The organism is Mesorhizobium sp. M0991 (genome assembly GCF_040318915.1).
Classification (GTDB): Bacteria; Pseudomonadota; Alphaproteobacteria; order Rhizobiales; family Rhizobiaceae; genus Mesorhizobium.
Genome location: NZ_JAMYNE010000011.1, coordinates 1 through 107,139, shown reverse-complemented (window position 1 = coordinate 107,139; position 107,139 = coordinate 1). Strand labels below are relative to the sequence as shown.

Below are 107,139 nucleotides of genomic sequence, written 5' to 3'. Positions count from 1 at the left end.
GGACGGTCCGGCGCGCAGGAGAGCGCGTTGGACCTGCTTGGCCACGAAATCCTCGGCGAAAAGGCGGCAGCGCTCGGCCGTGCCGGCCGGCGCGTCGAGGAAACACTGACGAGGCTGCGCGAGAATTGCGACAGCGACGATCGAGCCCGGCTGCTCAGGGACGCAGCCGAAGCGGTGCACGGCTATTTCATCCAGCGCGAACTCTGCGGCTTGCGCAAGCACGACGCGGTGATCCGGGAATACAACATTCCCAAGGCCGTGCTGGCCAGGCTCGGCGCCAGCGCATGATCCGAACCGGAAATTGGTTCGGGAGGCGTTATTCCAGCCACTCGGTGATGAAGCTGCCGTTCTCGTGTATGTCGGTGGTTTCCAGCGGGCCTGGCCCGAGATTGGTGAATTTGTGCGGCGTGTTCGGCGGTACGATCAGGATCTGGCCGGCGGTGGCCTCGATCTGCCGGTCGCCGACGGTGAACAAGCCGGTCCCAGTCCGGATGATAAAAATCTCGCAATAGGGATGGCTGTGCAGCCTGGGGCCGCCGCCGATTTCGGGCAGGTAGTTGAAGATCAGGCAGCTGTTCGAGCCGTAAGCTCCGCCTTGCAGCTCGCCCTGCCAGTGGTCGGGCCAGCGGTCGGGCGCTTCGGCCCATTTGTCGCGGTCTATGACATGCGCCATAGGCCGAGGATAAACCGGGCCAGCGCCAGCTGTCGAGGCGAACGCAGCCATTTGGTTTTGCTGCTGTTTTCCAATCGCTCCGCCGTGCGAATTACGTCCCCGCGACAATCTGCCCTTGTGCCTTCACCCGTCTGGACAAAAACAGGCTTCACGCATAAACCCAAGTCCCAAATGCCGGAGGAATTCGCTAGCCTGTTCGCCATGCGCTGTCGGGCCGGCGCGATTGAGCGGGGAACAAGGCTCGGCCGCCGGCACGGAAGAGGCGAAAGGATCAGGCACCCGTGAGCGCAACCGACACCCAGGATCCCAACCGTCGTGATTTTCTCTACGTCGCCACCGGCATGGCCGCGGTGGTCGGCGCGGGCGCCGTCGCCTGGCCGTTCATCGACCAGATGCGTCCGGATGCCTCGACGCTGGCGCTCGCCTCGGTTGAGGTCGACGTCTCTTCGCTGACGCCAGGAATGTCGCTCGTTGTGAAGTGGCGCGGCAAGCCGGTGGTCGTGCGCAACCGCACCGAAAAAGAGATGAAGGACGGCGAGGCGGTCAATCTCGCCGAGCTCAAGGATCCAATCGCCCGCAACGCCAACCTGCCGGCCGATGCGCCGGCAACCGACGCCAACCGCACCACGCCGGGCAAGGAAGCCTGGATGGTGATGGTCCAGGTCTGCACCCATCTTGGCTGCATCCCGCTTGGCCAGGAAGGCGATTTCGGCGGCTGGTTCTGCCCGTGCCACGGTTCCGTATACGATACCGCCGGCCGCATTCGCAAAGGTCCGGCACCCGAGAACATGGCGGTACCGGTGTTCCAGTTCATTTCCGACACCAAGATCCGTATCGGCTGAGGCAGGGGATATTTCCATGAGCGAGGGACACTCGACCTATACGCCCAAGACTGGCATCGGACGCTGGTTCGATTCCCGCATGCCGCTGCCGCGGCTGGTCTATGACAGCTTCATCGCCTATCCGGTGCCGCGCAACCTGAACTATGCATGGACCTTCGGCGGCATCCTAGCGCTTATGCTGGCGGCGCAGATCCTGACCGGTATCGTACTGGCCATGCACTATGCGGCCGACAGCACTCTCGCCTTCGATTCGGTCGAGAAGATCATGCGCGACGTCAATTCCGGCTGGCTGCTGCGCTACATGCATTCTAACGGCGCGTCGTTCTTCTTCATCGCCGTCTACATCCATATTTTCCGTGGACTCTACTACGGCTCCTACAAGGCGCCGCGCGAGTTGCTGTGGATCCTCGGCTGCATCATCTACCTGCTGATGATGGCGACCGGGTTCATGGGCTATGTGCTGCCCTGGGGACAGATGTCGTTCTGGGGCGCTACCGTCATCACCGGCTTCTTCACCGCCATACCGCTGGTTGGTGACTGGATCCAGCAGCTTCTCCTCGGCGGCTTCGCCGTCGACAATCCGACGCTGAATCGTTTCTTTGCGCTGCATTACCTTTTGCCGTTCATGATCGCCGGCGTCGTCGTGCTGCACATCTGGGCGCTTCATGTCGTCGGCCAGAACAATCCGACCGGCATCGAGGTCAAATCGAAGACCGACACGCTCGCCTTCACGCCTTACGCGACCATCAAGGACGGGTTCGGCATGATCGTGTTCCTGTTCGTCTTCGCCTATTTCGTCTTCTACCTGCCGAACTATCTCGGCCATCCGGACAATTACACCGTCGCCAACCCGCTGAAGACGCCGGCCCACATCGTCCCGGAATGGTACTTCCTGCCGTTCTACGCGATCCTGCGCGCCATCACCTTCAATATCGGGCCGATCAACTCCAAACTTGGCGGCGTGCTCTGCCTTTTCGGGGCGATCGTCATGCTGTTCCTGGTGCCGTGGCTCGACACCTCAAAAGTGCGCTCGGCGGTCTACCGGCCCTGGTATAAGCTCTTCTTCTGGCTGTTCGTAGCCGACTCCATCCTGCTGGGCTGGCTGGGTTCGCAGCCGGCCGAGGGCAGCTATGTGTTCATGGCGCAGATGGCGACGCTGTTCTACTTCGCCTTCTTCCTGGTAGCGCTGCCGGTGCTCGGGCTGATCGAAAAGCCGCGGCGGCTGCCGAATTCGATCACCGAGGCGGTGCTCGAGAAGAACAAGGGCGGCGGTGGACATCCTGCCGGCGCCACGGCCGCGCCGGAAACCAAGGGCTGAGCATGATTCCGAAAAGTGGAAACCGGTACTCGGACAAGGTCATGCTCGAGACGGTGACAGCGCGTCAGAGAATCTCAAGGGGATTTGGCATGAAGAAGATTCTCACCTCGCTGGCGCTGCTTGGCCTTGTGGCCGCGGGCATTGGGGTCGCGGGCACTGGAGCCAACGCCCAGGAAGAGGCGCACAATGAGGCGGCGCCGACGCATTTCCCGATACACGAACCGAAGGAAATGGATTGGAGCTTCGCCGGGCCTTTCGGCACCTATGACAAGGCGCAGCTGCAGCGCGGGCTGAAGGTCTATAAGGAAGTCTGCTCGGCCTGCCATTCGATGAATTTGGTGGCGTTCCGTACTCTGGAGGGCCTTGGCTATTCGGATGCGCAGATCAAGACGCTGGCGGCCGAATATACGATCCATGACGGACCGAACGATGCCGGCGACATGTTCGATCGTCCCGGCAAGCCGTCCGACCATTTCCCAGCGCCGTTCCCCAATGCGGAAGCGGCGGCGGCGGCAAATGGCGGCGCAGCACCGCCCGACATGTCGCTGCTGGCCAAGGCGCGCGGCATCGAGCGCGGCTTTCCGCGCTTCGTGTTCGACATCTTTACGCAGTATGCCCAGGGCGGTCCCGACTACATCCACTCGCTGCTGACCGGCTACGACCAACAACCGCCGGCGGGCATGGTCATACCGGAAGGTACGCACTACAATCCGTACTTCCTATCCGGCGTGTCGCTGAAGATGCCGAAGCCGCTCTCCGACGGCCAGGTTACTTATGATGACGGCGCGCCGCAGACGGTCGATCAATATTCGCGGGACGTGTCGGCCTTCCTGATGTGGGCGGCCGAGCCACACCTCGAGGACCGTAAGAAGACCGGCTTTCGCGTACTGGTCTTCCTGCTGCTGTTCGGTGCGCTGGTCTACCTGACCAAGCGCAAGGTGTGGGCCGGCGTGGCGCACTGAACCCGCGATATACGAGAATGCGAGGGCGTCGAAAGGCGCCCTTTCATTGCAGGCATGTCGATTCATCGCTGCCGGCGCAGAGCAGGCCCTTTGTCGGACAATTTTCCGTCAGGCGTCACATGGCGGTAGCCGGACTTAGCTGCACCGGGTTACGATTGGCCAATTCCTTTCACGTCTTCAGCCGAATCTGAATGGCCCGGAGAGCCGCTTGATGAAATCCTCGCTCGAAGAGACGCTGCTTGCCGCGATCCGCACCATTCCGGATTATCCCAAGCCGGGCATCCTGTTTCGCGACATCACCACGCTGCTCGGCAATGCGCGGGCCTTCCGCCGCGCCATCGACGAATTGGTGCATCCCTATGCCGGCCTGAAGATCGACAAGATCGCCGGCATCGAGGCGCGCGGCTTCATCCTCGGCGGCGCCATCGCCCACCAGCTCTCGGCCGGCTTCGTGCCGATCCGCAAGAAGGGCAAGCTGCCTTACGAGACGGTGCGCGTCGCCTACAGCCTGGAATACGGGCTGGACGAGATGGAGATGCACAAGGACGGTGTTTCTCCAGGCGAGAAGGTAATCCTCGTCGACGATTTGATCGCCACCGGCGGCACGGCCGAGGCGGCCGTCAAGCTATTGCGGCAAATCGGCGCCGACATTCTCGCCGCCTGCTTCGTCATCGACCTGCCGGACCTTGGCGGCCGAGAGAGGCTAGAGGCGCTCGGCGTGCCGGTGAGGACGCTGATCGGGTTTGAGGGGCATTGAGCGTTTCTTCCTTCTCCCCTTGTTGTGGGAGAAGGGAAGAACTCCGCTCACCCCACCTTCACCAGCACGGCACTTTCGAATTCGATGACCTTGTCGCCGGTCGAATCGAAGGCCTCTGAGCGGAGCGTCAGCAGCCGCCAGCCCGGTCGCGAGGCAATGGGGCGATGGGCCAGCGCGGTGCGGGTGAAAGTCACGGTTTCCCCGGCATAGACAGGTTTGGGCCATTTGAGGTTCTTGAAGCCGGGCGAGGGGCCGAATTCCGGCACCGGCCCGGGGCCGGGCCAGCGGGCGACCTCTGCCTCCATGCCAGCCTCGAGGTTCAATTTCATCCAGGTGGCGGCGGTGTGCCAGCCCGAGGCGCAGAGCCCGCCGAATATGCTGTTCCTCGCCGCCTCTTCGTCGATATGGAATATCTGCGGGTCGTATTTGCGGGCGAAAGCCTTGATCGCCTCCGGTTCGAATCGATGCGAACCGAGCGTGACGGTGATACCGATGCAGAAGAATTCGTCGAGGCTCACGCACTGCCCTCGCGGGTGAGGAACATGACGGTGTTTTCGAGCTCGAAAACACCTTCGCCGCGCTGGTTGAACAACTCGCTGCGCATGGTCACCAGGCCAAGCCGGGGCTTCGATCTGGACAGGCGCTTGGCAAGGACGGTGGTGCTGCCGCTCAACAGGTCGCCGGCCAGGACCGGCCGTTTCCATTTGACCTGGTCGACGCCCGGCGCGCCCTGGGAAGTAGAGTCGAGCAGGAAGGCATCGCACAGCATGCGCATGAACATGGCGCAGGTGTGCCAGCCCGAAGCCGCCAGCCCGCCGAGGATACTGGCCTTGCCCGCTGCCTCGTCGAGATGCATCGGCTGGGCGTCGAACTCGCCGGCGAATTCTATGATTTCGGCGGCACTTACCAGCTTGGTGCCGAGGTCGAGCGAAGCGCCCTCGACAAAATCCTCATAAGCCCAGGTCTTTGCGGTCATGGTCTGGAGATCCTGTTCAGGATTGTACGATCGCTACGGGTCGGGGTCCCGGATGCAGGCAGGGTGGCGTTTGGTCAAGCAATTTCTACTGCGCCAGCCCGCTGCGCCCAAGCCGCAGCGGAGGTATTGATGACCCTACAGCCAGCCGCGGCGGCGGAAATACCAGAAGGGCAGGATTGCCGAAAGCACCATCATGCCGATGGCAAAGGGATAGCCAAAGTGCCATTTGAGCTCGGGGATGATGTCGAAATTCATGCCGTAGATCGACGCGACAAGCGTCGGCGGCAGGAAGATGACAGCGGCGACGGAGAAGATCTTGATGATGGCGTTCTGCTCGATCGAAATCATGCCGAGCGTCGCGTCGAGCAGGAAGCTAATCTTCTGCGACAGGAACGTGGCGTGGTCGGCGAGCGACAGCACGTCGCGCGACAAGGTCTTGATGCGGGCGCGGGTATCCTTGCTCATCCTGGTCTGCGTGGAGGCATGGGCGAGGAAGCCGGCAAGGCGCTGCAGCGAGATCAGGCTGTCGCGGATCGAGGAGGCGAGGTCCTCCTTGCGGCCAATGCCTTTCAACAGCTCCTGGAAGTCGCGGTTGCGCTTGGAAACCTTGGTCGAGCGTGCCTCGAAGATGTCGCGCGAGATCGCCTCGACGTCGCGGCCGGCGCGCTCCAGAATGTCGGCGAGGCGGTCGACGATCGCCTCCAGTAATCCGATCAGGATGGTGTCGCCGCTGTTGCAACCGGTCGCTACCTTCTCGGCGCGCAGCGGAAAGGTCTTAAACGCCTTCGGTTCGTGGTACCGCACGGTGATCAGCCTGCTGCCGGCGAGCACGAAGGTAACCGGCGACATCAACGGATCGTCCACCTCGGTCTGTGCAGGCAGAATGGCGGTCATGAAGTAGGCGCCGTCCTCGACGTAGAGACGGCTCGAGATCTCGATCTCTTCCATCTCTTCGCGGGTCGGAACGGCGATGCCGAGCCAGGTCTCGATTGTCGTCTCTTCTTCCTTTGTCGGGTTGAAGAGGTCGACCCAGACGACAGTGTCGCTGTTTTGCAGGAGATCGTCGACCAGGCGCAGGCGATCATTGTCGACGACGAAGGCCTTGATCATCGCCGGGTCTCCCTTGCTGTTGCCAAAGAGCGTTCGTTTGGAGGGGGCGCGTCAGTCAGATCGCACGGACACGGGCAGGTGAGGCGCGAGGCCGGTGCAGAGGCCCCTTAGACCCAGCACAACGGCCCGTCAAGCAGCGCAAGAGGCACTGCGACACCCCTGCTTTGAAGTTTGTCATCGAGCGACGGCAATGGTGACCATTGGGCTCCCTCGCGGTCAGGTGTTGAACTTGAACAGCATGATGTCGCCGTCCTGGACGACATACTCCTTGCCTTCGTCGCGCGCCTTGCCGGCCTCCTTGGCCGCCACTTCGCCGCCCAGCCTGACGAAGTCGTCATAAGCGATGGTCTGGGCGCGGATGAAGCCGCGCTCGAAATCGGTGTGGATGACGCCTGCCGCCTGCGGCGCCTTGGCGCCCTTGTGCACGGTCCAGGCGCGCGTCTCCTTGGGCCCGACGGTAAAGTAGGTGATGAGCTGGAGCAGCTCGTAGCCGGCGCGGATGACCTTGTTCAGGCCGGGTTCGTCCAGACCGAGCGTTGCCAGGAATTCCATTTCCTCTTCGTCCGAGAGCTGGGCGACCTCGGCCTCGATCGCCGCGGAAATCACGACGGTGCGGGCACCTTGCGCGGCGGCCATGTTCTCGACAGCGCTGGTATGCGCGTTGCCGGTGGCGGCATCGGCTTCCGCGACGTTGCAGACGTAAAGCACCGGGTGTGAGGTCAAGAGATTCAGCCCCTGCAGGATGCCCAGATCCTCAGCCGAGATGCCGTTGAGCAGGATGCGGGCGGGCTTGCCGGCCTGCAGCAGTTCAAGCGCCGCTTCCATCATCGGAAGTACGGTCGCTGCTTCCTTGTCCTTGCCGGCGGCACGCTTGCGAATCTGCACGATGCGGCGCTCGAGGCTGTCGAGATCGGCAAGCATCAATTCGGTCTCGACGGTCTCGGCATCGGCGACAGGATCGATGCGGCCCTCGACATGGGTGATGTCGTCATCCTCGAAGCAGCGCAGCACATGGACGATGGCGTCGACCTCACGGATGTTGGCGAGGAACTGGTTGCCAAGCCCTTCGCCTTTCGAGGCGCCACGCACCAGGCCGGCAATGTCGACGAACGAGATGCGGGTCGGGATGATCTCCTTCGACTTGCCGATCGCGGCGATCTTCTGCAGGCGCGGGTCGGGCACCGCCACCTCGCCGGTGTTCGGTTCGATGGTGCAGAACGGATAATTGGCGGCCTGCGCCGCCGCCGTCCTGGTCAGCGCATTGAAGAGCGTCGACTTGCCGACATTGGGCAAGCCAACGATGCCGCATTTGAAACCCATTTTTGTCTGGTCCTATCGGGAAATCGAAATTTGATCAGGGCTATGGGCGAAAGCGCCGATGATCGTCAAGGAGCAATTCAATTCAGACGCTGCGCGACGCCATCGGTGCCTATGGCCAACGAGCGGACACCGGACCTGCTCAGTATTTGCAGGAGATGCCAGAACGCGTCGACCTCGGCGGTTCCGAAATCGATCGTCAGTTGCCCGTCGAGCAATTGCACACTGTGAATGATGTTTCCGACGGTCTCCGATGTTTCACGCTCGCCATCGATATCGAACCAGCCGCGAAACCATTCGTCGAAGAGATCGCCGTCGAGCTCATTTACGGGGAATTTTAAATGAACCTCGTCCCATTTGAACGGTGAGACGAGGACATCCATTCCACCAATCCCGGCGTGAATATCCGGAGAGAATTTCACATAGGTTTCGCTATTGATGAATTGTGGATTTGGCTGTCCGTCATTGCCGACGAAATCAACCGCGATGAGATTTCGATAGAACGAATCGACATTCGAAAACTTGATCTCGGTTGCATGCGACCGTTGGCTGTTGCGAGCAAGTTCGCCGGCAGCGGCGACGAAATAATCAACATACTTCTGTCTGATGAGACGGACCAATTCCTGAACGTCATCCAGATCCATGGCTCAGTCCTTGCCGCCAAAAAGCTTCTTCAGCATAGCCGCCATCGGGCCGGTTTCGGGCAGCTTGGCCGCCGGCTGCTGCGGCCGTGCCTGGCGGACGTGGCTTTGCGCCTTTGGCGCCTTGGGCGGCGGGCGGTCGTCGTCGCCGGTCGGCGTGAGCTTGTCGCGCAGCGCCAGCGTCACGCGGTTCATGAAGGAATTGTCGTCGCCCTTGGCAAGCAATCCGGCATCGTCGGCGATAGCGTCGAGCAGCACCTCCAGCCACTCGCGGTCGGCCTTGGCGAAATCGCCGAGCACATGGCCATGCACCATTTCCTTGACCCCGGGGTGGCCGACGCCGATGCGCACACGGCGAAAATCCTTGCCGACGTGCTGGTCGAGCGAGCGGATACCGTTGTGGCCGCCGGAACCGCCACCGACCTTGACCCGCACCTTGCCGGCGGCAAGGTCGATCTCGTCATAGAAGGCAGTCAGTGCCGAAGGGCCGAGCTTGTAGAAGCGCAAGGCTTCGCCGACCGCCTGGCCGGACAGGTTCATGAAGGTCTGCGGCTTGATCAGGATCACCTTTTCGCCCGCAAGCGTGCCTTCGGCGATCAGGCCCTGGAATTTCTTCGACCAAGGCGAAAAGGAATGGCGGCGGGCGATCGCGTCCGCCGCCATGAAGCCGACATTGTGCCGGTTGTTGGCGTATTTCGCGCCCGGATTGCCGAGGCCTGCAAAGACAAGCATCGTCGCCTCCGGGCGGGAAGGGGGGTTACTTCTCTTCGGCGGCAGGAGCCGCTTCGGGCGCAGCCACTTCAGTCGTCTCTTCTGCAGCCTCCGGCTTCATCGCCGAGGAGCCGGCAATGGTCGCGATGGTGAAGTCGCGGTCGGAGATCACCGGCTTGACGCCGGCCGGCAAGGTGACGGCCGAAATGTGGATCGAATCGCCGATATCGGTACCGGTGAGATCGATGGTGATGAAATCCGGGATCGCATTGGCCGGGCAGTGGAACTCGACCTCGTGGCGCACGATGTTGAGCACGCCGCCGCGCTTGATGCCGGGCGACCTGTCTTCATTGATGAAGTGCACGGGCACGTCGACATTGACTTCGGTGTCCTTGCCGATGCGCAGGAAATCGACATGGACCGGGAAATCCTTGACCGGGTCGAGCTGGAAGTCCTTGGGCAGAACCTGGATCTTGTTGCCGTCGACATCGATCGTGGCGACCGTGGTCAGAAACCCGCCGCCATGGATCTTGTAGTAGATGTCCTTGTAGGTCAGCGCAATCGCCAGGGGAGGCTGCTTGTCGCCGTAAATCACTGCAGGCACTTTACCGTTGCGGCGAACTGCACGGGCGGACCCCTTACCGACCTGTTCGCGCGCCTCGGCCTTGAGCTCGTAAGTATCGTGGCTCATGGCATTTCCTTTCGCGTTGTTCTGGAGCGTTCGCGGCCGGCAATGTGCCTGGGCCGTAAACGTCGAAAGCCGACATAGCTAACGCATGACCTGGTCCGAAAACCGGAATCCACTTTTCGGGATCATGCGGGAAGGCGGCCTTCCGCCGCGTTGCCTCCAAGGGTGTCTACGCGGGTGGCGGCTCTATAGCGGAAGGCGGCGCGAGGTGCAAGCCATGGCAGGCACAGGTCTACAAGGGTTTCCCCCATGGCATGGCAACCACCCATGCCGATGTCATCAACGCCGACCTGCTGGCCTTCTTCAGGGCGTAAGGCCTTTCAGAACGTAACAAAAAAACACCCGGGTGTTCTTGTGTCAGGTCGTGCCGATGTCAGGCGATGCTCAAGCCGCCATCGATCAGCATTTCCGCACCGACCATGAACGGGCATTCGTCCGAAGCAAGAAAGACCACTGCGTTGGCAATTTCCTCGGCGGTTCCGAAACGACGGGCGGGCACCAGGCCGACCACAGCTTTCGCGCGCGCCTTCGCCGCTTCGGGGTCCAGCCCAAGTTTGTCGTTGAGCGGCGTGTCGATCGGACCCGGGCTGATCACATTGGCGCGAATACCGCGTTCTATCAGTTCGCCCGAGAGCGTCCGGCGAGCGAAATCATGCCGGCCTTGGCCAGCGCATAGACGTGCGTTCCAGCCATTCCCATATGTGCGTTGACCGAGCCGCTGAGGATGATCGACGACGGGTTCGAAAACAGCGGAACGAGCGCCTTGACCAGGAAGTACGGCCCCTTGAGGTCGACATCGATGCTCCTGTCAAACGCGGCCTCGGTCCAGTCGCCAAGCGGGCGCAGGTCGGCGATACCGGCATTGAGGAAGAGAGCGTCGAGCTTGCCGAAGGTTTCCTCGATCCGCCGCGCTATGTCGTTCTGGGCAGCAGCATCTCCGGCGTCGGCGGCAATGACAAGCACATCACTGCCGAGGATGGTGCGCGCCTCCTCGAGACGGCTCGCATTGGTTCCGGTGATAGCGACGCGCGCACCTTCCTCGATGAAACGTCGCGCCGTCACCAGGCCGATGCCGCTGGTACCGCCGGTAATCAATGCGACCTTGCCTTTTAGTCTGGACATAAGCGAATTGCCTTTCCTGGCGCGGAGCGCTGCGCAGCATCTGGGCTGAGCCCGGTATGTTCAACTTGAAGGCGTTGCTGACCAAAATTTTGCCTTCAGGGGTGACCCTCTCTAACAGGCTTTTCACCCGGCGTATGGTGAAGGAATCATCGAGGGCGCGGCAACTGCCGCGCCCTCGTATCAATTCCGAAAGATGAACTGATTTTTAGCTGGCCGCCGCCTCCACCTTCCTCGCTTCCTTCATGTTAGGCAGGAGGACCGTCAGTAGCCCGAGTAGCGGCAAATACGAGCAGACCTGGAAGACGAAATCGATGCCTTTCATGTCGGCGACGACGCCAAGCACGGCGGCCGCGATGCCGCCCATGCCGAAGGCGAAGCCGAAGAAGATGCCGGCGATCATGCCGACCCGGCCGGGCACCAGCTCCTGGGCGAAGACGACGATGTTCGAGAAGGCCGAGGACAAGATCAGGCCGATCAGCACGGTCAGCACCATCGTCCACTCGAAATTGGCGTAGGGCAAGGCCAGCGTGAAGGGCAGCACGCCGACGATCGAGAACCAGATCATCGCCTTCTGTCCGTAGCGATCGCCGAACGGGCCGCCGAGCAGGATGCCCAGAGCCGAGGCGCCGAGGAACAGGAACAGCATGACCTGCGACATCTGCACCGAAACGCCGAATTTGTGGATGGAATAGAAGGTGTAGTAGCTGGCAAGGCTGGAAATATAGGCGTTCTTGGTCAGTACCAGCAGCGTCAGCACCAGCAGTGCACTCATCACCCTGCGGCGTGGGAAGGGCGAAACGAAGCTTGCCGCCTTGCGGTTGCCGATTGCGGCGCGCAGCCGGCTGTACCAGCCGCCGACCTGCCACAGCACGATGATGCCGATCAACGAGCCGCCGGCAAACCACGCGATGCTGGTCTGGCCGAAGGGCACGACGATGAAGGCTGCCAGCAGCGGCCCCATCGCCTGGCCGAAATTGCCGCCGACCTGGAACAGCGACTGTGCAAGACCGAACCGGCCGCCGGAGGCGAAGCGGGCGATGCGCGAGGATTCCGGATGGAAGATCGCCGAGCCGATGCCGATCAGCGAGGCACCGATGAGGAGCAGCGTGTAATGTCCGGCATAGGCCAGCACGACCAGCCCGATCAACGAAGACGCCATGCCGTAAGGCAGCGAATAGGGCATCGGCCGCTTGTCGGTGATCATGCCGATCACCGGCTGCAGCAAGGATGCGGTCACCTGGAAGGTGAAAGTCAAAAGGCCGATCTGCCAGAAATCGAGACCGTAATTGTCCTTCAGCAGCGGATAGATCGCCGACAGCAGCGACTGCATGATGTCGTTGATGCAATGGCAGAAGCTCACCGCCAGGATAACGGTGAAGGCCGTCGCCTGAGCTGAAATGTGGCTGGCCGCTGCCGGCTTGGCGTCGGCGGTTGCTGTGGTATCGGTCAAGGCAGGCTCCGTGGTCTTTTTGGCGGGCGCTCCCGCAGTCGGTCTTATAGGCCGGCTGCCTTATACGTTGCTTGTCACGCGACTTCTTTCGTGGTTTGGTCCAATAGTTTCGCAAGTGGGCCATAGCTGATGCCGCATGGCAGGGAAATGTTCAGAGCGGGCGACACCGATCTCGGGCTGTTGCATGAGCGTCGCTGGCAATGGCTGGAGCAGGCCGTCGGGCCGGCAGTGGCGCTGCCGACCGAATATCCGGACGGGTATCATGTGCCACGGCACCATCACAGCCGCAGCCAGTTGCTGCACGCGCTGGTCGGGGTCGTGCTGGTAACGACGCGGCATGGGCGCTGGATGGTGCCTCCGGACCACGCGATGTGGATCCCCGCCGGCACCGAACATTCCGTCGAGATGCTGGGCGACGTCAGCATGCGCTCCGTCTATGTGATGCCGGAGGCCATTCCCGGCCTGCCGGACAGGTTGCGCGTTGTCGGCATCACCGACCTGATGCACAGCCTGATCGTGGAATCGGAAAAGCTGCCGCAGGGCGCCGAGTTGGAGGGGCGGGGTGGGCTGATCATGAAGCTCCTGCTGCACGAAATCCCGAACCTGCCGGAACGGCCACTCGGACTGCCGTTCCCGTCCGACGCAAGGCTGGCAGCGCTGTGCCGGCGCTTCGTCTCGGCACCGTCACCGCATGCGACGATCGATGAATGGGCCGCTATCGTCGGCATGAGCCGCCGCTCTTTCACCCGCGCCTTTCATCGCCAGACCGGATTGTCGCTGTCGACCTGGCGCCAGCAGGCCTGCCTGTTCGCGGCGCTGCCGCGGCTGGCCGACGGCGAACCGATCACAAGGGTGGCGCTCGATCTCGGCTATGACAGTGTGCCGGCCTTCATCACCATGTTCAAGCGCATGCTGGGAGCCTCGCCACGCGGTTATATGCGCGGCGCCCGTGATGCTGGCGAAGGTGTGCGGCGAATAAGCGGTCCGGCTCGGCCTGAGTCGCAGTCCTAAAGCGCGTCGCGTTCGACCGGCCTCATGCGACGCGCTTTGGGTTCTTGTTTTTATGCATGTTCGTTATCGCAAAACCGCTGCACACTTTTGCGCGATACGCATTAATCGAACAGGCTCGACACCGATTCCTCGGTCGCCGTGCGCGAGATCGCCTCACCCATCAGTTCGGCGATGGAGATGACCCGGATATTGGCGGCGTCGAGCACTGCCTGGGTCGGCTGGATGGAATCGGTAATGACCAGTTCCTGCAGTTTCGAGGCGCCGATGCGGGCGATGGCGCCGCCGGACAAAACGCCATGGGTAGTATAGGCGGTGACACTGGTGGCGCCGTCGGCAAGCAGCGCATCGGCCGCATTGCACAGCGTGCCGCCCGAATCGATGATGTCGTCGATCAACAGGCAATCCTTGCCGCGCACGTCACCGATGACGTTCATGACTTCCGATTCGCCGGGGCGCTCGCGGCGCTTGTCGACGATGGCAAGCTGGGCGTCGATGCGCTTGGCGAGCGCGCGGGCGCGGACCACGCCGCCGACATCCGGCGACACAACCATGACATTGGCAAGCTGCTTGTATTTCGCCTTCACGTCGCGGGCCATGACCGGCACGGAAAACAGATTGTCGGTCGGGATGTCGAAGAAGCCTTGAATCTGGCCGGCATGGAGATCCAGGGTCAGCACCCGGTCGACGCCCGCCCTCGTGATCATGTTGGCGACCAGCTTGGCCGAGATCGGCGTGCGGCCAGAGGCACGGCGATCCTGCCTGGCATAGCCGAAATAAGGAATAACCGCAGTGATGCGCTTGGCCGAGGAGCGCATGAAGGCATCAATCATGATGAGCAGTTCCATCAGATGATCGTTGGTCGGGAACGAGGTGGACTGCAGGATGAAGACGTCCTCGCCGCGCACATTCTCCTGGATCTCGACGAAGATTTCCTGGTCAGCGAAGCGCCTGACGCTGGCCTTGCCCAGCGGAATGTTGAGGTAGCGGGCGACTGATTCGGCCAGCACCCTGTTGGAATTGCCCGCGAAGAGCTTCATGCACCGTTCCTGGCGAAGGATTGAGAGACTCCGATAGACACTCCAGCCTCTTAGTCGGGCTTTTAGCGGCCCGCGCCGGTATTGCAAGCGTCGTGAATGGGAATCCGCCGGCTAATCTCAATAAACGCTTACGGCTTGAGCATGCGGCGATAGAGCCAGTTCCATGCCGGCGGAATCGGGCTGGCGCTATCTTTGTGTTTGAGCATGGTCTTTTCCGAAAACCGGATTCCACTTTTGGAATCATGCTCCAGGTCAGCCGGCGCCACCGCCAAGCCAGGTGGCGAACTGGTCGATTGTCTGGTCGGCAATGGCCTGCATGGTCGCCGGCGCAACCGCCGCCCAGCCTTCACCGCCACCGACGGACGGCGCCTTCTGCTGGCCATTGATGCGATGCAGCCGGTTGCCGGCCGGGTCATAGATGTCCCAGACGTAGATGACGGTGGTGTCCTTGCCTTCCGTCATGGTCGAGAAATAGCCCTTGAGCACATGCGTTGGGGTCTGGTCGGTGCTGCCGGCCAAGGTGATGCCGCGCTGCCTGGCGCGTGTCTGAAGCTCGGCGGTCAGCGGTGTCGCGGCTTCTACCGAGGCGCCGACGATCGGCGCCACCTGCAGCCGGGTCCGCGCAATGGCAGCCGCGCTTTTGGCGGGCGGCACGGCTGCTGCAGCGGAAGGCTGCGCTGTACCTGCAGTTTGCGCGGTGCCGGCAGGCTGAGCCGGAGTTGAGGGGGGTGTTGCGGCAGCTCCGGCTCCGGAGAGCGATTGCGTCGATTGCGGGGCAATGGCCGAGGGTTCGAGAACGTCCTTCGCATTGGTGCAGGCCACCAGTGCCAGCCCCACGAGCAATGACACGGTCGTCACATGCGATCGTCTCATTAGCCTGAAAACTCCTTGGCGACGAACGCCCCTCACACTCTTTCCATTATGGATTCACTGCACGATCAAGTCGAGATCATGGCGGGACAGCGGCTTCGGCTGGGATTCGGTGGTCAGATAGGTGCGGCCAAGCGTCATCGCGGTTTCGGTTTCGGAGTCCATGATGATCATATGGGCGAACAGCGTCATGTTCGGCGCGATCGGTTCGGGATTGCCCTGATAGAACATCGGCATATCCATCCAGGACGGGGTGAAGCGGGCGCCGAGCGAATAGCCGCAGGCATTGAGCCGGTGCTTGGTTAAATTGTGGGCCTCGAGCGTGCGGGCATGGGCGTCGAACACGTCGCCGAACGTGTTACCGGGTGTCATCGCCTTCTCGACTGCAAGTAGCGCGGCGCGGGCGGCATCGAACAATTCCTGGTGGCGTTTCGATACCTTGCCGGTCAACACCGTGCGCATCATTGCCGCATGGTAGTGGTGGAAGACACCGGCCCATTCGAGCGTCAGCTGGTCGTTCTTGGTGAGCTTGCGGCGACCGGCCTTGTAGCGGCAAAGCAGGGCGTCGACGCCGGAGCCGATGATGAACTCGTTGGCCGGATAATCGCCGCCGCCGGCAAAGATCGCACCTTGCATGGCGGCCAGGATCAGCGCCTCATCGCCGCCCTGCTTGATCAGCGGCAGTGCTGCGTCCAGCGCGTCGTCGGCCAGATTGGCGGCTTTTTCCGCCTTGGCGATTTCGGCCGGGCTCTTGAACAGCCGCAGCCGGCTGACAATGCCGGAGGCATCCGCGATCTGCCCGAAGGTCTGCAACTGCTCGTCGAGGCGCCGGCCATTATAGGCCGTCAGGCCGTGGGTGTCGTATTCGACGCCGATGCGGGCGCCGAGCAGGTCAAGCTCGTTGAGCAGATTGCGCAGGTCGACCGCCGGGTTGGCGCCGTTGCGGTCCGTCCACAAAACGATGTTGTCGATGATCGAGGTGTGGCGCGCCTGGCGCAAGTCGGCCGAACGCGTCAGCAGCACCATCGAGCCGTCGGCCTTGACCACCAGGCACTGGAAAAAGCAGAAGCCGAAGGTGTCGTAGCCGGTCAGCCAATACATGCTTTCCTGGGCAAACAGCAGGACGGCGTCGAGCTTCTTTTCGGCGATCTCGATCATCAGTCGATCGCGCCGCGCGTCGAATTCCGAGCGTTCGAAATGCAGCGCCATCAGTCAGCCTCCAAAACGATTGCCGAAACCTGCCGCCCGTAGTCGGGCTCGTTGCGATGCGTGCTGCGCCGATAGGAGTAGAAAAGCTCTTCCTCGGCATAGGTGCAGCGATCGAGTCCTTCGGCGTTGACGCCAGCCTTGGTCAGCCGGTCGACCGTGTAGCGGTTGAGGTCGAACATCGCGTGTCCGGCATTTGCGGAGGGCGCGAAATAGCGAGCATTGCCGGCATCGGCGTCGACGAAGCGGGCGACGAATTCCGGTCCGACTTCGTAATTCCGTGGGCCGATCGACGGACCGAGCACTGCGACGATGCGGTCGCGCCGGGCGCCGAGGCTTTCCATTGCCGCGATGGTGTTTTCCAGCACGCCGGTGAAAGCGCCTTTCCAGCCGGCATGGGCGGCGCCGATAATGCGCGCCTCGGCGTCGGCGAAGAGGACCGGTCCGCAATCGGCGGTCGAGGCACCGACGGCAATGCCCGGCCGGTCGGTGACAATGGCGTCGGCCTTGGGCCGCTCGCCGGCAAAAACCTCCCTGGCAATGACAACGTCCGGCGAATGAACCTGGTGAGCGCTCAGCAGATGGTTTGCAGGCACGCCCATCCATTCGGCGACCCGGCGGCGATTCTCGCGCACCAGCGTCTGGTCGTCGTTCGAGCCGGTGCCGATGTTGAGGCCCCGGTAGATGCCGCTGGAAATGCCGCCGACGCGTGTGAAGTAGCCGTGGCGGATGCCTTGCGCCGTTTCCAGCAAGGGCGACCGAACGGGATCCGGTTTGGTCTGATTCAGCATGGCGGCTTTGTTGTCCGTATGGGCGATTTCGTCAAGCGAGTTGAAGACGGGCGAGTTGAAAACGGGTGAGTTGAAGACCGGCGAGTTGAAGACGGGCGCACTTGAAAGCTGGTCAGTTAAGGCTGGCGCAGTTGATGTCGGGCGCTAGCCGGAGATGGGAGAGTGGGAGAGGCGGCAGCGAAAAGTCAATCCGTGCTTGGAAACGGCGGAACGGCAATGCCGGCGGGGAGGACCGCAAGCACCTTAAAGAGTTCGCCCATGGCCAGCGGGCCGGCGAGGCGCTCGACGTCGGCCGCGATCTTTTCGCGAGCTGCCTCATCGGCATTGGCGCCGAGCCGGCCAGCCCGTTCGAGAAGCCCCACCTTGAGCAGGAATTCACCTTGCGTTGAGAGGTGGGCATCGAGGCCGTGTGCCCGAACGGTTGCCGCGAGGGCAGCGAAATCGACATGGGCGGTGAGATCGGCCTGCCCCGGATTGGCCAGCACGTCCTCATGACCGTGCTTGCGCAAGGCCTGCAAGGTGTCGCCGATCCCGGGCTGGAAGTGACCGTAGTCGAGAAACAGGCCGGCGCCGCCAAATCCGGCAAGTCGCCCGGCGATGGCCGCCATCAGGGCAGCGCGGGCTGGCGCCACCTCGACGATGGCACCTTGCGGCGCATTCTCGGCACCCTCCGGCAGCAGCATCGGGTCGAGCGAGCCGGCGCCGACGAAAAAGCGCAGCCGGTTCGTATCGTCGAGACCGATCATCCGTTCGCGCCAGCCGGCTCCAGCGCGGACGAACTGGCGGATAGGCACCGCGTCAAACAGCTCGTTGCCAACAATCAGAAGCGGCCCCTGCGCTAGTGTGTCAACGGCCTCATGCCAGGCGATGGTGGCCGACGTCCCGGCAAGTGTCCGTTTCTGGACCTCGGTCAACCGCGGACTGGTCTCGATCAAAGCGAACGATGCACTGGCGGTAAGCGTCGGATCGAGCCGCGAAAGCGTGCGCAGCATATCTCTCATCAGCGTGCCGCGGCCGGGGCCTATTTCGGCGATGGCGACCGGCGTCGGCCGGCCGATCGCCAGCCACGCCTGGTAGACCCAAACGGCGACCAGCTCGCCAAACATCTGGCTGATCTCCGGTGCGGTGACGAAGTCCCCGGCGGCGCCGAACGGCTCGCGTGTCGTATAATAGCCGTCCTGCGGATCGAACAGGCAGAGCGCCATATATTCGCTGATGGGGATCGGTCCCACCGCACCGATCAGCTCGGCGATGCGGGTTTTCAGCCGCGTCATGCCGGCTGCGGTTTTGTCACCGGCTTGGCTGTAGCCATCGCCCAGATGCCGGCCAGCACCATCGGCAGCGACAGCACCATTCCCATGGTCAGCCAGCTCGTGCCAAGGAGGTAGCCAAGCTGCTGGTCGGGCTCGCGAAAGAATTCGACGAAGATGCGCGAGGCGCCATAGCCGGCGATGAAGGCGCCGCCGACGAAACGCGGCGTCTTCAGCTTGAGCCGCGAATGGGTGAGGAAGCGCAGGATAAGGAACAACACCAGCCCTTCGAGCAGCGCTTCGTAGATCTGGCTTGGATGGCGTGCAAATGGGCCGCCATTGGGGAATTCGAATGCCCATGGAACGTCGGTCGGCCGGCCCCACAGTTCGGAATTGATGAAGTTTGCCAGGCGAACGAGGCCAAGCCCCACCGGCACGCCGGCGGCAACCACGTCGAACAGCGACCATGTGCGGATGCCGCGAGACCGGGAAAACAACGTCATTGCAAGAATGACGCCGAGCAGGCCGCCATGAAACGACATCCCGCCCTGCCAGACGGCGACGATATCGAGCGGATTGGCAATGTAGCGCGGCAGATCGTAGAACAGCACGTAGCCGGTGCGTCCGCCGAGCACCACACCGATGGCTGCCCAGACGATGAAGTCGTCGAGGTCGACGGGCTTCATCGGCAGGGTGCCGTCTGGCCACAGTTTTGGGTTGGTGACGAGGCGCTTGGCATACCACCAGGCGAACAGAATGCCGACGATGTAGCCGACGCCGTACCAATGCACCGCCAGCGGTCCGATCCGGACGATGACCGGATCGATGTTGGGGAAGGGCAGGGCAGCCAGCGGCAGCAAATATTCGCTCAACAGGGTCTCCCGGTTCCGATCAGGTTCGGGCGCGGACCATGCGGCAGGGTTTTGGCAGGGTCAAGGCAAGCGTGTGCTTGCATTCCGCATCGTGCGCCACTACGTCAATTCGACCAAGCGAGGATTTGCCATGGCGACCGGACCGAACCGCATTCTCGATGAATTCGCCAAGCTGATGACCGACGCAGCCGGTGCCGCGCAAGGCGTGCGGCGCGAGGTGGAGACTGCCTTCAGGGGCCAGGCCGAGCGCATACTCAACTCCATGGACGTGGTGCAGCGCGAGGAATTCGAGGCCGCTCGCGACATGGCGGCGAAGGCCAGGGAAGAAAACACCCGCCTCGCCGCTCGCATCGAGGCGCTCGAGGCCAGGCTTGCCGAATTGACCGGTCAAGTAGCGCCTGCGGCGGCGGCAAAGCCGCGTGCAAAAAAATAATAAGAAATAAATCGTAAACTTTTCCACAAAGCCGGATCGCAAAAAGCGCTTTGTCGTGAATCGCTTACCGGTACTGCGTGGATCTTTGTGACAGCGCCTTTCCACATGCGAATGACGCAGTGCGAAAAATTGGGCTGGTCACGCGACTCCCGATCAATAGACTGAATTTGTTGCATGATTCGGAGCAGGGTCATGCGCCGGGCGGTGGGGTCCGGTCCGGGGTCTTTGCGTTGACGAAGTCCTGGCCGTCCGAGTTCTAGGCAGAATTGTTCGAGTGTGCCTCTCCCGCGGAGCGTGTGGTGGCGCTCCCAGAACGACAGGAAGCATTTCATGGAACTTCTCGAACTCGAATTCTCCCGCGAAATCCATCCGGTGGATGTTATCGAGCAGGTGGCGCACAACAACGATTGGTCCTTCGAGCGGGCCGGCGACGACGAGATCTCGATCTCGGTTGCCGGAAGCTGGACCGACTACCACGTTTCATTCTCCTGGATGGAGGACTACGAGGCGCTGCACCTGGCTTGCGCTTTCGACATCAAGGTGCCTGAGGCGCGCGCGCTCGAGGTGATGCGGCTGCTTTCGCTGATCAACGAACAGATGCTGTTTGGCCATTTCGATCTCTGGGAGCAGGAAGGCGCCATCATGTTCCGCCAGTCGCTGCTGCTGGCCGGTGGGGTCGAGCCGTCGAGCCAGCAGGTCGAGGTGCTGCTGTCGTCGGCGCTGGAGGCCTGCGAATGCTATTTCCAGGCGTTCCAGTTCGTCGTCTGGTCGGGGACTTCGGCCAAGGATGCGTTGGCCGGCGTGCTGTTCGAAACCTACGGAAACGCGTGACAGTCGATGAGTTTGAGCAACGCGCGAAAACCCGAGATCAGCTTTGCCGATTTCGACCGCGTCGACATCCGCGCCGGCACGATCGTCGAGGCCGAGCCTTTTCCCGAGGCGCGCAAGCCGGCGATCAAGTTGAAAATCGATTTCGGTCCCGTGATCGGGGTGAAGAAATCCTCGGCCCAGATCACGAAATACTATACGCCCGAAACCCTGATCGGCCGGCAGGTGTTCGCTGTGGTCAATTTCTCGCCGCGTCAGATCGGATCATTCATGTCGGAAGTGCTGACGCTCGGCTTTCCCGATGACGAGGGTGCCGTCGTCCTTGGTGCGATCGAGCGCAAGGTGCCGGACGGCGGCAAGCTGTTCTAACTGCGCTGTTGCTCAGGCAGCCAGTTTACGCGTGGTACCCAGCGCCTCTTCGACCGTTTCCATGAACATTTCCGCGCAGGCCTTCCAGCTGTAGCGCATAGCACGTTGCCGCGCCGCGGCGCGGTCGACGTGAAGGGCGGCGAGCGCTGCTTGCCGCAGGTCGTCTGATACCGCGCCGCCGATGCCGTCACCCACAATATCGATCGGTCCGGTGACGGGATAGGCTGCGACCGGCGTGCCGCTGGCCAGCGCCTCGATGATGACGTTGCCGAATGTGTCGGTGCGGCTGGGGAAGACGAAAGCATCGGCCGAGGCGTAGATCTCGGCCAGTTCGTCGTTCGGGCGATGGCCGAGGAAATGGGCATCGGGATATCTGGCCTTCAGCTTCGCCAATTCCGGCCCTTCGCCTACGACCACCTTGCTGCCGGGCAGGTCGAGGTCGAGAAAGGCCGGCAGGTTCTTTTCGATCGCGACGCGGCCGACGCAGAGGAAGATCGGTCCGGGAAATCCCAGGTCCTTTCTTTTATCCGGTCGAAAATGATCTGTGTCGACGCCGCGCGTCCATGGCCGGAGCTTGGTGAAGCCGCGCGCCGCAAGATCGTCGGCGAGCGACTGGGTGGCGACCAGCGTGCCCTGTCCTGAATTGTGGAAATCGCGCAGCCAGCGATAGGCCCATGCTTCAGGCACCGGCAGGCGCGCGCTCAGATATTCCGGAAAACGTGTGTGATAGCTGGTCGTGAAGGGGCGGCCGGCGTTACGGCAGTAGCGCCGGGCCATAATGCCGAGCGGTCCTTCGGTGACGATATGGATGTGGTCCACCTTGCGTGCCTCGATCAGCTGCGCCACGCGGTGAGGAGTCGTCAGCGCCAGCCTGATGTCCGGATAGGTCGGCAGCGGCAGGGTGCGAAAGATGTTCGGCGTCAGGAAGTCCGTCTCGACATCGAAGGATTTCAGCGTCTCCGAGAGGCGCTCCAGCGTGTGGACGACGCCGTTGACTTGCGGGCGCCAGGCGTCGGTGACCATCAGGATGCGCATGGCGGTCCCTTGGCGGAGAGCTTGATTGCCTCGCCGCGATGCCTGAACGGCGACCACGCCGCAGCTCTGGCCTCGCACCGGCGCACCCGGACAGGCGCGGGGTCGAAATGAGGCCGCAGGGCCGAATCAATCAGGATCGCGCGCTTCATTGGTGCTCTTCACCATGGTTTCATGACGGGCCGATGAACGGCCGGGTCTCGCTGCCGTCAAGCCGGAACCTTGATCACCGCCCTCAGGCCGCCGAGCGGGCTGCGCTCGAGGACGATGTCGCCGCCATGGCTGCGGGCAATGTCGCGTGCGATGGAGAGGCCAAGGCCGGTGCCGCTGGCGTCGAGGTTGCGGGCCTCGTCCAACCGCACGAAAGGCTTGAATACATCCTCCCGCTTTTCGGGCGGAATGCCCGGACCGTCATCGTCGATGGTGACGAGCAGCGAACCGCGTCCATGATTGGCATTGATCTCCACCGTCTTGGCATAGCGGAATGCATTGCCGACGACGTTGGACAGCAGCCGGGCAAAGGCATTGGGGCGCACATGGACGTGCGGATCGCCGACAAGCACGGTCGATAGCTTGCGCTTGCGCAGCGTGGCTTCCTCGCGAAGCTTGTCGAAGAAGGCTTCGAGATCGAACTGGCCGGCGTCTTCCGACGCTTCGCCGCGTGCAAAGGCAAGATAGCCTTCCAGCATCGACTGCATGTCGTCGATGTCCTGGTCGAGTGCCTGGGTGTCGGCCGCCTTGGTCCCGGCCAGTGCCAATTGCAGCTTGAAGCGGGTGAGGATGGTCCTCAGATCGTGGCTGACGCCGCTCAGCATGGCCGTGCGCTGCTCGAGCTGGCGTTCGATGCGTTCGCGCATCTGGATGAAGGCAAAGCCGGCGCGGCGGACTTCCTCGGCGCCGCGCGGGCGAAAATCGCGCGGCATCGGCCGGCCTTTGCCGAAGCTCTCGGCCGCCTCGGCCAGCGTTAGAATCGGCCGGATCTGGTTGCGCAGGAAAGGAATGGCAATCATCAGCAGCACCAGTGAGGTGCCGACCATCCAGATCAGGAAAATATGGGTGTTCGACGCATAGGCCTGGCTGCGGCGCACGAAGACCCGCAGCACCTTGTTCTCAAGTTGGACGCGGACCTCGACGATATTGGAATTGCCGACCGTATCGATCCAGAACGGACGGTTGATCTGGCGAGTGATCTCGGACGAAAGGATCTCGTCGAGGATCGAGAAGAACGGCTTTGGCCCGGGTGGCGGCAGCGGGTCGGGCGGTAGGAGGTCGACCTTCAGTTGCATGCGATCCTGGGCGATACGGATGACGTTGGCGTAATCGGCGTCGTGCGGATAGGTCTCTATCAGGTCGATGATGGCGGCGATGTCGCGCACCGTGGCCTGCGACAGGCGCTGCGTTACGGTCTGCCAGTGGCGCTCCATGAAGACAAAGGCGACGACCGACTGCAGCATGATCATCGGCGCGATGACGATGATCAGCGAGCGGGCATAGAGCCGCTTCGGCATGTAAAGCGACACCAGGCGCCAGAAACGGTTCCAAGCGCGCGGCACGGCCTTGAGCGCCCGCGTCGCGCGGGCGCTCAAGCCGCCATCTTCCGGCCGTTCGAGTTGCGTGGTCGCCATTCGTCTTTTCGCTCACCGGCGGCCCGGCAAAGGACCGCTGTCGGCGGCATTCTATTCCACGCTGAGCCGATACCCAATACCGCGCACAGTCTGCAGCCAGACCGGATTGGACGGATCGCGTTCGATCTTGCGGCGCAGCCGGTTGATCTGGACATCGATCGTGCGCTCGCCGACCTCGGACTCGTCGCCGACAAGCTCATGCCGCGGTATCGTCTCGCCGGCGCGCGCAGCGAAGATCGCCAGGATTTCCTGCTCGCGGTCCGTCAGCTTGAGAGCCTCGCCGCCGCGCTTCAGCTCACGCCTGGCGATCTGGAACGTATAGGGGCCGAAGACCAGCTGTTCGACCTTGGGCGTCGTCGCGGGGCCGCCGCGGCGCAGGATATTGTTGATGCGCAGGATCAGCTCGCGCGGGTCGAACGGTTTTGGCAGATAGTCGTCGGCGCCGGCCTCGAGCCCGGTGATCCGGCTGTCGGTTTCGGACAGTGCGGTGAGCATCAGGATCGGCACGTTTTTCTCCGCCCGCAGCGCCTTGGTGAGATCGACGCCGCTTTCACCCGGCATCATGACGTCGAGCACGATCAGATCGAAATCGAGGCCGGCGAGCTTGCGCCGGGCCTCGCCGGAATTTCCGGCGACGGTAACGCGAAAGCCGTTTTCGGTCAGATATTGTTTCAGAAGATTGCGGATTCGGGTGTCGTCGTCGACCACCAGCAGATGCGGCGCGTCGTCTTCCGGTGCTGTCGGATGATCAACCCTCTCAATGGTCTCCATGGCTTTTCCCTGACATCTTTGCGGGCACAATGTCGATCTGCGCCCTTAGTTCCGGATTGACCATCGCTTCAAGGAACCGTTCGATGACGGCGCGTTCGGTGGCTCCGGAATCTTCCAATGCAGCATGGATGCGGCGCGACTGTGGCCGCGCCAGTGCCAGCGCCAGCGCACGGCCCTTGGCCGTAGGATAAAGCTCGCGCTGGCGGCGGTCGCGAGGGCCCTGCAATTGCACGATATGGTCGGTGTCGATCAGTTGTTTGAGCACGCGCGCCAGGCTCTGCTTGGTAATCTTGAGCACGTCGAGGAGTTCGGCGACCGTCAGCCCGGGCCGGCGATTGACGAAATGCAACACCCGATGATGGGCGCGGCCAAAACCGTAATCGGCCAGGATCTGGTCCGGATCGGAGGTAAAGTCGCGATAGGCGAAGAAGAACAACTCGATGATGGCGAAATCGATGCCGTCCTCGTCGGTGATCGCCGTCCTGATCGGCTCTGCGGCTGCGTGGCTCGTCATCTTTTCTCCGTGTGAAGCAGGAAATTATGTCAGCACTATTGACGTATTTTCCGCGCGATGGTAATTTTTGGCAAGCTTTTCGGCGGATTGCGAACGAAAAGGCAAGCGAAGCCGTTTTTTCCGGAACTTCCTGAGTTTGCCAGACCTTAAATATCCGCCTACGCTTTAAGACAATGGCCGCCTGCAGCGGCCGAAACGAAACACGCAATGACACAATGATGTGCGGGCTGCCGCCCGCGGGAGGTTACCATGGCATCCGTTCCCTTCGACCAACTGGACGGCTTTATCTGGATGAACGGCGAATTCGTCAAATGGGCCGACGCCAAGATCCACGTCTTGACCCACGGGCTGCATTACGCCAGCGCGGTATTCGAGGGTGAGCGCGCCTATGGCGGCGAAATTTTCAAGCTGACCGACCACACCGAACGCCTGCATGAATCGGCGCGCCTGCTTGGCTTCAAGATACCCTACTCGGTCGCCGAGATCGACGACGCCTGCCGCACTCTGTTGAAGAAGCAAGGTTTCCAGGACGCCTATGTCCGGCCGATCGCGTGGCGCGGCAGCGAACAGATGGGCGTTTCCGCACAGAACAGCCGGATCAACTGCGCCATCGCCATCTGGCAGTGGCCAAGCTATTTCGACCCGGCGCAGAAGCTCAAGGGCATCCGCCTCGACATGGCCGAATGGCGCCGCCCCGACCCGCGCACCGCACCGTCGAAATCGAAGGCGGCCGGCCTCTACATGATCTGCACCATGTCCAAGCATGCCGCCGAGGCCAAGGGCTATGCCGACGCCATGATGCTCGACTGGCGTGGCCAGGTGGCGGAAGCGACAGGCGCCAACATCTTCTTCGTCAAGGACGGCAAGATCCATACGCCCAAGCCCGATTGCTTCCTCGACGGCATCACCCGCCGCACGGTCATCGGCCTTGCTAAGGACCGCGGTTTTGAGGTGATCGAGCGCGCCATCATGCCGGAAGAGCTTGATGGTTTCCAGCAGTGCTTCCTCACCGGGACGGCAGCCGAGGTGACGCCGGTTTCGGAGATCGGTCCCTACCGATTCGAGGTTGGCGAAATCGCCAAGACGCTGATGAATGACTATTCTGCGGCCGTTCAGCCCAAGCACGCAATCGCTGCAGAATAACGAAAGTCACAGCTTTTTTAACTAGTAAGGGCGGTTTTCGGGCCGCCCCTTTTATTTAAGCGCTTCTGCATTTGACTTTCACACAATTCGGCGTCTCATGATGGGGTCGGCCCGGGAGGCTGGCAGCTATGGAGGGACTGGAAATATGGATATGAACACGCTTCTTCCGATCATTATTCAGGTGATTACGGGTATCATCGGTGGTCAGGCGGTGGGTGCGGCTATCAAGACTGCGGCGATGGGGCAGCTTACCAAAATCCTGGGCGGCGCTGTTGGCGGCGTCGGCGGTGGGCTCATTCTCAACAGTCTGCTGGGTGGCGCGGTCGATCCGGCAGCAGCCGCCACGGCGGCAGGAGCCGGCAGCGCGTTGAACATTCCAAACATCGTTGGCGGTGCCGGCGGCGGCGCCATCCTGACCGGCATCATCGGTGCGGTCATGAACGCGATGAAGAAATAGGCTTCGACGTTTCAGGTTTTCAAATGGGCGGCTTCAGCCGCCCATTTCGTTTTGCCGTTTGTGGGAGCGGTGGACGCCGTTCGCGTGTGTCTCTACATCAGGGCCTGATTCAAGGTTGGGGCTTTCCTGACGCGTTCGAGGGGACGCGCAGCGCTCCGACAGCGTGAAAGGACGAATATGGGTCAGCTCAACGCCGGCATCGTGCCGGTCACGCCGTTCCAGCAGAACTGCACCATCCTCTTCGACATGGACGACAGACAAGGCGTTGTCGTCGATCCGGGCGGTGACATCGACAAGGTGCTGGCGGCGCTCGAGGACAATGCGATCACTGCCGGCGCGATCTGGATTACGCATGGCCATATCGACCATGCCGGCGGGGCCATGGAACTGAAGGAGGCGCTCGGTATCGAGATCATCGGCCCGCATGCCGCCGACCGGCCGCTGCTCGCCAATCTCGAGTACCAGGCAAAGCGCTATGGCATCACCGATTCCGTGCGCAACTGTGTCCCCGACCGGTTCCTTGCCGAAGGCGAGACCGTTTCGTTCGGCTCACACGTGTTCGAGGTGCTCCATTGTCCAGGCCACGCACCCGGCCACGTCGTCTACTATAACCGGGCCGCGAAGTTCGCCCATGTCGGCGACGTGCTGTTCCGCGGTTCGGTCGGCCGCACCGATCTGCCGGGCGGCGACCACGCCGCGCTGATCGCCTCGATCAAGGAGAAGCTTTTGCCGTTGGGCGACGACATCGGCTTCATCTGCGGCCATGGTCCCGGCGGCCGTTTTGGTGAGGAGCGGCGGAGCAATCCGTTCCTGATCTGAAACCGCTTGCCGGAAACAAAAAAAGCGCGGCCTGTGCGACCGCGCTTTTTTCCGGCGGAAACTGCCTCCGTTAATTGGCGGTGCAGAAATGCTGTTCGCCGTCATAGCCGGTGAACGTGCCGGTACGCGAGTTGAAGCTCCGGTAGCGGTCCGAGCAGTATTCGTACCAGCCGCGGGTCCAGGGCTCCGCATAGCTTTCGGCATAGGCCACTCGCGGCTGCACGTAATAACGGCGCACCGGGGCAGGCCTGTAGTATTCATCATCATAGGCCGGGTCGTAATAGCGGGGCTGCGGACTGGCGAGCGCACCGCCGATCAGGGCACCTGCCGCAAGGCCGAGGACGCCGGCCGCAACGGCGTCGCCGTGGCCGTGATGGCGGCGGTGATGGCGCCATTCATCGGCGCTGGCCGCGGGCAAGGTCGCAAGCGTGGTCGCAACGACCGCAGCGGACAGGATGGCAGTCTTGAAAATTCGGTTCATGTCGGTCTCCTTCGTGCCGGCCCGGGTCGTTTTCGGGGGATGCGGTCCGGCTCTAACGAAGATTGATATGCGACCGTGGCTGAACGGGGGCTGAACGAAATTTGACCAGGCGGTTTCATCTAACTGGGCGATTCAAGCGTGCGGCAAACACCGCAAGCCAGACCGGCCCACGTCCATTCTGTCCAGGGCCGGTTCAGCCGATCGACAGGTTGACGGCTTTCGGACCCTTGCCGCGCTTGTCCGGCTCGGTGTCGAATGTCACTTTCTGCCCATCCTCAAGACCGGGAAGACCCGACGCCTGCACGGCCGAAATATGGACGAAGACATCCTTTGCCCCGTCGTCCGGCGTGATGAAGCCGAAGCCCTTGGCGTGATTGAAGAATTTGACGGTGCCGGTCTGCGGCATGGGAAGCTCCTTTGATCCCACAAGTCCAGTCTCGGGCCGGCAAATGCCCGGACGGAAATTTGTCCTTTATTTTAGTGCCATCGGCAAGAGAAAGTTTTGCGGGCGTCTGCAAGCATCCCAGAACACAAAAGGCGCGGCGAAAACCGCCGCGCCTTTACAGAATTCACGTTCACTCCAAAAGCCTTGCAGCATCCTCACACCCCGAAAGGACGCGCGGCACGCTGTGGTTCAGGCAGCGCGGAGATTGACCGCTTTCGGACCCTTGCCCATACGGTCGGGCTCGACATCGAAGGTGACCTTCTGACCGTCGACGAGCGTGCGCAGCCCGGAAGCCTCGATTGCCGAGATGTGGACGAACACATCCTTGGCGCCGCCATCGGGCGTGATGAAGCCGAAGCCTTTGGTAGCGTTGAAGAATTTAACGGTGCCGGTCTGGGCCATTGGGGAAACTCCTTCACCCGTGTCAGTCTTGGTGGTTCCGCCCGCCGCCTGGCGCCGTGGGCAAGTCCCGGTGGTTGCTTCGGCAGTCATGCATTGGCGCATGGTAAAACCCCCCGCCGAAAACGGGGCTGTCAGAGATTCACAGTATCGGGGAAAGGTCGTCCAAAACGTTCCGCTCTCCGGGTCGCAAATGCCCGAACACAAAATTTATCGCACGGAAACGTGATGCTTGCAAGATAGAGCCGCGGGCGGACCAACAGGCGCATCCCGACGCATCGCACCGATAGCCCCGGTTCTCCGCGCGGTCATCGGCCAGACGCCACCCAGGCATGGTCCAGCAAGCGGGGCAGGTGCTATCTTGGCTTGCGCCGGCATACCGCCCTGGCTCGCCAGTTGCAAACAGGGGTTGCATTTGGCAGCGTAATGACGAGGATCGGCCGGACGCAGGCACCATTGTGCAGGCAGGAGTTTCGAGGGAGGGAAACATTCATGCGGCTTCTTGCGGCAATCTTTCCGCGGCAGGTTTTTTCCATCCTGTTCCTGTCGGCAATTCTCGCAGCCTGCACCGTCGTGGTGGATGAGGGGCCAGGGCCGCGCCCGCCACGGCCGGGGCCGCAATTCTGCACCAAGCAATATGACCCGGTCTGTGCCCGGCGCGGCGGCGACCGCCAGACCTTCGCCAATGCCTGCCTTGCCGAACGGGCCGGATACCGCATCATTCGCGAGGGCGAGTGCCGCAGCGGTGGTGGTGGCGGTGAGGAGCAGACATTCTGCACCCGCGAATACCGCCCGGTCTGTGCTCGTCGCCATGGCGAGCTGCGGACATTCCCCAACGAATGCGAAGCCCGCGCGGCGGATTATCGCGTCGTCGATGATGGGCCTTGCTAGCGCACCGGCCTCACTGTTCGTCCGGATAGGCACCATCGGCGGGGCCGACGTAGAGCTCGGCGCCGTCCTCGTTGGAGATGCGCAGGCGATCGGGGATCTGCGGCATCATCAGCGTGTGAAGTAGCGTGGCGGCGCCTTGCAGGGCGGCGCGCAGGTTCGGTGCCTCCAGCGACACTCGATCGAGTATCGCTTCGTCGGCATCGCGCGAGCGGTAGAACTCGATGACGAAGTTCAAGCACGCCTCCAGGCAGATTGTCGTGCGATCGAACCCTAGCCTTTGGACTTGGGTTTCACAGCGGTCTCCGCCTGCTTGACCGCCGAGCCGAAGGGCGAGGCCGGCTTTGCCGCCACCTTGTCCTTCTTGGGCTTGCGTGTCTCGCGATTGCTGCGCTGTTGACCCTTGGCCATTTTCTGATCCCTTATACGTGTTGCGGATTGCTTTCGGCTCAACTGGCCGGGTTGTCGACCGGTTCGAGATTGTCTTCCGTGGTGACCCGCTCATAGGTCTCCAGCTCGCTGCGGATGCGGTATTGCGGCGAGCCGTCCTTGACCGGCAACCGGCTCTTGATCTGGAACAGCTCCGCGGTCTTTTGGGCAAGGCCGGTGCGGCTCTTCATGCGGACGGTCTGGCCGACGGTGAAGATATGCGCCGGCGTGTCCGTGCGCCGCGCACTCTGCTGGAAGCGGATCATGTGACATTCTCCTGGTCGTGCTGAAGCGCTGCCTCGAGCTCGGCATGGTCGACGGCGACAAGCTGGCTGGTCGCGCTTTTCACCGTCCTTGCCGGCAGATGGATGAAAGTGGCGACACGGCGCCATGCAGGCCACGACATGCCGTCGATCAGTTCTTCGTCGTGGTCGATGTCATAGTCGCCGGCCGGCTGCACGCCATCCAGCCCGCCAAGCACGAAAGGTGCCGCGAAATGCGCGATGGAATGGGTGGTGCGGGCAGACATTCTTGTGCCTCGAAGTTCTCGCTTGTGCCTTGAAGTTCTCGTGCGTTGAAGTTTCTTTCCGGCCTGCTCCGGAAGCGGAGCCTGCATTGCGGTACCAGGTGTCGGCGATTTGGATAAGTTTGGCGGGCCGAGAACCCTGACGCCGCAGGGCCAAGCATGACCCAAAACGGTTTTATACCATTAGTCTGAAAATACGGCTTATTCAAGAAGTTTTCGGCCTCTTACCCCTACCAACCTAAAATTACTTTTCTATAGTTATCTGCAGAACGATGATACGGTCCCGGTGCACCTCAAAAATTGTTTGAAGAACTTCCGGAAAAATTCCTCCGGCATTTGTATTTATTTAGGTATGAAAGGAAGAGAGTCATGAACTCCGAAAGAACACCGGATGTCCCGACAGTTGCAGTTAGTCCCGTCACCAAGCCGATAAAGGTCTTGTCGCCGCGCCTCACGATAAGAAGCGACGAGGCGGCAAGGCGAAGGATTGCCGACACTGACGGAACGGCGCGGCGGGCGCGCCAGCTTGCCGAAAGCAATCGCCTGATTTGACGCGCAAGCCATGACGCTCAATTTTCCCAATCCCAGCCGCTCCTATGACGCGGCGGCCAAGCGCATTCGTTTCGTCGGCCATGACGGCATGTTCGAAGTCCCGTTCTTTGTCGAGGTTGCGGCACTTTCGGCGGCCAACCCGGCTGCAAGCGGAGCCGAGGCCGAATTTCTCAGCGCCTTTGACGCCAAGCGTTCGTCGATCCACGATATTGCGCGCCAAGCCTACTCGCACGGCCGCAAGAACATGTATGTGCTGACGCCGGCAGACTTTCGGTAAGCTCCCCGAGTTCGGAGGTTTGCTTCGTAGCGACCGCCGTCTGCTCTTGCACGTGCCGCAGCGATGGCCTAGATCGCGGCAGGCGGACAACACGGCAGGTTTCCCATCAACAGAGATCCGAGACAACCGGCAGGCGCACGTTACGGCTCAGGCGGACAGCCGCCGCTGGGGCTCGACCAGCACGTGCAGCAGGCGCTGCAGTTGCACCAGACGGGGCGCCGGCAGGAAGCCGAGGCGCTTTACCGACAGGTGCTGGCGCAAAAGGCCAACCACCCGGCTGCTGCGCATTTCCTCGGGCTTCTGCTGCACCAGACCGGGCGCAGCGCCGAGGGGCTGGCGCTGATCGAACAATCGGTGCGTCTGCAGCCGAGCAATCCGGATTTCCTCAACAATCTCGGCACCGTGCTGCGCGACCTCGGCCGGGTAGCGGCCGCCGCCGATCTCTTCCGCAAGGTGGTGGCGATTCGGCCGGACCAGCTGGCGGCGCGTGACAATCTCGGCTCGTCGCTGAAGCAGCTCGGCCAGTTCGAAGGCGCCGAAGATATTTATCGCAGCACGATCGGCCGCAACCCGTTCCATGTCCGCGCCCGCGTCGGGCTTGCCGAAACGCTGCAGGAAGCGGGCCGGCTGGATGAGGCACTGGCTGTTTTTCGCGAGGCGCTGACGATCCGGCCGAAGGATGCCGATCTTTTGCATGGCCTGGGTGTCGGGCTGATGGAAAAGGGCAATCTCGACGAGGCTGCCGATCTTTTCAGGCAGGCGCTGGCGGTGGACCCCGGCATGGCCAGGGCCTGGCTGATGCTCACCCAGGTCAAGCGCCAGAAGGAGCGCGACGCCGAGCTTGCCCGCATGGAGGCGGAGCACGCCAAGGCGCCGCAAGGCAGCCTGGCGCGCATGCAGCTTTCCTTCGGCCTCGGCAAGGCCAATGACGACCTCAGGGAATATGGCCGCGCCTTCGACTATTTCGCCGAAGGCAACGCGATCCGCCGCCAGGGCATCGACTACGACGCCGGCAAGACGCGCGGCGAGTTCGAGGCGATGAAGGCGGTGTTCGACAAGGCCTTTTTTGAAAGGCACAGGCCGAGCGGGATCGCCGACGACACGCCGATCTTCGTTGTCGGCATGCCGCGTTCCGGCACCACGCTGGTCGAGCAGATCATCGCCAGCCATCCGCAGGTCTATGGCGCGGGCGAGCTCAGCATATTGAAGACGGCGGTCGGCAAGCAGTTTCCGCTCAGCATGAAGGGCGGCTTTCCCTGGGGCATCGCCGACATGCCCGACAAGGCCTATGCCGAGGCCGGCCAGGCCTATCTCGACATGCTGCACACCCGCTATCCAGGTTTTCGGCACGTCACAGACAAGATGCCCGGCAATTTCCTGTTGATCGGTTTCATCCACATGATGCTGCCGCAGGCCAAGATCATCCATTGCGCGCGCGATGCGGCGGCGACCTGCCTGTCGATCTACAAGGTGCACTTCCGCGGCGACAGCCATCGCTACGGCTACGATCTCGGCGAACTCGCCGATTTCCACAATCTCTACACCGATATCATGGCGCACTGGCACGCCGTGCTGCCTGAGGTCGTGCACGACGTTCGCTATGAGGATTTCGTCGCCGACCAGGAAGCCCAGTCGCGGGCGCTGATCGCCCATCTCGGCCTGCCGTGGGACGATGCCGTGTTGTCGTTCCACCAGACCGACCGGCCGGTGCGCACGGCGTCCGCCGCGCAGGTACGCCAGCCGATGTATCAGGGCTCGGTCGATCTGTGGAAGCGCTATGGCGACCGGCTGAAGCCGCTGCTCGACAGGCTGGCTTAGAGCGCCGCTGCGCCTAAAGCGCGTCGCGCTCGATCGGCCTCATGCGACGCGCTTTAGATTCCTGTTTATGCATGTCGTTATCGCAAAACCGCTGCACACTTTTGCGCGACATGCATCTAAAGCTCCATAAACGGCTGAAAGCCGCCGAAGATCATGCGCTTGCCGTCGAACGGCATGGTCGACCAGTCGGCCTTCAGGCGCTCATCGGCCATCACCTTGGCCATCACTGCGTCGCGGCTCTGCCTGGATTCATAGACGATCCATGAGAAGATGACGATCTCGTCGTCCTTGGCCTGCACGGCGCGCGGGAACGAGGTGATCTCGCCATAGGGCACGTCGTCGCCGACGCATTCGACATAGGCAAGCGCGCCATGCTCCTTCCAGACGCTGCCGGCGGTTTCCGCCAGCTTCTTGTAGGCATCGAGCTTTGCCTTCGGCACGGCAAGTACGAAACCATCGACATAAGACATTGGATTTCCTCCTGGGTAGGTTTTTCCTCCTCCCGCAAAGGGCGAAGGAAGAATGTGCTAAGCCTTCTTCACCGGTGCGTTCATCGCCCATTCGACGCTGAACGGATCACGCATATTGCCCCAGCGGTCGCCCCAGAACATCACCTGCAACGGCACGACTTCCTCGCAGCCTGCCTCGATGGCCCGCTTCCACCAGGCGTCGATGTCGTCGCTGCCGAGATGGAGCTGCATGGTGCAGCCCTGAGGCTTCACAGCGGCCATTCCATGCTCGGGATAGAAGTCGGAAAGCATCAGGGTCGAACCGTTGATGTAGAGATGGATATGCATGGTGCGGCCCTGTTCGTCCGGCGGATAGGCAAAGACCTGCTCGGCACCGAAGGCCTTTTGGTAAAATTCTGCGGCTTTGAAAGCGCCGTCCAGCTGAAGGTAGGGCGTCAACCCGCCAAGCACTTTGGCGGCGGGCTGGGTCTGCGGCTGGTCATTCATGTCATGCTCCTCTTTGCTTCTGGTTTGCCTTTGCGAACCACAGGACGAACGAAACGGCGACGATCCTACACGGCCGATGGTTTTTTCAAATGCCGGGCGCGGGTCCGAAATGGCGCGTTGCTGCCACGGCCAACTGGCACCTTTCAACCTTCGATGCGAATCCGCGGGCTGTTTTGCGCGTCGACGACGATTTCCGGCCAGCCAATATCTTTGCGCAGCTCGATCGGCAATGAAAGGATGGCGCGTTCGCTGCGGTAACGGGCGCGAGCCGCCGAGTAACGGGTCACGGCGTGACCTATGGATGACAGAATAGACATGATGCTTTCTCCTCAATTGGCGCCGGCATCACCGTGTCGGCAACCCAAGGACGTGGCAGGCGATCATCATCCGACAGAGCGTCAGATTTTTTTCCGCAAGGCCGGATTCAATCGAAGACGGCGTTTCTCACCTGCCGGGAATCGAGCGACGACCGCCAAGTCAGCGCACCTCCAACCGGAAGCTTAGCTGCGTGCCGTCCGACGGACTGGACTCAGATGACAGATGCGGCCAGAGCGGTGTCGTAATATTCCACCAGTTCGATGATTTTGCCGTCGCGTACCGTCCAGAAATCGGCGGTGCGCAAGACAAACTCGTCACCGGTGGTTCGGCGCGTCAAATGGATCTCGACCTGCGCCGCAACCTTGTCGCCGCCATCGATGATCTCAACCGGGACGAAGCGCCGGTATTCGAAATCGCTGTCCAGCGCCACAAGCCTGGCAAGGAACTCCTGCTTGCCGCGGGCCACTCCGGCATAGCGCGACTGCACCGGATCGGCGATCCAACGAAAGACGACATCATCGGCGCAGTCGACCAGCGCGCCCTCGATGTCACGTTTTGCATAGGCATCATACAGCTTCCTGACGACATCCGCCCCACGCATGACCGGTTTCCTCCTTAGGTTTGCGAGACCTCAGGATGCGCCTTTTCCGGCGAGCGGGAAAGTGTGCTGAGCCGCTCGCCATTCATCGGGCAAAATCGTCAATCTCCCGCTTCGGCCACCGAGCGGAAGAAATCTTCCGGACTGTCGACCTCGGTCAGCCGCCGCTTCTCGATCAGCCAGAAGCGGTTGCCGATTGCCCTGATGAAGGAGCGGTCGTGCGAGGCGAGCAGGCAGCTTGCCTGATGTTCCAGCAGTTCGGCTTCCAGCGCTTGCTGGCCATCGATGTCGAGATGGTTGGTCGGCTCGTCGAGCAAATAGAAATTGGGATTGGCGAGCCTGAGCGCCAGCATCATCAGCCGCGCCTTCTGGCCGCCCGACAGCACGCCGATCCTGCGCTCCTGCATGTCGATGTTGACGCCGGCGCCCGCCAGCAGCGAGCGGGCGCGCTGCTCGCCGACATCGAATCTGCGCGACAGCATCGCCAGCGGCGTGTCGTCGCCGCTGATGCCCGACAATGCCTGGTCGCTATAGCCGAGCACGGTCGACGGCGTCACCTTCAGGCTTTGCGCCGCCGTTTCCGGCTCGACGATGGCGTTCCGGATCAGGCCGATCAGCCGTGATTTGCCGACGCCGTTACGGCCGAGCAGGACGATGCGATCGCGCTGGCAGATATGGCGCTTGCCGGTGCTGAACAACAGCGTGCCGTCAGGGGTTCCGACCGCCAAATCGTCAAGCGTGATCAGCACCTTGGCATGGCTGCCGCGATTGGCGAGCTTGATCGCGCCCGCCGATTTTTCGCGGTGTGCCGGCGCTGCCGCTTCTTCCAGGCGCTCTGCCCGCTGGTTGAGCTGCCTGGTCTTGACCGTCAGCAGATCACTGCCCGAGTTGATGCCGATGTTGTTGAGCTTGGCCGCCTGCCGGCGCAGCTGCTGCGCCACTTTCATGTCGCGCTGGAATTTGCGCTCGGTTGAGGCGTCGACCTCGTCCAGCGCAAGCCTCGCCCGCGAATAGGGCAGCGAAAACACCGGCGATTGTTCAGGGCGAAGGAACAGCGTGCGGTTGGTCGTGGCGTCGAGGAACGCCCTGTCGTGGCTGGCAATCACCAGCGGCACCTCGCGCGGCAGGGCGTTCAGCCAGGTTTCGAGCTGGCTGATCTTGCCGAGGTCGAGATGGTTGGTCGGCTCGTCGAGAAGCAGGACGTCGGGGTCGGTGACCCAGACGCGGGCGACCAGCGCAAGCCTTTGCCAGCCACCGCTCAAGGCTCGCATCGGCCGCTCGCGCATCGGCTGCGGCACGTCGAGCGAGTCGAGAACCACATCGACGCGCCATTGCTCGCTTTCGGCCTGCTCGGCCGGCAAGGCGTCTGCCACCACCTCATGAAAGCTGCGCCCGGCCAGCGCTGCGGGGATGACTTGCTCGACATAGCCGACGCGCAGGCCGCGCGTGCGGGTGATGTCGCCTGATGTCGGCTCCATGTCGCCGGTCAGGCACTTCAGCAAAGTCGATTTGCCGCGCCCGTTGGCGGCGACGATGCCGAGCCGGTCGCCGGTGCCGATGGTGAGATCAAGGTTGGAGAAGAGCGGCGCACTCATGGTGACACCGAGAGACTTGAGGCTGATCAGGGCCATGTCGATTTCTCTGGTCTGTCCGGAGTGGATTCCGGTTCAATGCACTTTGACGGTGCGCAAGCTGGCCATCAGGCTCGGCGTTGCAGCACCACGAAGGGCAGACCAAGAAAATCGAAGCGGGAAGAAAAACCCGGACCGTCTCTGGTCAGCCCTGCAAGCAAGCTCGCAGGGCAGAGACAGGGCCGCGCTGACGGTGGTGGTCGAAAGACACGCAGCCCTCCTTTCAAGACGGTCGAGTGTGCGGAGCGATTACACCAAAGGCGGGGTGGGTTGCAAGTGTGTCCTCTGCAGGCAGGCCTTAGTCTGGCAGAGGGAATATAAAGTCACCCTTGGTTCGCTGGATTTCCTGTGGCGTTTCGAAGTGAATCTCCATCAGGATCGGTTCTTCCGGTCCCTTGAAGAAATGAAGTTCGGCATGAGGGAGCACGAGCCGACGGACAGTTTCATATCCGCTTTCCATCTTATATTCCTCGGCTTGCAGCCCTAGACTTGCGAGGAGCGTCTTGGCGGCCGAAAACGTCATGGCTGGACTAAAGCCGTCGAGATCGATTTGGCTGTTGCCGCTCCATTTCAAAGGCAAGGACTTGGGCACATGAGGCATGTGCCAAAGTTTGATGCTGATACGGTGCACTCGCGCTCGATCGCGCCTGATCAAAATGTTGATTTCCAGATCGCCATAACCCAGAAGAAAGCCGCATGGCTGATCCTGATAGACATACAGCCATTTCGGAAAGCCAAGGTGTTTCTGCACCGGTCCAAGATCGGCGCCAGCCCGCAAAGGCGTGTCTTTACTGCCTAAAATCAGGGGCAGAATGTGGAGTTTGCCTTGTTGCCGCATCGAACCTAGGTTTGCTGCCAATTGTTGTCGTAGGTTGGATACTCGGCCTTTCAGCCCCGCCTGATCCCTTCGGCCCAAGCCACCAGGTCGTCTTCGCTGTTGCGCAGCCGCTTCATGACTCGTTGCATGGGCCAGCAAGTAACGCCGCTTCCGACTTCGAGAGCCGCGTTAATTTCCCCTTCGGGATCGTCGTCATTCGTCAGCCAATGCCCGCTGAGTTCCTTGCGAAGCACCTCGCCACAGTAGCATCCCAATGCAAACAAACGCGGCCCGATATCTTGTGATATCAAACCGCCGGAGATGGGCTCTCCATCCTTCGTCTGCTCGCGAAAAAACCGTTCCACCTCGGATATGCTCTGCGGTGAGAAATCCGCGCCGAAGCCCGAACTTTGCAGTGCGTTGGATATCCACTGCGCGGCTATCGGAATGTCGTCTTGCAAGCGCCGCGGTGCGCTTGTTGTTTGAGACGCCGCGCGGGACGGCAAGAACCCTGCGGCGAGAAGCCCAAAGAAACGGCGTGTTATCATCTGTAGCCACCCAGCCGATGGCGAGAAGATACATGCGGCGCTCAAGTAACGCCACGGCAGAATTACCGTCCCGGCCGACCAGTCTTGCCGGGTCGGCGCTTTTCGCGGCGAGCATCGGCCGGATCTTCGTAAGAGCCGATGCCGGCACGCTGGCGGACAATGGGTTTGGCCGAATCATCGCGTTCCTTCGCGCCTCCCGCTGTCCTGCCCTCTTTGCCACCATTTGACATCTCCCCCGCGAGGGGGGAGATCGGCTGTGGCTTGGCCGGCACTTTTCCCTCGACCGGCTTCTCGGTCCGCCGCACCGTCATCTCGTCGAGCGAGTTTTTCTTGAACAGCGGTTTGATCGGCTCGCCGGGGATGCCGAAATCGGAGCCGTGCGCCTCTTCGGCCGACTGTTTCTTGAACAGCGAACGGGACACCGCCCCGGCCGGCGTCGGCATGTCGGTGCCCGGGCCCATGGCGTCGAGCGAAGGTTTTGCGAATAGCGGCTTCTTGACCGGCACGGCGCCGTCGGCGCCCATCTCGTCGAGCGCGGGCTTGCGGAAGAGGTTGGGCCGGGCAGCCTTGGCCGCTTCTTCGGTGGCACGTGCCTCGTCGAGCTTGCGGAAACGCTCCTGTTCCTCTGACGTACGATGTTTGGCCACGCCCTTGTTGTGCTTGCCCTTTTCGCGGCCCGAAACCGGGCTTTCCATGTCGGCATATTTGGCCAGCGGGTCGTCGGAGATGGACAACTCCATCTCGCGCAGCCGTTTGATCTCGTCGCGGATGCGGGCCGCCTTCTCGAAATCGAGGTTGGCGGCGGCGTCGCGCATCTGCTTGTCCAGGGCGTCGAGATGCGCCTTCAGATTGTTGCCCATCATGGCGCCGGCGCTGTCGGTGAACTGCGAAATGTCGGCGCGGACATGATCTTTTTCGTAGACCGAGTCCAGGATGTCCGAAATGCGCGACTTGACCGATTCCGGGGTGATGCCGTTGGCCGCGTTCCACTCCATCTGCTTTTCGCGACGGCGGTTGGTCTCGGCCATCGCCCGCTCCATCGAGCCGGTGATCTGGTCGGCATAGAGGATGACCTTGCCGTCGACGTTTCTGGCGGCGCGACCGATGGTCTGGATCAGCGATGTCTCGGAGCGCAGGAAACCTTCCTTGTCGGCATCGAGAATGGCGACGAAGCCGCATTCGGGAATGTCGAGGCCTTCGCGCAACAGGTTGATACCGACCAGCACGTCGAAGGCGCCGAGGCGCAGGTCGCGCAGGATCTCGATACGCTCCAGCGTGTCGATGTCGGAGTGCATGTAGCGCACGCGAATGCCCTGCTCGTGCAGATATTCGGTCAGGTCCTCGGCCATGCGCTTGGTGAGCACAGTGACCAGCGTGCGGTAGCCGGCCCTCGTGGTCTCGCGGATTTCGCCCACGACATCGTCGACCTGCGTCTTGGCCGGGCGCACTTCGACCGGCGGGTCGATCAGGCCGGTCGGGCGGATGACCTGTTCGGCGAAAACGCCGCCGGATTGCTCCATCTCCCAACCGCCGGGCGTTGCCGAAACCGCGACGGAAAGCGGGCGCATGGCGTCCCACTCCTCGAAGCGCAGCGGCCGGTTGTCCATGCAGGACGGCAGGCGGAAACCATACTCGGCCAGCGTCGCCTTGCGGCGAAAGTCGCCGCGATACATGCCGCCGATCTGCGGTATGGTGACATGGCTTTCGTCGACAAAGACCAGCGCATTGTCGGGGATGTATTCGAACAAGGTCGGTGGCGGATCGCCCGGCTGGCGGCCGGTCAGATAGCGCGAGTAATTCTCGATGCCGGCGCAGGAACCGGTCGCCTCAAGCATCTCCAGATCGAAGCGGGTGCGCTGCTCCAGCCGCTGCGCTTCCAGCAACCGACTGGCCCGTTCGAGTTCGACCAGCCTGTGCTTGAGCTCTTCCTTGATCGACTTGATGGCTTGATTCAAGGTCGGGCGCGGCGTGACATAGTGCGAATTGGCATAGATCTTGACGCCCTTCAGCTCGCCGGTCTTCTGGCCGGTCAGCGGATCGAATTCGGTGATCGCCTCGATCTCGTCGCCGAACAGCGAGATGCGCCAGGCGCGGTCCTCGAGGTGGGCCGGGAAGATCTCGATCGTGTCGCCGCGCACCCTGAACGAGCCGCGGACGAAATTGATGTCCTGGCGCTTGTATTGCTGGGCGACGAGGTCGGCGAGCAGCGCGCGCTGGTCGAGCCGGTCGCCGATCTGCATCTGGAAGGTCATCGCCGTATAGGTCTCGACCGAGCCGATACCATAGATGCAGGACACCGAGGCGACGATGATGACGTCGTCGCGCTCGAGCAGCGAGCGCGTCGCCGAATGGCGCATGCGGTCGATCTGCTCGTTGATCGAGGATTCCTTCTCGATGTAGGTGTCGGTCCGCGGCACATAGGCCTCAGGCTGGTAGTAGTCGTAGTAGCTGACGAAATACTCGACGGCGTTTTCCGGGAAGAACTTCTTGAACTCGGAATAGAGCTGCGCGGCAAGCGTCTTGTTGGGCGCCAGGATCAGAGCGGGGCGCTGCGTCTCTTCGATCACCTTGGCCATGGTGAAGGTCTTGCCCGAGCCGGTGACGCCGAGCAGAACCTGCGTGCGGTCGTTGCTGTTGACGCCCTCGACGAGATCCTTGATCGCCGTCGGCTGGTCGCCGGCCGGCTCGAAATCCGAGACCATCCTGATGGCGATGCCGCCTTCGGATTTCTCCGGCCGGGCAGGGCGGTGCGGCGTCCACAGCACGCCGTCCTTGTGCAGCGGATTGCCGGATTCGATCAGTGCCGACAGTGCCGCGACCGTGGCGGTGACGCCGCCCGAGGCCATGGTCTCGGCCTCTTCCAGGGAGACATCGAGGCCGGCGACAGGGTTGAGACCGGCCGCAGTGCGCTCCCGCGCCGAGGCCGCACCGCCCATCGAGGTGCCGCGTGCCGTACGGCCGGGGGAAGAGGAGCGTTCCGGGATTTTCTTCGCCGGCTTGGCGCCTTCCCTCCCCCTCGAGGGGAGGGTGGCGGCGGAGCCGCCGGGTGGGGTCGGTGCGTCCGGGCTCGGCGACCCTTGATGCCGAGCGCTTCCTTTGCCGACCCCCTCTGTCGCCTTCGGTGACATCTCCCCCTCGAGGGGGGAGATTTGGCGCCCTTCCTTCTCGGCTTCCTGCTCGATCTGTTCGGCCCAGTCGGCGATCGAGCCGGTCAGCGGCGCGCCGGTGAACTCGGCCTGCGGCGCCTCGGCAAAGCCGTGCAGGGGCTCCGATGCGTCGAGGAAATCGGTCAGCGGACTGCGCCGCTTGGGCGGCGAAGCGCGATCGTCATTCGCCGGCGGCGGCGTTTTCTTGTCGGGGAGTCTGGCCATGGCCCGAATATGGGAGGTATCGGCCAAAATGGAAAGAGCCGAGTGGCGGGTGGCGCGAGGCGCAATTTGGCTGCTGACAGCAGGCTGTCAGGAGCACCATCCGAGTTTCCCCCTCAATTAAACCACAGCGCGAACGTCAGAAACCCGGCGCCGCCGAACTGGCGCTGGATCTGATTGAACTCCTCGCTGGTGAGAATCTTGCCGCGCTCGAGATAGGGCGCGATGGCCGGGCCGGTGATCGACAGCACCAGGTCGAAGGGCTTCGGCTCGTCGAAGAAGCGCTTCATGTTGATGCCTTTGTCGGCGATGCGGAAATGCGGCAGAAAGGTGCGTCCCTCCAGCAGATCCTCGGCCATAGCCAGGGCGGCGAGCCAAGCCTGTACCTGCTGCTCGCCGACTTCCAGACCGGTCAGCGGGCTGGCGCCTTTCTGCTGCGGCCCGGGCAGCCATTCGCGGTCATTGTCGGTTTCGGCGCGGATGGCTTTCCAGTCCTCGCGCGACAGCCGGATCATTTCCATGAGATGGCGGCGTGCCGCTTGCCGGCGCTCCGGCTCGACCACTTGCCAGTTGATGAGATGGACCAGCGAGATGAAATCGGCGATGCGCCATTCGGACGACAGAATGCCGCCGCTCATGCCGCCGTCCGGCGGAACGAGCGTGTCCTGCAGCGGCAGTTTGGCGCGCGGGAACAGCATATGGAACGAACCGTCGAAGGTGTTGCTGAAGTCATGCGCCAGCCAGAAATCGGCCTGCGCCATCAGAAATTCGGCATAGCCCTGCAGCCAATAGCCGTCGGCGCGGTCGAAGCGGAAGGCGAGGGCGGCATCGGCCGGCGCGCCGCCCGTGCCCGACAGAGAGGCCATGATCGCCGCAGCGCTTTCGTCCGGCGCGATCGTGCCGTCCTCGTTGAGGTCGATGCCGAGGCGGGTGAGGTCGATGACCATACCGATGTCCGTGTCGGCGGGTACCGAACCCAGCGTGGCTGCGGATTTCTCCAGCCGGTCGCGGAAGGCAACGAGAATGGCGCGGAATTGTTCGTAGCTCAGCGGCTCGGGATCAGGGTTGTCCGGCACCGGCAACCGCATCAGCGGCAGCATGAAGGATTGCGGGCTTTCGAAACCGTGGCGGTGCAGCCCGCCGGCCAGGATCTCCAGCGCGGTGAAGAATTCGCCGGCGCCGGCGGCGTAGGTCGCTGCCGGATCGCCGGGCGCGGCGGCTTCCAGGGCGGCAAGAGCGCTGTCGCGTTCGGCTACGGTTTTCGCCTCAAACAGGGCCGCCGCTTCGGGAGCCGCGGCGCTGGGTGAAGCCAGCGGGAGGAGAAGAATGATGGCGCACGCCACCAGCCTGGAAAAACGCTTCATCGTGATCGCCCCTTTTGTCGCTCCGCAGTGGATCATACACGCATTTGGTTCGCGCGCCTGTAGCCCTGTGGTTCACCGATAACAGTCTGCGCTTCAATCAATCCGGCTGGCGGTCTACACAAGGCAAACCATTGGGCCGTCGCGTGTCGAACTATCCGCTTTCCTACAAACTGTCGTGGCTGCCACGCTTCCTCCGGCCTTCGCTCGATGGCGACGCGCGCGGCTTTGCTCCGGCGGCCGCAGCCCTGCTCGAACCGCTGCCGGCGCGGACGGTGCGGCTGGCTTTCGTTGGCGATATCTCGGCGGTGGCCAATCGCCGCGCGCCGGACTGCGATCCGGCGATTGCGGCACTGCTTGCCTCGGCCGATCTGGTGGTCGGCAATTGCGAAAGCCCGGTGGTGAAACGGCCGAGCGCTGTTTTGGGCACCAGGCTTGGCACGCGCCACGCGATGAGCGAGCGGTTCCTTGCCGAGGCGCTGGCCGCCGCCGGCATTTCGCGTGAAAAACTGGTGCTGTCGCTGGCCAACAACCATGTGCTCGACCAGGCTATTGCCGGCTTCGATGAGACGGTCGCCGCCCTGGAGCGGCTCGGCATCCGCACGATCGGCACTGCGGTTCCGGTCGAGCGGTTTGCAGTCGGGGCGCTGACAATCGGCCTTGCCGCCTTTACCTTGTGGCGCAATGTCGGCGCGGCTCAGTTTGCGGGCCGAGTCTCGATGCAAGGCGATCCGACGCAATGGCCGCGCGACGCCGCTTCGGGTGTCGACCTCCTCTGCGCAGTGCCACATTGGGATTGGGAATTCCGGCATTTTCCACGTGCGAAGACGCGGGCACTGGCGCGGCTTCTGGCCGAACATGGCGTCGGCCTGGTCGCCGGACATCATGCGCATGTCGTGCAGCCGATCGAGCGGACCGGCAAGACGCTCGTTGCCTATGGGCTCGGCGATTTCTTCGGTACCGCCTTTTCGCGCCAGCCATGGCCCGGCCGCATCGGCGCCATTCTCGTCGTCGACATCAGCGACGATCCCGGCACGCGCGGGGCCATCGCCGCCTACCGGCTGCATGCCTTCATGCGGCTGCGCGCCGGCGATCACGAGCGCCTGGTCCCGGTCGAAGCGCTGGCGGGAAAATCGAGGCAAAGGGTTCTGGCCCGCCTCGATGCGATCTTCGGTGCCGGGCGCTGACGGCTGCGCTGACGCGGTCCACCAAACCGGCTATCATGCTCAACGCGGGCAGGCTTGTGGCGGCGGTGGGTGATGGAAACTGCGGATTTCATGCCGAGCGAAGCGGTGATCGCCGGCCTCAGGAAGAACATCGAGGCCTATGAGGCCGAAAGAGCTTCGGCCCATCGCCGGACGCGCTGGCGGGTGCCGCTGTTCATCGGGCTGGTGCTGGTGTTCGTGGTGTTTGTGGCCTGGCTCTTCAACGGGGTTGCCGACCCGAGCGAGCAGTGGTTCTCGACCCCGCATGTGTTCCTCTATATCGGCGGATTCCTGGCGGCGATCCTGCTCTATTTCCGGGCGATCAAGCCAGCGAGCAAATTGCAGCAGTCGTTTCGCAGCACGCTGTTGCCGATCATCTTCGGCTTCATCGAGGACATGCAGTATCGGCACAGCGTCAAGCCGAATTCGTTCGACCGGCTGCCGCGCGAGACGGTTGGCCCATTCAACCGACAGTCTTTCGACGATGCTTTTTCCGGCCGCTATGAAGGGTTTCCGTTCGAGCTGTACGAAGCAGAGCTCCGGGAAGGGACGGGCAAGAGCACGACGGCAGTGTTCAAGGGCGTCATCGTCGCCTTCGAGACGATCGTGCCGTTCCCCGGCACATTGGTCGCCGCGCGCCGGACCAACAAAGCCGTCGGCTTCTTCCGCGGCATCTTCGGCAGCAAGATGCAGGAATTGTCCAGCGGCGTGCCGGAGCTCGATGCCGCCTACGAGTTCCGCACCGACAACATCGAGGCGGCGCGGCCGCTGGTGACCGGCCGGCTGGCGCAGGCGCTGCAATGGCTCGGCGAGACCCGGCCGAACGATCCGGCACGCGTGGCGCTCAGCGGCAGTGACGGCTTCCTGCTGCTGCCGCAGGAAAGGAATTTCTTCGAGCTGCCGGATATCCCCACGCGCCTCGACTACACCAAGCATGTCGCGCCGATGATCGCCGACATGGGCGCGATGCTGGCGACAGCGGCGCTGGTGCGCAAGATCGGGGCGAGGGACGAGGAGGCGGGTTAGTCCGGCTGGGCGGTCAGCAATCGAAGCCGCGTTCGCTTCGCATGTAGTCGACTTCTTCCTTCGACATCGACCTGAACATCACACAAACGGTGAAACTGCCAACCTGGTGACCGTTTCTGGTGTATCCCCAGTCGGAAATATCGTCCCGGTTGAATTCGATATACTGGCCAGCCACGACGTTGTGGACACTATGTGGCTCATTCGCCAATATCCCCACGAATCCGGTTTCGTTCCGCTGGAACGGGATGACCCAGAAGTGTTCGGTCACATTTCCGTCCTTGATCATCACCTTCAGTTTGAATGTGTCCGTTCCAGGTGGCGGTGTCTGGGATAATGCTAGGAATTCATCCAGGCTGGCACGTGCCTGTGCAGTCGCCGCCGCCATATCTGGATCGTCAGGCGCGACTGCGACGACGCTGTCGTCGCCCTGACTGGAGTCCTGAGCCTCGGCGGATATCGGAGCAAGCGCTAGCATCAGGGACAGTATCGCGCGGGACACGTGCTTCATGGAATGGGCGCCCTTACAATGGTCAGCATCATCATGGATCCGTTCGCTTTTTCAACCATAGCGTGAAAAATACCTTCATTGCAACCATAAGAAAATGCTCCTGATGCCGCAACTGCCGCTGTAGTTCTGCTACGCACTCCGGCTATGGTTTTTGCCGGAAGCTCGCGCTATCTCTGAGGCAGCGAGGGGTTCATGATCGGAGAACGCAAGGGGTTTCGCCTGTCGCGGCGGCTGCTGCTGGGTGCGGCGGTGGTGGGCGGCGCGATGCTGTGGGGCGGCACGACCGTGGCGCGGCTGGCGCGCGGTCCGTCCGGGCAGAAGAATTCCGGGCGCATTGCCGACATTGACGGGATCGACCTGGCTCAGAAGCCGCTGGAGGGCCCGCCAGCCTACGATACGTCGCTGCCATGGCTGACCAAGGGCGGCGACATCAACGATGCCAGCGGCCTGTCGATGACGCCAGTCTACGGCGTCATCGAAGTCAGCGAGGAAGACCACATTGCGAGCGCGTTGGCCTTTGCCCGCACCAATGGCCTGAAGGTCTCGATCGCGGCGGTGCGCCATTCGATGGGCGGCCACGCTTTCGACGACAACGCACTGGTCCTCGACATGCGCAAATTCAACAAGGTCAGCGTCGATGCGGCGGCGAAGACGATGACCTTGCAGCCGGGCGCGCGCTGGCACGACATCCAGAACCTTTTGCACCCGCGCTTTGCGGTGAAGGCTATGCAGTCGACTGACATCTTTTCGGTCGGCGGCTCGCTGTCGGTCAACGCGCATGGCATGGACCACCAGGCCGGCTCCGTTGCCGGCTCGATCCGTTCGATGCGGGTGATGCTGGCGGACGGTTCGGTGACAACCTGCTCACCGGCTGAAAACACCGAGCTATTCCGCCACGTCGTCGGCGGCTACGGCCTGTTCGGCGTGGTGCTGGAGGCGACGCTCGACATCGTCGACAACGCCGTCTACCGGACCTCGCGCGAGATCATCAAATCGGACGACTTTCCAAAGTTCTTCGCCGAGGTGCTGGAGCCAAACAGGGCGATCGGTCTGTTTTATGGGCATCTGTCGACTGCGCCGGGCAATTTCCTCGAGGATATGATCGTCTACCGCTATGACAAGGTGGCCGACCAGCCGCCGGCCGACCAGCCGGCAATCGGCGAGCCGGGTTCGGTTGGGCTGAAGCGGGTGATCATCAACCTGGCGAAGTGGGGCAGCCTGTTCCAGGAGCTGAAATGGTTCACCGAAAAGACGCTGGAGCCGCAATTCGAGAGCTGCACAGTGGCGCGGACAACGGCAATGGCCGAGGGCGAGGCCTGCCTCGTCACCCGCAACAATCCGATGCACGATTCAGTGCCCTATCTGTTCAACGATCTGCTCGATGAGACCGACATACTGCACGAATATTTCATCCCGCGGGCGGCGTATAACCCGTTCATCGCGGAAGCGCGCGAGATCCTGCGCAACCAGAGCCTGCCGGTGCTCAACGCGTCGGTGCGCATCGTCCACAAGGAGGATGTGGCGCTGAATTATGCGCCGGAGCCGGCCTATTCGCTGGTGCTCTACATCAATCAGCCGACCGACGCCGACGGCAATGCCAGGATGCGGGCGCTGACAAGGGCGCTGATCGACGTGACGATCAAGCATGGCGGGCGTTTTTTCCTGCCCTACCAGCTTCATTATACGGGCAAGGAACTGCTTGCCTCCTATCCGGAACTGCCGTCCTTCCTGGCGAAGAAGCGGCAATACGATCCGGACGAGCTGTTTTCGTCGACGTTTTATCGCGCCGTCAAGGCACTGATCGGCACGGCCTGAGCGGCGGCTACAGACCGTCAGGCAGCTTCGCCGCCAGCCAGTTCGCCGAACGCCTGGCGATGCCGATCGTTGCCGCTGCGGCGCGGCCGAGATCGGTCTTGACCACGGCGTAGCCGGTCTTCGTGCGGTAGAGCACGGCGCGGCCGCCATCGACCGCCGCTTCATAGGCGACCGGCCTGACGGCTTCCGTTTCCGTCGCCGTGGCCTGCGTTCCGACGGCAGCACTGGGCCGATGGCTCAGCTCCGGTGGCAGCGGGTCTGTCGCTGCCGTACTGGCCGTCGTCAATTCGGGCTCCGAAGTGGTCGCCACGAGCTGCGATGACGAAGACGAGTTCTGTGTCCGGCAGATGCCCGAGACCAGCGGATAATCGAAATTGCGCTCGTGCAGCATCTGGCTTTTCATCGCCGCTTCGCATTCGGCGATGGTCGACCATTTGGCGGGCGTCTCGCCGATATATTCGCAAAGCCTGGCGTCGCAATCGCAGCCGACGATGGTCATGGCGACAAGGGCGGTCTTGATCACGGTCTTGTCCCTCCGAGTTGCCTGGCGATGTGCGCAAGACAAAGTGCTACGGCATCATCAATCGTTGCGGAACAAGGCGGGATTTGGCCGCGATTGTGGAATGAGCGTGGCGGAGCATCACGCAACGTCTTGCCGAGGCCGGCTGTGACCGAAAGGCCTCAGTAATCGTAGACGTGCTCGAGCCTGGCGCCCGCCGTCATCAGCGCCGGCAGCACGAGGTGCAGTTTGCGCACGGCGACGGTCAGGCCGGTGCGGCGCGTCGAAGGTTCCGCCGGAAGCGGGTAGCTGAACAAGGTGCGTGCGCCTTCGGGAACATTGATCTCGTCATTGGAAAGCATGGTGACCATGATCTCGTCATTGCCGCCGATCTCGACGAAGGAGACGCCCTTGTCGATCAGGCGCGGGATCATGTCGGTGAACACCTGATAGCGCCTGGTGACGAAGACCGTGCCGTCGGCGCCGAGATCGCGCTCCAGCAAGGTGTCGGGCTCGTTGCGCGTCACCTCGCTGACCGGACCCTTGGCCCAGACGTGAATGTCGAGCAAGGCCGGGTCGGTGGTGGCGGCGAGCGCCGACTTGATCAGATCGGCGTAGCCCTGCTTGATGGTGTCGGCGAGGCCGAAGGCGAGCTTGCGTTCGCTGGTGCGGACGGCGCTGTCGTCCGCCGCCGGCTGGACGGCAAACAGGCCGGCACGCTTTTCGGCATAGGGAAACTGGTACCACGGCACCTGGTCGAGAAAACCGGCATAGTCCGCCACCACCTTGGCCTGGTAGATGTCGACCGCGGTGCGCTTGCCGGCTGTCGCTTCGGTGACGCGGCCGACCGTATTTTCATAGGCCCACTGGATAGCGTGCTCGATCGTGTGGCTGGTGCCGATGACCACCAGCATCTGGTGGTTGTCGAGGTTGAACTTGTAGGTGGAACTGGCGCGGATGACCATCGCATAGTCCTGCCAGAAGCGGCCAATATAGGAGAGATAGGGAAAACCGCTCGGCTGGTTCTTGTCGACGAAGCCGGCATATTCGCGGGCGGCGTAGACGATGGCCCATTCTGGATAGGTGAGAAAGGTCGATTCCTCCGGCCGCTGGTAGCCGGGGATCTCGGCACGGACCTTGTCGGCCAGCGCCTTCGGCGGGGCACCCTCAGTGACGCCCGGCAATGGTGTTGTGTCCAGCGACGGCGTCGTGAGAAAGCCGTAGGCCAGCCCGGCGATCGGGATCAACACGACAATGACGACGAGCCAGAGGATCGCCTTGATGATGCGCTTCAGCCAGCGGAACAGGAACATGGCCGGTCAGGCCGTAGCGAAATGGTCGTACACACGTTTCGACAGCCAGAACCCGACATAGACGGCGAAGCCGCCGATGACGATGTGCGGCAGGTTGGCGAAGAAGCGGGCCGGGAATTCGATGTCGTTCAAGGAGCGGAAGCCGTTGATGAAAATGCCGCCGTCGAGGCAGCCGGAACCGGTGACCAGGCCGAGCACGCCGTCAAACAGATAGACCGAGCCGAACAGCTTGAAATAGAACACCGCCTGGCGGTGCGAGATGAAGGCGGCCGCCAGCGCCCAGACGCCGGAGAAGGCGTGCAGCAAATCGTCATACCATTGCAGCGAGAACAGGCCGAACAGATTGCCGCCGGCATCGTTGAAGGCCGGCACATAGCCGATCGCAACAACACCGAAGAACAGGAAAGCATAGGCAACAGCAAGCTTCTGGATGAGCGTCATGAAATGTCCCCCTGTAGCCCTTTTAAACGGTCCCCGACGGCAAATGGATAGTAGCTGATTTTGGCGCAGCGTGAAGCGTCGCCGGCAAAATCGTCAGGCGGGGCCACAAAGACAGTCGGCGCCGGGATTTCTCCCAGCGCCTCCCTGTCAGATCAGGACACGGTCGCGGCAGCAACTCCCGAAAGATGTCGCGCCATTCCGGCCTTGATTTTGACGGTCCTGCCAGTCGCCACCCGAGGGCAGCGTCCGTTCCGGACCACGCCGGTCTCCGCTCTTGCGAGCTTTGCCCAGCGCGCCATCGAAGGTTTTTGCCGTCCTTCATGGCAGCATCGGTCCGCCGTTGGCGTTCGCACGCTTTCCGCGGCCCCGTAGGTCTCGGCTTCCATCCCTCCAACAAGCAAGCCTGTTCTCGTTCAGGGCCGTACGGGCCTCAGGAAATCCGCCGTTCCGCTTTGCCTTTCGGCGTGGCGATCGGTAGCCGCCTGAGATGGGTTTAACGTACGCCGGATAAGCGTTTGGCGAAACCGCCGCGAGCCTGTGGATAGCGGGATTATCGGGGACTGAACCCAGCGATGGAGCGAATTCCGATCTTCGTCGCCGGCCGCCTACCGGCAGCCGGGATTTGCCGTCGATGCCGAAACCGCATTGTCGGACATTCGATCTTGCCCCGCGGGCCGGCGCAGGCTTCAATGCCGGCAAATGATTGGAAGGCGTGTTCGATGGCCTTGGGGAGGCAGGCTTGAAGGTCGCGGTGATTCTCAATCCGATCGCCGGCGGCGGCAGGCTCAAGCGGCATTGGCCCGAGGTTGCGGCTTCGCTGAAAAGACATTTCGGCGATTTCGAGCTGCGTGAAACGCAGGCCGAGGGGGATGCCGAACGGCTGGCGCTCGACCTTGCCGCCATCGGCTTCGAGCTGGTGATCGCGGCCGGCGGCGACGGCACCGCCAGCGAGGTTGCCGACGGGCTGCTGAAGGCTTTCCGGGAAAGCGGCCGGACGGCCGAACTCGGGCTGCTGCCTTGCGGCACCGGCATCGACTTCGCCCGCGGGCTCGGCCTGTCGAACGATGTCGATCTGACGCTGAAGCGGATTGCCGAGGCCAAGCCGCGCAAGGTCGATGCCGGCTGCATCAGCTATGTCGACGACCACGGCGCGCTGGCCAGCCGCCATTTCATCAATATCGCCAGCCTCGGGCTTTCCGGCGCTACCGACCGTGCCGTCAACGCCGACAAGCGCAAGGGCAAGGTTTCGGCCAAGGCGCTGTTCTACTGGCGCACGGTCTGGGAATTCCTCCGTTACCGCTTCCAGGACGTTGCGATCACCATCGACGACGGTGCCCCGGTCGAGGTGCGCATGGCACTGGTGGCGGTGGCTAACGGAAAATTCTTCGGCGGCGGCATGATGATCGCGCCCGACGCCGAGCTTAACGACGGCGAGTTCGACATCGTCATCCTGCGCGCCGCCGGCAAGCTGAAGCTGATCTGGGACATCCGCCTGCTCTATGGCGGGCGGCACCGCAACCATCCGGCGATCACCATCCTGCGCGGCAAGAAAGTGGTTGTCGAGCCGCTCGGCGATCTGCAAAAGAACGCCGCGCTGATCGACATAGACGGCGAATCGCCGGGTCGCATACCGGCGACCTTCGAGATCCTGCCCGGCGCCTTGACGCTGAGATATTGAATCAAGGCGTTGAGGGCTTGATTAAAGTTCTTTCGGCGGTAATTCCGGTCCTACGTCCAACACGTTGAAATCGCGTGACATTGTCGCCCGCTCGACAGGTCACGGCATCAGTGGCGTCTGCATCATTTGCAAATGTAGGTCCTTGCCGGTCCAGGGATGCGCGTCACAGACGGCTTCGTCGAGCTCGACGCCGAGGCCGGGCTCCTTCGACGGGATGACATTACCGTCCTGCCATTCGATCTTCTTCTTGAGCAGCTTCTCGTGAAAACCGTCCCACTGCTTCAGCGATTCCAGAATGAGGAAGTTGGGCAGCGTCACCGCAAGCTGGATGTTGGCGGCGCCGACGATCGGCCCGCAATAGCAATGCGGCGCGACCTGGATGTGATAGGCCTCGGCCATGGCGGCGATCTTCTTGGTTTCGAGAATGCCGCCGGAGCGGCCAAGGTCGGGCTGAAGAATGGTCGCGGCACGGTTCTCGATGACCCGGGCAAATTCGAATTTCGTGGTCAATCTTTCCCCCGTTGCGATCGGGATAGAAGTGCCCCTTGCGACCTGAGCCATCACTTCGGGCATGTCGGGCGGCACCGGCTCCTCGAACCACAGCGGATCATAGGGCTCGATGGCGCGGGCGAGGCGCAGCGCGCCCGATGCGGTGAACTGGCCGTGCGTGCCGAACAGGATGTCGGCTCTGGTGCCGACCGCCTCGCGGATCGCCTTGACCATGCGGGCGGAGAGGTCGATGTCGACGAGGCGCGGCTGGTGGCCGTCGAAGGCGGTGTAGGGACCGGCCGGGTCGAGCTTGACCGCATTAAAACCCTGCTCGACATATTCGAGCGCGCAGGCTGCAGCCAGATCTGGATCGTTGTAGACGTTCTTGCCGCGCGCATCCTCCGAGTGGACGCTGCCGCTGTGCGGATAAAGGTAGGTATAGGAACGCAACGTTTCGTGCACCTGGCCGCCGAGCAGCTTGTAGACCGGCTTGCCCGCCTCTTTGCCGATGATGTCCCAGCAGGCGATTTCGAGCGCCGAGAAACAGCCCATGCCCGACACGTCGGGGCGCTGGGTGAAGCCGGACGAATAGGCGCGGCGGAAGAAATTTTCGACGTCGTGCGGATCGCGGCCGATCAGATAACGCTCGGCCATGTCCTCGACCATTTTCGCCGTGACATGGGCGGAGAAGGTGGCGTTGTAGGCCTCGCCATAGCCGACCACGCCGCCATCGGTGGTGAGCTTGACGAAAATGAAATACTTGCCGCCGATGCCGGGTGGCGGATTGCCGACAACCCAGGTCTTGACGTCGGTGATTTTCATTTCTGATCCTCCAGAACCAGTTCGGCGCCCTTCCATCCGGTCATGATCGCGGCGGCGTTGGTGTTGCCGGTGATGTTGTCGGGAAAGATCGAGGCATCGATGACGCGCAAGGCGTCGAGGCCATGCACCCTGAGGCGCGGATCGACGACGGCGCGCGCCGGGTTCGGCCCCATGCGGCAGGTCGAGACCGGGTGATAGACGGTGCCCGAGCGCTTCCTGAAATCCTGAACGAGATCCGCATCGGAGGTGATCGACGGACCGGGCAAAACCTCCTCTTCGATGATCTCGGCCATCGCCGGCATCGATGCGATCTTCCTGACGAATTTCACCGCCGCCAGCATTTCGGCGACGTCTGCTTCGGTCGACAACGCGTTGGCGACGATTTTCGGATAATCGCGCGGATTGCTGGAGCGGATCATGATCTCGCCACGGCTCGACGGGCGGCAATTGGACAGGCCGATGGAAAAACCCGGCCATGGGTCGGGCGTCAGAATCGGGCGTTCGCCGCTCTTCGGAATGACGGTCGAAAACGCCTGGAAATAGAGCTGCATGTTGGGCCGTGCCGCGGCCGGGTCGGTGCGGAAGAAGCCGCCGGCATTGTTCATCGACAGCGACAGCGGACCCGACCGCAGGAGGACATATTGCATGCCGACCAGCAGCTTGCCCCACCACGGGCGCAGGATCTGGTTGAGCGTCGGCTGCCTGCCCTTGAAGGTGTAGTTGATGCCGACATGGTCCTGCAGGTTTGCCCCGACATTCTCGTTGGCGCAAATGACGGGAATGCCGAGCGCACCAAGCGACGCCGACGGGCCGATGCCTGAAAGCTGCAGCAATTGGGGCGAATTGACCGAGCCGCCCGACAGGATGATCTCACGGCCGGCGCGGGCGGTTTTCGTCTCGCCATTCTGGAGATACTCGATACCGACGGCGCGCTTGCCCTCGAACAGGATTTTTGTCGCCAGCGCGTTGGTCTCGACGCGGACGTTTTTGCGCTTCATTGCCGGGCGCAGGAAGGCGCGCGCCGCCGACATGCGGCGGCCGTTTTTGGTGGTGATCTGATAGACGCCGACGCCTTCCTGCGAAACGCCGTTGAAATCCGGGTTGAGCGGCAGGCCGGCTTGATTGGCGGCCGCGAGATAGCGCTTGGTGAGCGGATGGACGGAGGTCGAGCAGTCGGTGATATGCAGCGGCCCGCCGACGCCGCGCCATTGGTCGGCGCCGGCCTGGTTGTCCTCGAGCGCCTTGAACGCGGGCAGCAGGTCGTCGAAGCCCCAGCCGGGATTGCCGGCATCCCGCCAGGCGTCGAAATCCTCGCGCGCGCCCCTGATCCAGACCATGGCATTGATTGAACTCGAGCCGCCGAGCAGCTTGCCGCGCGGCCAGTGGTCGACATTGCCGGCGAGGCCGGGGTCCGGATCGGCCTTGTAGTTCCAGTTTACCGCCGGGTCGAAGAAGGTCTTGCCGTAGCCGAGCGGCATCTGCACGTAGAAGCGGCGGTCGCTGCCGCCGGCCTCGAGCACCAGCACCGAGAAGCGGCCGGAAGCCGACAGCCTTTCGGCCAGGACCGAGCCGGCCGAGCCGGAACCGACGATGATGAAGTCATAGGTTTGCATGGTGGCTGCGGCTGGCTCCGGAATTCGGCTCTAACCTAGGCTTCGGCGCGACGCGGCGTCGCCGGGTCTTCCGGCATCCGATGTGAAAAAAGCGACTGGTGATATTCGGTTTGAATGGCCGCTTGTTGCCGGAGTTAGTTTTGCTACGGCAACAATCATACGCGTTTTAGCAATCAATGCCGATGTGTTCGAGCAGGGATGACCGAAGGCTGCCGTTCGCGCTCGGTCATTGAATTGATCCGTGCGATCAGTAATGTTTGCTGACGACCCTCACGATTGCCGTTGAAGAGGTTAGATGTTCTCCAGCTTGATCGAAAGATTTCGTCGGCAACCAGACCTCGGTCGTGCGCCTCAGCGTGGTAAAGCCTTGGGCGACATTGCCGCTGCAGCATTGGAAGGCGGCTTGGCATCCGATTTTCAGCGAGTAGGGGATTTGTTCTGGGTTGGCCGTCCAACAGATCACATACGCTATCTGCTGAAATTTCAGGCGTTGAAAGGCATGACCTTCTCCGCCTGTTGGGGCGTCTCGATCGACTTTGTACCAATTTTCAGAGGCGGAAGCCTCCGGTGGAAAAGAACGGCGAAGTCGGCGAATTTTGATCTTTGCATTGACCCGATTGATTCATCGGGCCGGATTCCCAACTGGTGCTCATTCTATAGTAACGATAGCGCCGATCAGGTTGAACGCGCCGCTTTGGCGGCGCTCAATGCTGCCCAGCAGGACTGGTCCAGAATCACCGCACTAAAGGACGTTGCTGCTAGTTTCGAACGACGGTCCAAGATGAAATTTCGACGTTTTTCGTTGGAAAACTATGTGCAAACAGACCTCGCCTGGGGCTTGGCCCTTGTTGCCGTTGGAGACGCGGATCGGGGCCAGCATCACATCGATGCATTTTGTGAGCAATTTGCCGTTGCCCCGGAGACGACCATCCTCGCAAAAGCGAGAAGCGAAGCGGGCGCAATAGCGGTTGGATGACAACTTTCCACCCATAGCCGAAACTTCAAGCTGCGATCACAGGCGATGATCGGCAATCTGCTTGAAATCATAGCGCATGATCGGGCGGGCCGGCGTCCTGCGGGCAACGACCCTGAACCCGGCGCGCGCGAAGGTGGAGGCATATCCGCTGCCGGAAGCGCTCGGCGATACGTCGGCGTCGAAAGGATAGGCTTCGAGTGCCGGAGCATTTGCGCGCCTTGCGACTTCCAGGGCCTATGCAATCAGCTGGGATGTTACGCCCCGCCGGCGGTATTGTTTTCGCACGTAGAGGCAGGACACGGACCAGACCGGCCTGTCGTCCACGCGCTTGAGCTGCCATAGCCGATCGAGCCAGGGCAGGGCGTCTCGCGGCGTCACCTGGCACCAGCCGACAGCCACATCGCCGTCGAAAGCAAGCAAACCTGGAGGCGGACCATGCTGGACGGCTTGCCGGAACGCTGCCTTGTTTTCCTCGTCGGGCCGCTTTCGATAAGAACGACCGATCCGCCCGTACATACACCAACAACGACTGCAGACGGCGCTGTCGCCGAACAGGTCCTCGAGCGCCGGCCACAGATCGGGCGTCAGTGGGCGAAAGCCAAGTTCCATGTCAGCCGTCATCCGCTACCTGTGTTGCCCAGTCTAGCCCGAGCTACGCGTTAGTGCATCATAGGTTGCGGTCCATGCGGTGATGTTCGAAACGGCCTTCACTCAGCATCCCCGCCGTGCTCCGGCTCAGCGCAGAAAACCGAGCACGGCCTCTATGAATTCGGCGGAGTACTCGACATTCGACAAGTGGACCGCGGGCAGGACAACCAGTTTCGCGCCGGGCACCGTCGCCGCGATCAGCTCGCTGTGGCTGGCGGCTGTCACCGTGTCGTGGCGGCCGGCGATCACCAGCGTCGGCGTGGAAATCAGCGCTATGGTTCGGCGAAGGTCCGCATCGCGAACCGCCGCAAATAAACCAGCCAGGCCTTGCCGGTCGATGGCCAGCAGCATGGCGCGAAATTCTTCGATGACGGGCTCGTTGGCCGCCAGCATACGCGCAGGAAACCAGTTGCCCAGGAACATCTCGGCGGTTTCCGACATGTCCGGCGCCTGCAGCACGGCGGCAATGCGCTCATCAAACTGCTTTGCCGGTCCGAGGTAGGATGAGGTGTTGCTCAGGATCAAGCGCTCGATCCGCTCGGGCGCATGAATGCCGAGCCACTGCCCGACGAAGCCGCCCAACGACAGACCGAGGAAGTGTACGCGTTCAATGCCCAGGGCATTGAGCAACTCGATCACGTCGCGGCCAAGCCGGTCGAGCGAATAAGCACCGGCCGGAACGCTCGACCCTCCGTGGCCGCGAAAATCATAGCGCAGAACACGGAAATGCTTCGACAGCTCGTCGATCTGCATGTCCCACATCCGCAGCGTGGTGCCGATGGAATTCGACAGCATCAGCACAGGCTTGCCGGCGTCGCCGTCGATGCGGTAGGCGATGCGTGTGCCATCGCCGACGGTCATGAAATCCAGCTCATTCATGGTGAATACACCTTCCTTTTTGAAGCGCTGAATGTGGCAAAGCCTAGCTGCGGCGCGCTTTTGACGATATTACAAAGATAGGACTATCTCTGTAATAGAAGCTGACATGGCCGAATTCACCCTACACGACCTGCAATGCTTCGATGCCGTGGTCCGCTGCGGCGGCTTTCAGCCTGCGGCGGCAATGCTGCATCGCTCGCACCCGGCTGTGTTCGCCGCCGTGGCAAAGCTGGAGCGGCAACTCGACCTCGTTCTTTTGGATCGCGGCGGCTATCGCGTGCGCCCCACCGAGGCAGGGCTGTCGTTCCATCGCAGGGCACAATCGCTGCTGCGCGAGCTCGAGGGCTTGCGGCTTCATGCTGCTCAGCTGTCAATGGGCGAAGAAACCGAGATCCATGTGGTGATCGGCGACCTGTGCCCGCGCCCGCAGGCACTGGGCATGCTCGGACGGTTCTTCGCCCAGTGTCCGGGCACACGCCTGCATCTGCATTTCGAGGCGGTGGGCGGCCCGTGGGAGCGCCTCTTCGACGACGAAGCCGATTTGATCCTGCACTGGATCGACAAGAGCGACCCACGGGTGGAATGGATCGATCTGTGCAAGGTGCAATTCGTTCCGGTAGTGGCGTCGGGCTTTCTGCCGGAGCGCATCAAGCACCCAATCACGCCGGATCAAATGCACGCGTTCACCCAATGTGTCATGCACGACACGGCCCGCCATTCACCACAACAAGACTACTTCATGATCGAGGGTGCGCCTCAATGCATGGTGGCCGATCAGGGCATGAAGAAGGAAATCATCCTGCAGGGCCTCGGATGGGGCCACATGCCCCGCTTCCTGGTCGAGGAAGAGCTGCGCGACGGACGCCTGCAATCCATTGCCGGTCGTCATCTGCCAGGCCGTACTGAGGAGTTGGTGGTTGCGCGCCGCCGCGACCGGCCGCACGGGCCGATCTCGAACCGTCTGTGGGACTATATCGAGCAAGAGGCGCCGACGTTGCGCCGAGCGCTCGAACCTCGGCAACCTATCCAGTAGGCGGAGGCCGTTCAGCGGACGGCCAAACCAGCGGCCTTACCCGCTTGAATTGATTGCTGCATAATCTGCAGCAGTGAACTGCATCCCGTCGCTATTTCCGCTGTTTATGAGGCGGATTATTGATGTCGCAAGGAGTTCGCCGTGAACCGCGCCGACCCGCCCGAAGATTTCCACTTCCCGCGGGGCAGTCCAACGGTCGGCATCCGCCCTGGCGGCGATCCCGTAGCCTGCGCCCAGCTTCATCCGCAACTCGAAGGACAAGACCATGAATATCGACCGTCGAACGTTCGGCATCGGCACCTTTAGTGCCGGCGCCTTACTACTTTCTCCGATCAGCCTCTTTGGGAGCAACGCTGCGGCTATCGCCGCCCCGTCTCCGGCTTCGCTTGCGAGCGCCCACAGGTTCATGCTCGGCGACCTCGAGGTTACTGCACTGAGCGACGGCTATCTCAATCTCGGCCTCGAACTCTTCCCTTCCGCAGATCCGGCTGCCGCTGAAGCGCTGCTGGCAAAGGCATTCCTGCCAAAACCACTCCCGACCTCGGTCAATGCTTACCTTGTCACCAGGGGCGACAGACGGGTGCTGATCGATACCGGCTCGGCATCGGCGATGGGGCCCATACTGGGACATATACCTGACGCGCTCGCCGCCGCCGGCGTCAGGCCGGAAGAAATCGACACGGTAATCATCACCCACCTCCATCCCGACCATGCCAACGGCCTTGTCGGTATTGGCGGCAATGCCGCCTTCCCGGCAGCGGAGGTCGTGGTTGCCGCGCCGGAATTCGCTTTCTGGCACGATGACGCGATCCTATCCAAGGCGCCCGACCAGATGAAGCCGTACTTCGAAATAGCGCGCAAATCGCTGGTGCCTTACTATGGCAAGGTCCGGAAGATCGAAGGCGAGGTCGAGATCGCACCCGGGATCAGCGCGTTGCCTGCGCCTGGACACACGCCGGGGCATCTCGCGCTTCGAATTGGTTCTGGTGACGCCAACCTGCTGCTCTTGACTGACGTAATCCACGCCTCCGCGCTGCAATTTGCACATCCGGAATGGGCAATCGCCTTCGACGTGGACCAGGAGGCCGCAATCGCCACACGCAAGAAGGTGCTCGACATGGTGTCAGCGGATGGCCTGCTCGTCGCAGGCATGCACCTGCCCTTCCCAGGCATCGGTCATGTCATCCGCGAAGGCAACGCCTACGCCTACGTGCCGACGCCCTGGCCCGCTTTGTGAAGCGCGCCTAGGTAAGCTCTCGGGCGCGCCAGCTTTCTCACCTCGGCCATGGAACGCAATCCTACTAGTTGCCACCATTCAGCGGCGTTGACCTGTCCGTGCCATGACGATACGGGATCGGGCGATCGGCTTCGAGAGGATTGGCCAAATGGTGCATTACGCGGACGGGCGGCCGATCGGCGATCTGACGCTCAGGACGCTGGCCATGCCTTCCGACGCCAATGCGGCGGGCGATATTTTCGGCGGCTGGGTGATGGCGCAGATGGATCTCGCCTGCGGCATCCGCGCCGCCGAGCGCGCCAAGGGCCGCGTGGTGACGGCGGCGGTGAAGGAAATGTCCTTCGCCAAGCCGATGAAGATCGGCGACACGCTGTGCATCTATACCCATGTCGAACGTGTCGGCCGTACCTCGATGACGCTCAAGGTCGAGGCCTGGGCGCAGCGCTATCTCTCCGACCTGATGGAGAAGGTCACCCATGCCGACTTCGTCATGGTGGCGCTGGACGGCGAAGGCAAGCCGAAGGCGGTTCCGGCCGAAGGCTGACCGGCCTGATTCCAGAAGACGGATTTAAACAGCCGTCTCTCCCGCGCGGGGGATGCGGGCAGCGATCCCGCGTGGTTTTTGACCAACGGGTTCCCGCATGCGCGCCTGCAACGCGACCGGCGGGATCTTGGGAGGAAAGACAATGCGTCAACACATGCTGAACGCTGCCCTGGCCGGTGCCTTTGCAGCCTTGCTCTGCCTGTCGTCCGCAAGTGCTTTTGCCGAGGTCAAAAAAGGCGATCCAGGCGCCACTTGCACGTCGGAAAACCGCACCATCAACGGGCAAGCGGCCAAGTGCGAGATCTGCTCGGCGACGAAATGCGACACCAGCGGCACGACGGTGAGCAATTGCCGCAAGGAGACGACCACGACCTGCACGATTGGCGGCAAGGTGGTCAGTCCCAACCCGAAATGGAACCGGATCGAGAAGCTGCCGAAGAGCAAGATGCAGTTACAGCAGTAGGGCTCATCCGGAGCATCCCCGACAGGTTCAAACCCTTGCAGCGCAAGGGTTCAGCTGTGCATGGCGTCGAATTTTTCACGCGCCGCCTTGACGCGCTCTGTGTTCTTGCGTGCCCATTCGCCGAGCGCATCGACCGGCACCAGAAGCTCGTAGCCAAGATCGGTCAATTCGTAGTCGACCCGCGGCGGGATGGTCGGGAACACCGTGCGGGTGACGAAGCCGTCGCGCTCGAGCCCGCGCAAAGTGGTGGTCAGCATCTTTTGCGAAATTCCGCCGACCGCGCTGCGCAGCTCGTTGAAGCGCAGCGGCCCATTGCCAAGCTTGCCGACCACGAGCACCGTCCATTTGTCGCCGACGCGCTGCAGGATTTCCGAGATGGCGCGGCAGTCCTCGGTGCGGTGCGGGTGCCTTGGTAACAAAAAAGTGCCTCCTTGCACATTGAGCGGCCAGTTACTCATATAGCTCAGGTATCTAAACGATACCAGTATTCCCGTAAGGAGAGCCCCCTCTATGTCAAAACCCAAAATCGCCGTCATCATTGGTTCGACCCGCGCGGCCCGCTTTGCCGACGTCCCGACCCAATGGATTGCCAAGATCGCCAAGTCGCACGCCGACATCGACGTTGAAGTCGTCGACCTGCGCGATTTCCCGCTGCCGTTCTTCGATGAGGTCGCATCCTCCGCCTGGGTGCCGTCGCAGAACGAAGTGGCGCAGCGCTGGCAAAAGAAGGTCGCCGGATTCGACGGCTTCATCTTCACCGCCGCGGAATACAATCATGGCCCGACGGCCGTGCTGAAGAACGCCATCGACTACGCCGCCAACGAGTGGAACAAGAAGCCGGCCGGCTTCGTCGGCTATGGCAGCGTCGGTGGCGCGCGCGCGGTCGAGCAGCTGAGGCTGCATGCGGTCGAGTTGCAGATGGCGCCGGTAAAGTCCGCCGTACACATCGCCTGGGCCGATTTCCTTGCCGTCAAGCAAGGCGACAAGAAGCTCGACGAGTTCGAGCACCTCAACCAGGCGGCAACCGCGCTGGTCAACGACATTGCATGGTGGGCCAGGGTGCTGAAGACGGCGCGTCAGGCCGATGCCGTCGCCGACGAAGTCAAGGCGGCCTGAGCAGGTCGAACAGTCCTCCCAAGGATTAATTCTCCCAAGCATTGGGGCGGCGCATGCGCCGCCCTTTTTGTTCACACGGCATGCGCGTCCTGCGCCTGCCGTGGCCTGATGATGCAATCGGCAAGGCGGTCCATCTCATTCAGCTCGTCGGCGTGATGCTGGCCCCACTGGCAAAGTGCCAGCAGGATCGGCTCGAGGCTGAGGCCGAGCCGCGTCGCCGAATATTCGACGCGCGAGGGGATCTCGGCAAAGATCTCGCGGCGCACGAGGCCGTGCTCTTCCATTTCGCGAAGCTGCTGGATCAGCACTTTCTGGGTAATGCCGGGCATCAGCGCCTGCAGCGCCGACAGCCGCCGCGGCCCGTCGAAGAGATGGTACAGGATGACCGCCTTCCAGCGGCCCGAAATCACTTTCAGCGCGCGCTCCGCCGGCAGCATCGGCAGCCTCTTGATCAGCTTGGCCATGGTCACCTCCCGGTCAGTCGCGGACAAATCGGTGTGTAGTCGAAGCCAGGCAGATAGTGGCAAACAGCGGCCGATGCCAATAGCGATCGGTGCATGCCATGAGAGCCATTCAACTGAACCGTTTCGGCGGGCCCGACGTTCTCGACATAGCCGCGGTGCCGAAGCCTGAGCCGCAAGCCGGCGAGGTCCTGGTCCGCGTTCGGGCGGCCGGGGTGAATTTCTTCGAAGTGCTGATGCGCGCGGATCGCTATGCGGTGACGCCGCAACTGCCGATGATCCCTGGCGTCGAGGCCGCCGGGATCGTCGAGGCGCTCGGGCAGGGGGTGGAGGCTTCCTTGCTCGGCACGCGCGTCGCCGCGCCGTTGTTCGCCTCGAGCCGCCCGCTTGGCGGCTATTCCGAGTATGCGACGATCGACGCAAGCCTGGCCGTGCCCTTGCCGGATGCGCTCTCGTTCGAAAACGCGACGGCGTTGATGGTGCAAGGACTGACGGCGCTGCATCTGTCGCGGCAAAGCCCGCCCGGCGGCAAATCGGTGCTGGTCGCCGCTGCCGCGGGCGGCGTCGGTTCGTTGCTTGTCCAGCTTGCGAAGCGGGCAGGGGCGAGCAATGTCATCGCGGCAGCCGGCAGCAAGGCCAAGCTCGATCTTGCTTTGTCACTGGGGGCCGATGCTGCCGTCGATTATAGCAACACGGATTGGCCGGAGCACGTCCGGGCAGCGACAGGTGGCGCTGGCGTCGACATCATCTACGACATTGTCGGCGGCCCGCTGACGGCGGCTGCGCTCGAGGCTCTGGCGCCTCGCGGAGAGCTGGTGTTTGCGGCACTTGGCAGATACGCGCTCGGCGCCCCGCAGATGGAGGCGATGATCGGCCGCAACCAGTCGCTGAGGGGTTTTGCCCTGCTTCCGTTGCTGTCTACGGACGGGCTCCGTGACGATCTTTTGGAGCTTTTCGATCTGGCCGCTGGTGGTCAGCTTGTGGTGACCAAAGGTGGCCGCTTCCCGCTCGACCAGGCCAGCCACGCACATCGCCTGCTGGAGGAGCGCGGCGCGACCGGCAAAGTTGTCTTGATACCTTAGTAGGTGCTCGGCAAGGAGCCGAGGATCCGGGCTTGCACCGTACAGGCCGTCAGCGAACCCGGTAGAATGGATTTGGCAGCAGGAACAGCTTCTCGGCATGCCCGCCGAACAGATCGGACGGCTGGTCACCGACATTGGCAATTATCGTGTAGCCGGCCTTTTCGATTTCGGCCCTTATGGGTGCCTTGAAATCTGCGGCGGAACCATATTTGGCCCCAGGCTGGACCATGTAAAGTTGCTCATAGCCGGCATAGCCGGCCGACTGCAGGTTCTATTCGGTTGCCTGACGCTGGTCCTCCGGACGTCCGGTGATGAAGAACACCGCGACTTTCGCCGTTCGTGCCTGCCGGAAGACCTCCAGCACCGGGTCGATGGCCGGATCCTTCGCAAGCTGGTCCCAGGCGGCCCAGCCACAGGGACCGTCGATTGCGATGTCGCAGGCGCCGCCGATCGGGCGGCCGAAATTGTCACGTGTGATCACTTCCCAGTTGGCCAAAGCCGTCTCGTCGATATCGAGCACCAGTGCGGGGCGAGGCACCTCCGTCGCGCGCTTTACGACCCAGTCGCCGGCCTGCTTCGCTACTGCGGCAAGGTCGCGATCATAGTCGCCGGAATCATGATAATTGGCAGCCGCCAGCATCGCATCGCCGACATTGGCTGGCTGGGACGGGCTTGTGAGAAGGAGTGAGTCGGAACGTGCCGGCACAGGAACATTTGTGCCGATCATCAGCACGATTGCCCCGGCACGCGCAATTCTATTCCAACCAATTGCCCGCATCACGAGACTTTGCGGTCACGAGAAGTCGGCTGTCAAGCGAGGTCTTCCACAGGTAGTGGGTCAGTTTGAAATCTGTCTCGCCTGAACGTGTCTTAATAGCCAGACGACATATCGTTCCATATCAAGCCTGCGAGCGGTTCCAAGTACTCTTGCCCAGGTATCCTGAGGACTGGCGCCAGACGCGATCATGGCCGGTGCGTTGTGAAATGAGTCAGCGAGCATCCGTGCTTTGGATAGATCATCGGTCGCGCGAATTTCGACGAGAACGATGCCAAGCGCCATCAGAACATTTTCGTTCGTGATGGGTTTAGGATCAATCAATTGAGACGCCTTTCTTCTGGTACGGTCCGCGCACTATTGGCTTCTCGGCTTCATTGGCTCCGATTAGCGCAACGATATCGCCGATCTCCCAAAGCTTGCCAGTCACGCCAGCGGCCATCGCCGGCGTCATGCGCAGTGAAGCATGAATGCGGACAAAGTTGTAATACATGAAGTGGAGGGCGACCGCGTTGGCGTGAGCCTACAGGTCCTCGAAACTGCGACGCTGACTTGGACATTCCAGATGCCGAATGTCTCTATGGGTTGCTGCAAGCTACACGATTTCCGCCGTTGCGGTCTTTGCCTCCGACAGGTGACGCACCGCCGAAACCGCCGGCGGAAGTGCGTCACCCGAAGTCATAGCCACCACGGCCTTTGCCGTACGCTACGCCGCCTGAACGATCTCGACCAGCTCGACGTCGAACACCAGATCCCGTCCCGCCAATGGATGATTGCCGTCGAGCTTGACGCTGGTGTCGTCCACGCCGACGACTGTTACCGGCATCGGGCGCCCCTCTGGGGTTCTGACCTGTAATCGACTGCCGATATCGACGTTGATGTTGTCTGGTACGCGGGCGCGGTCGACGGTCATGACCGCTTCGGGGCGGTGGGGGCCATAGGCGGCGTCGGCGGGAATGGTGACGGTGCTTTTCGCGCCCACCTCCATGCCCTCGACATGGGTTTCGAGACCGGCGATCACTTGTCCTTCACCCAGCGTGAATTGCAGCGGTTCGTTGCCGGAAGAATCGAACTGAGTGCCGTCGGCCAGGCGGCCATTGTAATTGATGCGCACGGTGTCGCCATTCTTGGCCTGTGTCATGATAGCCATCCTTTGAAAGTTTCGAGGGGCCGGCCAAAGCTCACGGTCCCGTCCTCGATCATCCACGCACTCGGGTGCGCGGCGCGAAACGCTAAAACTAGGGACCTGGCTGCCGATGTAAACCCCGATTGAGCGACGCCGGCATGACCCGCCGGCGTTCGTCGCCTCGGCAGCAGTGCACCGGACTAGCGGTCGCGGTATGCAAATGGCGGCTAGATCAGGTTATGGCCGCCATCGATGCGCATTGTCTCGCCGGTCGTGAAGTCGCTTTCCATGAGGTAGACGTAGGCGGCGGCCACGTCCGCGGCGGTCGGAATTTTTCTCGACGGCAAACGGGCAGCCATGTCGGCAAAGAAGCCGGATTTGGCTTCTCCAACGATGTCCCACATAGGTGTATCGACCCATCCGGGAGACACGACATTGACGCGCGTCGGCGCCAGTTCGAGCGCCAGGGCGCGGGCGAAGTAGCTGAATGAACCGGCAATCGCGGCGACGACCGAGCCTCCCGGCACCGGCGGCCGATCCTTGTTTATTCCCGAGGTGAAGGTCATGGAGCCACCGGCCTTCAGGGTGTGCACAGCATGCTTGGAGAGCATGACGGCGGCAATCAGCTTGTTATCGACGAAGCCTCGCACAGCCTCCATGTCGGTACTGCCGATGGGATCGCCGGGCGGCAGTGTTCCGGCGGTCGATACGAGATGATCGAAGGGACCGACCTCTTCGAAAAGGCGGGCGACGTCTGCTTCGTCGGTCATGTCGGCGACCACGCTTGTCACGCGATTACCTGCATTGAGCGTCCGTTCGGCAGCCTGCAGTTTCTCGGGCGACCGGCCGACGATCACGACCTTCGCTCCGCCGTTGAGAGCAGCTTCCGCGACGCCGAGACCGATGCCGGAGCTGCCGCCGACGACGATGACTTTCTTGTCCACGAGCGATGTCATGGGGGTTCTCCATTCGTTGCGATTGCGGTGGGAGAGTCAGGCCTTGCCGGCGTAGGCGGCTTCGAGCTCGGCGATGATGATCTTGCGCATCCCATACATCGCCTGCCGGACGCGGTTGGCCTTTTCGCGATCCGGATCGGCACTGAGCCGCGGCAGGATTTCCGGGATGACCTGCCAGTAGACGCCGTATCTGTCGGTGAGCCAGCCGCAGGGTTGTGCCCTGCCGCCGCCGGCGGTGAGCGCCTCATAGTAGTAGTCGGTCTCGGCCTGGTCCTTGGTCTCGATGTAGAGCGAGAGCCGCTCGTTGAAGGGCGGCTGCGGCCCGGCATTGAGCGCAGTAAGGTGCAGACCCTCGAGCTCGAAATCGAAGGTGGCATGCGGGACCGTCTTGTTGGTTCCGGACACCCAGTCGGTGTATTCGACGGTCTGGAGCGCTTTGCTGTTCTTGAAGACCGAGAGATAGAAATCGCGGGCTTGCTCCGCATCGGTGTTGAACCAGAGGAATGGGTGGATGGTGGCCATGTCCGTTCTCCATTAATTCCTTGCGCAGCGATCTTCGGCGAAGAGCCTGTCCGCTGTTGCTTTCGTTCAGGCTAGCGGTAGTCCGACGGCCGATAGACCGAGCCGTCCCAGTCGCGGGCGAACCCGAGGTCTTCGAGCCGGCGGGTCGAGAAGCGTGCAATCTGCCGCTCGGTCCAGCGCCGGCTGCTCGAGGCGAGGATGCGGCCGGCCATGCCGGTCAGGACGTCGACGATGGGTTCAACTCGTTTGGCGGTCATGGTGCTCTCCCAGAGTGGCGGCAGTTTTGGTTTCAGCAGTTGCCCCGCGATCTTCGTCAGCGAGAGTATCAGTCACACAAACTTGCTTTTTTCAGCAGCGGTGAATGACTGATTACGTGAGCAAACATGCCGCCTCCCGGCCTGGACGACAAACGACTTATCGGCGACTATGTGTGAGCGTTGCTCACACATAGGGATCGATCCATGCCCCGGAAGCTGCCTCCTCTCACCACCTTGCCGAGCTTCGAGGCCGCGGCGCGCCTGTTGAGTTTCTCCAAGGCGGCAGAGGAGCTTCATGTCACCCACGGCGCCATCAGCCGGGCGATCAAGAATCTTGAGGATCAGCTCGGTGTGCAACTGTTCGAGCGCGGCACGCGCTCGGTGAGCCTGACAGCCGTTGGCGAGCCCTATGCGCGGGCGGTGCGCGAGGTGCTCGCCCAGTTGGCCACCGCCACCGCTGCCGCAACAACTCGCTATTCGAGCTCGACATTGAACGTCAGTACCTCCGATGGCTTCGCGGGGAGATGGCTGGTGCCGCGCCTCTACCGCTTTCACCGAGCGCATGGCGACGTCGATGTGCGGGTTTCGACGAGCGGGAAACTAACCAACTTCCTTGGCGACGGCATCGACGTCGCCGTCCGTTATGGCAGCGGAAACTATCCGGGGCTCACGTCAGAGTTCCTCACCGGCGAGGAGGTGTTTCCGGTGTGCAGCCCAAAGCTTCTTGAGGGCGCATACCCGCTCCGTACGCCTCAGGACCTCAGACATCACACGCTGATCCGTGACAGCTTTCCAATCGACTGGGCGACCTGGCTGGCAAGCGCCGGGGTCGAGGGCGTGGACCCGCAGAGCGGGATTACCTTCGACTCTGCCACCTTTGCCATGGAGTCGGCCGCACAAGGCGAGGGGGTGGTGCTCGGCCGGACCATGCTCGTTGCGGCCGACCTCGCCGCCGGGCGACTTGTCCGCCCCTTCAGCCACGCCCTGAAATCCCCCTCCAGCTTCTATCTCGTCTACCCGCCAGAGGCGATCCGTCAGCGCAAAGTCAAGGCTTTCCGGGATTGGCTGCTTTCAGAAGTCGCGCCGCAACTGGACTGACGGGAAGGCCGAGAGAACAGGATCGTCTACAGATCAAATCGAGCGGTTACTATCGGCTCGCCCGAACTGCGGTGATGATCCAGGCACGCGAGTCAAAAAGCACACCGTCCGCGGTCAAGTGCGCGTCGAGCAGATCGCGCAACCGCCGCAGCGCCGCGTCGACATCCACATCCGCGCGGGCGAGCGGATCCTTCACCAGTTGCAGGCCAAGCAAAGCGTCATAGGCCGCATCGACGTCCTGGCCGTAGAAGACCGGCTGATGGACTTCGGCAAAGTCGACCGAAACAAAACCGGATGCACGCAAGATCTCCGCGGTGATGGCGGGGTCGCCAAGCGAAAACGGGGTGGCGGCGCCCGCCGAAATGGTTGTCCCCGGCGCAATTGCCCGCTGAATGGCAGTCGCCCACTCGTTGCGGTCCCGGCACTGCCATACCATCCATACAACACGTGCCCCTGGTCGCATCGCCCGGCCGATATTGGCGAACGCCGCCGCCGGATCGGCAAAGAACATCACGCCAAACCGACTGATGCACAGATCGAAGCCGGCAGGCGGAAACACCAGCAATTGCGCATCGCCGCGCTCAAAGGCGACGTTTCGCAATCCCTCTTCCGCACTACGCCTCCGGGCGATCTCGAGCATCTCCGCCGATACGTCCACGCCAAGCACGCTGCCTTCCACCGCGACGCGGGCAGCATCGCGAGAGGATTGTCCCGAACCGCATCCGATATCGAGCACGCGATCGCGCGTTCCCGCCTTGACCGCAGCCCTGAAGACCTCGTTGTGCCGTCGCAGTTCGGCGTCGTAAAACTCAGCGCAGTTCAACACCATCGCACGCCTGCCTGGACATGATGGGCACGGCGGCATTCCCAGCCGCTCCGCTCTGATCTTATCGATGACCTCCTCATCAGGGGTGATGCACCGACTTCCGCTTCGGGTCACCCAGCACTATCAGCCGCGCCGCGCCGCCTCGATGGCTGCAACGTCGATTTTCTTCATCTCCATCATCGCTTCGAATGCGCGCTTTGCTTCATCGCCGCCGGCGGCCATCGCTTCGGTCAGCACGCGCGGCGTGATTTGCCAGGAGATGCCCCATTTGTCCTTGCACCAGCCGCACGCACTCTCCTGGCCGCCATTGCCGACGATGGCGTTCCAGTAGCGGTCGGTCTCCTGCTGATCGTCGGTGGCGATCTGGAAGGAGAAGGCTTCGTTGTGTTTGAACGCGGGCCCGCCATTAAGGCCGAGACAGGGGATGCCGGCGACCATGAACTCGACCGTCAGCACGTCGCCCGCCTTGCCGGACGGGTAGTCGCTGGGAGCGCGGTGGACGGATTTCACCGAGCTGTCGGGAAAAGTCTCGGCATAGAAGCGGGCCGCAGCCTCGGCGTCCTTGTCGTACCAAAGGCAGATCGTGTTCTTGGCGATTGTCATTGCTGGTCCCTTTGCTTTCGAAATCAATCTGGGCTTTTGATGCCATTCCGGGTTTTGCAGCCAATTCGGCCATTTTCCTGCCCTCGGGGCGTTTCGCAGCCGGCGTCGGCGTTGCACCACGAACAGGAATGCGCTCGCACCATCCGACGTTCCGACCGCGGCAGCTGCACGGAATCAAGGTACCACGGCTGGTGCTTTCAGGACCAGATGTGGGCAGTGACTCGAACAGGCGAGGTCCGCCGGGTCCTGACCGGCGGCCTCACTTTTTGTGTAGGGCAGCTCCACTTTGCTCAAGGTCGCGCTGGCTTTCCGTTGGCGCGCCGTTGCCTCAGAAGGCGCATGAGCAAGTTCCGTCTGTCCTTGCGCGGGACGAGTTCGATGTCGCTGACAAGTTTTGCGCCGCCCTTGTGCCGCTCCAATGTGATCTTGCGGCTATGGAAGGCTTCCAGCTCGGCGCGATGCGCTACGCTTATGATGGTGACCTTCGGCAATTCGCGAATGATCATCTCCATCATCTTGTCCTGGCTCTTCTCATCGAGTGCCGACGTTGCCTCATCCAGCACGATGATATCGGGGCGGTGCAGCAGAAGACGCGCGAAGGCGAGCCGCTGCTTTTCGCCACCCGACAAGGTCTGGTCCCATGGCGCGTCCTCCTCGATCCTATCGTTGAGGTAGTCGAGTCCCACCTTGTCGAGGGCAGCCTTGATCTTATTCAGCGTCCAGTTGTCGGCGGCGCCTGGATAGGCGACTGCGCGGCGAAGCGTCCCGGTGGGGATGTACGGCCGTTGCGGCAACATGAACAACCGCCTGTCGGCGCGGATGTTGACGCTGCCGCTACCCCACGGCCACAGACCTGCGACGGCCCGCACCAGCGTACTCTTGCCCGAGCCGGATTCGCCGGCCACGAGCACCCGTTCGCCTGGTTGGATCACGACCTCGGTTTCCTTGACCACGGCGGTGCCGTCGTCGAGCGACACGGAGAGATTGTTCAGGCTGAGCATCGCATCGCCTTCGGTTTCGCCCCGCTTTATGCGTCCCAGCGTGTTGCTCTGCTCCGCCCGCTCGAGCCCGTCGAGCGACATCATCAGCGAGGCGATGCGTCGTGCACAGGCGTTCCAGTCTGCGAGACGGGGATAGTTGTCGACCAGCCATCCGAATGCGCCCTGCACGATGGCAAACGCCGAGGCAGCCTGCATGACCTGTCCAAGTGTCATGCTGCCTTCGAGGAACTTTGGAGCGCAAAGCAAGACCGGCACGACAGGCGCAAACAGGCTCGACCCCTGCGACACCAGCGCCGTGCGCATGTGCTGGCCTGCAAGGAGCGCCCATTGCCTGAGCACATGGGCGAATGTCTTGTCCATGCCGCTGCGCTCCTCCTCCTCGCCGCCGAGCAATGCGATGCTCTCGCCGTTTTCCCGCACGCGCGTCAGCGTGTAGCGGAACTCGGCTTCCGCCTGATTTTTTTCCTCGGAGAGGTGGACGAAATGGCGGCCAATGACCGCCATCGAGGTGGACGTGATCGCGGCATAGAGCACTGCGGTGATGACCAGGAAGCCGGGAATGGTGACGGTCGAACCTTCAATCGTCAGGGTCAGGGCGCCGCCGATCGTCCAGAGCACCACGATGAAGGTCGAGGCCGACAGAAATGCGACGATGACACCGGCGATGAAATCGACGGGCGATTCGGTGGCAATCCGCAAATCCTCGGCGATGCGGGCTTCGGGGTTGCTGTGGTCGCCGCCGACGAGGTTCAGCTGATAGTAGCGGCCGCTTGCGAGCCAACGTGCGATGACCGCAGTGGTGAGCCAGGAACGCCAGCGGCGCTGTATCCTCATGCGAAAGAAGACTTGTGCCACCACGAGGCTGGCGCTTCCGAGCACGAGTGGCACGAAAACGGCGCTCAGCCAATATACGGTGTGGGCATCGCGTTGCTCAATGGCGTCGAAAATTGCGCGATTCCAGACATTGATCCCATACTGGAAGCCGACATTGGTGACGATCAGGACCAACAGCCCGATCGTCAACGGCCAAGCGACCCTGTCGCCACTGCTGCCCCAATAGCCGCGCGCGCTGATCCAGAAGCGCTTCAGCAGATATCTCTTGCGCGCCTGCTCGGCCTCTTCAGGTGTCAACTCCGGATCGGGTTCGATGAAATCCGGCGGCGGCGAGGGCTCGCCGACGACCTCGGACGCGACTTCGACGGTCGATTGCTTCTCATGGCGCGACTTCTCGACATCGCGCGATTGGGCGCCGTCAACCGATTTCGGCTTGAATTGAGCCTCGGGCATCCGGCGATAACGGCTTAAAAATCAGAAGGTTTCATAGCGTCCGCTCGAGATGCCGGATGCCGACAACGCCTAGCCTTCTCAGCTGTTCCGGTGCTCGCAGCAGCCTAGGTCGTTCTCGAGGACAGCCTTTGATCGTTGCGGGGCAGACGTGCCGGCGAGCTTGCACTCTTGCCAGCCATTCCGTGCATCAGATTGCGCAACCAGTCTTCACTCGGCCGCTGCGCGCCCCGCAGCCAAGGCACCGATCACGGCATCGGAGTCCGCCGTCCAGCCGAAGAGAAGCTCGATGGTGAGCAGCGACGCTTCATGATTGCTGCGCGGCGCGTCGGCGGCGATCAGCTCTGTCGTGCAATCCCGGAGCACGATGCAGCGGTAATCGCGGAACGCTGCGTCGCGGACCGTCGACTCGACGCATACGCTGGTCGTTGCCCCGGTAAATATCAGCGTGTCGATCCGTCGCGCGCGCAACGTCGAGTCGAGCGGGGTTTCGAAGAATGCGCTGAAGCGGTGCTTGGAGATCACCGCGTCCCCGGGTTGCGGGGAGAGTTCCGCAACAATTGCCGTATTCCAGGTGTCGCGCACGAGGATGCGGCTTTCGCTGCCGTCAGGGGCGGTAACGACTTGCCCGGCGTTGAAGCGCTTGTGCTTGATACGGTGCGGGGCATCTTCGTTGCCGGCATCGGAGAGGTCGGCATTGTGCTGCTGCTTCGTGTAGACGATGAACAATCCCGCGTTGCGAGCCGCTTCGAGCACCCGTGAAATGGGCTGGATGAGACGTGCTATAGGAGCAACGTCGAGGCCGGCGAGGTCGAACATACCACCCCGGCTGCCGAAATCGTGCTGCATGTCGATGACGACAACAGCCGTTCGAGCGGGCTCGAAGCTCACCGTCTCAGGCCTCGCGGCGATGGAATGTTGCGTTCCCATGTACAGACCCCCGAAATCGCATATGCACGCTGACGGTTGCTTCAGGGGCAACAATATCATGATTGCCGGCCGCCGTATCGGCCCCGCGTCACCCCCGAGTCTGCAACAAAGCATCACCCTGCTGCGGTCTCGACAATTCGCTTCAGGCTCTCAGGCTTTGTCCGCATGCCGCGTTCGAAGAGGCTGGACGCAAGCGGCGCGAGAAGTGCCATCCGCCCGAGTCAACAGGATCGAGGAGAAGAGATCATCTCGATTGCGATTGCGAGCATCTGCTGCTCAGCAGGACCGTGCCAGCCCCGAATTCCGGAACAAGGGTGCGATTTTGCCGTTGAGCCAGAAACTGGAAGCGACCGCATGTCCGAATTGCCGAATGAAGAGATCGAAGGGCGGCTGAACGCCCAGCGCGAGACTTTGGCGCTGGTCGTCGCGCTGCTTGCCAGCAAGGATACGGCGCCCGAGCGAATATGGGCCGAACTGGAGGCCCGTTTTCAGTTTCCGAACAGTCAGGAGGACCCTGGCGTCCTGCCAAGCAGCGCATTCGCCATCGAGGCTGCGAAGATGCGGGAATTCAAGCTGATCGCGGACGAGGCGCGGGCGCGCAATGCGGAATGGAACAGCAGGGACGAGCCACAGGGCGCCAGCCGAAACCCCGGCGAGTGGATGCAGGACCGGCTATTTTACGGTGACTGAGCAAGCGTCAGCTCTGCTGCAAAAATGCACGCGCCAACTCTTGCCATTCCTCGTCAAGCGTTAAGGTCGACGGCGCGGCGTTGCTGCGGCGATACCAATATTCCGCATTCGACTGGTCGCCTTCCTTGCGATGGAGATAGGCATGAACGTGCATGCCCACCGTATCGTCGCGCTGCTGCGCGCACTCGTGCGCCTTAGCCCAATCGCCCTTTGCATCCCACCACAGCGCCTGCAGGGCAGGGCTCAAGCCGGCTGGCGGCTGTGGTTTTGCAATCGAATCCCTGAAGGCTTGCAGATCCATTTTTCCACCATAGCGACGGTACTGGGCGCCGATAATAACCGCGCCGGCAGCCGACCGCTAGCGTGCATCGGGCGGGGCGACTGGAACGGGTGTCAGGAGTGCTGAGAGCGGACGTCCGATAACCGCACAGCCAGACGCTTGATTCGATGACGTGCATGAAATAGTGCGCACCACGACACCATGATGCCTGAGACAGCGAGGATGAGTAGCGAGCCGATGACAGCCCCCGACAACCCGCGCCAATTCTACCACGGCACCCGGGCCGACCTTAAACCGGGAGACCTGATCGAAGCCGGCTACAGCTCCAATTACGGCGCGAGAAAGCAGGCAGCCTGGGTCTATCTGACCGGCACTCTGGATGCGGCAATCTGGGGTGCAGAGCTGGCCGCTGGTGACGGACGGGGAAAGGATCTATATCGTGGAGCCAACCGGCCCGATCATGGACGACCCCAATCTTACGGACAAGAAATTTCCCGGCAATCCGACGCAGTCCTATCGCTGCCGCGAGCCGCTCAGGATCACGGGCGAGGTCACCGAGTGGCAGGGCCACTCCCCCGAGCGGCTGAAGGAGATGAAGGACCATCTCGAACGGCTGAAGGCGCAAGGCATCGAGGCAATCGATTGATCGCTAAATCCTGCGATTGCCAAGCTTGGCTCTGACCTACGGTCGGCGGCAGTCGCCGCGAAATACGGCTCCACGTCCGCAATGGGTCCGCGAGTTGTCGTTCCTTGCAGGTTGGAGAGCGGATGCTCCTTTTCATCTCGTCGCGAACGTGATGATCTCCGGGCTCGAAGGGCCAAGTGGGCTGCCGTCAAAGCCGCCGAATTGCTGTTCGATCCGTAGCCCCGCGTTCCCCAGCAGGCTCGATAAGGCGTCCATGTCGAGGAATCGCAAGGTGCTGCGACTAACTTGCGGAAGGCTCGGATGCTTTCCGCCGAACCTGTGGGTGAATGTCACCGTCTGTCCGTCGAACGGCATGATCACCTCTGTTGTGATCTGCACCAGAGACCCGTCAGGTAGCTCAACGACGACCGCATTTTCGGGTGTCCAGCGTTCCCACGCCCGCACCGAAGGGTTCCGCGTTTCGAACGCAAAGCATCCGCCTGGCACAAGGGCCTGTTGCGCAGCCGCCATGAAATCCCCCAGGTCTTCGTCGCTGACAAGGGCCTGGAATGCGTGCCCCGTCATCACAATGAGATCAAACTCGGCTGTCCAGCCCGCCGATTGGAGATCGCCGAGGACCCATTCGATATCCGTGCGCGTTCGTGCGCGATTCAACACGCCGGGTGCTGGGTCGATGCCGCAGAGCCGCCCTGAATGTCCGGCCAGGCGTGCCTCGTGAAGGAGGGTGCCCGTTCCACATCCGACATCAAGCACCGCGTCTGCTGTTAGAATGCGGGGCAGGTAGAAATCATAGTCGTCGCGCGCAGATCTCGGGTGCCAGGCATCGTAGACGGCAGCGAGATATGGGTCGGCGAAAAGGTGATCGACCATAGGCGGTATTCCCAATCAACTTTGACTGTGCGAGCGGTGTCGCCGCGAGCATATAGCCCACAAGTCGCGCCGCTTCTTACCGCACGACCTCGCGGTGGCGGCCGGGCAGGCGGGTGGCGATGAGCTTGTCGATGCGGCGGCCGTCGAGATCGACCACCTCGAAGCGCCAGCCTTGCGCGTCTACACATTCGCCGGTCGCCGGCAGATGGTGCAAATGCGACAGCACATAGCCGGCGACGGTTTCGTAGTCGCGGTTCTCGGGCAGGTCGATGCCGAGGACCTCCGCCATCTCGTCGGCCTGCATGTAGCCGGCGAGCAGCCATGAGCCGTCCTCGCGCTTGACGGCGTTTTCCTCGTCGCCGGCATCGAGGTCCGAGCGGAAGACGCCGGTGATCGCTTCCAGAATGTCGGCCGGGGTGACGATGCCTTCGAAATGGCCGTATTCGTCATGCACCAGCGCCATCGGCACGTCGGATTCCTTCAGCGTCGCAAGCACGTCCAGCGCGTCGGCCTGGTCATGCACGATTGGCGCGGCGCGTACGTGCCGGCGCGGGTCGAGGGCGCGGCCGCCGAGCATTGCGGCCAGCACGTCGCGGGTCTGGACGACGCCGATCATGGCGTCGACGCCGCCGTCGCCGGCCGGCAGGCGCGAATGCTGGGTGTCCATCAGCAGCTTCCTGATGGCGGCCTCGTCGGCTTGCAGATTGATCCAGTCGACCTCGGTGCGCGGCGTCATCACCGCGCGCACGGCACGGTCGCCGAGCCGCATGACGCCGGCGATCATGCGGCGTTCGTCGGATTCGATGGTGCCGTGGTGCTCGGCTTCGGCGACCAGCATCTTGATCTCCTCGTCGGTGACCTTGTCCTCGCTCTGGCCGTGCTGGCCAAGCAGCCACAGGAGGGCGCGGCCGGAAAAGTCGAGCAGGAAGACCAGCGGCGCCGAGACGCTGGCGAGGATGGTCATTGCCGGAGCGACCCTGACGGCGACCCGTTCGGGATCGCGCAAGGCGATCTGCTTGGGCACCAGTTCGCCGATGATCAGCGAGCCATATGTTATGATGGCGACGACGATGCCGACGCCGAGCGGGTCGGCGAGGCTTTCGCGGACGCCGGCCGACGCCAGGAAGGTGGCCAGCCGCTCGCCGAGCGTGGCGCCGGAAAAGGCGCCGGACAGGACGCCGACCAAAGTGATGCCGATCTGCACCGACGACAGGAATTTTCCCGGATTGGCGCCTAGCGCCAGAGCCCGGCCGGCGCCCTTGATGTTGCGGTCGATCATCGTCTTGAGGCGCGCCGGGCGCGACGAGACGATGGCGAGCTCGGACATCGACAGAAGGCCGTTCACGCAGATGAGGACGACCACGATGGCAATTTCAGCATAAAGCATGCCGGGTCCATAGCATTGCCGCGCGGTTTTCGAAAATAGAACGGTCGCGCTTTTTAAATTTAGCGAGCCGGGCAATCAGGCGGCACCTCATGCGGCATCCCAGGGCGGCGCGGAAAAATGCTCGATCAGGGCGTCGACGACGACGCGCACCTTTGGCGCGAGGTTGCGTGTTACCGGCCAGATGGCATGCACCACCGTGTTTTCGACAAGACAGTCCGACAGAACCATTTCGAGCTTGCCGCGCCTGATGCTGTCGGCCGTCAGCCATGTCGGCAGATAGACGATGCCGCAGCCGGCCAGTACCGCATCGAGCATCGGTTCGCCGTGGCCGAGCACCAGCCGCGCCTTGGGTGCGAATTTTTCGAGGCGGCCGTTGACATGCCTGACGGTCCACGGATGGACCGTGCCGTCGCGGCCATAGCCGATGAGGCTGTGCCTGGCCAGGTCCTCGATCGAGTGCGGCCTGCCATGGGCGTCGAGATAGGCGGGGGCGGCGACGATGGCCGAACGCTGGGCATAGATGCGGCGCGCGGCGAGCGACAAGCTGTCGTCCAGGTCGCCCATGCGCACCGCCAGGTCGATGCCTTCCTCGATCAGGTCGACGCGCCGGTCGTTGAACGAGATTTCCATCGTCAGATCCGGGAATTTTTTGGAAATGCCGAACAGCAGCGGGGCGACGCACCGGCGGCCGAAAGCCAAAGGCAGGTCGACGCGCAGCCGGCCGGAAGGCACCTGCTTGCGCGATGCCAACAGCGACTGGGCGGCTTCGATCTCGGCCAATGCCCTGACGCAGGCTTCGTAATAGCTCAGGCCCTCGCTGGTCGGGCTGAGGCTGCGGGTGGTGCGGTTGAGCAGGCGAACGCCCAACCGCTGTTCCAGCTGTGCGATCGACTTGCCGACCGCCGATTTCGTGACATGCAGCCGTGCGCCGGCGCCAGTGAAGCTGCCGGCCTCCACCGTATGAACGAATGCGACGATGCCTTGCAAATTGGCCGATTCCAATGAAGCGCTCCTATTATAGAGTTTTGCTCCTTAATCTGTTGCAGAACATGCCACATGGAAGCACTTTTCTCCATAGTGAAACGGCGTAAATGTCTCGCGCAACCATCAACCACGGAGCGCGAACCAAATGAGCACCGAAAACAGATCCTGGCAGATGAACGGTTTCGGCCTGTCCAGGCTGAAGCCGGCTGAGGGAAAGCTGCCCCAACCCGGGCCGCATGATCTGCTGGTACGCGTCACAGCGATATCGCTGAATTACAAGGACAGGATGATCGTCGATGGCGTGCTGATACCGGACCTCAGCTTTCCGTTCGTGCCGACATCGGACGCGGTGGGCGAGGTGGTGGCCATCGGCGGCAAAGTCAGCCGCTTCGGCATCGGGCAGCGCGTGCTCGGCCAGGTGATCGCCGACTGGCCGGACGGCGACGCGCCGCCCGTGCTGCACAAGCATACGCTGGGTTCGTCACTGCCCGGGACGTTGTCCGAGCATGTGCTTTTTCATGAGGATGCCGCCGTGGCGGCGCCGCCGTCGCTCAGCGACGTCGAGGCATCGACGCTGCCGATCGCGGCGCTGACGGCGTGGTTCGCGCTGGTCGAGGCGGCCAAGCCGATCCCGGGCGAAACCGTACTCATCCAGGGCACCGGCGGCGTGTCGCTGTTTGCGCTGCAATTTGCCGCCGCCTTCGGCCTGCGCGCCATTGTCACCTCGAGCAGCGACGAGAAGCTGGAGCGGGCGAAGGCGCTCGGCGCCTGGAAGGGGATCAATTATCGCAGCCAGCCGGCATGGGACGAGGCGGCGCGCGAACTGACAAACGGGGCCGGCGTCAGGCATGTGCTGGAAATGGTCGGCGGCGACAATGCGCGGCGCTCGCTCAATGCGCTGGGCGCCGACGGCAGGCTGTCGCTCATCGGCCTTCTCGGCAGCATGGAGTTCAGTTTTCCGATCATTCCGTTCCTGCGCAACCGGATCGTCGTACAAGGCATATCGATCGGCCACCGCCGCGCTTTCGAGCGAATGAACCAGGCGATCGAGACGCTGGCGATCAAGCCGGTGATCGACAAGGTGTTTGGCTTCGACGACGTGCCGCAGGCATTTGAGCGTCTGGAGACGGGACCGTATGGCAAGATCGTGATCACCGTGCCCTGACCTCGTCGGGACGAAAATGGCTGTCAGACGGGAAGGCCGATTGCGCGCCTACGGCAGTTGCAGCAGGACGCCGATGATGGCCTTGCCGTCGGTGAAATAGGGATCGCCTTCGCCGTTGCGCCCGGTCTTTGTGGCGCCGACGCCTGGTATCTCGCTGGTCGAGATCAGCGTGCCGGCTGCGGAGAGGTCGCGCATCAGCGCATGGCGCTCGGCGTCGATGTCGGGGCCGATGTGGTGGGTGATCGCGCCGGTGTCATGGCTGAGGCCGACGCCGCGGTCGAAGCTTGCCGAGCCAAGCCAAAGCGGCCGGCCGTCGTCTCCGGTCGCATCGGTCTGCCAGAAGCGGACGTGGTGGCGCCGGTCGGCGCTGTCGCCGACCGGCTTTTCGAAGGCGAGGTCCTGGGCGCGTCCTTCGAACAGCAGCCGACTGACCGGCGCGTCGGGATAGGGGCGGTTAAACAGCACGCTTTCGCCGATCTCGATGGCGGTCTTCAGCGTGACCGCGTCTGCCGTATCCCAGCCGGCGACGGCAAAAGAATGGACAAGCTCCTTCTTGGTGCCGACAAGGCCGACATTGATCGGATCGCCCGGAATGCCTTGCGGCGTATGCGTCACCATCTCGAATTGGCGGCTGCGAAAATTGCGGTCCCGCAACGTCCAGAACTCAGGCGCGGCGAAATAGGCGAGCGAGAGATAAGCGGCACAGCATGCCACCAACCAGGTCGTTGCACGTCGTCGAAGGCTTCGTTGGCTCAAGAGGCACCACCCAAGCGTCTGCGCACCATCTTAATCGGCGCAGCAGGTCTTGGGCAGGGGCCGCAATCACCGGCAGGCGCGATAGCCGTTCTTGCGGTACTTGATGTCGAAATGGAAATGGTTGCGGTGGTCGTAATTGTAGCCGGGGCCGAGCACGGTGGTGAAATACTGGCAGCCGTCGGCGCGCACATTGTTGAGGAAGCCGCGTGTGCGGAAGGCGAACAGGCCGGGCTTGCGGACGTCGATGTCGTCGCCATTGTTGAGCTCGATGCTCATCACGTCAAGCGCATTGCCCTTGCCGTGTTCCGACAAAACACCTTCGCCGGCGATCCTGCGGCAGGAATAGCTCGAGCCCTGGTGAATGGTCTTGACGCCTGAAAAATAGCGCCAGCGGGCCGACGGGACGAGTTCGTTCCTGGTCCAGCCGGCAAAGGTGGCGGCCATGTCGCAGGTCAGCGTCGCGGCCGGCTTCATCTCGACGCTGCCGATGGCCGAGACCTTGACCGGATAGTCGATGCCGCACTGGCCTTCATGGATCGGCGCAACGTCGGTGTAGACGACGCCGAGGCGTTTCAGTTCCTTGCGGCAATCGATCTCTGCGGCCGGCATCTGTTCGGCCGGCGACATCGGGTTATCCAGGCGCGGATAGGCGGCCGTCATATAGAGATTGGACGGGACGAGACGCTGCATGCCGGAATATTCCGGGCCGGAATCTTGCGGGCCGGAATATTGTGGGTCGGAATTGGGCGGGACGGCAGCGGTCTGGCTGCCGACGTCGACGGCCGGCTGCAGCGACAGCACGCTGCCGGTGTTGCAGGCCGAGACCGCCGCAATGGCAAGCATGGCGGCAAGCCTGCCGGCCATGTGCGCGCATTCTGTGTGCCGCGCAGCGGCAAACGCAGCGCGAAATAGCCCGGCCATCGGAAGGGTTCCCTGTCCCTGGATGGCACAGACTCTAAACCTGAAGAGTAAAGGAAAAATCAGCGGCTGCGTTCACGCCTGCGGCTAAATTGCGGCGCCCATTATCGGCGGCCGAGGTCATTGGCAAAACGTGCCGCCATTGCGGCGCGGTTCGAGGTCGAAGTGGAGATGCAGCGAATGATCGGCATCGCTGCCGGGGCCAAGCACGGTCTTGAACGGCCCGCAGGCCGCCTTGCGCACTGCATCCAGGAATTTCGCGTCCTTCTCCGGCGGCGTTGGACCGACATCGATCTCTTTGCCGTCGGAGAGCGTGAAGCTGGCGATGTCGAGCGCGTTGCCGAAGGCGTGCTCCGACAGTTTGCCGCCGGCGTGGCGCGGCCGGCAGACGAAGGCGGAGGCCTGGCCGATCGATTTGATATCCGTGCCGAACTCGGCCTTTGCGGCAGGCTGGATGACCGAAGCAGCAAAGCGGACGGCCGCTTCCGCCATCTGGCAATTGAGCTCGGGCTCCGGGCCGATGGCGATGGATTTGCCGAGTGTCTTCAGCACGATCGGGTAGGGGATCGAGCAACCGACCGCCGTATCATGCTCGGGCTTGCGCTCCTCGAAATCGACGCCCATCGACTTCAGCCGCCTGCGGCAGGCCAACTCCTCGCCCGGCATTTCTTTCCCGGCAATGGCGGCCGATCGAGGATCTGGAAGGATTTTTTGCTCCGCCTTTTTGTCTGCCTCGGCCGGGTTTGGTGGCGCGCCCGGTGGGCTTGCCGGCGGCTCAGCCCGCGCCGGCTTTTCGGGCCGCTGCGGTGCAATCGCCGGCGGCTCCGGCTGCTCGGTCTTTGGTTCGCCATTTTGGGGCTGGCCGCTCTGGGGCTGGCCGTTCTGGGACTGACCGCCTTGGGGCTGAGTGGCCTGGGGCGGCTCCGGAGCATCCTCCGGGCGCGGTTCGGGGACCGGGATCTCGGTTGGTAGCGGCGGAGTGATTTGCCGGTTGAACTGCGGAACCGGTGCAGTTTGCGGTAGTTCGGGCGCCTTGGCTAAAACGGATCCCGTCAGCGACGTAGCCGCAACGACCAGCATCAATCTGTCCAATCTGAAAAGGCCAAACGCCGCCATTAGTTCGCAACGGCCAGAATGCGGGGAAGTTGCCTTGGGCGAGGGGGGCGGCCGATCACAATCGGTAACCGCGCCGTCACGCGCCGATCGCTTCCAGGCCTTCCTCGAGCCAGTCCGCCAGCAGCGGCATGCCGAGCAGATATTTTGCCGTGCGCTTGTTGGCGCGCTCGCGGGCGGCGGCCAGCGCGTCCGTCCATTCCGTAGCGTCATAGTCGCCGCGGCCGACCCAGGCCAACGCAATCAGTTCGGCCGCTTCGTCGACATTGAGATCGTCGATCAGCTCGCGCAGTTCCTCCTCGGTGAGATCTTCGGAACTTTCCTCGGCAAGGCCGTCATGATGGTGGTTGTCGTGCGCGTTGCCGTCGAGCTCTACCTCGTGCTCGGCGCCGTCGGCATAGTCTTCGTTGACGGCGGCGCTGAGCGCCTTCGCCTTGAGGATGAACAGGCGCACGGTGTCGGGACCGATCGAAAGCTCCCAGTCTCGTTCAACGCGTTGCTGCACCGGCCGTCTCCCTGCTTCGTGCTCGGTCGGCCCGATGATAGCGGATTTGCAGCGCTCGTCACGTTCTCTCGCGCGTCGGCGTTAATCGTGAAGCATGATTTCCGATGCCCTCTGTTCCCGGGATAAGATGGCCTTCCTGGGAGAGATCGCCGTTTTGAGATAGGATGGCATTTTCCGGGGACGAAACGGCTTCGGCCCGGCGTTAGTGTTGCATTGTCAGGTTCAAAGGAGAGTTCGATGCGCAGACGATTGCTGATTTACGCCATGGCCATCGCCGCCCTGCCGCTGATTGCGGCTCCGGCGTTTTCGGCTGGTGAAGGCGGGGGAGGTGGTGGCGGCGGCGGCGGCAATGGCGGCGGCGGCGGCCAGAGCCAGTGCAAGAAGGGGGAGGCCTGGGACAAGAAGCAGAAGAAATGTGTCTCGCCGAAGCAAGGTATGCTGGACGACGACAGCATCTATGATGCCGGTCGCGCGCTGGCGATGGATGGACGCTATGACGAGGCGATCGCCGTGCTCAGCCTCGCCGCCAACAAGCAGGACCCGCGCATCCTCAACTATCTCGGCTATTCGCACCGCCATTCCGGCCGCATCACCGTCGGCCTCGGCTATTACGAGGAAGCGCTGCGCATCGACCCCAATTACACGCTGGTGCGCGAATATCTCGGCGAGGCACACCTGCAGATCGGCGATCTTGCCGGCGCCCAGGAACAGCTCCGCGAAATCGAGAAGCGCACGGGCAAGGGATCTCGCGAATACGGCATGCTTTCTGAGCAGATCGATCACTTCATGAGGAGCTGATCCGACCTCCGGGACGCTGCTCATAACCGGCTGCGGCGATCGCAGCCGGTTTTTTGCTATGCTGCACATGCTGCCCCGAACCGGAATTGGCCTCACGGTACACGTGATGCGCTCCTTGACGTTAGGTCAGCCGCGCCATCGGTGGATGATTTTTCAAAATCCGACTTTTTGGACGTGAAAAACCCGCGAAGATTGCTATATCTTGCAAGATTGTGGTGAGACGGTTCCGTTAGCGAGGCTGCCGGACCGTTTTCTTTTTGTACCATCGACAAGGTCGCTCCCGATTGCGGGGGCGGCGGCAGGAAAGGTCAGGCATTATGAACAAGGTCCCGATGACAGGCGAGGGGTTCGCGTCATTGAAGGAAGAACTGCGCTGGCGCCAGCAACAGGAGCGGCCGCGTATTATCGAGGCGATTTCCGAAGCGCGCTCGCATGGCGACCTCTCCGAAAATGCCGAATATCACGCGGCAAAAGAGGCACAGAGCCTCAATGAGGGCCGGGTCAACGAACTCGAGGACCTGATCGCGCGAGCCGAGGTGATCGACGTCACCAAGCTCAGCGGCGACAAGGTCAAGTTCGGCGCCACCGTGGTGCTGGTCGACGAGGATACCGAGGAGAAAAAGACCTACCAGATCGTCGGCGACCAGGAAGCAGACGTGAAGTCCGGCCGCATCTCGATCTCCTCGCCGATCGCGCGTGCCCTGATCGGCAAGGAAGTCGGCGATGCCATCGAGGTCAATGCGCCGGGCGGCGCCAGGGGCTACGAGATCGTCCAGGTGCAGTTCATCTAGGACCTTTTGATAATTCTACTCTGGCGGCCGACTAGCGCGGTTTTCTGCGCTTCCGGTGCTCACGTACTTTAAGTACGCTCCGCTCCGGTTCTCGAAAACCACGCTATTCGACTCGCCAGAGCGAATTCTGAAAAGGTCCTATGCAGCGCCTTGTAATTTAAGCGCCAGCAATCTCTCGGCTTCCGCCATCACCTCCGGCGGCGTGACGCTACGGCCGGGCCTCGCCAGCAGCGTCGATGAGAATGGCCCGCGTGGCCCCGTCAGGCCGGGCTCCGTCGCCAGGAACACCGCCACCGTCGGCAGACCGAAAGCGCTGGCGAGATGGGTCAGGCCGGTGTCGGCGCCGATGACCAGCGCCGAGCCGCCGATGACAGCGGCGATCTCGGCAAGCGGCGACCTGGGAAACACCACGGTCTGCGCAACGGCGCCGGCGATCGCCTCGGCAACCGCCTTTTCCCGGTCGTTCGACCAGGTGGTGACCGGCGTCATTCCCGTGCCCACCAGCAGGCGGGCGGTTTCGATCCAGTCCGCGACCGGCCATTTCTTGTCCTCGCGGCTGGTGCCGTGCAGCAGGAAGGCGGTCTTTTCGCCGACAAATCTTCCGGCTGGCGGCACGATGCCCGATTCAAGCCGGGAAAAATCCGGCTCGTAGCCGAGCGCCAGCCCGAACAGCCGTCTCGTGCGCTCGATGGCATGCAGGCCGCGCGGCACGGCGTCGCGATGGCCATAAAACAGGCTCGCCGAAGGCTCGCGGGCGCTCGACCGGTCGAAACCGGCGATCGGTGCTGCCGCCAGCCGTGCCACCAGCGCCGATTTCAGCAAGCCTTGTGCATCGAGGACAAGGTCGTAGCGGCAATCTCGCAAGGCGCGGCGCAAGCCGACCACTTCCCGCCACGTGCCGGGCTGGAGCAGCTTCCTGCGCCAGCGCCGGATCGCCACGCTGTGGATGGTTTGGATGGCTGGATGCAGCGCCACGATTCCGGCAAATGCCTCTTCCACGCACCAGTCGAAGGAGATATCCGGCCGGGCGCGGCGCGCATCCTCGACCGCCGGGAAGGTGTGGATGACGTCGCCCATCGACGACGTCTTGACGATCAGCACCTTCATGCGGCGGCCGGCATTTCCAGCAGCCGCTCCGCCGCAGCCACGACCCGTTCGACCTCCAGCGTCTTCAGGCAGTTGAGATGGCCGAGCGGGCAGGTCTTTCTGTGGCAGGGCGAACAGGACAGGCCGAGCCAGACCAGTTCGCGGCGCTCGGCGAGCGGCGGCGTGTTCTCAGGCGAGGTCGAGCCGTAGACGGCGACGACCGGCGTGCCGACGGCGGCGGCGACATGCATCAGCCCGCTGTCGTTGGAGACGGCGAGCCTCGCCGCCGCGATCAGGTCGATGGCATCCTCGAGCCTTGTCTGGCCGGCGAGATCGACGGCGCCCGGCGCCAGCGCGGCGATTTCAGCCGTCACCTGGGCGTCGTTCTTCGATCCGAACAGTGCGACGCCAAACCCTTTCGCCATCATCTCGCGGGCAAGCCCGGCATAGTGTTCGCTCGGCCAGCGCTTGGCCGGGCCGAATTCGGCGCCCGGCATCAGTGCCACGAATTTCCCCGGCGTCAGCCCGAAACGGCCGAGCAGTGCCGCCTGGCTGGCTTGATCGACCGCAAGCTTCGGGGCCCGGAAGGCGCCGCCCCGGGCAAGGCTGAAATAGGCCTGCGCGGTGCGCCGTTTCAGGCGATCGGGCAACGGCACGATGTCGGTCAGCAGCCCATAGCGCATTTCCTTGAGATGGCCGACGCGGCGCGGAATACCGGCAAAGAACGGGATCAGCGCCGATTTCCAGCTTCCCGGCAGGACAAAGGCCATGTCGTAGCGGCCGCGCAGCAGGCGGCCGAAGCGCCTTCGGATGCGGAATTCGAACGCGCCGGATTTCAGCGGCACGTCGATCTGCTGGCGGATTTCGGGCATGCGCTTGACCAGCGGCGCTGCCCAGGCCGGCGCCAGCACGTCTATGGCGGCATCCGGATGAAGCTCCCTCAGCGCCGAGAATAGGCACTGGGCCATCACCATGTCGCCCACCCAGCGTGGGCCGATCACGAGGATCGTTGGGCTTTCAGCCATTCGACATAGTCTCTGACGCCGGTTTCCACTGTGCGGAACTGGCCATTGTAACCGGCTGCGCGCAAGCGGGACATATCAGCTTGCGTAAAGCTCTGGTAGCTGCCCTTGAGGTGGTCGGGAAACTCGATGAACTCGATCTGGCCTTGGCCGAGCGTATCGATCACCGTTTCGGCAATGGCGCGGAAGGGCTGGGCCTTGCCTGTGCCGCAGTTGAAGATGCCGCTCGAACCGCGTCTCCACAGCCACAGATTGACGTCGGCGACATCGCCGACATGGATGAAATCGCGGCTCTGCTCGCCGGGCCCGAAACCGTCATAGGCGCCGAACAGCTTGGGGTTTTCGCCGCGTTCGACCTGGTTGAACAAATGGAAGGCAACAGAGGCCATGGCGCCCTTGTGCGCCTCGCGCGGTCCGTAGACGTTGAAATAACGCAGGCCCGCCACCGGCGAATGATCCGTATCGAATACGGTACGGCGGACATAGTCGTCGAACAGCTTTTTCGAATAGGCATAGATGTTGAGCGGGCGTTCGTATTGCGGCTCCTCGCGGAACTCGGCGCCGCCGCCATAGACCGAAGCGGACGAGGCATAGAGGAAGGGCACGCGCAGGGCCAGGCAGGCGTGCAGCAGGCGCTTCGAATAGGTGTAGTTGACCTCCATCATGAACTTGCCGTTCCATTCGGTGGTGGTCGAGCAGGCGCCCTGGTGGAAGACGGCCTCGATGCGGCCGAGGTCTCCGGCCTCCATCCGCGCCAGGAAATCGTCCTTGTCGAGATAGTCGGCGATCTCGAGATCGGCGAGGTTGGCGATCTTGTGGCCGTAGGTGAGGTCGTCGACGACGAGGATGTCGCTGAAACCGTCGGCGTTGAGCGCGGCGACGATGTTGGAACCGATCATGCCGGCGCCGCCCGTGACGATGATCATGAAAGCCTCTGGTACCTTGTGCCGGTTGTAGCCCTTGTGGGATTCTGGCCTTATAGGGGAGGCGGGCCGGGCTGTCGACAAAGCAGGTGGCGGGCGGCCGGATGAGCGCCATAGTGGCGCCGCAAAGGTCACGTTTCAGTCGGCCTGCCGGCCGACCGGCGACAGGAGCAAGGCAATGCCGTCAACCGAACTGCTTGTCGCCTTTTTTGCCACCACGGCGATCTTCGCCTATATCCCCGGCCCCGCCATGCTCTATGCCGCCGCGCAAACCATGGCGCGCGGCCGCTGGTCCGGCCTGATGGCGGCGCTCGGCATCCATCTTGGCGGCTACGTTCATGTCTTCGCCGCCGCTGTTGGCCTGTCGGTGCTTTTCCATGCCGTGCCGGTGCTTTACATGGCAGTCAAGCTGGTCGGTGCGCTGTATCTGATCTGGCTCGGTGTTTCGCTGTTTCGCGCCAAGGCGCAAGGCGATGCCGTCTTGCCGGGAATTCAGCCGAAATCTGCCCGCCGCGCCTTTTTCGAGAGCGTTGCCGTTGAGGTGCTCAACCCGAAAACGGCGATTTTCTTCATGGCGTTCCTGCCGCAATTCATCGATGCCTCGGCAGCGTTTCCGGTCTGGCTGCAGTTCGTCGTGCTTGGAACGATCGTCAATTTGATGTTCTCGTCGGCCGACATTGTTTGCGTGGTGCTGGCCGGCGCGGTGATCGCCAGGCTGCGGCAGTCGAGCCGGGCGCAGCGCCTGATGCGGCGCGCCGGCGGTACGGTGCTCGTCGGGCTGGGCATGCATGTCGCGTTGCAGAAAAGCTGACGCACTGTCTCGCCGCCGCGATCGGTCGAAGGCCTACCGTTGCGTCGGCTGAAATTGCGGTATATCGGCATCGCCTTGAACGGCCGGCCCTGCCAATCGAGTTTCCCTGTCACTGAAATCGGCTCTCCCGCGCGTTGACATGATCAAGCTTCCTTCACCCGAACCTCTTCACCGCGCCATCTCGCGCTTCGGCAACGCCACCGTGCTGGTGGTCGGCGATTTCATCCTCGACCGTTTCGTCAATGGCGTGATCGAGCGCATTTCGCCGGAAGCGCCGATCCCCGTGCTGCACGGGCGCGGCGAAACGCTGGCCATGGGCGGCGCCGGCAATGTCGTCGCCAATATCGTTTCGCTCGGCGCTGCCGCGATACCGGTCTCGGGGATCGGCGCTGACGAGGCCGGCAAGAACGTCATGCGCATGCTCGGCGAATTTCGCGTCGACACCGGCGGGCTGGCGCAGGATGCCGATCGCATGACCTCGTCCAAAAGCCGGTTCAGCGCGCTCAACCAGCAGGTGCTGCGTTTCGACGAAGAGGAAATCAAGCCGCTGGGCGATGCCGAGCGCGCGACATTGGTCGGGCATTTTCGCGAAGCGCTGGCGCGCGCCGACATCGTCATCCTGTCCGACTATGGCAAGGGCGTGCTGCTCGGCGGCGTCGCCGGCGAGCTGATCTCGATTTGCCGGGAAGCGGGCAAGCCGGTGCTGGTCGATCCGAAGGGCAGCGATTATGCGCGTTATGCCGGCGCGACGGCAATCACGCCCAACCGCAAAGAACTCGGCGAGGCGGTCGGGCGCGCAGTGTTTGCCGACGACGAAATCGAGGCGGCGGCGCGCCAGCTGATTTCGGCGCACGGTTTCGATTTCGTCGTCGCGACGCGCAGCGAAAAGGGCATGAGCGTCGTCGGTGCGGACGACGCCCGCCATATCGCCACGCAGGCGCGCGAAGTGTTCGACGTTTCGGGCGCCGGCGACACGGTGATCGCGACCTTCGCGCTGGCCCTGGCGGCAGGGGCCGATCGCGTCATGGCCGGATCCATCGCCAACGCAGCCGGCGGCGTTGTCGTCGGCAAGCGCGGCACGGCGCGGCTGACGATCGAGGAACTCACCGGTGCGCTGTTTCGCTCGCACGGCCCGGTTGCCCACAAGGATGCCATCCTCGATGCCGCCGCCGCGGCGCGGCTGGTGGGGGCCTGGAAGGACGAGGGCTTGAGCGTCGGTTTCACCAATGGCTGTTTCGATATCCTGCATGCCGGCCATGTCAGCCTGTTGCATGCGGCGCGCAGCCAGTGCGACCGGCTGGTGCTCGGCCTCAACAGCGATGCCTCGGTGCGCCGGCTGAAAGGGCCGGGACGCCCGGTCAACGACCAGCATGACCGGGCCTGCGTGCTGGCAGCACTTGCCTCGGTCGACGCCGTCGTCATCTTCGAGGAGGATACGCCGCTTTCGCTGATCGAGGCGCTGAGCCCCGACATACTGGTCAAGGGCGCCGACTATACGGTCGATCAGGTGGTTGGCGCCGATGTCGTGCAGAAGGCCGGCGGGCGCGTCGTGCTGGTCGATCTCGTCGCCGGCAAGAGCACGACCGGCACCATCGGCAGATTGCGCGCCGGGAACTGAGGGTTTCATGTCCGAACTGAACGATTACCTGGTCCGCTCGGCGGCTGCGATTTCGGCGATGGTGGAGCGCGACCTGACCAGCGAGATGGAGCGGGCGGTCAACGCCGTCGTCGCCGCGCTTTCGCAGGGCAAGGTGCTGCTGATAGCCGGCAATGGCGGCTCGGCCAGCGACGCCATCCACATCGCCGGCGAGTTGGTCGGCCGCTTCCTCAGGGAGCGCAAGGCCTACAACGTCATCGCGCTGCCGGCCAACGCGGCAGTGCTGACCGCCTGGGGGAATGATTACGGCTTCGACACGGTGTTTGCACGCCAGGTCGAGGCGCATGGCTCGGCGGGCGCCGTGCTGCTCGCCATCTCGACCAGCGGCAATTCGCCAAGCATCCTCGCCGCCGCCCAACAGGCGCGCATGATGGGCATAACGGTGATCAGCCTGACCGGCGACACCGGCGGCAAGCTGAAGCCGCTCTCCGACATCCTGCTCAACGTACCCTCGACCTCGACGCCGATCATCCAGCAGGGGCATCTGTGCCTCTATCACCATTTGTGCGAAATGGTCGAAGAGCGCCTCTGCGACGCGGGGTGATCGGGCATTCGGAGTTGATGCCGTGGGCGAAGCTGCAATCTCCCCCGAAAGGGGGGAGATCGGCAAATTCATCGAGGTCGCCACATTTTGTTCTTGCTTTGTGCCGGCAGCTATGCTACTAATTTGGGTATGGTGATGATTCCCACCGACGACCCGCTCCCGAGGCGGGTTTTTTGTTTCCGGTTTTTTGTTTCTCAGGCGCCTTGCCTGGTCTCTCAAGCCGAAAACGCCACCAGCCCTTCGTCTTTGACCCGCCGGATGGTCAGCGCGGTTCGCACCGTATCGACATTTGGGGCCGAGGCCAGTTCCTCGATGACGAAGGTCTGGAAGGTGCCGAGGTCGCTCGCTACGCAATGCAGCAGGAAATCGGACTCGCCCGACACCATCCAGGCATCGCGAACGATCGGCCAGCCGCGGGTTCGCTCGGCGAAGGTCTTGAGCTCGGCGTCGGCCTGGTGATGCAGGCCGATCAGGCAGAAGGCGACGACGTCGAGGCCGAGCGCCGGTGCGTTGAGCAGTGCGCGGTAGCCGCGGATGATGCCGGCCTCTTCCAACCGCCGGACGCGGCGCAGGCACGGCGGCGCCGAAATGCCGACGCGGCCCGACAGTTCGACATTGGTCATGCGTCCGTCCCGCTGAAGCTCGCGCAGGATCTTCCAGTCGATGGCATCGAGATCGGCCTTGATCGGCATGGTGGCTTCCGTGCGGCTTCCGTGGTGACGCGAAAGAATCTTTCGCGACTTTGTAGTTAAACGACTTTGCTGTCTATTCCATCCGCTGGATCGAGGATTTTCGCATCATCTTGCTGCGGGTTGCTTGTCGCCGTCGCCGGCGCCGAAGCTTTCCGGGGACGAACGGCAACTTGCCTTGCTGGCGTCGCAGGCAACACTTACATTACGCGCAACAATCGACGAGAGTTCATGCCACAATCCATGGCTGCTCCCCCGCAGAGGCTTTTCATGATCACCAAGCACGCGCCTGTTCTCATCATCGGCTCCGGCCCTGCCGGCTATACGGCGGCGATCTATGCCGCCCGCGCCATGCTCAAGCCGATGCTGGTCGCCGGCCTGCAGCAGGGCGGGCAACTGATGATCACCACCGACGTCGAAAACTATCCGGGCTTCGCCGAACCGATCCAGGGTCCATGGCTGATGAGCGAAATGCTCAGGCAGGCCGAGCATGTCGGCACCGACATCGTCAACGACATCATCACCGAGGTCGACCTCAACGTGCGGCCGTTCCGCGCCAAGGGCGATTCCGGCACGATCTATACCGCCGACGCGCTGATCATCGCCACCGGCGCTCAGGCGAAATGGCTGGGCATCCCGAGCGAACAGACCTTCATGGGGTTTGGCGTTTCGGCCTGCGCCACCTGCGACGGCTTCTTCTACCGCGGCAAGGATGTCGCGGTGATCGGCGGCGGCAATTCGGCGGTGGAGGAAGCGCTCTATCTCTCCAACCTGGCCAAGAGCGTCACCGTCATCCACAGGCGCAGCGATTTCCGCGCCGAGCGCATCCTGCGCGAGCGGCTGCTGCGGAAAGACAATGTCCGCGTCATCTGGGACACGGTGGTCGACGAGGTCACCGGCCGGCCCGGCAAGGCGCCGATGCCGCCTTCGGTCGAAGGGCTGAAGCTGCGCAACGTGGTGACTGGGCAGGAGATGCATCTGGTGGTCGACGGCGTGTTCGTGGCGATCGGCCACGCGCCGGCGGTCGAGCTGTTTGCCGGCAAGCTGAAGCAGAAGCCGAACGGCTATCTGTGGACGGCGCCGGATTCGACCCGCACCGACATGCCGGGCGTGTTCGCCGCCGGCGACGTGACCGACGATATCTACCGCCAGGCGGTGACGGCTGCCGGGCTCGGTTGCATGGCCGCGCTCGAGGCGGAAAAATATCTGGCAGGGATCGAGGTTCACCGCGAAGCGGCGGAGTGATTGTTCGACAAGCGGCTGAGAAGAGCCGCGCAAAAGCCTGATTTTTCATTCAGACGCCATAACAGGCGGACGCCAGAAAACAGGACGAGGGGAAATCATGGCGTTGGATTGGGACAAGCTACGCGTGTTTCACGCCGCAGCGGAAGCGGGGTCGTTCACGCATGCGGCGGAAACACTGCATTTGTCGCAATCGGCGATCTCCCGGCAGGTCAGCGCGCTCGAGCATGATGTCGGCGTCCCGCTGTTCAACCGCCACGCTCGCGGCCTGGTGCTGACCGAGCAGGGCGAGATGCTGTTCCGCACGGCGCACGACGTGCTGATGAAGCTCGAAACCATCAAGTCGCGACTGACCGAAACCAAGGACCGGCCCTCCGGCGTGCTCAGGGTGACGACCACGGTCGGCCTCGGCGCCGGCTGGCTGACCGAGCGCGTGCAGGAGTTCATCGAGCTCTATCCCGAGGTCAGCCTGCAGCTCATCCTGGCCAATGAGGAACTCGACCTCACGATGCGCCAGGCCGACTGCGCCATCCGGTTGCGCCAGCCGCAGCAGCCGGACCTTATTCAGCGCCGTCTGTTCACCGTGCATTTCCATCTCTACGCGGCGCCCTCCTATGTGAACAAACACGGCAAGCCGAATTCGATCGCCGAGCTGAAGGCCCATCGCATCGTCACCTTCGGCGTGCCGGTGCCGGCGCACCTGTCGGAACTGAACTGGCTGGAGACGGTCGGCGATTTCGAAGGCGGGCAAAGGGTGCCGACGCTGCAGATCAACGACATCCTATCGATCAAGCGGGCGGTGCAGGGCGGCGCCGGTATCGCCATGCTGCCCGATTACGTGGTCAGCAAGGATTCGGGGCTGGTGCAGTTGCTGCCCGAGACCGAGGTGCCGTCCTTCGATACTTATTTCGCCTATCCCGACGCGATGAAGAACCAGGCGAAGCTGCATGTCTTCCGCGATTTCATCATCGCCAAGGCGCGCAGCTGGTCGTTTTAGTTTCTAGTCAGCCCGCCGGCTTTCCGAGCAACGTCGGCGATTGGCGAAAGCTTCGGCGAAAGCGTCCTTCTCCCCGCCACTATACGGGGAGAAGATGGCGGTAGCCAGATGAGGTGCAGCACCAGCCTTTGTCGTACTTGGCTTGGCTCGGCGATGGGCAGTCCTGATATGTCGTGCCGCCCCTCATCGCCCTGCCGGGCACTTCTCCCCGTATAGTGACGGGGAGAAGGGGGCTGTATCGCCGGTTTCGCTAATTATCGGCTTCTGGGCTAGGAGCGCGCCGGCGTGCTGGCGCCGTAGCGCAAACCATCGACGAGCAGGGCAACCATGCGCCGCGCCTGGGCAGGGCCGCCACCATGTGCCGGCATGGCAAGGCTGGCGGCCGCCCCCAACAGGTCGCCCGGCTCGATATCGGCGCGCACCTCGCCGGCCGCGGCCGCTGCCTCTAGCAATGTTTGGAGCGCGGGCCGGAGCCGTTGGTTGAAATAGGCAGGCAAAGTCTCGAAGGCCGGATTGCCTGAGTACAAGGCTGCCGCGAGGCCGCGTTTTGCCGTGATGAAATCCACGTAGCGCTGCATCCACAGGGCCAGCGCTTCACCCGGCTCATGCTTCCTGGCCAGGATCGGCGCGGCGTCCGCACAGGCGTCAACCTCGTTGCGGAAGACGGCCACGATCAGGTCCGAGCGCTGTGGAAAGTGGCGGTAGACGGTGCCGACGCCGACGCCAGCCTTTTCCGCGATCTCTCGCACCGGAGCCTCCACGCCGGAGGTCGCGAACACCGCCATGGCCGCCCGGAGCAACGCGTCGATGTTGCGCCGTGCGTCGGCGCGCACGTGGCGATCCGCGCGGTCGCGGGGTTCCAGACCATCGCCTTGATCTTTCGTTTTGCCGTTCGGCGCTTTTTCGTCCATCAAATTGCCTCTTGCAAACGGAACCTTGTTCCGGATATATATGGAACGTGGTTCCGTTTGACTTGTATCTAGCACGGCAAGGCGGTGTTGGCCACACGTCGGTGCACAGAAGGAGATTACCATGCAGGACAAACCCGTCGCCCTGGTCACCGGGGCCAACAAGGGCATCGGTCTTCAGATCGCCAAGGATCTCGCGGCGAACGGCCTCACCGTGCTCGTAGGATCGCGCAGGCTCGAGCATGCGGAGGCAGCCGCAAAGAGCATCGGAGGGGATGCCCACGCCCTGCAGCTCGACGTCACCGACCAGGCGTCGATCGCCGCCGCGGCAGAGCGCATCCGTATCGAACTCGGCCGCCTCGACGTGCTGGTGAACAATGCCGGCATCTCCCATGCGGGAAAGCCGGGCAGGCCGCTCGAGGAGATCATCAACTCGGGCCGCCCGAGTGTTGCCTCTCTCGACGACGTACGCGCGGTGTTCGAGACGAACGTGTTTGGCGTCATCGCCGTCACGCAAGCGATGCTGCGGCTCCTTCGTGAGGCGCCGGCGGCACGTATCGTCAACGTATCGAGCGGCGCCGGCTCGCAGACATTGAACGCGGATCCGGCCTTTCCGTACCGCACTTCGTTTGGCGCCGTTTACAACCCGTCGAAGACGGCGGTCAACGCGATGACGCTCGCCTTCGCCATCGAGCTCCAGGAGACCGGCATTAAGGTCAACGCTGCGTGCCCGGGCTACACCGCGACGGAGCTGAACAACTTCGAAGGTCCGCGCACCGTCGAACAGGCCGCGCGGGAGCCCGTGCGCCTCGCGCTTCTCGACGCGAACGGTCCGACGGGCACGTTCTCGAACGAGGACGGCCCGCTGCCGTGGTGACGCAGCCTTCGAGGCTGCTTCAGCCGCGCCAAGGTGTCAGGCGGGGCAGCCAGCCTGGTACGGCGCGGCGGTAGGCTTCGTATTCGTCGCCGTAGCGGCGGGCAAGCGTCGGTTCCTCATATAGTTTCACGAAGGAGATCATGGCGGCCGCGGCGATGATTAGATAAGCAGCGACCGTCCAGCTCGAAAACAGCAGCGCCTGGCCGAGGACGATCGACAGCACGGCGACGTACATCGGGTTGCGGACATGGCGGTAGATGCCGCCGACGACCAGCCTTTCGGTCGGCGCGACCGGGGCGGGCGTACCCAGGCCCTCCAGGGCAAACCGGGCGAAGGCATGCAGCAGTATGGCTGTGCCGGCGATAACCAGCAGCCAGCCCACAGGAACGAAACCGGGCAGTCTCGACCAGGGCAGGCGATAGCGGTCGGTCAGCAGCCAAGGCACCAGTCCGGCGACCACGCCGGGCGCTGCAGCAAGGAAGATGACGCTGCCGGCGATCGCCGAAGCGGCCCGCATGGAGGTCTCCTTACCTAGAGCCTGTTCCATCCCGATAGAATCGGGTTGGAGCTCTATCTTCCTGTTCGACCGGGATCATGCTCCAAGGCGCGCCCTTGAACGGTCTCCTGCGACGCGCTTCAGGTCTTGTCCTTGGCATGTAAACCAAACCGCTGCACCCTCAGGTCAAGCTCGATGGCGGGCTTTTAGGCGACATGCACCAGCAAGGTCTGGCTGCCGAAAAAACAAACGCGTGCTGCACGATTCTACGTCATCCTGCGTTTTTCGACTTTCCGAGCAGGAATCGCTGCTGATTCGCGGCTGCAGATCGATTTTTCCCTTGCCGCACGCTGCATTTCAGCGATTCAACTGGTCCTATTGGGCTTCGGGACGGATTAGACCACAGCCGACGCCTTTTTGCATGTGTGTGTTGCAAAATAGATGCTTGTTTCTTGGGCATGAAGAGCACATATATAGATCATCTCCTGAGCGCGTTCTCCTCCCATTAGCGCTCTCGAGTGTTCCCCTCTGGAGGTTAGCCTTAACAGGCACTTCCAATCAAACTCAGCCGGGTCTTCATTGATCCGGCTTTTTTGTTGCCTGAAACCAACACATCGCCAGAAAATCGGCCGGAACGGCCGCGTAACAGTGACATGTAACCTCGGGTAACATGCCGCGGGCGCGCCAAATCGATTAAGCAGAACATAGGACGCGGTGTGGTTCGTCCGGGGGATGGGGGCATCACTCGGACGATCCGGGCTCAGGCGGCTACCGCGTCCGAACCTTCCTCCGCCGCCGGGCACCGGCGGCAAATATGCGGCGGACCTGCCGTTTCGCCTCCCACGAAGACGGTCCGCAACGAAACGGCGCCCGGATGGTCCGGGCGCCGTTTCCTTGTGTGTCCCTTGTGTTCTGGCCGCCAGCTGCCGTTTCAGGCGGCCTTGCCGTTGGTGTTCAGCGCTTCGTCGGCCAACCGGCCGGTGAGTTCGGCCATGTGATCGAAGACGGCCCGGTAGCTGGCGACACCCGCTGTGGCCGAACGCAGCTCGATGATGAGGTCGCCGATCTCGGCCTGCGGCATGGTCGCCTCGACCACGTCCCATCCCGGCCAATCGGGCCGCGCGTCGTAGCCGAGGATCTGGCCGCGCCGCTGCGGGATCAGCGCGATGATCTTCGACGTCGCATCCGACGGCGTGACGATCTCGACCTTCATTACCGGCTCGAGCAGCACCGGCGAGCACGCGGCCATGCCTTCCTTCATCGCCAGCTTCGCTGCCATCTGGAAGGCCATGTCGGAGGAATCGACCGCATGGTAGGAGCCGTCGGAGAGGTTGACGGCAACATCGACGACCGGGAAGCCGAGCGGGCCGGATTTCAGATAATCGCGCACGCCGGTCTCGACCGACTGGATGTAGGTCTTCGGCACGACGCCGCCGGTGATCGTATCGGTGAACTGGAAGCCTGACCCGCGCGGCAGCGGTTTGATCTCCAGCACCACATCGCCGAACTGGCCGTGGCCGCCCGATTGTTTCTTGTGGCGGCCGCGCTGCTGCGTCGCTTTGCGGATCGTCTCCCGATAGGGCACGGCCGGCACATGGCCTTCGATCGGGATCTGGTTCTTGCCTTCCAGCCGCTCGCGCACGACGCGCAGATGCATCTCGCCATGACCGGACAGCACGGTTTCGGCCGAATCCTGGTTGTGATGCAGGTTGAGCGAGGGATCTTCCTCGGCCAGGCGCTGGATGGCCGCCGACATCTTGACCTCGTCCTTGCGCTCCTTCGGTCGCAGCGCGAAGGCGAAGACCGGTTGCGGCGGCGCCAGCGTGACCAGCGGCTTGATGCCGCCCTTGGTCGAGCTCAGCGTCTGGCCGGTCCTGACGGCGTCCAGCTTGCCGAGCGCGACCGTGTCGCCGGCCTTGGCCGAAATCAGCTTGACCTGGTCCTTGCCGAGCATCTTGTAGATGCCGGAGACCTTTGCCGTCTCGCCGGTGGAAAGGAACAGCTCGGCTGCGTCGGCGACCTGGCCGGACAGGATGCGCGAGACCGACAGCTTGCCGCCATGCGCGGTGTGGATGGTCTTCATCACCTGGACCACGGTGGCATTGCCGTCGGGCGCGCCGAGACGCTGGCGCGTCGCCTCGATGTCGGGTGCGTCGTGACGGATCGCCTTCAACAGGCGCAGCACGCCATTGCCCTTCTCGGCGGTGCCGATCAGCACCGGCGTCACTATGCCGTCGCGCAGGTCGGCGGCAAGATCGTCGAATATCGCGTCCTTCGGCGGTTCGATCTCGTCCAGCAATTGCTCCATCAGGCGGTCGTCATGGTCGGCGAGCGTCTCCAGCATGGAAAAACGCGCCTCGAGCTCGCGCGCCTTGTCGTCGCTCGGGATCTGGGCGACCTCGCTCTCGGCATATTCGCGATAGATGTAGGCGCGCTCCAAAGCGAGGTCGATCGAGCCGATGACGACCCCGTCCTTGCGCAGCGGGATCTGGCGCAGCAGCAATGGCACCGAGCTTGCCGGCTGCAGCATCTTCAGCGTGTCGCGCACGCCTGCTATCGCTTTGTCGACCTTGTTCAGGAACAGCATGCGCGGCACGCCGAGATCGTCGAGCTTGCGCATGATCAGCTGCAGGGCAGGGATCTTCTTCTCGTCAGCCTCGGCAACGACCACGGCGACGTCACAGGCGGCCAGCACCGGCTCGGCTTCGAAGGAGAATTCGATGGATCCGGGACAATCGACGAAGGTGAACGGCTCGCCCATGAATTCGGTGGTGGCGAAGGTCGCCTCGACGCTCATGCCGTGAGCGCGCGCCTCGGGCGAATGATCGGAAACGGTATTTCCCGACGAAACGGGATTCTGACGGGGAATGGCGCCTGTACGGGCGAGTATGGCTTCGAGAAGTGTCGTCTTACCGCTGGCGAAGGGACCGACTATGGCAATGCATTTCGGTCCCGTGCGTCGTCCTCCGGCGCGAGTACCCATGGCTGACCTCCACTCAGGCGTTTCCCTGTGAGCGGCGGCCGGCCTGTCGGCCGTCGCGGGCGAGGCTTTTTTCAATTTGCCACCTACCCAAAGGGCATCGTCCCACGGGCAGGCCGGGAGGGCAAGGGATTTGAAGTTGAAGGGATTTGAAGTTGAGGGGCTGGGTTCAGCCGGTGCCGGCTAGGCGCGACGCCAGCGGGGGTGCGTCGACGCGCTGCACCGCCACCGTCTCGGCAAAGCGCGCGAGCAACCGATTGAACAGGTCCGCACGCTCCCAGAAAGGCGCATGCCCGGCGCCGGAGATGACGTGGCAATGCTCCCACAGCGAGCCGTATGCGAGCGTCTCAAAATAGCCGAGCCGGACGAACGGATCGTTCTCGCCATTGACGACGGCGACCGGAATCGCCGCCTGCTCGACCACTTGTCTCTGGTCGGCGCCCTTGCCGGTGAGCATGCCGCGCGTCACCGCGGCGCGCAGCCGGCCGTCGGTGCGCAGGATGGCTTGGCGGAAGGACGGATCGGCGGTGTCGCCGAAACACAGCGTCTCGAAGCGCTCGGCATCGCGTTCGGAATACGTCTTTTTGGACGCCAGCAGCATGTCCCAATGCGCGTGGAAGCCGCGCAGCATGCCGAAAGGACCCTTCGATACCGGCGGCGCGCCGGTCAGCATCAGCCCGCCGATGGCGCGGTGAAAACTCGCGAGTTCGATTGCCACGTGCCCGCCAAGCGACCAGCCGAAGACGACGGCGCGGCCGATGCCCAAGGCATCGAGGAGCTGAGCCGCCGATTGGGCAAGGCCGGCGATGGTGTAGTCCGTCGCCGGATCGCGGGCGTCCGAGGATTCGCCATGGCCGGGCAGGTCGAAAGCAATCAACCGATGGGCAGCGGCCAACGGGCTGTCGAACTGGCGGGCGAATACGGCGCGCGAACTGCCCGAGCCGTGGATCAGGACAAGCGGGATGCCGGGTCCCGACGACTGGCTGAGGCGCAAATCCGCTTGCGGCGTGCGGATCGTGCGGTGGGAAACGGCCATATCTGGTTGGACCTTGGGATTGTCTCCAGGTCAACATCGCATGCCGAGGTCACCATGTTGTTTAGAACGGTGGTTAAGAAATGATTTCTCGGTTTCTGCCGGGTATGATGAACGAATCCACCACAGCTAACCCCGGGACCCTGATGATGGAATCCACGCTCGACCTTCTCGTCTCGATCAGCAGCGTCGCCACGCTCGGCCAATATGCCTGGTCGATGCGCGCGCATTTCCAGTCGCCGAGCATGTCCCAAGGCGCCATGATCATTTCGGCCGTCGTGGTCGGCACGGCGCTGTTCTTTCTTGCGCTGCTTTGGATCGAGCGGCAGCCGGTGGCGGCGAAGATCGGCGGGCTCGCCATCGAACTGGCAAGCTCGGCGCTGTTCTGGTGGGCGATCTCGGTCTCCCGCAAGGCGCGGCTGCGGTTCGCATTCGATCCGGACAATCCCGACAGCCTGGTGACCGAAGGCCCTTATCTCCATGTCCGGCATCCGTTCTACACATCCTACATTATCTTTTGGATCGGGTGGGGCATCGCGACCTGGTCGGTCTGGGCGGTGGTGCCGGTCGCCGGTATCGTTACGATCTATGTGATCGCAGCCTTGGACGAAGAACGAAAATTTTCGCGGACAAGGTTGGCCGACGCCTACGACGCCTACCGCAGGCGCACCGGCCTGTTTTGGCCGCGCCTTGCCCGCAGCCGGCAGGACATGCAGCCGGCGTCGGACGAAAGTGGTAGGCTCTAGACACTGGATTGGATCGAGGACTTGCGACGATGAAGATTATTGCCTGCGGCAGCGTGCCGACGATCGTTGCGCCGGAGACATATTTTACCGGCCGGGTTTTGCAGACGCCGATCATCGAGAAAGAGGCGCCGGCGCGGCTACGCGCCACGCTGGTCAGTTTCGAGCCCGGCGCCCGCACCCACTGGCACACGCATCCGCTCGGCCAGACGCTCTACGTCACGTCCGGTGCCGGTCTCGCGCAAAGCTGGGGCGGCCCGATCCAGGAGATCAGGGCCGGCGACGTCATCTCCTTTGCGGCCGGCGAAAAGCACTGGCACGGCGCCGCGCCCAAATCGGCGATGACCCACATCGCCATGCAGGAGGCACTCGAGAGTGTGCATGTCGATTGGCTGGAGAAGGTCAGCGACGAGCAGTATGGCGGCTGAAACGTCTCAGGCCAGCGAGGCAGTAAAGCGCTGGATGCGCGTGCAGGCCTCTTCGAGCAGAGCCTCCGACGTGGCGTAGGAGATGCGGAAGTTCGGGCCGAGGCCAAAAGCCGAGCCGAAAACGACCGCCACGCCCTCGGCCTCGAGCAGTTCCGAGCAGAAGGTTTCGTCGCTGTCGATCACCTTGCCGCTCTTGGTCTTCCTGCCGATCAGCTGGGCACAGGAGGGATAGACGTAGAACGCACCCTCCGGCGACGGGCAGGTGATGCCGCGCGCCTGGTTGAGCATCGAGACGACGAGATCGCGCCGGCCCTGGAAAATCACCTTGTTCTTCGGGATAAAATCCTGCGGGCCGTTCAGCGCTTCGACCGCCGCCCATTGGGCGATGGTACAGGCGCCGGAGGTCTGCTGGCCCTGGATCATGTCCATCGCCTTGATCAGCGGCACCGGGCCTGCCGCATAGCCGATGCGCCAGCCGGTCATGGCATAGGCCTTCGACACGCCGTTCATGGTCAGCGTGCGCTCATAGAGCTTTGGCTCGACCTCGGCGATGGTCTTGAAGACGAAGTCGCCATAAGTCAGGTGCTCGTACATGTCGTCGGTCAGCACCCAGACATGGGGATGCTTCAACAGCACGTCGGCCAGGCTCTTGAGCTCCGCCTCGGTATAGGCGGCGCCCGACGGGTTGGACGGCGAGTTCATCAACAGCCATTTGGTGCGCGGCGTGATCGCCTTTTCCAGCACGGCCGCCGTCAGCTTGAAGCCGTTGTCGATGGAGGTGTCGGCAAAGGCCGAGGTGCCGCCGCAGATCGCCACCATTTCGGGATAGCTCACCCAGTAGGGCCGCGGGATGATCACCTCGTCGCCGGGGTTCAGCGTCGCCATGAAGGCGTTGAACAGGATCTGCTTGCCACCGGTGCCGACGATGGTCTGGTCCGGCCGGTAGTCGAGATTGTTCTCGCGCTTGAACTTTTTCGCGATCGCTTCGCGCAGCGGCACGATGCCGGAGACCGGCGGATATTTCGTCTCGCCGCGGCGGATGGCCTCGATCGCGGCGTTCTTGATGTTGTCGGGGGTGTCGAAGTCCGGCTCGCCGGCGCCCAGCCCGATCACGTCACGGCCGGCGTTTTTCAGCTCGCGCGCCTTCTGCGTCACTGCGATGGTCGCGGAAGGCTTTACGCGGGAAAGGACGTCGGCAAGAAAGGCCATGAGAAATATCTCCAGAAAGGACCGGCGCGGCGAAGGCGCCGCGGCGCCTCTCATGTCGCATCGTTTTGCCAAGCGCAAGCCCAGCGCAGGCATTGTCGAATGAGCCAGCGCGCAATGCTGGCAACAATAAATTCATCAACGATCGGTAAAAGCTTGAACGGCAGGACCGTAGCCGGTCCGCCAGTCTCGCACAGCGAGGAACCGTGACGCGCAGCATCGGGCTTGCCCATATCATCCGCCATGATGACGGCACCGCCAGCGGTGTCTGGGGGGTCTATACGCTGCAAAGCGCGTTCCAGCCGATCTTCGCCTTCAACAAGGGCAAGCTTTCCGTCGTCGCGTTCGAGGGGCTGATCCGGCCGTTCCGCGAAGGCGAGCCGCAGCCGCCAACGAGTTTCTTCAACAGCTGTCCGGCGGTCGACCGCCTGCATATCGAGGCGCTGACAAGGACGCTGCACCTTCTGAACGCCGGCGCCTGCCTGCCGCGAGACGCCTCGATCTTCATCAACTTCGATCCATCGGTGTTCACCGACCGCAGCATCGCCGACAAGGCGCTGCGCGACATGCGGCTGGTGCTGCACGAGGCCGACATCGATCCGCGCCGCGTCGTCTGCGAGGTCACCGAGCAGAAATCGGCATCGCAGGAAACGCTCTACAATTTCGTCGAGGCGCTCAGGGGCAATGGTTTGCGCATTGCGGTCGACGATTACGGCGCCGACGAGTCCGACATCAATCGCATCAAGGAACTCAGGCCCGACATCGTCAAGTTCGATGCCGACTGGATCATGACGCTGATGGAATCCGGTGCCGGCTTCGCCTTGCTGACCGCCATGGTGACGAGCTTCGAAGAGCAAGGCATCCGTACGGTGTTCGAGGGCATCGAGACGGGCTGGCAGCTCGAGCTCGCCGAAAAGTCGGGCGCCTCGATGGTGCAGGGCTATGTGCTGGCGCGCCCCGAGCTTGCGCCGACCAGCTTCCGCGTCTTCGAAAAGAGCGGGCAGGCGGCTGCGGTGTCGGCCGATACGGAGAAGGTTTCTGCGGCCGTTTCGCCATCGCGACGGCCGATGCGGGCCTTTGGCCGCAGGGTGGCATCGTGACCGGGCAAGCCGACATGCGGCGCAAGGTCGGCGAGGCGATCTTTGCCGACGAGGTCGGCATCGAATATGGCGTCTACGGCGCATTCCGGCTGAGGAGCGCCTACCAGCCGGTCTTCGCGCCCCGCGGCAGGTTTCTCGCCGCCGTCGCGGTCGAGGGACTGATCGAGCCGCATCGTGCAGGCAGGCCGATGGCGCCGCAAATCTTCTTCGAAGATGTGCCGACTGCGGATCGGCTGTTTGTCGAAACCATGTGCCGGGTGCTGCATTTGCGCAACTTCCGCAACATCGGCGTCGACGGGCTCGACCTGTTCTTCAACTACAATCCGCTGATCAACGATGACCCCGCACGGGCGCTGGCCGAAATCAGGCTGATGACCAGGCATCTGGCGGATTTCGGCCTGCATCCCGGCATGCTGGTCTGCGAGATCACCGAGCAGGCGGCCGGCGACAAGGTGCTTGTCAGCCTGGCGCGTGAGATGCGGCGCGACGGCGTCCGCATCGCCATCGACGATTTTGGCACCGGGCATTCGACGGAAGAAAGGGTCGCCCTCGTGCAGCCCGACATCGTCAAGATCGACGGCACCTGGTTCGCCGAATTCTGCCGCCATGCCGCCGCCGAGCGGTTTTTCCGGCCGCTGGTTTCGACGCTGCACGACCGTGGCGCCAAGGTGCTGGTCGAAGGCGTCGAGAACGCCACGCATCTGCGCGTCGCGCTGGATGGCGGCGTCGACCTGCTGCAGGGTTTTTACCTCGCCCGGCCGGCGCTGGCCGGCATGCTGTTCGACGAGGAGCCGCTGTCGACCGACAGGCTGCTCGGCAGGGATAGCAACGTCATTCCGTTGTTCGGATAAATGCATCAGCGACGCTGATGGTTACGCCAAAACAAATCACTGGATGAAGCCGCCGCTGCCGAGATAGAGGCTTGAGGCTGGATCAGCCCTGAGACGGGTGGTTGCGAGCAAGGGGGAGCACCGATGATACTCTATGGAATGATCGACAGCGGCAATTGCTACAAGCCGCGCCTGTTGATGGCCAAGCTCGGCATCCCTTTCACCAATGTCGAGGTCAGCTCGCATACCGGCGACACGCGCAAGCCCGACTATGTCGCCAAGAACCCGAACGCCATGGTGCCCCTGCTCGAACTCGACGACGGCCGCCGGCTGGCCGAATCCAACGCCATCCTGCTCTACCTCGCCGAAGGCACGCGGTTTCTGCCGGCGGACAGATATGAACGCGCGCTGGCCTACCAGTGGCTGTTCTTCGAGCAATACAGCCACGAGCCTTATATCGCCGTGCGCAGGGCGCTGCTGACCTTTCCAGAACGCGCGAAAGACGCGACACCCGATCGGCTGGCGGTGACGCTGGAGCGCGGCAACAAGGCGCTCGGCGTCATGGACAAGCACCTGGCCGGGAGCAGCTTCTTCGCCGGCAATGCGCTCAGCGTCGCTGACATCGCGCTCTATGCCTATACGCATACGGCCGAGACGGGTGGGTTTCAGCTCGACGCCTATCCGGCGGTGGCCGCCTGGCTGCAACGGGTCGAGGCCGACCCGGGGCATGTGCCGCTGGAGTGGGTAGGTTGAGTGCAACTCGCCAATCTTGCTGAGCAACGTTGGGCTGAGCAACATTGGCGATTGGCGGAATCTTCGGCGAAGGCGTCCTTCTCCCCGTCTCTATACGGGGAGAAGATGGCGGCAGCCAGATGAGGGGCAGCGCCAGCCTTCGTCGTGATATCGTGCTTGGCTTGGCGAAGGGCAGTCCTGATACGTCGCGCTGCCCCTCATCGCCCTGCCGGGCACTTCTCCCCGTATAGAGACGGGGAGAAGGACGCCGTGTCGCCGGTTTCGCCAATCGTCGGTCTAAATCCAAACAGCAAAAAGGCGGGACAAAATCCCGCCTTCCCATGCTTGGTAGCCTGATCGGGAGCGTTTTGGCCGGGCCGGCAGCAATCTGCTGCTTCGGCTTGTCGGGGTCTGTCGCTCCGGCGCGCTTCTCGCGCGACTGTCAGTACATCCGTGACTTGCCGCGCGCCCCGGGCTATCGCCCGGCGCGCGCCATTCGCAAAATCAGGCTGCCTTGCTCAGAGATCCAGCGGACGACTTGCCAGTGCGGCGGTCCTGCTCGATCTCGAAGTTGATCTTCTGGCCTTCGACCAGGGTCGACAGTCCAGCGCGCTCGACTGCGGAGATGTGAACGAAAACGTCCGCGCCGCCGCTGTCAGGCTGAATGAAGCCGAAACCCTTGGTGGAATTAAACCACTTGACCGTACCTGTTGCCATTTCGATAGTCCTTTACGTTTGCTTTAGTTTGACTGGACCGAAACCCAGCCGGTTTGTATCGAGATTTTGGAGATAGAACGTCAGCAAACGCGAATATCGCGAGGCCCGGATCGATCGGCCGAAATATCAATGCACCGCATATAATATGCTTTCGCGCGAAAAACAAGACGGGGCGGAAAATGGCGCGGCGGCAACGCTGCCCAACGGCCGCCCCAATCGCGTGAGAGCGTCGTCGTTGCGCGCCTGACGCGGGAGGATCGCGCGGGCTTCGGGCGCGACCGGGTTTTGGGGAGAGGGGCCATGAAAATCGTTCTGCTTGCCGCTTGCCTGACGCTGGTGGCCGCCGAGGCGCAGGCGGTCTCGCGTTACGACCCGACGCGCATGAGCTGCGGCAAGGTGCAGGCGACGATCGCGCGCGAGGGCGCGGTCATCCTGCGCTACAGATCGGCGCGCGTGCCGGGGCTGGCGCTCTACGACCGCTATGTGCGGAGCCAGCAATTCTGCGACATCGGCGAGGTCAGGGCGCGGGCCTCGGTGCCGAGCGCCGACACGAATTCCTGCACCGTCTATAAATGCAAGCGGGTGGAGATCGATCGGCGCTTCCGCCGGCGCCTGCTTCCGGATTAGGCTGGTCGAGATGGTGCGCTGGGTGCCGGCCTCATCTGAATATCAGCACACCTAAAACCCGAACGACACCTGCGCGGGCGGCGGCGGGCCGACGCGTACGCCTTCCATTGCCAGCATCTTTTCCTTGGTAGCCGAGCCGCCGGGGGCGGAAAAGCCGCCGATCTTGCCGCCGGCGGCAAGGATGCGGTGACAGGGAATGACCAGCGGCACCGGGTTGGCGCCGAGTGCGGCGCCCGTTTCACGCGCGAGCCCGGCATGGCCGGCGCGTTTGGCCAGTTCGCCATAGGTGGTGGTTTCGCCGAAGCCGAGCTTTCGCGCCGCGTCATAGATCGCCAGGCGGAACTCGTCGACGCCGCTGAGATCGACCGGCACGTTGGAGAAATCGATGTCCTCGCCGGCGGCATAGGCCTTGATCGAGGCGATCAGCTCGGCAATCCATTGCGGTTCGGGCTTGGCGGCTTGTTCGACGTGTGAGGCATGGCGCAGCAGCCGGCGCTCCACCGCGTCGCGATTGCGCTGCGGCAGGCAGAGCCGGGTCAGCCCGGCATCGCTCCAGGCGATGCCCATGAAGCCGAGCACGGTCTCGAAGACCGCGTGGCCGGCGGTGGCATGAGAGGCGTCCATGGCGTGCTCCTTTCCGGAATCCTTCGAAGTACAAATCCAGAACAATATCGCATTTCCCGGCCCGGCTCGCCACCCGAAAACCACCGTCTACCGCGGATTGCCGGGGGAAAGATGCTGGTGTAAGGACTTTCTTAACACCCGACGAACCGGACCCGAGCGCCGCTTGCCAGCAAAATTCCTCTTTCCCGTCCTAGCGGCGGTGTTGGCCGTCGCCGCTCTCAGCGGTTGCACCTCGACTTCGCCGGTGACCCCGGCGCCGGCCTTCACCGAAAATGCGGCCAACACCGATGCCGGCTTCACGCTGGCGCTGCCCGACACGGTTTCGGTGCTGCCGGAACCGTCCGGCGTCGCCCAGACGGCGGCGCTGCCGGTCGAGCCCGCCGCCGCCTTTGCCGGGCCGACACCGCTGGCGGCAACTACCCCCGCCGTCATGACCGCCAATGCCCAGCCAGCCGCCGCGACGGCCGCCGTCGCCATGCCGGTCACCGAACAGACCGCCGCCATGCCCGGCGTTCAGCCGGTCGCTTACACGGTGCCGCAGAACCCGGCCGTTCTGGCCGCGATCGACCCCACCGAGGGCCAGTCGAATGCCGGCGGCCGCAGCGAGATCGAGCGGCTGATCGAGAAATATTCCGCGCTCTACCAGGTGCCGGTCGACCTGGTGCGCAGCGTCGTCAACCGCGAGAGCACGTTCAACCCGAAGGCCTATAATCGCGGCCATTGGGGGCTGATGCAGATCAAGCACGCGACGGCGCGCGGCATGGGCTATGACGGGCCGGCAAGCGGCCTGTTCGACGCCGAGACCAATCTGAAATACGCGGTGAAATATCTGCGCGGCGCCTGGCTGGTCTCAGGCGGTAACCCCAAGCGCGCCGACCGGCTCTACCAGAGCGGCTATTACTATGACGCCAAGCGTAAGGGGATGCTGGGCGAAACCGGCCTCGGCAGCGACAGCCTGCGCCGCCGCATGCAGCCCGATGCCTGAGCCGCGCCCACCGGCGCCGAACGACATCCGCCTGCGCAAGATCCTCGACGACACGCTTCTGGCGCCGCGCTGGCCAGAAGGTTTTTTCATGCGCGGCTTCGAAGCCGCCGATGCGCTCGCACTGCATGCGCTTTTGACCGCGGTGTTCGACGACGGCGCCGACGGGCCGTTCGACGAATGGTGGCCGCGTATTTCGGGCGACGCGGAATTCGACCCGGCTTTGTGTTTCGTGGTTATCGATCGCAAGGGCCGGCTGGCGGGCGCGGCGCTCTGCTGGACGCGGGCTTTCGTCAAGGACCTTGCCGTCCATCCCGAGGCGCGCGGCAAGGGCATTGCCGAGGCGCTGATGCGGCACGCGTTTGCGGTGTTTCAGGCAAGGGGCGCGGCGCATGTCGACCTCAAGACCAATACTGTCGAGAACGCCGCCGCGGTCAGGCTTTACCAGCGGCTGGGGATGCTCGAGGTAGACTGGGCAGGGTGAGGGGCGGCAAGCGCCTCGGTAAGTGCGGCGATGTTCAGCAGAGGCTGTGACGCTCGAAGGTAACGGCATGGATCCTAGAGTCTTTCACGTTTTGACGGAAGCGTATCCGGCGTTTGCGAAGTAGTTTTTGCATTCGCCGGGTTCGATCGTCGCAACGAGGTGGCCGATGTGGCGCCAAGCGTCCTCGACGGTACGCTTCTGAGCTTGTCGCATCCAATGCTTGATCTTGGCGAAGGCCTGCTCGATCGGGTTGAGGTCGGGGGAG

Annotated in this window: 121 protein-coding genes and 6 pseudogenes (1 of these 127 only partly in view); 49 read left to right on the top strand and 78 right to left on the bottom strand. The window is 62.8% G+C overall.

Annotated elements, in window-relative coordinates:
• A protein-coding gene (locus tag NKH70_RS17825; protein ID WP_352466824.1) for a DUF6665 family protein crosses the window boundary here: on the top strand, positions 1 to 288 show its 3' portion. Its footprint begins 27 nt before the window's first position; the window shows 288 of its 315 coding nt (coding positions 28-315); its start codon lies off the left edge, out of view; its stop codon occupies positions 286 to 288.
• 28 nt (positions 289 to 316) lie between these two features.
• On the opposite strand, the gene NKH70_RS17820 is transcribed toward NKH70_RS17825, so the two are convergent.
• The gene (locus NKH70_RS17820; RefSeq protein WP_352638465.1) at positions 317 to 673 is read right to left on the bottom strand and encodes a cupin domain-containing protein; all 357 of its coding nucleotides are present in this window, start codon (positions 671 to 673) and stop codon (positions 317 to 319) included.
• A 281-nt stretch (positions 674 to 954) separates the two neighbouring features.
• On the opposite strand from NKH70_RS17820, the gene petA reads away from it, so the two are divergent.
• From petA to NKH70_RS17800, 4 genes are all read left to right on the top strand, one after another.
• Entirely contained in the window at positions 955 to 1,515 is a 561-nt protein-coding gene (gene petA, locus NKH70_RS17815) for a ubiquinol-cytochrome c reductase iron-sulfur subunit (RefSeq protein ID WP_352912537.1), read from the top strand.
• Between the two features lie 16 nt (positions 1,516 to 1,531).
• Entirely contained in the window at positions 1,532 to 2,833 is a 1,302-nt protein-coding gene (locus tag NKH70_RS17810) for a cytochrome b (protein WP_352488993.1), read from the top strand.
• Between the two features lie 89 nt (positions 2,834 to 2,922).
• A complete protein-coding gene (locus NKH70_RS17805) occupies positions 2,923 to 3,795 on the top strand; it encodes a cytochrome c1 (RefSeq protein ID WP_292662132.1) in 873 nt (290 codons plus the stop codon).
• Between the two features lie 211 nt (positions 3,796 to 4,006).
• A complete protein-coding gene (locus tag NKH70_RS17800) occupies positions 4,007 to 4,552 on the top strand; it encodes an adenine phosphoribosyltransferase (protein WP_254819181.1) in 546 nt (181 codons plus the stop codon).
• A 47-nt stretch (positions 4,553 to 4,599) separates the two neighbouring features.
• Here NKH70_RS17800 and NKH70_RS17795 read toward each other — a convergent pair whose 3' ends face one another.
• The 7 genes from NKH70_RS17795 to NKH70_RS17765 form a co-directional block, all read right to left on the bottom strand.
• A complete protein-coding gene (locus tag NKH70_RS17795; protein WP_352912535.1) occupies positions 4,600 to 5,070 on the bottom strand; it encodes a MaoC family dehydratase in 471 nt (156 codons plus the stop codon).
• The gene (locus NKH70_RS17790; protein WP_352466830.1) at positions 5,067 to 5,528 is read right to left on the bottom strand and encodes a MaoC family dehydratase; all 462 of its coding nucleotides are present in this window, start codon (positions 5,526 to 5,528) and stop codon (positions 5,067 to 5,069) included. Before NKH70_RS17790 ends, NKH70_RS17795 begins: the two co-directional genes overlap by 4 nt.
• 135 nt (positions 5,529 to 5,663) lie before the next feature.
• Complete coding sequence (gene corA, locus NKH70_RS17785) at positions 5,664 to 6,638, bottom strand: magnesium/cobalt transporter CorA (protein WP_352912534.1); 975 nt, start codon at positions 6,636 to 6,638, stop codon at positions 5,664 to 5,666.
• A gap of 216 nt (positions 6,639 to 6,854) precedes the next feature.
• On the bottom strand, positions 6,855 to 7,958 hold the full coding sequence (gene ychF, locus NKH70_RS17780) for a redox-regulated ATPase YchF (RefSeq protein ID WP_352912533.1): 1,104 nt from the start codon (positions 7,956 to 7,958) through the stop codon (positions 6,855 to 6,857).
• A 77-nt stretch (positions 7,959 to 8,035) separates the two neighbouring features.
• The gene (locus tag NKH70_RS17775; RefSeq protein WP_353025766.1) at positions 8,036 to 8,599 is read right to left on the bottom strand and encodes a hypothetical protein; all 564 of its coding nucleotides are present in this window, start codon (positions 8,597 to 8,599) and stop codon (positions 8,036 to 8,038) included.
• Between the two features lie 3 nt (positions 8,600 to 8,602).
• A complete protein-coding gene (gene pth / locus NKH70_RS17770; RefSeq protein ID WP_352912531.1) occupies positions 8,603 to 9,328 on the bottom strand; it encodes an aminoacyl-tRNA hydrolase in 726 nt (241 codons plus the stop codon).
• Positions 9,329 to 9,353: 25 nt separating this feature from the next.
• Positions 9,354 to 9,998, bottom strand: coding sequence for a 50S ribosomal protein L25/general stress protein Ctc (locus NKH70_RS17765; RefSeq protein WP_352912530.1), 645 nt, complete (start codon positions 9,996 to 9,998; stop codon positions 9,354 to 9,356).
• Between the two features lie 224 nt (positions 9,999 to 10,222).
• Here NKH70_RS17765 and NKH70_RS17760 point away from each other — a divergent pair.
• A pseudogene (locus NKH70_RS17760) lies at positions 10,223 to 10,309 on the top strand (alpha/beta fold hydrolase); the annotation flags it as partial.
• A 59-nt stretch (positions 10,310 to 10,368) separates the two neighbouring features.
• On the opposite strand, the pseudogene NKH70_RS17755 reads toward NKH70_RS17760, so the two are convergent.
• A pseudogene (locus tag NKH70_RS17755) lies at positions 10,369 to 11,117 on the bottom strand (SDR family oxidoreductase).
• A 205-nt stretch (positions 11,118 to 11,322) separates the two neighbouring features.
• On the bottom strand, positions 11,323 to 12,567 hold the full coding sequence (locus tag NKH70_RS17750; RefSeq protein WP_352978805.1) for an MFS transporter: 1,245 nt from the start codon (positions 12,565 to 12,567) through the stop codon (positions 11,323 to 11,325).
• A 129-nt stretch (positions 12,568 to 12,696) separates the two neighbouring features.
• Between NKH70_RS17750 and NKH70_RS17745 the strand changes: the two genes are divergently transcribed.
• A complete protein-coding gene (locus NKH70_RS17745; RefSeq protein ID WP_352912528.1) occupies positions 12,697 to 13,578 on the top strand; it encodes an AraC family transcriptional regulator in 882 nt (293 codons plus the stop codon).
• Between the two features lie 101 nt (positions 13,579 to 13,679).
• Here the strand turns inward: NKH70_RS17745 and NKH70_RS17740 are convergent, their stop codons facing one another.
• The 6 genes from NKH70_RS17740 to lgt form a co-directional block, all read right to left on the bottom strand.
• Entirely contained in the window at positions 13,680 to 14,615 is a 936-nt protein-coding gene (locus NKH70_RS17740; RefSeq protein WP_254819191.1) for a ribose-phosphate pyrophosphokinase, read from the bottom strand.
• 252 nt (positions 14,616 to 14,867) lie between these two features.
• Positions 14,868 to 15,488 (bottom strand): hypothetical protein, encoded by a 621-nt coding sequence (locus NKH70_RS17735; RefSeq protein ID WP_352713143.1) that lies wholly within the window; start codon positions 15,486 to 15,488, stop codon positions 14,868 to 14,870.
• 54 nt (positions 15,489 to 15,542) lie between these two features.
• Positions 15,543 to 16,694 (bottom strand): M24 family metallopeptidase, encoded by a 1,152-nt coding sequence (locus NKH70_RS17730; RefSeq protein ID WP_023678425.1) that lies wholly within the window; start codon positions 16,692 to 16,694, stop codon positions 15,543 to 15,545.
• The gene (gene pgeF, locus NKH70_RS17725; protein ID WP_352713141.1) at positions 16,694 to 17,482 is read right to left on the bottom strand and encodes a peptidoglycan editing factor PgeF; all 789 of its coding nucleotides are present in this window, start codon (positions 17,480 to 17,482) and stop codon (positions 16,694 to 16,696) included. The genes NKH70_RS17730 and pgeF overlap by 1 nt, the downstream gene beginning before the upstream one ends.
• A 185-nt stretch (positions 17,483 to 17,667) precedes the next feature.
• The gene (locus NKH70_RS17720; protein WP_352912527.1) at positions 17,668 to 18,756 is read right to left on the bottom strand and encodes a class I SAM-dependent methyltransferase; all 1,089 of its coding nucleotides are present in this window, start codon (positions 18,754 to 18,756) and stop codon (positions 17,668 to 17,670) included.
• Positions 18,753 to 19,604 (bottom strand): prolipoprotein diacylglyceryl transferase, encoded by an 852-nt coding sequence (gene lgt, locus NKH70_RS17715; RefSeq protein WP_352713138.1) that lies wholly within the window; start codon positions 19,602 to 19,604, stop codon positions 18,753 to 18,755. The genes NKH70_RS17720 and lgt overlap by 4 nt, the downstream gene beginning before the upstream one ends.
• A gap of 130 nt (positions 19,605 to 19,734) precedes the next feature.
• On the opposite strand from lgt, the gene NKH70_RS17710 reads away from it, so the two are divergent.
• The 3 genes from NKH70_RS17710 (at position 19,735) to NKH70_RS17700 (ending at position 21,234) form a co-directional block, all read left to right on the top strand.
• Positions 19,735 to 20,037, top strand: a complete 303-nt coding sequence (locus tag NKH70_RS17710; RefSeq protein ID WP_352469177.1) for an accessory factor UbiK family protein — start codon at positions 19,735 to 19,737, stop codon at positions 20,035 to 20,037.
• A gap of 330 nt (positions 20,038 to 20,367) precedes the next feature.
• Complete coding sequence (locus tag NKH70_RS17705) at positions 20,368 to 20,868, top strand: type III secretion system chaperone family protein (RefSeq protein ID WP_023678420.1); 501 nt, start codon at positions 20,368 to 20,370, stop codon at positions 20,866 to 20,868.
• A 6-nt stretch (positions 20,869 to 20,874) separates the two neighbouring features.
• Positions 20,875 to 21,234: a tRNA-binding protein gene (locus NKH70_RS17700; protein WP_352978807.1), complete on the top strand. Its 360-nt coding sequence runs from the start codon at positions 20,875 to 20,877 to the stop codon at positions 21,232 to 21,234.
• A 12-nt stretch (positions 21,235 to 21,246) separates the two neighbouring features.
• Here NKH70_RS17700 and NKH70_RS17695 read toward each other — a convergent pair whose 3' ends face one another.
• From NKH70_RS17695 to NKH70_RS17680, 4 genes are all read right to left on the bottom strand, one after another.
• The gene (locus NKH70_RS17695; protein ID WP_352713134.1) at positions 21,247 to 22,269 is read right to left on the bottom strand and encodes a glycosyltransferase family 4 protein; all 1,023 of its coding nucleotides are present in this window, start codon (positions 22,267 to 22,269) and stop codon (positions 21,247 to 21,249) included.
• 206 nt (positions 22,270 to 22,475) lie between these two features.
• Positions 22,476 to 23,891: an ATP-binding protein gene (locus NKH70_RS17690; protein WP_352713132.1), complete on the bottom strand. Its 1,416-nt coding sequence runs from the start codon at positions 23,889 to 23,891 to the stop codon at positions 22,476 to 22,478.
• 51 nt (positions 23,892 to 23,942) lie between these two features.
• Positions 23,943 to 24,662, bottom strand: coding sequence for a response regulator (locus tag NKH70_RS17685; protein ID WP_023678415.1), 720 nt, complete (start codon positions 24,660 to 24,662; stop codon positions 23,943 to 23,945).
• Positions 24,649 to 25,176 carry a MarR family winged helix-turn-helix transcriptional regulator gene (locus NKH70_RS17680; RefSeq protein ID WP_023719182.1) on the bottom strand — a complete coding sequence of 176 codons (528 nt, stop codon included), beginning with the start codon at positions 25,174 to 25,176 and terminating at the stop codon, positions 24,649 to 24,651. The genes NKH70_RS17685 and NKH70_RS17680 overlap by 14 nt, the downstream gene beginning before the upstream one ends.
• A gap of 249 nt (positions 25,177 to 25,425) precedes the next feature.
• Between NKH70_RS17680 and NKH70_RS17675 the strand changes: the two genes are divergently transcribed.
• The 3 genes from NKH70_RS17675 (at position 25,426) to NKH70_RS17665 (ending at position 27,595) form a co-directional block, all read left to right on the top strand.
• Positions 25,426 to 26,319: a branched-chain amino acid aminotransferase gene (locus NKH70_RS17675; protein ID WP_352912525.1), complete on the top strand. Its 894-nt coding sequence runs from the start codon at positions 25,426 to 25,428 to the stop codon at positions 26,317 to 26,319.
• A 145-nt stretch (positions 26,320 to 26,464) separates the two neighbouring features.
• On the top strand, positions 26,465 to 26,776 hold the full coding sequence (locus NKH70_RS17670) for a hypothetical protein (protein ID WP_352912524.1): 312 nt from the start codon (positions 26,465 to 26,467) through the stop codon (positions 26,774 to 26,776).
• Between the two features lie 177 nt (positions 26,777 to 26,953).
• Entirely contained in the window at positions 26,954 to 27,595 is a 642-nt protein-coding gene (locus tag NKH70_RS17665) for an MBL fold metallo-hydrolase (RefSeq protein ID WP_352912523.1), read from the top strand.
• Positions 27,596 to 27,665: 70 nt separating this feature from the next.
• Here NKH70_RS17665 and NKH70_RS17660 read toward each other — a convergent pair whose 3' ends face one another.
• The 3 genes from NKH70_RS17660 to NKH70_RS17650 form a co-directional block, all read right to left on the bottom strand.
• On the bottom strand, positions 27,666 to 28,076 hold the full coding sequence (locus NKH70_RS17660; protein ID WP_292661272.1) for a BA14K family protein: 411 nt from the start codon (positions 28,074 to 28,076) through the stop codon (positions 27,666 to 27,668).
• Positions 28,077 to 28,269: 193 nt separating this feature from the next.
• A complete protein-coding gene (locus NKH70_RS17655) occupies positions 28,270 to 28,482 on the bottom strand; it encodes a cold-shock protein (RefSeq protein ID WP_006202521.1) in 213 nt (70 codons plus the stop codon).
• Positions 28,483 to 28,710: 228 nt separating this feature from the next.
• On the bottom strand, positions 28,711 to 28,923 hold the full coding sequence (locus tag NKH70_RS17650; RefSeq protein WP_006202520.1) for a cold-shock protein: 213 nt from the start codon (positions 28,921 to 28,923) through the stop codon (positions 28,711 to 28,713).
• Positions 28,924 to 29,412: 489 nt separating this feature from the next.
• Between NKH70_RS17650 and NKH70_RS17645 the strand changes: the two genes are divergently transcribed.
• On the top strand, positions 29,413 to 29,811 hold the full coding sequence (locus NKH70_RS17645; protein ID WP_352912522.1) for a Kazal-type serine protease inhibitor family protein: 399 nt from the start codon (positions 29,413 to 29,415) through the stop codon (positions 29,809 to 29,811).
• A 10-nt stretch (positions 29,812 to 29,821) separates the two neighbouring features.
• On the opposite strand, the gene NKH70_RS17640 is transcribed toward NKH70_RS17645, so the two are convergent.
• Genes NKH70_RS17640 through NKH70_RS17625 form a run of 4 tightly spaced genes read right to left on the bottom strand, consistent with a single transcriptional unit; the run spans position 29,822 to position 30,766 of the window.
• Positions 29,822 to 30,046 (bottom strand): hypothetical protein, encoded by a 225-nt coding sequence (locus tag NKH70_RS17640; protein ID WP_292661267.1) that lies wholly within the window; start codon positions 30,044 to 30,046, stop codon positions 29,822 to 29,824.
• A gap of 35 nt (positions 30,047 to 30,081) precedes the next feature.
• A complete protein-coding gene (locus NKH70_RS17635; protein ID WP_023719175.1) occupies positions 30,082 to 30,219 on the bottom strand; it encodes a hypothetical protein in 138 nt (45 codons plus the stop codon).
• 38 nt (positions 30,220 to 30,257) lie between these two features.
• On the bottom strand, positions 30,258 to 30,503 hold the full coding sequence (locus NKH70_RS17630) for a hypothetical protein (RefSeq protein WP_292661264.1): 246 nt from the start codon (positions 30,501 to 30,503) through the stop codon (positions 30,258 to 30,260).
• Positions 30,500 to 30,766 carry a hypothetical protein gene (locus NKH70_RS17625; RefSeq protein ID WP_352713118.1) on the bottom strand — a complete coding sequence of 89 codons (267 nt, stop codon included), beginning with the start codon at positions 30,764 to 30,766 and terminating at the stop codon, positions 30,500 to 30,502. Before NKH70_RS17625 ends, NKH70_RS17630 begins: the two co-directional genes overlap by 4 nt.
• 366 nt (positions 30,767 to 31,132) lie before the next feature.
• On the opposite strand from NKH70_RS17625, the gene NKH70_RS17620 reads away from it, so the two are divergent.
• The 3 genes from NKH70_RS17620 (at position 31,133) to NKH70_RS17610 (ending at position 33,410) form a co-directional block, all read left to right on the top strand.
• Positions 31,133 to 31,315, top strand: a complete 183-nt coding sequence (locus tag NKH70_RS17620) for a hypothetical protein (RefSeq protein ID WP_352664703.1) — start codon at positions 31,133 to 31,135, stop codon at positions 31,313 to 31,315.
• A 10-nt stretch (positions 31,316 to 31,325) separates the two neighbouring features.
• Positions 31,326 to 31,592: a DUF1488 family protein gene (locus NKH70_RS17615; RefSeq protein ID WP_352713115.1), complete on the top strand. Its 267-nt coding sequence runs from the start codon at positions 31,326 to 31,328 to the stop codon at positions 31,590 to 31,592.
• A gap of 183 nt (positions 31,593 to 31,775) precedes the next feature.
• Entirely contained in the window at positions 31,776 to 33,410 is a 1,635-nt protein-coding gene (locus NKH70_RS17610; protein ID WP_353025763.1) for a tetratricopeptide repeat-containing sulfotransferase family protein, read from the top strand.
• 116 nt (positions 33,411 to 33,526) lie between these two features.
• On the opposite strand, the gene NKH70_RS17605 is transcribed toward NKH70_RS17610, so the two are convergent.
• The 9 genes from NKH70_RS17605 to NKH70_RS17565 all read right to left on the bottom strand — a co-directional run bounded on the left by NKH70_RS17605 (position 33,527) and on the right by NKH70_RS17565 (position 43,010).
• The gene (locus tag NKH70_RS17605; RefSeq protein WP_352713111.1) at positions 33,527 to 33,880 is read right to left on the bottom strand and encodes a DUF1428 domain-containing protein; all 354 of its coding nucleotides are present in this window, start codon (positions 33,878 to 33,880) and stop codon (positions 33,527 to 33,529) included.
• A 57-nt stretch (positions 33,881 to 33,937) separates the two neighbouring features.
• Positions 33,938 to 34,366: a VOC family protein gene (locus NKH70_RS17600; protein WP_353025762.1), complete on the bottom strand. Its 429-nt coding sequence runs from the start codon at positions 34,364 to 34,366 to the stop codon at positions 33,938 to 33,940.
• Positions 34,367 to 34,509: 143 nt separating this feature from the next.
• Positions 34,510 to 34,683: a hypothetical protein gene (locus NKH70_RS17595; RefSeq protein WP_023719167.1), complete on the bottom strand. Its 174-nt coding sequence runs from the start codon at positions 34,681 to 34,683 to the stop codon at positions 34,510 to 34,512.
• A gap of 212 nt (positions 34,684 to 34,895) precedes the next feature.
• The gene (locus tag NKH70_RS17590; protein ID WP_352713106.1) at positions 34,896 to 35,285 is read right to left on the bottom strand and encodes a nuclear transport factor 2 family protein; all 390 of its coding nucleotides are present in this window, start codon (positions 35,283 to 35,285) and stop codon (positions 34,896 to 34,898) included.
• Between the two features lie 98 nt (positions 35,286 to 35,383).
• Positions 35,384 to 36,913 (bottom strand): ABC-F family ATP-binding cassette domain-containing protein, encoded by a 1,530-nt coding sequence (locus NKH70_RS17585; protein WP_352912520.1) that lies wholly within the window; start codon positions 36,911 to 36,913, stop codon positions 35,384 to 35,386.
• A gap of 298 nt (positions 36,914 to 37,211) precedes the next feature.
• Complete coding sequence (locus NKH70_RS17580; RefSeq protein WP_352468439.1) at positions 37,212 to 37,772, bottom strand: hypothetical protein; 561 nt, start codon at positions 37,770 to 37,772, stop codon at positions 37,212 to 37,214.
• A gap of 29 nt (positions 37,773 to 37,801) precedes the next feature.
• Positions 37,802 to 38,278: a hypothetical protein gene (locus tag NKH70_RS17575; RefSeq protein WP_352468440.1), complete on the bottom strand. Its 477-nt coding sequence runs from the start codon at positions 38,276 to 38,278 to the stop codon at positions 37,802 to 37,804.
• Positions 38,279 to 38,340: 62 nt separating this feature from the next.
• Positions 38,341 to 41,649 carry an excinuclease ABC subunit UvrB gene (uvrB, locus tag NKH70_RS17570; RefSeq protein ID WP_352978442.1) on the bottom strand — a complete coding sequence of 1,103 codons (3,309 nt, stop codon included), beginning with the start codon at positions 41,647 to 41,649 and terminating at the stop codon, positions 38,341 to 38,343.
• Positions 41,650 to 41,762: 113 nt separating this feature from the next.
• Positions 41,763 to 43,010, bottom strand: coding sequence for a hypothetical protein (locus NKH70_RS17565; protein WP_352713101.1), 1,248 nt, complete (start codon positions 43,008 to 43,010; stop codon positions 41,763 to 41,765).
• 143 nt (positions 43,011 to 43,153) lie between these two features.
• Here NKH70_RS17565 and NKH70_RS17560 point away from each other — a divergent pair, with 143 nt between their 5' ends.
• Positions 43,154 to 44,194, top strand: a complete 1,041-nt coding sequence (locus NKH70_RS17560; protein WP_352978444.1) for a CapA family protein — start codon at positions 43,154 to 43,156, stop codon at positions 44,192 to 44,194.
• Between the two features lie 72 nt (positions 44,195 to 44,266).
• Complete coding sequence (locus tag NKH70_RS17555) at positions 44,267 to 45,238, top strand: hypothetical protein (RefSeq protein ID WP_352713099.1); 972 nt, start codon at positions 44,267 to 44,269, stop codon at positions 45,236 to 45,238.
• Between the two features lie 13 nt (positions 45,239 to 45,251).
• Here the strand turns inward: NKH70_RS17555 and NKH70_RS17550 are convergent, their stop codons facing one another.
• Positions 45,252 to 45,746, bottom strand: a complete 495-nt coding sequence (locus tag NKH70_RS17550) for a YegJ family protein (protein ID WP_352978446.1) — start codon at positions 45,744 to 45,746, stop codon at positions 45,252 to 45,254.
• Positions 45,747 to 45,938: 192 nt separating this feature from the next.
• Here NKH70_RS17550 and NKH70_RS17545 point away from each other — a divergent pair, with 192 nt between their 5' ends.
• Positions 45,939 to 47,561 carry an FAD-binding oxidoreductase gene (locus tag NKH70_RS17545; RefSeq protein WP_353025759.1) on the top strand — a complete coding sequence of 541 codons (1,623 nt, stop codon included), beginning with the start codon at positions 45,939 to 45,941 and terminating at the stop codon, positions 47,559 to 47,561.
• Positions 47,562 to 47,568: 7 nt separating this feature from the next.
• Here the strand turns inward: NKH70_RS17545 and NKH70_RS17540 are convergent, their stop codons facing one another.
• The 3 genes from NKH70_RS17540 to NKH70_RS17530 all read right to left on the bottom strand — a co-directional run bounded on the left by NKH70_RS17540 (position 47,569) and on the right by NKH70_RS17530 (position 49,814).
• Positions 47,569 to 48,084: a hypothetical protein gene (locus NKH70_RS17540; protein ID WP_352713092.1), complete on the bottom strand. Its 516-nt coding sequence runs from the start codon at positions 48,082 to 48,084 to the stop codon at positions 47,569 to 47,571.
• Between the two features lie 158 nt (positions 48,085 to 48,242).
• Complete coding sequence (locus tag NKH70_RS17535) at positions 48,243 to 49,373, bottom strand: hypothetical protein (protein WP_352713090.1); 1,131 nt, start codon at positions 49,371 to 49,373, stop codon at positions 48,243 to 48,245.
• 6 nt (positions 49,374 to 49,379) lie between these two features.
• The gene (locus NKH70_RS17530; RefSeq protein WP_023719157.1) at positions 49,380 to 49,814 is read right to left on the bottom strand and encodes a DUF4383 domain-containing protein; all 435 of its coding nucleotides are present in this window, start codon (positions 49,812 to 49,814) and stop codon (positions 49,380 to 49,382) included.
• A 739-nt stretch (positions 49,815 to 50,553) separates the two neighbouring features.
• Here NKH70_RS17530 and NKH70_RS17525 point away from each other — a divergent pair.
• Positions 50,554 to 51,492: a diacylglycerol/lipid kinase family protein gene (locus NKH70_RS17525; RefSeq protein WP_353025758.1), complete on the top strand. Its 939-nt coding sequence runs from the start codon at positions 50,554 to 50,556 to the stop codon at positions 51,490 to 51,492.
• A gap of 99 nt (positions 51,493 to 51,591) precedes the next feature.
• On the opposite strand, the gene NKH70_RS17520 is transcribed toward NKH70_RS17525, so the two are convergent.
• On the bottom strand, positions 51,592 to 52,803 hold the full coding sequence (locus NKH70_RS17520; protein WP_352912513.1) for a mandelate racemase/muconate lactonizing enzyme family protein: 1,212 nt from the start codon (positions 52,801 to 52,803) through the stop codon (positions 51,592 to 51,594).
• On the bottom strand, positions 52,800 to 54,416 hold the full coding sequence (locus NKH70_RS17515) for a GMC family oxidoreductase (protein WP_352978451.1): 1,617 nt from the start codon (positions 54,414 to 54,416) through the stop codon (positions 52,800 to 52,802). The genes NKH70_RS17520 and NKH70_RS17515 overlap by 4 nt, the downstream gene beginning before the upstream one ends.
• A 295-nt stretch (positions 54,417 to 54,711) precedes the next feature.
• Here NKH70_RS17515 and NKH70_RS17510 point away from each other — a divergent pair, with 295 nt between their 5' ends.
• Positions 54,712 to 55,392, top strand: coding sequence for a hypothetical protein (locus NKH70_RS17510; protein WP_352912511.1), 681 nt, complete (start codon positions 54,712 to 54,714; stop codon positions 55,390 to 55,392).
• Between the two features lie 234 nt (positions 55,393 to 55,626).
• Here NKH70_RS17510 and NKH70_RS17505 read toward each other — a convergent pair whose 3' ends face one another.
• Both NKH70_RS17505 and NKH70_RS17500 read right to left on the bottom strand, forming a co-directional pair.
• The gene (locus NKH70_RS17505; RefSeq protein ID WP_352912510.1) at positions 55,627 to 56,001 is read right to left on the bottom strand and encodes a GNAT family N-acetyltransferase; all 375 of its coding nucleotides are present in this window, start codon (positions 55,999 to 56,001) and stop codon (positions 55,627 to 55,629) included.
• A 126-nt stretch (positions 56,002 to 56,127) separates the two neighbouring features.
• Positions 56,128 to 56,793, bottom strand: a complete 666-nt coding sequence (locus NKH70_RS17500; protein WP_352978453.1) for an alpha/beta fold hydrolase — start codon at positions 56,791 to 56,793, stop codon at positions 56,128 to 56,130.
• Between NKH70_RS17500 and NKH70_RS17495 the strand changes: the two genes are divergently transcribed.
• Together NKH70_RS17495 and NKH70_RS17490 are read left to right on the top strand one after the other, a co-directional pair.
• The gene (locus NKH70_RS17495; protein WP_352978455.1) at positions 56,767 to 57,000 is read left to right on the top strand and encodes a hypothetical protein; all 234 of its coding nucleotides are present in this window, start codon (positions 56,767 to 56,769) and stop codon (positions 56,998 to 57,000) included. The genes NKH70_RS17500 and NKH70_RS17495 overlap by 27 nt on opposite strands.
• A 25-nt stretch (positions 57,001 to 57,025) precedes the next feature.
• Positions 57,026 to 57,952, top strand: coding sequence for a LysR family transcriptional regulator (locus NKH70_RS17490; protein WP_352912508.1), 927 nt, complete (start codon positions 57,026 to 57,028; stop codon positions 57,950 to 57,952).
• 36 nt (positions 57,953 to 57,988) lie between these two features.
• On the opposite strand, the gene NKH70_RS17485 is transcribed toward NKH70_RS17490, so the two are convergent.
• The gene (locus NKH70_RS17485) at positions 57,989 to 58,360 is read right to left on the bottom strand and encodes a hypothetical protein (RefSeq protein WP_352912507.1); all 372 of its coding nucleotides are present in this window, start codon (positions 58,358 to 58,360) and stop codon (positions 57,989 to 57,991) included.
• Here NKH70_RS17485 and NKH70_RS17480 point away from each other — a divergent pair.
• The 3 genes from NKH70_RS17480 (at position 58,359) to NKH70_RS17470 (ending at position 60,196) form a co-directional block, all read left to right on the top strand.
• Positions 58,359 to 59,189 (top strand): MBL fold metallo-hydrolase, encoded by an 831-nt coding sequence (locus tag NKH70_RS17480; protein ID WP_352912506.1) that lies wholly within the window; start codon positions 58,359 to 58,361, stop codon positions 59,187 to 59,189. The genes NKH70_RS17485 and NKH70_RS17480 overlap by 2 nt on opposite strands.
• Positions 59,190 to 59,337: 148 nt before the next feature.
• On the top strand, positions 59,338 to 59,733 hold the full coding sequence (locus NKH70_RS17475; RefSeq protein WP_023678380.1) for an acyl-CoA thioesterase: 396 nt from the start codon (positions 59,338 to 59,340) through the stop codon (positions 59,731 to 59,733).
• A gap of 142 nt (positions 59,734 to 59,875) precedes the next feature.
• Entirely contained in the window at positions 59,876 to 60,196 is a 321-nt protein-coding gene (locus NKH70_RS17470) for a hypothetical protein (RefSeq protein WP_023719143.1), read from the top strand.
• 50 nt (positions 60,197 to 60,246) lie between these two features.
• Here the strand turns inward: NKH70_RS17470 and NKH70_RS17465 are convergent, their stop codons facing one another.
• Complete coding sequence (locus tag NKH70_RS17465) at positions 60,247 to 60,615, bottom strand: winged helix-turn-helix transcriptional regulator (protein ID WP_023678378.1); 369 nt, start codon at positions 60,613 to 60,615, stop codon at positions 60,247 to 60,249.
• Positions 60,616 to 60,706: 91 nt separating this feature from the next.
• On the opposite strand from NKH70_RS17465, the gene NKH70_RS17460 reads away from it, so the two are divergent.
• Complete coding sequence (locus NKH70_RS17460) at positions 60,707 to 61,312, top strand: NADPH-dependent FMN reductase (protein WP_352978456.1); 606 nt, start codon at positions 60,707 to 60,709, stop codon at positions 61,310 to 61,312.
• A gap of 71 nt (positions 61,313 to 61,383) precedes the next feature.
• Here the strand turns inward: NKH70_RS17460 and NKH70_RS17455 are convergent, their stop codons facing one another.
• Entirely contained in the window at positions 61,384 to 61,776 is a 393-nt protein-coding gene (locus tag NKH70_RS17455) for a winged helix-turn-helix transcriptional regulator (RefSeq protein WP_352713058.1), read from the bottom strand.
• A 98-nt stretch (positions 61,777 to 61,874) separates the two neighbouring features.
• On the opposite strand from NKH70_RS17455, the gene NKH70_RS17450 reads away from it, so the two are divergent.
• Positions 61,875 to 62,855, top strand: a complete 981-nt coding sequence (locus NKH70_RS17450; RefSeq protein WP_353025754.1) for a quinone oxidoreductase family protein — start codon at positions 61,875 to 61,877, stop codon at positions 62,853 to 62,855.
• 49 nt (positions 62,856 to 62,904) lie between these two features.
• Here the strand turns inward: NKH70_RS17450 and NKH70_RS17445 are convergent.
• From NKH70_RS17445 to NKH70_RS17415, 7 genes and pseudogenes are all read right to left on the bottom strand, one after another.
• A pseudogene (locus tag NKH70_RS17445) lies at positions 62,905 to 63,495 on the bottom strand (HAD family acid phosphatase).
• Positions 63,496 to 63,693: 198 nt separating this feature from the next.
• Entirely contained in the window at positions 63,694 to 63,954 is a 261-nt protein-coding gene (locus NKH70_RS17440) for a hypothetical protein (protein WP_352978460.1), read from the bottom strand.
• Positions 63,947 to 64,150, bottom strand: a pseudogene (locus tag NKH70_RS17435) (IS1 family transposase); the annotation flags it as partial. The gene NKH70_RS17440 and the pseudogene NKH70_RS17435, both read right to left, overlap by 8 nt.
• Positions 64,151 to 64,336: 186 nt before the next feature.
• Positions 64,337 to 64,771: an FKBP-type peptidyl-prolyl cis-trans isomerase gene (locus NKH70_RS17430; RefSeq protein WP_292658115.1), complete on the bottom strand. Its 435-nt coding sequence runs from the start codon at positions 64,769 to 64,771 to the stop codon at positions 64,337 to 64,339.
• A 212-nt stretch (positions 64,772 to 64,983) separates the two neighbouring features.
• Positions 64,984 to 65,712, bottom strand: a complete 729-nt coding sequence (locus NKH70_RS17425; protein ID WP_352978462.1) for an SDR family oxidoreductase — start codon at positions 65,710 to 65,712, stop codon at positions 64,984 to 64,986.
• Positions 65,713 to 65,748: 36 nt separating this feature from the next.
• Positions 65,749 to 66,234, bottom strand: a complete 486-nt coding sequence (locus NKH70_RS17420; RefSeq protein ID WP_352978464.1) for a VOC family protein — start codon at positions 66,232 to 66,234, stop codon at positions 65,749 to 65,751.
• A gap of 71 nt (positions 66,235 to 66,305) precedes the next feature.
• Positions 66,306 to 66,491 carry a DUF1127 domain-containing protein gene (locus tag NKH70_RS17415; protein WP_352978466.1) on the bottom strand — a complete coding sequence of 62 codons (186 nt, stop codon included), beginning with the start codon at positions 66,489 to 66,491 and terminating at the stop codon, positions 66,306 to 66,308.
• 204 nt (positions 66,492 to 66,695) lie between these two features.
• Here NKH70_RS17415 and NKH70_RS17410 point away from each other — a divergent pair, with 204 nt between their 5' ends.
• Positions 66,696 to 67,589: a transcriptional regulator GcvA gene (locus tag NKH70_RS17410; protein WP_352978467.1), complete on the top strand. Its 894-nt coding sequence runs from the start codon at positions 66,696 to 66,698 to the stop codon at positions 67,587 to 67,589.
• 49 nt (positions 67,590 to 67,638) lie between these two features.
• Here the strand turns inward: NKH70_RS17410 and NKH70_RS17405 are convergent, their stop codons facing one another.
• The 4 genes from NKH70_RS17405 to NKH70_RS17390 all read right to left on the bottom strand — a co-directional run bounded on the left by NKH70_RS17405 (position 67,639) and on the right by NKH70_RS17390 (position 72,233).
• Positions 67,639 to 68,418, bottom strand: a complete 780-nt coding sequence (locus NKH70_RS17405) for a class I SAM-dependent methyltransferase (protein WP_352978528.1) — start codon at positions 68,416 to 68,418, stop codon at positions 67,639 to 67,641.
• 120 nt (positions 68,419 to 68,538) lie between these two features.
• A complete protein-coding gene (locus NKH70_RS17400; protein ID WP_352978530.1) occupies positions 68,539 to 69,012 on the bottom strand; it encodes a VOC family protein in 474 nt (157 codons plus the stop codon).
• Between the two features lie 296 nt (positions 69,013 to 69,308).
• Positions 69,309 to 71,306: an ABC transporter ATP-binding protein/permease gene (locus NKH70_RS17395; protein ID WP_352912500.1), complete on the bottom strand. Its 1,998-nt coding sequence runs from the start codon at positions 71,304 to 71,306 to the stop codon at positions 69,309 to 69,311.
• A 207-nt stretch (positions 71,307 to 71,513) separates the two neighbouring features.
• The gene (locus NKH70_RS17390; RefSeq protein ID WP_352978469.1) at positions 71,514 to 72,233 is read right to left on the bottom strand and encodes a cysteine hydrolase family protein; all 720 of its coding nucleotides are present in this window, start codon (positions 72,231 to 72,233) and stop codon (positions 71,514 to 71,516) included.
• A 165-nt stretch (positions 72,234 to 72,398) separates the two neighbouring features.
• Here NKH70_RS17390 and NKH70_RS17385 point away from each other — a divergent pair, with 165 nt between their 5' ends.
• Positions 72,399 to 72,923 (top strand): hypothetical protein, encoded by a 525-nt coding sequence (locus NKH70_RS17385; protein WP_353025752.1) that lies wholly within the window; start codon positions 72,399 to 72,401, stop codon positions 72,921 to 72,923.
• A 7-nt stretch (positions 72,924 to 72,930) separates the two neighbouring features.
• Here the strand turns inward: NKH70_RS17385 and NKH70_RS17380 are convergent, their stop codons facing one another.
• A complete protein-coding gene (locus tag NKH70_RS17380; RefSeq protein ID WP_352912497.1) occupies positions 72,931 to 73,224 on the bottom strand; it encodes a hypothetical protein in 294 nt (97 codons plus the stop codon).
• Between the two features lie 216 nt (positions 73,225 to 73,440).
• Between NKH70_RS17380 and arr the strand changes: the two are divergent.
• Positions 73,441 to 73,849: pseudogene (gene arr, locus NKH70_RS17375) on the top strand (NAD(+)--rifampin ADP-ribosyltransferase).
• Between the two features lie 132 nt (positions 73,850 to 73,981).
• Here the strand turns inward: arr and NKH70_RS17370 are convergent.
• The 3 genes from NKH70_RS17370 to NKH70_RS17360 form a co-directional block, all read right to left on the bottom strand.
• On the bottom strand, positions 73,982 to 74,719 hold the full coding sequence (locus NKH70_RS17370; protein WP_352468471.1) for a class I SAM-dependent DNA methyltransferase: 738 nt from the start codon (positions 74,717 to 74,719) through the stop codon (positions 73,982 to 73,984).
• A gap of 76 nt (positions 74,720 to 74,795) precedes the next feature.
• Positions 74,796 to 76,106 (bottom strand): hemolysin family protein, encoded by a 1,311-nt coding sequence (locus NKH70_RS17365; protein WP_352912495.1) that lies wholly within the window; start codon positions 76,104 to 76,106, stop codon positions 74,796 to 74,798.
• An 87-nt stretch (positions 76,107 to 76,193) separates the two neighbouring features.
• Complete coding sequence (locus NKH70_RS17360; RefSeq protein WP_352912494.1) at positions 76,194 to 77,108, bottom strand: LysR family transcriptional regulator; 915 nt, start codon at positions 77,106 to 77,108, stop codon at positions 76,194 to 76,196.
• Between the two features lie 127 nt (positions 77,109 to 77,235).
• Here NKH70_RS17360 and NKH70_RS17355 point away from each other — a divergent pair, with 127 nt between their 5' ends.
• Positions 77,236 to 78,255: a zinc-dependent alcohol dehydrogenase family protein gene (locus tag NKH70_RS17355; protein WP_353025750.1), complete on the top strand. Its 1,020-nt coding sequence runs from the start codon at positions 77,236 to 77,238 to the stop codon at positions 78,253 to 78,255.
• A 48-nt stretch (positions 78,256 to 78,303) separates the two neighbouring features.
• Here NKH70_RS17355 and NKH70_RS17350 read toward each other — a convergent pair whose 3' ends face one another.
• The 4 genes from NKH70_RS17350 to NKH70_RS17335 all read right to left on the bottom strand — a co-directional run bounded on the left by NKH70_RS17350 (position 78,304) and on the right by NKH70_RS17335 (position 81,547).
• A complete protein-coding gene (locus NKH70_RS17350) occupies positions 78,304 to 79,011 on the bottom strand; it encodes an LssY C-terminal domain-containing protein (protein ID WP_353025748.1) in 708 nt (235 codons plus the stop codon).
• A gap of 66 nt (positions 79,012 to 79,077) precedes the next feature.
• Positions 79,078 to 79,932, bottom strand: a complete 855-nt coding sequence (locus tag NKH70_RS17345; protein ID WP_353025747.1) for an extensin-like domain-containing protein — start codon at positions 79,930 to 79,932, stop codon at positions 79,078 to 79,080.
• 117 nt (positions 79,933 to 80,049) lie between these two features.
• Positions 80,050 to 81,009: an extensin-like domain-containing protein gene (locus NKH70_RS17340; RefSeq protein WP_352912489.1), complete on the bottom strand. Its 960-nt coding sequence runs from the start codon at positions 81,007 to 81,009 to the stop codon at positions 80,050 to 80,052.
• Between the two features lie 112 nt (positions 81,010 to 81,121).
• The gene (locus tag NKH70_RS17335) at positions 81,122 to 81,547 is read right to left on the bottom strand and encodes a DUF3775 domain-containing protein (protein WP_292658164.1); all 426 of its coding nucleotides are present in this window, start codon (positions 81,545 to 81,547) and stop codon (positions 81,122 to 81,124) included.
• 237 nt (positions 81,548 to 81,784) lie between these two features.
• Between NKH70_RS17335 and NKH70_RS17330 the strand changes: the two genes are divergently transcribed.
• Positions 81,785 to 82,345 (top strand): tetratricopeptide repeat protein, encoded by a 561-nt coding sequence (locus NKH70_RS17330; protein ID WP_352912488.1) that lies wholly within the window; start codon positions 81,785 to 81,787, stop codon positions 82,343 to 82,345.
• A 317-nt stretch (positions 82,346 to 82,662) separates the two neighbouring features.
• Positions 82,663 to 83,136 carry a transcription elongation factor GreA gene (greA, locus tag NKH70_RS17325; protein ID WP_023719113.1) on the top strand — a complete coding sequence of 158 codons (474 nt, stop codon included), beginning with the start codon at positions 82,663 to 82,665 and terminating at the stop codon, positions 83,134 to 83,136.
• 138 nt (positions 83,137 to 83,274) lie between these two features.
• Here greA and waaC read toward each other — a convergent pair whose 3' ends face one another.
• The 3 genes from waaC to rfaD are packed head-to-tail and all read right to left on the bottom strand — an operon-like array spanning position 83,275 to position 86,170.
• On the bottom strand, positions 83,275 to 84,243 hold the full coding sequence (gene waaC / locus NKH70_RS17320) for a lipopolysaccharide heptosyltransferase I (protein WP_352912487.1): 969 nt from the start codon (positions 84,241 to 84,243) through the stop codon (positions 83,275 to 83,277).
• On the bottom strand, positions 84,240 to 85,247 hold the full coding sequence (waaF, locus tag NKH70_RS17315) for a lipopolysaccharide heptosyltransferase II (protein ID WP_352713021.1): 1,008 nt from the start codon (positions 85,245 to 85,247) through the stop codon (positions 84,240 to 84,242). Before waaF ends, waaC begins: the two co-directional genes overlap by 4 nt.
• Positions 85,220 to 86,170: an ADP-glyceromanno-heptose 6-epimerase gene (gene rfaD, locus NKH70_RS17310; protein WP_353025745.1), complete on the bottom strand. Its 951-nt coding sequence runs from the start codon at positions 86,168 to 86,170 to the stop codon at positions 85,220 to 85,222. The genes waaF and rfaD overlap by 28 nt, the downstream gene beginning before the upstream one ends.
• Before the next feature lie 175 nt (positions 86,171 to 86,345).
• On the opposite strand from rfaD, the gene NKH70_RS17305 reads away from it, so the two are divergent.
• From NKH70_RS17305 to NKH70_RS17295, 3 genes are all read left to right on the top strand, one after another.
• Complete coding sequence (locus NKH70_RS17305; RefSeq protein WP_352713016.1) at positions 86,346 to 86,978, top strand: LysE family translocator; 633 nt, start codon at positions 86,346 to 86,348, stop codon at positions 86,976 to 86,978.
• Between the two features lie 139 nt (positions 86,979 to 87,117).
• Positions 87,118 to 88,596 carry a D-glycero-beta-D-manno-heptose-7-phosphate kinase gene (gene rfaE1, locus NKH70_RS17300; protein ID WP_352713013.1) on the top strand — a complete coding sequence of 493 codons (1,479 nt, stop codon included), beginning with the start codon at positions 87,118 to 87,120 and terminating at the stop codon, positions 88,594 to 88,596.
• A gap of 7 nt (positions 88,597 to 88,603) precedes the next feature.
• A complete protein-coding gene (locus tag NKH70_RS17295) occupies positions 88,604 to 89,179 on the top strand; it encodes a D-sedoheptulose-7-phosphate isomerase (protein ID WP_352713011.1) in 576 nt (191 codons plus the stop codon).
• Positions 89,180 to 89,394: 215 nt separating this feature from the next.
• Here NKH70_RS17295 and NKH70_RS17290 read toward each other — a convergent pair whose 3' ends face one another.
• Positions 89,395 to 89,871, bottom strand: coding sequence for an Lrp/AsnC family transcriptional regulator (locus tag NKH70_RS17290; RefSeq protein WP_353025744.1), 477 nt, complete (start codon positions 89,869 to 89,871; stop codon positions 89,395 to 89,397).
• A gap of 267 nt (positions 89,872 to 90,138) precedes the next feature.
• On the opposite strand from NKH70_RS17290, the gene trxB reads away from it, so the two are divergent.
• Together trxB and NKH70_RS17280 are read left to right on the top strand one after the other, a co-directional pair.
• A complete protein-coding gene (gene trxB / locus NKH70_RS17285) occupies positions 90,139 to 91,113 on the top strand; it encodes a thioredoxin-disulfide reductase (protein WP_352713006.1) in 975 nt (324 codons plus the stop codon).
• 97 nt (positions 91,114 to 91,210) lie between these two features.
• Positions 91,211 to 92,107 (top strand): LysR family transcriptional regulator, encoded by an 897-nt coding sequence (locus tag NKH70_RS17280; RefSeq protein WP_352713003.1) that lies wholly within the window; start codon positions 91,211 to 91,213, stop codon positions 92,105 to 92,107.
• Between the two features lie 269 nt (positions 92,108 to 92,376).
• On the opposite strand, the gene NKH70_RS17275 is transcribed toward NKH70_RS17280, so the two are convergent.
• On the bottom strand, positions 92,377 to 93,018 hold the full coding sequence (locus NKH70_RS17275; protein WP_352912486.1) for a TetR/AcrR family transcriptional regulator: 642 nt from the start codon (positions 93,016 to 93,018) through the stop codon (positions 92,377 to 92,379).
• A gap of 121 nt (positions 93,019 to 93,139) precedes the next feature.
• Between NKH70_RS17275 and NKH70_RS17270 the strand changes: the two genes are divergently transcribed.
• Complete coding sequence (locus tag NKH70_RS17270) at positions 93,140 to 93,892, top strand: SDR family oxidoreductase (protein ID WP_352713000.1); 753 nt, start codon at positions 93,140 to 93,142, stop codon at positions 93,890 to 93,892.
• Positions 93,893 to 93,911: 19 nt separating this feature from the next.
• On the opposite strand, the gene NKH70_RS17265 is transcribed toward NKH70_RS17270, so the two are convergent.
• From NKH70_RS17265 to NKH70_RS17255, 3 genes are all read right to left on the bottom strand, one after another.
• Positions 93,912 to 94,409, bottom strand: coding sequence for a methyltransferase family protein (locus tag NKH70_RS17265; RefSeq protein ID WP_352712997.1), 498 nt, complete (start codon positions 94,407 to 94,409; stop codon positions 93,912 to 93,914).
• 910 nt (positions 94,410 to 95,319) lie between these two features.
• Positions 95,320 to 97,371, bottom strand: coding sequence for an elongation factor G (locus tag NKH70_RS17260; RefSeq protein WP_352712995.1), 2,052 nt, complete (start codon positions 97,369 to 97,371; stop codon positions 95,320 to 95,322).
• A 166-nt stretch (positions 97,372 to 97,537) separates the two neighbouring features.
• The gene (locus NKH70_RS17255) at positions 97,538 to 98,404 is read right to left on the bottom strand and encodes an alpha/beta fold hydrolase (protein ID WP_352712993.1); all 867 of its coding nucleotides are present in this window, start codon (positions 98,402 to 98,404) and stop codon (positions 97,538 to 97,540) included.
• A gap of 146 nt (positions 98,405 to 98,550) precedes the next feature.
• Between NKH70_RS17255 and NKH70_RS17250 the strand changes: the two genes are divergently transcribed.
• Entirely contained in the window at positions 98,551 to 99,147 is a 597-nt protein-coding gene (locus NKH70_RS17250; RefSeq protein ID WP_353025743.1) for a methyltransferase family protein, read from the top strand.
• Between the two features lie 29 nt (positions 99,148 to 99,176).
• Positions 99,177 to 99,572: a (R)-mandelonitrile lyase gene (locus NKH70_RS17245; protein WP_352712989.1), complete on the top strand. Its 396-nt coding sequence runs from the start codon at positions 99,177 to 99,179 to the stop codon at positions 99,570 to 99,572.
• 6 nt (positions 99,573 to 99,578) lie between these two features.
• On the opposite strand, the gene NKH70_RS17240 is transcribed toward NKH70_RS17245, so the two are convergent.
• Positions 99,579 to 100,781, bottom strand: a complete 1,203-nt coding sequence (locus tag NKH70_RS17240; protein ID WP_352712987.1) for a pyridoxal phosphate-dependent aminotransferase — start codon at positions 100,779 to 100,781, stop codon at positions 99,579 to 99,581.
• Positions 100,782 to 100,984: 203 nt separating this feature from the next.
• Between NKH70_RS17240 and NKH70_RS17235 the strand changes: the two genes are divergently transcribed.
• From NKH70_RS17235 to NKH70_RS17225, 3 genes are all read left to right on the top strand, one after another.
• The gene (locus NKH70_RS17235) at positions 100,985 to 101,878 is read left to right on the top strand and encodes an EAL domain-containing protein (protein ID WP_352712984.1); all 894 of its coding nucleotides are present in this window, start codon (positions 100,985 to 100,987) and stop codon (positions 101,876 to 101,878) included.
• On the top strand, positions 101,875 to 102,729 hold the full coding sequence (locus tag NKH70_RS17230; protein ID WP_352712981.1) for an EAL domain-containing protein: 855 nt from the start codon (positions 101,875 to 101,877) through the stop codon (positions 102,727 to 102,729). The genes NKH70_RS17235 and NKH70_RS17230 overlap by 4 nt, the downstream gene beginning before the upstream one ends.
• Before the next feature lie 123 nt (positions 102,730 to 102,852).
• Positions 102,853 to 103,461, top strand: coding sequence for a glutathione S-transferase family protein (locus NKH70_RS17225; protein WP_352712978.1), 609 nt, complete (start codon positions 102,853 to 102,855; stop codon positions 103,459 to 103,461).
• A gap of 483 nt (positions 103,462 to 103,944) precedes the next feature.
• On the opposite strand, the gene NKH70_RS17220 is transcribed toward NKH70_RS17225, so the two are convergent.
• Positions 103,945 to 104,157 (bottom strand): cold-shock protein, encoded by a 213-nt coding sequence (locus NKH70_RS17220; RefSeq protein WP_023678332.1) that lies wholly within the window; start codon positions 104,155 to 104,157, stop codon positions 103,945 to 103,947.
• A 300-nt stretch (positions 104,158 to 104,457) separates the two neighbouring features.
• Here NKH70_RS17220 and NKH70_RS17215 point away from each other — a divergent pair, with 300 nt between their 5' ends.
• The gene (locus NKH70_RS17215; protein WP_023719370.1) at positions 104,458 to 104,784 is read left to right on the top strand and encodes a hypothetical protein; all 327 of its coding nucleotides are present in this window, start codon (positions 104,458 to 104,460) and stop codon (positions 104,782 to 104,784) included.
• A gap of 51 nt (positions 104,785 to 104,835) precedes the next feature.
• On the opposite strand, the gene NKH70_RS17210 is transcribed toward NKH70_RS17215, so the two are convergent.
• On the bottom strand, positions 104,836 to 105,408 hold the full coding sequence (locus NKH70_RS17210; protein WP_352722223.1) for a methylated-DNA--[protein]-cysteine S-methyltransferase: 573 nt from the start codon (positions 105,406 to 105,408) through the stop codon (positions 104,836 to 104,838).
• A gap of 163 nt (positions 105,409 to 105,571) precedes the next feature.
• On the opposite strand from NKH70_RS17210, the gene NKH70_RS17205 reads away from it, so the two are divergent.
• Together NKH70_RS17205 and NKH70_RS17200 are read left to right on the top strand one after the other, a co-directional pair.
• Positions 105,572 to 106,393, top strand: a complete 822-nt coding sequence (locus NKH70_RS17205; protein ID WP_352722222.1) for a transglycosylase SLT domain-containing protein — start codon at positions 105,572 to 105,574, stop codon at positions 106,391 to 106,393.
• Complete coding sequence (locus tag NKH70_RS17200) at positions 106,386 to 106,874, top strand: GNAT family N-acetyltransferase (RefSeq protein ID WP_352722219.1); 489 nt, start codon at positions 106,386 to 106,388, stop codon at positions 106,872 to 106,874. Before NKH70_RS17205 ends, NKH70_RS17200 begins: the two co-directional genes overlap by 8 nt.
• Before the next feature lie 84 nt (positions 106,875 to 106,958).
• On the opposite strand, the pseudogene NKH70_RS17195 reads toward NKH70_RS17200, so the two are convergent.
• Positions 106,959 to 107,139, bottom strand: a pseudogene (locus NKH70_RS17195) (IS630 family transposase); the annotation flags it as partial.

What these genes read in the sequence shown, in the direction of transcription:
- NKH70_RS17535 (WP_352713090.1), bottom strand. Translation starts at nt 49,373, where the DNA reads ATGTTCCTGTTCCGCTGGCTGAAGCGCATCATCAAGGCGATCCTCTGG.
- NKH70_RS17220 (WP_023678332.1), bottom strand. Translation starts at nt 104,157, where the DNA reads ATGGCAACAGGTACGGTCAAGTGGTTTAATTCCACCAAGGGTTTCGGC.
- NKH70_RS17620 (WP_352664703.1), top strand. Translation starts at nt 31,133, where the DNA reads ATGAACTCCGAAAGAACACCGGATGTCCCGACAGTTGCAGTTAGTCCC.
- NKH70_RS17510 (WP_352912511.1), top strand. Translation starts at nt 54,712, where the DNA reads ATGTTCTCCAGCTTGATCGAAAGATTTCGTCGGCAACCAGACCTCGGT.
- NKH70_RS17590 (WP_352713106.1), bottom strand. Translation starts at nt 35,285, where the DNA reads ATGCGTGGGGCGGATGTCGTCAGGAAGCTGTATGATGCCTATGCAAAA.
- NKH70_RS17775 (WP_353025766.1), bottom strand. Translation starts at nt 8,599, where the DNA reads ATGGATCTGGATGACGTTCAGGAATTGGTCCGTCTCATCAGACAGAAG.
- NKH70_RS17345 (WP_353025747.1), bottom strand. Translation starts at nt 79,932, where the DNA reads ATGGCCGGGCTATTTCGCGCTGCGTTTGCCGCTGCGCGGCACACAGAA.
- NKH70_RS17600 (WP_353025762.1), bottom strand. Translation starts at nt 34,366, where the DNA reads ATGAATGACCAGCCGCAGACCCAGCCCGCCGCCAAAGTGCTTGGCGGG.
- NKH70_RS17705 (WP_023678420.1), top strand. Translation starts at nt 20,368, where the DNA reads ATGGAACTTCTCGAACTCGAATTCTCCCGCGAAATCCATCCGGTGGAT.
- NKH70_RS17805 (WP_292662132.1), top strand. Translation starts at nt 2,923, where the DNA reads ATGAAGAAGATTCTCACCTCGCTGGCGCTGCTTGGCCTTGTGGCCGCG.
- NKH70_RS17280 (WP_352713003.1), top strand. Translation starts at nt 91,211, where the DNA reads ATGGCGTTGGATTGGGACAAGCTACGCGTGTTTCACGCCGCAGCGGAA.
- NKH70_RS17810 (WP_352488993.1), top strand. Translation starts at nt 1,532, where the DNA reads ATGAGCGAGGGACACTCGACCTATACGCCCAAGACTGGCATCGGACGC.
- NKH70_RS17480 (WP_352912506.1), top strand. Translation starts at nt 58,359, where the DNA reads ATGCTCGGCGACCTCGAGGTTACTGCACTGAGCGACGGCTATCTCAAT.
- NKH70_RS17330 (WP_352912488.1), top strand. Translation starts at nt 81,785, where the DNA reads ATGCGCAGACGATTGCTGATTTACGCCATGGCCATCGCCGCCCTGCCG.
- NKH70_RS17740 (WP_254819191.1), bottom strand. Translation starts at nt 14,615, where the DNA reads ATGAAGCTCTTCGCGGGCAATTCCAACAGGGTGCTGGCCGAATCAGTC.
- NKH70_RS17545 (WP_353025759.1), top strand. Translation starts at nt 45,939, where the DNA reads ATGATCGGAGAACGCAAGGGGTTTCGCCTGTCGCGGCGGCTGCTGCTG.
- NKH70_RS17790 (WP_352466830.1), bottom strand. Translation starts at nt 5,528, where the DNA reads ATGACCGCAAAGACCTGGGCTTATGAGGATTTTGTCGAGGGCGCTTCG.
- NKH70_RS17490 (WP_352912508.1), top strand. Translation starts at nt 57,026, where the DNA reads ATGGCCGAATTCACCCTACACGACCTGCAATGCTTCGATGCCGTGGTC.
- NKH70_RS17295 (WP_352713011.1), top strand. Translation starts at nt 88,604, where the DNA reads ATGTCCGAACTGAACGATTACCTGGTCCGCTCGGCGGCTGCGATTTCG.
- NKH70_RS17430 (WP_292658115.1), bottom strand. Translation starts at nt 64,771, where the DNA reads ATGACACAGGCCAAGAATGGCGACACCGTGCGCATCAATTACAATGGC.
- NKH70_RS17670 (WP_352912524.1), top strand. Translation starts at nt 26,465, where the DNA reads ATGGATATGAACACGCTTCTTCCGATCATTATTCAGGTGATTACGGGT.
- NKH70_RS17555 (WP_352713099.1), top strand. Translation starts at nt 44,267, where the DNA reads ATGGAAACTGCGGATTTCATGCCGAGCGAAGCGGTGATCGCCGGCCTC.
- NKH70_RS17645 (WP_352912522.1), top strand. Translation starts at nt 29,413, where the DNA reads ATGCGGCTTCTTGCGGCAATCTTTCCGCGGCAGGTTTTTTCCATCCTG.
- NKH70_RS17225 (WP_352712978.1), top strand. Translation starts at nt 102,853, where the DNA reads ATGATACTCTATGGAATGATCGACAGCGGCAATTGCTACAAGCCGCGC.
- NKH70_RS17355 (WP_353025750.1), top strand. Translation starts at nt 77,236, where the DNA reads ATGAGCACCGAAAACAGATCCTGGCAGATGAACGGTTTCGGCCTGTCC.
- NKH70_RS17745 (WP_352912528.1), top strand. Translation starts at nt 12,697, where the DNA reads ATGCCGCATGGCAGGGAAATGTTCAGAGCGGGCGACACCGATCTCGGG.
- NKH70_RS17420 (WP_352978464.1), bottom strand. Translation starts at nt 66,234, where the DNA reads ATGGCCACCATCCACCCATTCCTCTGGTTCAACACCGATGCGGAGCAA.
- NKH70_RS17305 (WP_352713016.1), top strand. Translation starts at nt 86,346, where the DNA reads ATGCCGTCAACCGAACTGCTTGTCGCCTTTTTTGCCACCACGGCGATC.
- NKH70_RS17390 (WP_352978469.1), bottom strand. Translation starts at nt 72,233, where the DNA reads ATGGGAACGCAACATTCCATCGCCGCGAGGCCTGAGACGGTGAGCTTC.
- NKH70_RS17650 (WP_006202520.1), bottom strand. Translation starts at nt 28,923, where the DNA reads ATGGCCCAGACCGGCACCGTTAAATTCTTCAACGCTACCAAAGGCTTC.
- NKH70_RS17735 (WP_352713143.1), bottom strand. Translation starts at nt 15,488, where the DNA reads ATGAGACGATCGCATGTGACGACCGTGTCATTGCTCGTGGGGCTGGCA.
- NKH70_RS17260 (WP_352712995.1), bottom strand. Translation starts at nt 97,371, where the DNA reads ATGGGTACTCGCGCCGGAGGACGACGCACGGGACCGAAATGCATTGCC.
- NKH70_RS17515 (WP_352978451.1), bottom strand. Translation starts at nt 54,416, where the DNA reads ATGCAAACCTATGACTTCATCATCGTCGGTTCCGGCTCGGCCGGCTCG.
- NKH70_RS17395 (WP_352912500.1), bottom strand. Translation starts at nt 71,306, where the DNA reads ATGCCCGAGGCTCAATTCAAGCCGAAATCGGTTGACGGCGCCCAATCG.
- NKH70_RS17730 (WP_023678425.1), bottom strand. Translation starts at nt 16,694, where the DNA reads ATGGCGCTGCATTTCGAACGCTCGGAATTCGACGCGCGGCGCGATCGA.
- NKH70_RS17800 (WP_254819181.1), top strand. Translation starts at nt 4,007, where the DNA reads ATGAAATCCTCGCTCGAAGAGACGCTGCTTGCCGCGATCCGCACCATT.
- corA (WP_352912534.1), bottom strand. Translation starts at nt 6,638, where the DNA reads ATGATCAAGGCCTTCGTCGTCGACAATGATCGCCTGCGCCTGGTCGAC.
- NKH70_RS17680 (WP_023719182.1), bottom strand. Translation starts at nt 25,176, where the DNA reads ATGACGAGCCACGCAGCCGCAGAGCCGATCAGGACGGCGATCACCGAC.
- NKH70_RS17470 (WP_023719143.1), top strand. Translation starts at nt 59,876, where the DNA reads ATGCGTCAACACATGCTGAACGCTGCCCTGGCCGGTGCCTTTGCAGCC.
- uvrB (WP_352978442.1), bottom strand. Translation starts at nt 41,649, where the DNA reads ATGGCCAGACTCCCCGACAAGAAAACGCCGCCGCCGGCGAATGACGAT.
- NKH70_RS17275 (WP_352912486.1), bottom strand. Translation starts at nt 93,018, where the DNA reads ATGGACGAAAAAGCGCCGAACGGCAAAACGAAAGATCAAGGCGATGGT.
- NKH70_RS17245 (WP_352712989.1), top strand. Translation starts at nt 99,177, where the DNA reads ATGAAGATTATTGCCTGCGGCAGCGTGCCGACGATCGTTGCGCCGGAG.
- NKH70_RS17265 (WP_352712997.1), bottom strand. Translation starts at nt 94,409, where the DNA reads ATGCGGGCCGCTTCGGCGATCGCCGGCAGCGTCATCTTCCTTGCTGCA.
- NKH70_RS17415 (WP_352978466.1), bottom strand. Translation starts at nt 66,491, where the DNA reads ATGACCGCCAAACGAGTTGAACCCATCGTCGACGTCCTGACCGGCATG.
- NKH70_RS17365 (WP_352912495.1), bottom strand. Translation starts at nt 76,106, where the DNA reads ATGCTTTATGCTGAAATTGCCATCGTGGTCGTCCTCATCTGCGTGAAC.
- pgeF (WP_352713141.1), bottom strand. Translation starts at nt 17,482, where the DNA reads ATGCTGAATCAGACCAAACCGGATCCCGTTCGGTCGCCCTTGCTGGAA.
- waaC (WP_352912487.1), bottom strand. Translation starts at nt 84,243, where the DNA reads ATGAAGGTGCTGATCGTCAAGACGTCGTCGATGGGCGACGTCATCCAC.
- NKH70_RS17635 (WP_023719175.1), bottom strand. Translation starts at nt 30,219, where the DNA reads ATGGCCAAGGGTCAACAGCGCAGCAATCGCGAGACACGCAAGCCCAAG.
- NKH70_RS17665 (WP_352912523.1), top strand. Translation starts at nt 26,954, where the DNA reads ATGGGTCAGCTCAACGCCGGCATCGTGCCGGTCACGCCGTTCCAGCAG.
- NKH70_RS17370 (WP_352468471.1), bottom strand. Translation starts at nt 74,719, where the DNA reads ATGGTCGATCACCTTTTCGCCGACCCATATCTCGCTGCCGTCTACGAT.
- NKH70_RS17530 (WP_023719157.1), bottom strand. Translation starts at nt 49,814, where the DNA reads ATGACGCTCATCCAGAAGCTTGCTGTTGCCTATGCTTTCCTGTTCTTC.
- NKH70_RS17500 (WP_352978453.1), bottom strand. Translation starts at nt 56,793, where the DNA reads ATGCAGATCGACGAGCTGTCGAAGCATTTCCGTGTTCTGCGCTATGAT.
- NKH70_RS17425 (WP_352978462.1), bottom strand. Translation starts at nt 65,712, where the DNA reads ATGACATCGCTCGTGGACAAGAAAGTCATCGTCGTCGGCGGCAGCTCC.
- NKH70_RS17575 (WP_352468440.1), bottom strand. Translation starts at nt 38,278, where the DNA reads ATGATAACACGCCGTTTCTTTGGGCTTCTCGCCGCAGGGTTCTTGCCG.
- NKH70_RS17710 (WP_352469177.1), top strand. Translation starts at nt 19,735, where the DNA reads ATGGCGACCGGACCGAACCGCATTCTCGATGAATTCGCCAAGCTGATG.
- NKH70_RS17700 (WP_352978807.1), top strand. Translation starts at nt 20,875, where the DNA reads ATGAGTTTGAGCAACGCGCGAAAACCCGAGATCAGCTTTGCCGATTTC.
- NKH70_RS17595 (WP_023719167.1), bottom strand. Translation starts at nt 34,683, where the DNA reads ATGTCTATTCTGTCATCCATAGGTCACGCCGTGACCCGTTACTCGGCG.
- NKH70_RS17505 (WP_352912510.1), bottom strand. Translation starts at nt 56,001, where the DNA reads ATGGAACTTGGCTTTCGCCCACTGACGCCCGATCTGTGGCCGGCGCTC.
- NKH70_RS17520 (WP_352912513.1), bottom strand. Translation starts at nt 52,803, where the DNA reads ATGAAAATCACCGACGTCAAGACCTGGGTTGTCGGCAATCCGCCACCC.
- NKH70_RS17695 (WP_352713134.1), bottom strand. Translation starts at nt 22,269, where the DNA reads ATGCGCATCCTGATGGTCACCGACGCCTGGCGCCCGCAAGTCAACGGC.
- NKH70_RS17290 (WP_353025744.1), bottom strand. Translation starts at nt 89,871, where the DNA reads ATGCCGATCAAGGCCGATCTCGATGCCATCGACTGGAAGATCCTGCGC.
- NKH70_RS17410 (WP_352978467.1), top strand. Translation starts at nt 66,696, where the DNA reads ATGCCCCGGAAGCTGCCTCCTCTCACCACCTTGCCGAGCTTCGAGGCC.
- NKH70_RS17340 (WP_352912489.1), bottom strand. Translation starts at nt 81,009, where the DNA reads ATGCTGGTCGTTGCGGCTACGTCGCTGACGGGATCCGTTTTAGCCAAG.
- rfaD (WP_353025745.1), bottom strand. Translation starts at nt 86,170, where the DNA reads ATGATCATCGTCACGGGCGGCGCCGGCATGATCGGTTCCAACATCGTC.
- NKH70_RS17565 (WP_352713101.1), bottom strand. Translation starts at nt 43,010, where the DNA reads ATGAAGCGTTTTTCCAGGCTGGTGGCGTGCGCCATCATTCTTCTCCTC.
- NKH70_RS17820 (WP_352638465.1), bottom strand. Translation starts at nt 673, where the DNA reads ATGGCGCATGTCATAGACCGCGACAAATGGGCCGAAGCGCCCGACCGC.
- NKH70_RS17215 (WP_023719370.1), top strand. Translation starts at nt 104,458, where the DNA reads ATGAAAATCGTTCTGCTTGCCGCTTGCCTGACGCTGGTGGCCGCCGAG.
- NKH70_RS17405 (WP_352978528.1), bottom strand. Translation starts at nt 68,418, where the DNA reads ATGGTGTTGAACTGCGCTGAGTTTTACGACGCCGAACTGCGACGGCAC.
- NKH70_RS17255 (WP_352712993.1), bottom strand. Translation starts at nt 98,404, where the DNA reads ATGGCCGTTTCCCACCGCACGATCCGCACGCCGCAAGCGGATTTGCGC.
- NKH70_RS17460 (WP_352978456.1), top strand. Translation starts at nt 60,707, where the DNA reads ATGTCAAAACCCAAAATCGCCGTCATCATTGGTTCGACCCGCGCGGCC.
- NKH70_RS17685 (WP_023678415.1), bottom strand. Translation starts at nt 24,662, where the DNA reads ATGGAGACCATTGAGAGGGTTGATCATCCGACAGCACCGGAAGACGAC.
- NKH70_RS17655 (WP_006202521.1), bottom strand. Translation starts at nt 28,482, where the DNA reads ATGCCGCAGACCGGCACCGTCAAATTCTTCAATCACGCCAAGGGCTTC.
- NKH70_RS17200 (WP_352722219.1), top strand. Translation starts at nt 106,386, where the DNA reads ATGCCTGAGCCGCGCCCACCGGCGCCGAACGACATCCGCCTGCGCAAG.
- NKH70_RS17455 (WP_352713058.1), bottom strand. Translation starts at nt 61,776, where the DNA reads ATGGCCAAGCTGATCAAGAGGCTGCCGATGCTGCCGGCGGAGCGCGCG.
- NKH70_RS17270 (WP_352713000.1), top strand. Translation starts at nt 93,140, where the DNA reads ATGCAGGACAAACCCGTCGCCCTGGTCACCGGGGCCAACAAGGGCATC.
- pth (WP_352912531.1), bottom strand. Translation starts at nt 9,328, where the DNA reads ATGCTTGTCTTTGCAGGCCTCGGCAATCCGGGCGCGAAATACGCCAAC.
- NKH70_RS17450 (WP_353025754.1), top strand. Translation starts at nt 61,875, where the DNA reads ATGAGAGCCATTCAACTGAACCGTTTCGGCGGGCCCGACGTTCTCGAC.
- NKH70_RS17630 (WP_292661264.1), bottom strand. Translation starts at nt 30,503, where the DNA reads ATGATCCGCTTCCAGCAGAGTGCGCGGCGCACGGACACGCCGGCGCAT.
- NKH70_RS17240 (WP_352712987.1), bottom strand. Translation starts at nt 100,781, where the DNA reads ATGGCCTTTCTTGCCGACGTCCTTTCCCGCGTAAAGCCTTCCGCGACC.
- ychF (WP_352912533.1), bottom strand. Translation starts at nt 7,958, where the DNA reads ATGGGTTTCAAATGCGGCATCGTTGGCTTGCCCAATGTCGGCAAGTCG.
- NKH70_RS17385 (WP_353025752.1), top strand. Translation starts at nt 72,399, where the DNA reads ATGCCGCGTTCGAAGAGGCTGGACGCAAGCGGCGCGAGAAGTGCCATC.
- NKH70_RS17625 (WP_352713118.1), bottom strand. Translation starts at nt 30,766, where the DNA reads ATGTCTGCCCGCACCACCCATTCCATCGCGCATTTCGCGGCACCTTTC.
- rfaE1 (WP_352713013.1), top strand. Translation starts at nt 87,118, where the DNA reads ATGATCAAGCTTCCTTCACCCGAACCTCTTCACCGCGCCATCTCGCGC.
- NKH70_RS17675 (WP_352912525.1), top strand. Translation starts at nt 25,426, where the DNA reads ATGGCATCCGTTCCCTTCGACCAACTGGACGGCTTTATCTGGATGAAC.
- NKH70_RS17720 (WP_352912527.1), bottom strand. Translation starts at nt 18,756, where the DNA reads ATGACGCGGCTGAAAACCCGCATCGCCGAGCTGATCGGTGCGGTGGGA.
- NKH70_RS17605 (WP_352713111.1), bottom strand. Translation starts at nt 33,880, where the DNA reads ATGTCTTATGTCGATGGTTTCGTACTTGCCGTGCCGAAGGCAAAGCTC.
- NKH70_RS17690 (WP_352713132.1), bottom strand. Translation starts at nt 23,891, where the DNA reads ATGGCGACCACGCAACTCGAACGGCCGGAAGATGGCGGCTTGAGCGCC.
- NKH70_RS17495 (WP_352978455.1), top strand. Translation starts at nt 56,767, where the DNA reads ATGCTTCGACAGCTCGTCGATCTGCATGTCCCACATCCGCAGCGTGGT.
- NKH70_RS17660 (WP_292661272.1), bottom strand. Translation starts at nt 28,076, where the DNA reads ATGAACCGAATTTTCAAGACTGCCATCCTGTCCGCTGCGGTCGTTGCG.
- NKH70_RS17210 (WP_352722223.1), bottom strand. Translation starts at nt 105,408, where the DNA reads ATGGACGCCTCTCATGCCACCGCCGGCCACGCGGTCTTCGAGACCGTG.
- greA (WP_023719113.1), top strand. Translation starts at nt 82,663, where the DNA reads ATGAACAAGGTCCCGATGACAGGCGAGGGGTTCGCGTCATTGAAGGAA.
- waaF (WP_352713021.1), bottom strand. Translation starts at nt 85,247, where the DNA reads ATGGCTGAAAGCCCAACGATCCTCGTGATCGGCCCACGCTGGGTGGGC.
- trxB (WP_352713006.1), top strand. Translation starts at nt 90,139, where the DNA reads ATGATCACCAAGCACGCGCCTGTTCTCATCATCGGCTCCGGCCCTGCC.
- NKH70_RS17485 (WP_352912507.1), bottom strand. Translation starts at nt 58,360, where the DNA reads ATGAACCTGTGGGCGCTCGCAAGCGAAGCCGGAGACGGGGCGGCGATA.
- NKH70_RS17250 (WP_353025743.1), top strand. Translation starts at nt 98,551, where the DNA reads ATGGAATCCACGCTCGACCTTCTCGTCTCGATCAGCAGCGTCGCCACG.
- NKH70_RS17380 (WP_352912497.1), bottom strand. Translation starts at nt 73,224, where the DNA reads ATGGATCTGCAAGCCTTCAGGGATTCGATTGCAAAACCACAGCCGCCA.
- NKH70_RS17550 (WP_352978446.1), bottom strand. Translation starts at nt 45,746, where the DNA reads ATGAAGCACGTGTCCCGCGCGATACTGTCCCTGATGCTAGCGCTTGCT.
- NKH70_RS17615 (WP_352713115.1), top strand. Translation starts at nt 31,326, where the DNA reads ATGACGCTCAATTTTCCCAATCCCAGCCGCTCCTATGACGCGGCGGCC.
- NKH70_RS17765 (WP_352912530.1), bottom strand. Translation starts at nt 9,998, where the DNA reads ATGAGCCACGATACTTACGAGCTCAAGGCCGAGGCGCGCGAACAGGTC.
- NKH70_RS17585 (WP_352912520.1), bottom strand. Translation starts at nt 36,913, where the DNA reads ATGGCCCTGATCAGCCTCAAGTCTCTCGGTGTCACCATGAGTGCGCCG.
- NKH70_RS17475 (WP_023678380.1), top strand. Translation starts at nt 59,338, where the DNA reads ATGGTGCATTACGCGGACGGGCGGCCGATCGGCGATCTGACGCTCAGG.